At 61.0% G+C, this 115,343-nt stretch carries 92 protein-coding genes, 1 other RNA gene and 1 pseudogene (1 of these 94 cut by a window edge); 37 read left to right on the top strand and 57 right to left on the bottom strand.

What is annotated here, in order from left to right:
• Positions 1-188 precede the first annotated feature (188 nt).
• The 3 genes from ACNQP3_RS20150 to gcl form a co-directional block, all read right to left on the bottom strand.
• Positions 189-1,082: a 2-hydroxy-3-oxopropionate reductase gene (locus ACNQP3_RS20150; protein ID WP_014590194.1), complete on the bottom strand. Its 894-nt coding sequence runs from the start codon at positions 1,080-1,082 to the stop codon at positions 189-191.
• 180 nt (positions 1,083-1,262) lie between these two features.
• Positions 1,263-2,045 (bottom strand): hydroxypyruvate isomerase, encoded by a 783-nt coding sequence (gene hyi / locus ACNQP3_RS20145; protein ID WP_003254346.1) that lies wholly within the window; start codon positions 2,043-2,045, stop codon positions 1,263-1,265.
• Between the two features lie 54 nt (positions 2,046-2,099).
• Positions 2,100-3,875 carry a glyoxylate carboligase gene (gene gcl, locus ACNQP3_RS20140; RefSeq protein ID WP_003254345.1) on the bottom strand — a complete coding sequence of 592 codons (1,776 nt, stop codon included), beginning with the start codon at positions 3,873-3,875 and terminating at the stop codon, positions 2,100-2,102.
• Between the two features lie 257 nt (positions 3,876-4,132).
• On the opposite strand from gcl, the gene ACNQP3_RS20135 reads away from it, so the two are divergent.
• Both ACNQP3_RS20135 and ACNQP3_RS20130 read left to right on the top strand, forming a co-directional pair.
• A complete protein-coding gene (locus tag ACNQP3_RS20135; protein ID WP_003254344.1) occupies positions 4,133-4,573 on the top strand; it encodes a GlcG/HbpS family heme-binding protein in 441 nt (146 codons plus the stop codon).
• 76 nt (positions 4,574-4,649) lie between these two features.
• On the top strand, positions 4,650-4,778 hold the full coding sequence (locus ACNQP3_RS20130) for a hypothetical protein (RefSeq protein WP_014754328.1): 129 nt from the start codon (positions 4,650-4,652) through the stop codon (positions 4,776-4,778).
• 221 nt (positions 4,779-4,999) lie between these two features.
• On the opposite strand, the gene ACNQP3_RS20125 is transcribed toward ACNQP3_RS20130, so the two are convergent.
• Positions 5,000-5,611: a TetR/AcrR family transcriptional regulator gene (locus ACNQP3_RS20125; protein ID WP_003254343.1), complete on the bottom strand. Its 612-nt coding sequence runs from the start codon at positions 5,609-5,611 to the stop codon at positions 5,000-5,002.
• Positions 5,612-5,743: 132 nt separating this feature from the next.
• On the opposite strand from ACNQP3_RS20125, the gene ACNQP3_RS20120 reads away from it, so the two are divergent.
• A complete protein-coding gene (locus tag ACNQP3_RS20120) occupies positions 5,744-6,658 on the top strand; it encodes a DUF808 domain-containing protein (protein ID WP_004576920.1) in 915 nt (304 codons plus the stop codon).
• 126 nt (positions 6,659-6,784) lie between these two features.
• Here the strand turns inward: ACNQP3_RS20120 and ACNQP3_RS20115 are convergent, their stop codons facing one another.
• From ACNQP3_RS20115 to puuE, 8 genes are all read right to left on the bottom strand, one after another.
• Positions 6,785-8,692 carry an LTA synthase family protein gene (locus ACNQP3_RS20115; protein ID WP_156358509.1) on the bottom strand — a complete coding sequence of 636 codons (1,908 nt, stop codon included), beginning with the start codon at positions 8,690-8,692 and terminating at the stop codon, positions 6,785-6,787.
• Positions 8,693-8,987: 295 nt separating this feature from the next.
• The gene (locus ACNQP3_RS20110; RefSeq protein ID WP_264316388.1) at positions 8,988-9,770 is read right to left on the bottom strand and encodes an outer membrane protein OmpK; all 783 of its coding nucleotides are present in this window, start codon (positions 9,768-9,770) and stop codon (positions 8,988-8,990) included.
• Positions 9,771-10,122: 352 nt separating this feature from the next.
• A complete protein-coding gene (locus ACNQP3_RS20105; protein WP_003254337.1) occupies positions 10,123-10,908 on the bottom strand; it encodes an outer membrane protein OmpK in 786 nt (261 codons plus the stop codon).
• 139 nt (positions 10,909-11,047) lie between these two features.
• Positions 11,048-12,403, bottom strand: a complete 1,356-nt coding sequence (locus tag ACNQP3_RS20100; RefSeq protein WP_003254336.1) for a nucleobase:cation symporter-2 family protein — start codon at positions 12,401-12,403, stop codon at positions 11,048-11,050.
• 186 nt (positions 12,404-12,589) lie between these two features.
• Positions 12,590-13,918, bottom strand: coding sequence for a urate hydroxylase PuuD (locus ACNQP3_RS20095; protein ID WP_003254335.1), 1,329 nt, complete (start codon positions 13,916-13,918; stop codon positions 12,590-12,592).
• Positions 13,919-13,962: 44 nt separating this feature from the next.
• Positions 13,963-14,466, bottom strand: a complete 504-nt coding sequence (locus ACNQP3_RS20090) for an ureidoglycolate lyase (RefSeq protein WP_003254333.1) — start codon at positions 14,464-14,466, stop codon at positions 13,963-13,965.
• Between the two features lie 49 nt (positions 14,467-14,515).
• Positions 14,516-15,031, bottom strand: a complete 516-nt coding sequence (uraD, locus tag ACNQP3_RS20085) for a 2-oxo-4-hydroxy-4-carboxy-5-ureidoimidazoline decarboxylase (protein ID WP_004576924.1) — start codon at positions 15,029-15,031, stop codon at positions 14,516-14,518.
• Positions 15,031-15,957 (bottom strand): allantoinase PuuE, encoded by a 927-nt coding sequence (puuE, locus tag ACNQP3_RS20080; protein WP_003254330.1) that lies wholly within the window; start codon positions 15,955-15,957, stop codon positions 15,031-15,033. Before puuE ends, uraD begins: the two co-directional genes overlap by 1 nt.
• 399 nt (positions 15,958-16,356) lie before the next feature.
• Between puuE and uraH the strand changes: the two genes are divergently transcribed.
• Positions 16,357-16,710: a hydroxyisourate hydrolase gene (gene uraH, locus ACNQP3_RS20075; protein ID WP_003254328.1), complete on the top strand. Its 354-nt coding sequence runs from the start codon at positions 16,357-16,359 to the stop codon at positions 16,708-16,710.
• A 612-nt stretch (positions 16,711-17,322) separates the two neighbouring features.
• Here uraH and ACNQP3_RS20070 read toward each other — a convergent pair.
• The gene (locus ACNQP3_RS20070; protein WP_003254327.1) at positions 17,323-18,672 is read right to left on the bottom strand and encodes an NCS2 family permease; all 1,350 of its coding nucleotides are present in this window, start codon (positions 18,670-18,672) and stop codon (positions 17,323-17,325) included.
• A 283-nt stretch (positions 18,673-18,955) separates the two neighbouring features.
• Here ACNQP3_RS20070 and ACNQP3_RS20065 point away from each other — a divergent pair, with 283 nt between their 5' ends.
• Both ACNQP3_RS20065 and aqpZ read left to right on the top strand, forming a co-directional pair.
• A complete protein-coding gene (locus ACNQP3_RS20065; RefSeq protein ID WP_004577063.1) occupies positions 18,956-19,711 on the top strand; it encodes a GntR family transcriptional regulator in 756 nt (251 codons plus the stop codon).
• A 149-nt stretch (positions 19,712-19,860) separates the two neighbouring features.
• Entirely contained in the window at positions 19,861-20,559 is a 699-nt protein-coding gene (gene aqpZ, locus ACNQP3_RS20060) for an aquaporin Z (protein ID WP_033725980.1), read from the top strand.
• Here the strand turns inward: aqpZ and guaD are convergent.
• From guaD to xdhA, 4 genes are all read right to left on the bottom strand, one after another.
• Positions 20,556-21,860 carry a guanine deaminase gene (gene guaD, locus ACNQP3_RS20055; protein ID WP_003254322.1) on the bottom strand — a complete coding sequence of 435 codons (1,305 nt, stop codon included), beginning with the start codon at positions 21,858-21,860 and terminating at the stop codon, positions 20,556-20,558. The genes aqpZ and guaD overlap by 4 nt on opposite strands.
• A gap of 10 nt (positions 21,861-21,870) precedes the next feature.
• Positions 21,871-22,716, bottom strand: coding sequence for a xanthine dehydrogenase accessory protein XdhC (xdhC, locus tag ACNQP3_RS20050; protein WP_003254321.1), 846 nt, complete (start codon positions 22,714-22,716; stop codon positions 21,871-21,873).
• Positions 22,717-22,888: 172 nt separating this feature from the next.
• A complete protein-coding gene (gene xdhB, locus ACNQP3_RS20045; protein ID WP_019750775.1) occupies positions 22,889-25,288 on the bottom strand; it encodes a xanthine dehydrogenase molybdopterin binding subunit in 2,400 nt (799 codons plus the stop codon).
• Complete coding sequence (gene xdhA / locus ACNQP3_RS20040; RefSeq protein ID WP_003254319.1) at positions 25,281-26,735, bottom strand: xanthine dehydrogenase small subunit; 1,455 nt, start codon at positions 26,733-26,735, stop codon at positions 25,281-25,283. Before xdhA ends, xdhB begins: the two co-directional genes overlap by 8 nt.
• Before the next feature lie 268 nt (positions 26,736-27,003).
• Between xdhA and ACNQP3_RS20035 the strand changes: the two genes are divergently transcribed.
• The 5 genes from ACNQP3_RS20035 to ACNQP3_RS20015 all read left to right on the top strand — a co-directional run bounded on the left by ACNQP3_RS20035 (position 27,004) and on the right by ACNQP3_RS20015 (position 35,933).
• Entirely contained in the window at positions 27,004-27,663 is a 660-nt protein-coding gene (locus ACNQP3_RS20035; protein ID WP_264316387.1) for a GntR family transcriptional regulator, read from the top strand.
• Positions 27,664-27,666: 3 nt separating this feature from the next.
• Positions 27,667-31,155 (top strand): chromosome segregation protein SMC, encoded by a 3,489-nt coding sequence (smc, locus tag ACNQP3_RS20030; protein WP_264316386.1) that lies wholly within the window; start codon positions 27,667-27,669, stop codon positions 31,153-31,155.
• A 205-nt stretch (positions 31,156-31,360) separates the two neighbouring features.
• Entirely contained in the window at positions 31,361-32,254 is an 894-nt protein-coding gene (gene zipA / locus ACNQP3_RS20025) for a cell division protein ZipA (protein WP_003254313.1), read from the top strand.
• Positions 32,255-32,353: 99 nt separating this feature from the next.
• Positions 32,354-34,714, top strand: a complete 2,361-nt coding sequence (gene ligA, locus ACNQP3_RS20020) for an NAD-dependent DNA ligase LigA (RefSeq protein ID WP_264316385.1) — start codon at positions 32,354-32,356, stop codon at positions 34,712-34,714.
• 364 nt (positions 34,715-35,078) lie between these two features.
• The gene (locus ACNQP3_RS20015; protein ID WP_264316384.1) at positions 35,079-35,933 is read left to right on the top strand and encodes an exonuclease domain-containing protein; all 855 of its coding nucleotides are present in this window, start codon (positions 35,079-35,081) and stop codon (positions 35,931-35,933) included.
• Here ACNQP3_RS20015 and ACNQP3_RS20010 read toward each other — a convergent pair.
• Positions 35,930-36,304: a hypothetical protein gene (locus ACNQP3_RS20010; protein WP_264316383.1), complete on the bottom strand. Its 375-nt coding sequence runs from the start codon at positions 36,302-36,304 to the stop codon at positions 35,930-35,932. The two genes, ACNQP3_RS20015 and ACNQP3_RS20010, sit on opposite strands and share 4 nt — an antisense overlap.
• Before the next feature lie 345 nt (positions 36,305-36,649).
• Between ACNQP3_RS20010 and ffs the strand changes: the two genes are divergently transcribed.
• The 3 genes from ffs to ACNQP3_RS19995 all read left to right on the top strand — a co-directional run bounded on the left by ffs (position 36,650) and on the right by ACNQP3_RS19995 (position 41,642).
• An RNA gene (ffs, locus tag ACNQP3_RS20005) (signal recognition particle sRNA small type) lies at positions 36,650-36,746 on the top strand.
• A gap of 727 nt (positions 36,747-37,473) precedes the next feature.
• Positions 37,474-38,781, top strand: coding sequence for a KAP family P-loop NTPase fold protein (locus ACNQP3_RS20000; RefSeq protein ID WP_264317305.1), 1,308 nt, complete (start codon positions 37,474-37,476; stop codon positions 38,779-38,781).
• 2 nt (positions 38,782-38,783) lie between these two features.
• Positions 38,784-41,642, top strand: coding sequence for an NACHT domain-containing protein (locus ACNQP3_RS19995; protein WP_264316382.1), 2,859 nt, complete (start codon positions 38,784-38,786; stop codon positions 41,640-41,642).
• A gap of 559 nt (positions 41,643-42,201) precedes the next feature.
• Here the strand turns inward: ACNQP3_RS19995 and ACNQP3_RS19990 are convergent.
• The 3 genes from ACNQP3_RS19990 to ACNQP3_RS19980 all read right to left on the bottom strand — a co-directional run bounded on the left by ACNQP3_RS19990 (position 42,202) and on the right by ACNQP3_RS19980 (position 43,522).
• Positions 42,202-42,777, bottom strand: coding sequence for a recombinase family protein (locus ACNQP3_RS19990; RefSeq protein WP_264316381.1), 576 nt, complete (start codon positions 42,775-42,777; stop codon positions 42,202-42,204).
• Between the two features lie 239 nt (positions 42,778-43,016).
• Positions 43,017-43,238 (bottom strand): hypothetical protein, encoded by a 222-nt coding sequence (locus tag ACNQP3_RS19985; protein WP_264316380.1) that lies wholly within the window; start codon positions 43,236-43,238, stop codon positions 43,017-43,019.
• Between the two features lie 32 nt (positions 43,239-43,270).
• Positions 43,271-43,522 (bottom strand): helix-turn-helix domain-containing protein, encoded by a 252-nt coding sequence (locus ACNQP3_RS19980; RefSeq protein ID WP_264316379.1) that lies wholly within the window; start codon positions 43,520-43,522, stop codon positions 43,271-43,273.
• 115 nt (positions 43,523-43,637) lie between these two features.
• Here ACNQP3_RS19980 and ACNQP3_RS19975 point away from each other — a divergent pair, with 115 nt between their 5' ends.
• On the top strand, positions 43,638-43,952 hold the full coding sequence (locus tag ACNQP3_RS19975) for a hypothetical protein (RefSeq protein WP_264316378.1): 315 nt from the start codon (positions 43,638-43,640) through the stop codon (positions 43,950-43,952).
• A gap of 585 nt (positions 43,953-44,537) precedes the next feature.
• On the opposite strand, the gene ACNQP3_RS19970 is transcribed toward ACNQP3_RS19975, so the two are convergent.
• The 4 genes from ACNQP3_RS19970 to ACNQP3_RS19955 all read right to left on the bottom strand — a co-directional run bounded on the left by ACNQP3_RS19970 (position 44,538) and on the right by ACNQP3_RS19955 (position 48,537).
• The gene (locus ACNQP3_RS19970; protein ID WP_264316377.1) at positions 44,538-45,200 is read right to left on the bottom strand and encodes a replication/maintenance protein RepL; all 663 of its coding nucleotides are present in this window, start codon (positions 45,198-45,200) and stop codon (positions 44,538-44,540) included.
• A 119-nt stretch (positions 45,201-45,319) separates the two neighbouring features.
• On the bottom strand, positions 45,320-46,081 hold the full coding sequence (locus tag ACNQP3_RS19965) for a hypothetical protein (RefSeq protein ID WP_264316376.1): 762 nt from the start codon (positions 46,079-46,081) through the stop codon (positions 45,320-45,322).
• 484 nt (positions 46,082-46,565) lie between these two features.
• Positions 46,566-47,858 carry a site-specific integrase gene (locus ACNQP3_RS19960; RefSeq protein WP_264316375.1) on the bottom strand — a complete coding sequence of 431 codons (1,293 nt, stop codon included), beginning with the start codon at positions 47,856-47,858 and terminating at the stop codon, positions 46,566-46,568.
• A 259-nt stretch (positions 47,859-48,117) separates the two neighbouring features.
• Positions 48,118-48,537 (bottom strand): helix-turn-helix domain-containing protein, encoded by a 420-nt coding sequence (locus ACNQP3_RS19955; RefSeq protein WP_264316374.1) that lies wholly within the window; start codon positions 48,535-48,537, stop codon positions 48,118-48,120.
• A gap of 83 nt (positions 48,538-48,620) precedes the next feature.
• On the opposite strand from ACNQP3_RS19955, the gene ACNQP3_RS19950 reads away from it, so the two are divergent.
• Together ACNQP3_RS19950 and ACNQP3_RS19945 are read left to right on the top strand one after the other, a co-directional pair.
• Entirely contained in the window at positions 48,621-49,109 is a 489-nt protein-coding gene (locus ACNQP3_RS19950) for a DUF2938 domain-containing protein (protein WP_029611826.1), read from the top strand.
• 358 nt (positions 49,110-49,467) lie between these two features.
• Entirely contained in the window at positions 49,468-49,695 is a 228-nt protein-coding gene (locus ACNQP3_RS19945) for a hypothetical protein (protein ID WP_264316373.1), read from the top strand.
• Positions 49,696-49,921: 226 nt separating this feature from the next.
• Here the strand turns inward: ACNQP3_RS19945 and ACNQP3_RS19940 are convergent, their stop codons facing one another.
• Positions 49,922-50,689 carry a substrate-binding periplasmic protein gene (locus ACNQP3_RS19940; protein WP_264316372.1) on the bottom strand — a complete coding sequence of 256 codons (768 nt, stop codon included), beginning with the start codon at positions 50,687-50,689 and terminating at the stop codon, positions 49,922-49,924.
• Positions 50,690-50,810: 121 nt separating this feature from the next.
• Between ACNQP3_RS19940 and dnaX the strand changes: the two genes are divergently transcribed.
• From dnaX to recR, 3 genes are all read left to right on the top strand, one after another.
• Positions 50,811-52,898, top strand: a complete 2,088-nt coding sequence (gene dnaX, locus ACNQP3_RS19935; protein WP_264316371.1) for a DNA polymerase III subunit gamma/tau — start codon at positions 50,811-50,813, stop codon at positions 52,896-52,898.
• 63 nt (positions 52,899-52,961) lie between these two features.
• On the top strand, positions 52,962-53,297 hold the full coding sequence (locus ACNQP3_RS19930) for a YbaB/EbfC family nucleoid-associated protein (protein ID WP_003254305.1): 336 nt from the start codon (positions 52,962-52,964) through the stop codon (positions 53,295-53,297).
• Between the two features lie 295 nt (positions 53,298-53,592).
• Positions 53,593-54,195, top strand: coding sequence for a recombination mediator RecR (gene recR / locus ACNQP3_RS19925; protein ID WP_003254304.1), 603 nt, complete (start codon positions 53,593-53,595; stop codon positions 54,193-54,195).
• A 118-nt stretch (positions 54,196-54,313) separates the two neighbouring features.
• Here recR and ACNQP3_RS19920 read toward each other — a convergent pair whose 3' ends face one another.
• From ACNQP3_RS19920 to ccoN (ACNQP3_RS19845), 16 genes are all read right to left on the bottom strand, one after another.
• Positions 54,314-54,862: an adenine phosphoribosyltransferase gene (locus ACNQP3_RS19920; RefSeq protein WP_003254303.1), complete on the bottom strand. Its 549-nt coding sequence runs from the start codon at positions 54,860-54,862 to the stop codon at positions 54,314-54,316.
• A 55-nt stretch (positions 54,863-54,917) separates the two neighbouring features.
• Complete coding sequence (gene fnrA / locus ACNQP3_RS19915) at positions 54,918-55,652, bottom strand: Crp/Fnr family transcriptional regulator FnrA (protein ID WP_003254301.1); 735 nt, start codon at positions 55,650-55,652, stop codon at positions 54,918-54,920.
• 186 nt (positions 55,653-55,838) lie between these two features.
• Positions 55,839-57,221 carry an oxygen-independent coproporphyrinogen III oxidase gene (gene hemN, locus ACNQP3_RS19910; RefSeq protein ID WP_014755840.1) on the bottom strand — a complete coding sequence of 461 codons (1,383 nt, stop codon included), beginning with the start codon at positions 57,219-57,221 and terminating at the stop codon, positions 55,839-55,841.
• 105 nt (positions 57,222-57,326) lie between these two features.
• Complete coding sequence (locus tag ACNQP3_RS19905; RefSeq protein WP_265181024.1) at positions 57,327-58,046, bottom strand: sulfite exporter TauE/SafE family protein; 720 nt, start codon at positions 58,044-58,046, stop codon at positions 57,327-57,329.
• Positions 58,003-58,218 (bottom strand): cbb3-type cytochrome oxidase assembly protein CcoS, encoded by a 216-nt coding sequence (ccoS, locus tag ACNQP3_RS19900; RefSeq protein WP_003254296.1) that lies wholly within the window; start codon positions 58,216-58,218, stop codon positions 58,003-58,005. Before ccoS ends, ACNQP3_RS19905 begins: the two co-directional genes overlap by 44 nt.
• On the bottom strand, positions 58,197-60,671 hold the full coding sequence (locus ACNQP3_RS19895) for a heavy metal translocating P-type ATPase (protein ID WP_264316370.1): 2,475 nt from the start codon (positions 60,669-60,671) through the stop codon (positions 58,197-58,199). The genes ccoS and ACNQP3_RS19895 overlap by 22 nt, the downstream gene beginning before the upstream one ends.
• Before the next feature lie 151 nt (positions 60,672-60,822).
• Positions 60,823-61,350, bottom strand: a complete 528-nt coding sequence (locus ACNQP3_RS19890) for a FixH family protein (RefSeq protein WP_003254292.1) — start codon at positions 61,348-61,350, stop codon at positions 60,823-60,825.
• 15 nt (positions 61,351-61,365) lie between these two features.
• Entirely contained in the window at positions 61,366-62,781 is a 1,416-nt protein-coding gene (ccoG, locus tag ACNQP3_RS19885) for a cytochrome c oxidase accessory protein CcoG (protein ID WP_004577070.1), read from the bottom strand.
• A 296-nt stretch (positions 62,782-63,077) separates the two neighbouring features.
• Positions 63,078-64,055, bottom strand: coding sequence for a cytochrome-c oxidase, cbb3-type subunit III (gene ccoP / locus ACNQP3_RS19880; protein WP_003254289.1), 978 nt, complete (start codon positions 64,053-64,055; stop codon positions 63,078-63,080).
• The gene (locus tag ACNQP3_RS19875; RefSeq protein WP_003254287.1) at positions 64,052-64,243 is read right to left on the bottom strand and encodes a CcoQ/FixQ family Cbb3-type cytochrome c oxidase assembly chaperone; all 192 of its coding nucleotides are present in this window, start codon (positions 64,241-64,243) and stop codon (positions 64,052-64,054) included. The genes ccoP (ACNQP3_RS19880) and ACNQP3_RS19875 overlap by 4 nt, the downstream gene beginning before the upstream one ends.
• A gap of 5 nt (positions 64,244-64,248) precedes the next feature.
• Complete coding sequence (gene ccoO, locus ACNQP3_RS19870; protein ID WP_003254286.1) at positions 64,249-64,857, bottom strand: cytochrome-c oxidase, cbb3-type subunit II; 609 nt, start codon at positions 64,855-64,857, stop codon at positions 64,249-64,251.
• Positions 64,857-66,299, bottom strand: coding sequence for a cytochrome-c oxidase, cbb3-type subunit I (gene ccoN / locus ACNQP3_RS19865; protein WP_003254284.1), 1,443 nt, complete (start codon positions 66,297-66,299; stop codon positions 64,857-64,859). Before ccoN (ACNQP3_RS19865) ends, ccoO (ACNQP3_RS19870) begins: the two co-directional genes overlap by 1 nt.
• Positions 66,300-67,018: 719 nt before the next feature.
• Complete coding sequence (gene ccoP / locus ACNQP3_RS19860) at positions 67,019-67,960, bottom strand: cytochrome-c oxidase, cbb3-type subunit III (protein WP_014755845.1); 942 nt, start codon at positions 67,958-67,960, stop codon at positions 67,019-67,021.
• A complete protein-coding gene (locus ACNQP3_RS19855; protein ID WP_003254282.1) occupies positions 67,957-68,151 on the bottom strand; it encodes a cbb3-type cytochrome oxidase subunit 3 in 195 nt (64 codons plus the stop codon). The genes ccoP (ACNQP3_RS19860) and ACNQP3_RS19855 overlap by 4 nt, the downstream gene beginning before the upstream one ends.
• 5 nt (positions 68,152-68,156) lie before the next feature.
• Positions 68,157-68,765 (bottom strand): cytochrome-c oxidase, cbb3-type subunit II, encoded by a 609-nt coding sequence (gene ccoO / locus ACNQP3_RS19850; RefSeq protein ID WP_003254281.1) that lies wholly within the window; start codon positions 68,763-68,765, stop codon positions 68,157-68,159.
• Between the two features lie 13 nt (positions 68,766-68,778).
• A complete protein-coding gene (gene ccoN / locus ACNQP3_RS19845; RefSeq protein WP_003254280.1) occupies positions 68,779-70,203 on the bottom strand; it encodes a cytochrome-c oxidase, cbb3-type subunit I in 1,425 nt (474 codons plus the stop codon).
• A gap of 50 nt (positions 70,204-70,253) precedes the next feature.
• Here ccoN (ACNQP3_RS19845) and ACNQP3_RS19840 point away from each other — a divergent pair, with 50 nt between their 5' ends.
• Positions 70,254-70,946 carry an alpha/beta family hydrolase gene (locus ACNQP3_RS19840; protein WP_264316369.1) on the top strand — a complete coding sequence of 231 codons (693 nt, stop codon included), beginning with the start codon at positions 70,254-70,256 and terminating at the stop codon, positions 70,944-70,946.
• A gap of 114 nt (positions 70,947-71,060) precedes the next feature.
• Here the strand turns inward: ACNQP3_RS19840 and ACNQP3_RS19835 are convergent, their stop codons facing one another.
• Positions 71,061-71,345, bottom strand: a complete 285-nt coding sequence (locus ACNQP3_RS19835) for a pyrimidine/purine nucleoside phosphorylase (protein WP_264316368.1) — start codon at positions 71,343-71,345, stop codon at positions 71,061-71,063.
• A 74-nt stretch (positions 71,346-71,419) separates the two neighbouring features.
• Positions 71,420-71,971 carry an exonuclease domain-containing protein gene (locus ACNQP3_RS19830; protein WP_230064985.1) on the bottom strand — a complete coding sequence of 184 codons (552 nt, stop codon included), beginning with the start codon at positions 71,969-71,971 and terminating at the stop codon, positions 71,420-71,422.
• Between the two features lie 171 nt (positions 71,972-72,142).
• Between ACNQP3_RS19830 and ACNQP3_RS19825 the strand changes: the two genes are divergently transcribed.
• The gene (locus ACNQP3_RS19825) at positions 72,143-72,943 is read left to right on the top strand and encodes a substrate-binding periplasmic protein (protein WP_019750813.1); all 801 of its coding nucleotides are present in this window, start codon (positions 72,143-72,145) and stop codon (positions 72,941-72,943) included.
• Positions 72,944-72,983: 40 nt separating this feature from the next.
• Here ACNQP3_RS19825 and ACNQP3_RS19820 read toward each other — a convergent pair whose 3' ends face one another.
• The gene (locus tag ACNQP3_RS19820; protein ID WP_003254275.1) at positions 72,984-73,514 is read right to left on the bottom strand and encodes an RNA polymerase factor sigma-70; all 531 of its coding nucleotides are present in this window, start codon (positions 73,512-73,514) and stop codon (positions 72,984-72,986) included.
• A 308-nt stretch (positions 73,515-73,822) separates the two neighbouring features.
• Here ACNQP3_RS19820 and ACNQP3_RS19815 point away from each other — a divergent pair, with 308 nt between their 5' ends.
• Positions 73,823-86,776, top strand: a complete 12,954-nt coding sequence (locus tag ACNQP3_RS19815; RefSeq protein WP_264316367.1) for a non-ribosomal peptide synthetase — start codon at positions 73,823-73,825, stop codon at positions 86,774-86,776.
• 42 nt (positions 86,777-86,818) lie between these two features.
• Here the strand turns inward: ACNQP3_RS19815 and ACNQP3_RS19810 are convergent, their stop codons facing one another.
• The 5 genes from ACNQP3_RS19810 to dsbD all read right to left on the bottom strand — a co-directional run bounded on the left by ACNQP3_RS19810 (position 86,819) and on the right by dsbD (position 92,396).
• A complete protein-coding gene (locus ACNQP3_RS19810) occupies positions 86,819-87,520 on the bottom strand; it encodes an ATP-binding cassette domain-containing protein (protein WP_264316366.1) in 702 nt (233 codons plus the stop codon).
• On the bottom strand, positions 87,520-88,257 hold the full coding sequence (locus ACNQP3_RS19805) for a hypothetical protein (protein WP_264316365.1): 738 nt from the start codon (positions 88,255-88,257) through the stop codon (positions 87,520-87,522). The genes ACNQP3_RS19810 and ACNQP3_RS19805 overlap by 1 nt, the downstream gene beginning before the upstream one ends.
• Before the next feature lie 827 nt (positions 88,258-89,084).
• A complete protein-coding gene (gene dsbG / locus ACNQP3_RS19800) occupies positions 89,085-89,843 on the bottom strand; it encodes a thiol:disulfide interchange protein DsbG (protein ID WP_014861740.1) in 759 nt (252 codons plus the stop codon).
• Between the two features lies 1 nt (position 89,844).
• On the bottom strand, positions 89,845-90,681 hold the full coding sequence (locus ACNQP3_RS19795) for a TlpA disulfide reductase family protein (RefSeq protein ID WP_230064992.1): 837 nt from the start codon (positions 90,679-90,681) through the stop codon (positions 89,845-89,847).
• Entirely contained in the window at positions 90,681-92,396 is a 1,716-nt protein-coding gene (dsbD, locus tag ACNQP3_RS19790; protein ID WP_264316364.1) for a protein-disulfide reductase DsbD, read from the bottom strand. Before dsbD ends, ACNQP3_RS19795 begins: the two co-directional genes overlap by 1 nt.
• 789 nt (positions 92,397-93,185) lie before the next feature.
• Between dsbD and ACNQP3_RS19785 the strand changes: the two genes are divergently transcribed.
• From ACNQP3_RS19785 to ACNQP3_RS19765, 5 genes are read left to right on the top strand one after another with little or no spacing between them, the layout of a single operon-like run.
• Entirely contained in the window at positions 93,186-96,017 is a 2,832-nt protein-coding gene (locus ACNQP3_RS19785) for a xanthine dehydrogenase family protein molybdopterin-binding subunit (RefSeq protein WP_019750819.1), read from the top strand.
• A complete protein-coding gene (locus ACNQP3_RS19780) occupies positions 96,010-96,546 on the top strand; it encodes a (2Fe-2S)-binding protein (RefSeq protein ID WP_003254265.1) in 537 nt (178 codons plus the stop codon). The genes ACNQP3_RS19785 and ACNQP3_RS19780 overlap by 8 nt, the downstream gene beginning before the upstream one ends.
• A 2-nt stretch (positions 96,547-96,548) precedes the next feature.
• Positions 96,549-97,760, top strand: a complete 1,212-nt coding sequence (locus ACNQP3_RS19775; protein ID WP_264316363.1) for a cytochrome c — start codon at positions 96,549-96,551, stop codon at positions 97,758-97,760.
• A gap of 3 nt (positions 97,761-97,763) precedes the next feature.
• Entirely contained in the window at positions 97,764-98,735 is a 972-nt protein-coding gene (locus ACNQP3_RS19770; RefSeq protein WP_019750821.1) for an XdhC family protein, read from the top strand.
• The gene (locus ACNQP3_RS19765) at positions 98,732-99,298 is read left to right on the top strand and encodes a nucleotidyltransferase family protein (RefSeq protein ID WP_004576177.1); all 567 of its coding nucleotides are present in this window, start codon (positions 98,732-98,734) and stop codon (positions 99,296-99,298) included. The genes ACNQP3_RS19770 and ACNQP3_RS19765 overlap by 4 nt, the downstream gene beginning before the upstream one ends.
• A gap of 16 nt (positions 99,299-99,314) precedes the next feature.
• On the opposite strand, the gene ACNQP3_RS19760 is transcribed toward ACNQP3_RS19765, so the two are convergent.
• The 3 genes and pseudogenes from ACNQP3_RS19760 to ACNQP3_RS19750 form a co-directional block, all read right to left on the bottom strand.
• Positions 99,315-99,941, bottom strand: coding sequence for a GAD-like domain-containing protein (locus ACNQP3_RS19760; protein WP_003254259.1), 627 nt, complete (start codon positions 99,939-99,941; stop codon positions 99,315-99,317).
• Positions 99,942-99,963: 22 nt separating this feature from the next.
• On the bottom strand, positions 99,964-100,581 hold the full coding sequence (locus tag ACNQP3_RS19755; RefSeq protein WP_264316362.1) for a GAD-like domain-containing protein: 618 nt from the start codon (positions 100,579-100,581) through the stop codon (positions 99,964-99,966).
• A gap of 18 nt (positions 100,582-100,599) precedes the next feature.
• A pseudogene (locus tag ACNQP3_RS19750) lies at positions 100,600-101,946 on the bottom strand (DUF6861 domain-containing protein).
• Between the two features lie 258 nt (positions 101,947-102,204).
• Here ACNQP3_RS19750 and ACNQP3_RS19745 point away from each other — a divergent pair.
• From ACNQP3_RS19745 to ACNQP3_RS19735, 3 genes are all read left to right on the top strand, one after another.
• The gene (locus ACNQP3_RS19745) at positions 102,205-102,888 is read left to right on the top strand and encodes a response regulator transcription factor (protein ID WP_004576176.1); all 684 of its coding nucleotides are present in this window, start codon (positions 102,205-102,207) and stop codon (positions 102,886-102,888) included.
• Positions 102,885-104,207: an ATP-binding protein gene (locus ACNQP3_RS19740; protein WP_003254253.1), complete on the top strand. Its 1,323-nt coding sequence runs from the start codon at positions 102,885-102,887 to the stop codon at positions 104,205-104,207. The genes ACNQP3_RS19745 and ACNQP3_RS19740 overlap by 4 nt, the downstream gene beginning before the upstream one ends.
• Before the next feature lie 458 nt (positions 104,208-104,665).
• A complete protein-coding gene (locus ACNQP3_RS19735) occupies positions 104,666-106,057 on the top strand; it encodes an aspartate aminotransferase family protein (protein WP_014859274.1) in 1,392 nt (463 codons plus the stop codon).
• A gap of 74 nt (positions 106,058-106,131) precedes the next feature.
• Here the strand turns inward: ACNQP3_RS19735 and ACNQP3_RS19730 are convergent, their stop codons facing one another.
• From ACNQP3_RS19730 to ACNQP3_RS19720, 3 genes are all read right to left on the bottom strand, one after another.
• The gene (locus ACNQP3_RS19730; RefSeq protein ID WP_264316361.1) at positions 106,132-107,253 is read right to left on the bottom strand and encodes a cupin-like domain-containing protein; all 1,122 of its coding nucleotides are present in this window, start codon (positions 107,251-107,253) and stop codon (positions 106,132-106,134) included.
• A gap of 64 nt (positions 107,254-107,317) precedes the next feature.
• Positions 107,318-108,607, bottom strand: a complete 1,290-nt coding sequence (locus ACNQP3_RS19725) for an aminotransferase class V-fold PLP-dependent enzyme (protein ID WP_047604119.1) — start codon at positions 108,605-108,607, stop codon at positions 107,318-107,320.
• Positions 108,608-108,623: 16 nt separating this feature from the next.
• Positions 108,624-109,970, bottom strand: coding sequence for a dipeptidase (locus ACNQP3_RS19720; RefSeq protein WP_264316360.1), 1,347 nt, complete (start codon positions 109,968-109,970; stop codon positions 108,624-108,626).
• Between the two features lie 182 nt (positions 109,971-110,152).
• On the opposite strand from ACNQP3_RS19720, the gene ACNQP3_RS19715 reads away from it, so the two are divergent.
• The 6 genes from ACNQP3_RS19715 to ACNQP3_RS19690 all read left to right on the top strand — a co-directional run bounded on the left by ACNQP3_RS19715 (position 110,153) and on the right by ACNQP3_RS19690 (position 115,216).
• Complete coding sequence (locus ACNQP3_RS19715; protein WP_264316359.1) at positions 110,153-111,778, top strand: twin-arginine translocation signal domain-containing protein; 1,626 nt, start codon at positions 110,153-110,155, stop codon at positions 111,776-111,778.
• Positions 111,779-111,899: 121 nt separating this feature from the next.
• Entirely contained in the window at positions 111,900-112,376 is a 477-nt protein-coding gene (locus tag ACNQP3_RS19710; protein WP_003254241.1) for a sigma-70 family RNA polymerase sigma factor, read from the top strand.
• A gap of 168 nt (positions 112,377-112,544) precedes the next feature.
• A complete protein-coding gene (locus tag ACNQP3_RS19705) occupies positions 112,545-113,024 on the top strand; it encodes a histidine kinase (protein ID WP_264316358.1) in 480 nt (159 codons plus the stop codon).
• Positions 113,025-113,096: 72 nt separating this feature from the next.
• On the top strand, positions 113,097-114,422 hold the full coding sequence (locus tag ACNQP3_RS19700; protein ID WP_004573659.1) for an MFS transporter: 1,326 nt from the start codon (positions 113,097-113,099) through the stop codon (positions 114,420-114,422).
• Between the two features lie 94 nt (positions 114,423-114,516).
• On the top strand, positions 114,517-114,813 hold the full coding sequence (locus ACNQP3_RS19695; protein WP_019750831.1) for a type II toxin-antitoxin system MqsR family toxin: 297 nt from the start codon (positions 114,517-114,519) through the stop codon (positions 114,811-114,813).
• Position 114,814: 1 nt separating this feature from the next.
• Positions 114,815-115,216, top strand: coding sequence for a type II TA system antitoxin MqsA family protein (locus ACNQP3_RS19690; RefSeq protein ID WP_029380550.1), 402 nt, complete (start codon positions 114,815-114,817; stop codon positions 115,214-115,216).
• Positions 115,217-115,287: 71 nt separating this feature from the next.
• On the opposite strand, the gene ACNQP3_RS19685 is transcribed toward ACNQP3_RS19690, so the two are convergent.
• On the bottom strand, positions 115,288-115,343 hold the 3' end of the coding sequence (locus ACNQP3_RS19685) for an electron transfer flavoprotein-ubiquinone oxidoreductase (RefSeq protein WP_023389616.1). It continues 1,627 nt past the right edge of the window; only the last 56 of its 1,683 coding nucleotides appear in the window; its start codon lies off the right edge, out of view; it ends in the stop codon at positions 115,288-115,290.

The following is a 115,343-nucleotide window of genomic DNA, read 5'->3' as shown; positions in this document are numbered from 1 at the left end:
GCCTCCGTGCAGGCCGAACCAGGGGCGGGTGTTGCTCGATGCCACCATTGGGCCTGTGGTCGCAGGTTCAACGGCGTTGGCTTCTTCGCGGACAAGCCCCGCTCCTACATGCACAGCTCTGAGCGATTGTGCGGTCTTTGGTAGGAGCGGGTTTACCCGCGAAGAGGCCAGTGAAGGCTAAAAACGACTTATTTGTCGTCGCGGATCGAGAAGTTGGCCATGTGCTCCAGGCCTTTGATCAGCGCCGAGTGGTCCCAGTTGCCGCCACCCAGTGCCTGGCAGGTGTTGAACACTTGCTGGGCATTGGAGGTGTTGGGCAGGTTGATGCCCAGTTCCTTGGCGCCTTGCAGGGCCAGGTTCAGGTCCTTCTGGTGCAGGTTGATGCGGAAGCCTGGGTCGAAGGTGCCCTTGATCATGCGCTCGGCGTGCACTTCGAGGATTTTCGACGAAGCAAAGCCGCCCATCAGTGCTTCACGCACCTTGGCAGGGTCGGCGCCGTTCTTGGCGGCGAACAGCAGGGCTTCGGCCACGGCCTGGATGTTCAGGGCGACAATGATCTGGTTGGCGACCTTGGCGGTCTGGCCGTCACCGTTGCCACCGACCCGGGTAATGTTCTTGCCCATGGCTTCGAACAGCGGCAGGGTGCGCTCGAAGGCGTTCGGGCAGCCACCGACCATGATGCTCAGGGTCGCGGCCTTGGCGCCGACTTCACCACCGGACACTGGGGCGTCCAGGTAGGCGGCACCGGTAGCCTTGATTTTTTCGGCGAAGGCTTTGGTAGCGGTAGGGGAGATCGAGCTCATGTCGATCACCACCTTGTTCGGGCCAACACCTTCGGCCACGCCGTTTTCACCGAACAGGACGCTTTCGACCTGCGGGGTGTCGGGAACCATGACGATGATGAATTCGGCTTCCTGGGCAACTTCTTTCGGGTTGGCCAGGGCCACGGCACCGGCGGCGATCAGGTCGGCTGGCGCGGCGTCGTGGTGGGTGGAAACGAAGATGCTGTGACCTGCTTTTTGCAGGTTCTGGGCCATGGGCTTGCCCATGATGCCGGTGCCGATGAAACCGATTTTAGCCATGAGAGATTACCTCGTTGTATTTGTTGAATCTCGATGGAGCAGGCTGCACAGGCCCGTTGTTGGACACAGAATTCTGTGGGAGCGGGCTTACCCGCGAAAGCGGCAGTGAAGCCAACGTCGCATTCGCGGGTGAACCCGCTCCTACAGGGTCAGGCATGTGTCACAGGACCTCGATCAGCCTTAGATTGCGTTGTGGGTTTTCAGCCAGCCCAGGCCTGCTTCGGTAGTAGTCTTGGGCTTGTACTCCGCGCCCACCCAGCCCTGGTAGCCAATGCGGTCCAGGTGTTCGAACAGGAAGCGGTAGTTGATCTCGCCGGTGCCTGGTTCATTGCGGCCGGGGTTGTCGGCCAGCTGGATGTGGTTGATCAGTTTCAGGTTGGCTTCCATGGTGCGAGCCAGGTCACCTTCCATGATCTGCATGTGGTAGATGTCGTATTGCAGGAACAGGTTGTCGCTGCCCACCTCGGCCTGGATTTCCAGGGCCTGCTGGGTGGTGTTCAGGTAGAAGCCTGGGATGTCGCGGGTGTTGATCATTTCCATGACCAGGCGAATACCGGCGCCCTTGAGCTTGTCAGCGGCGTAGCGCAGGTTCTCGACGAAGGTCTTGCGCACGGTAGCGCAGTCCGGGCCTTGTGGGCGGATGCCGGCCAGGGCGTTGACCTGGGTGTTGCCCAGCACCTTGGCGTATTCGATGGCCTTGTCGACACCCGCGCGGAATTCCTCGACGCGGTCAGGGTGGCAGGTGATACCGCGCTCACCTTTGGCCCAGTCGCCGGCCGGCAGGTTGAACAGCACCTGGGTCAGGCCGTTGGCCTCCAGCTGCTGCTTGATTTCAGCTGCGCTGAAGTCATAGGGGAACAGGTATTCGACGCCGCTGAAACCAGCATCGGCGGCAGCCTTGAAGCGGGCCAGGAAGTCCTGTTCGGTGAACAGCATGGACAGGTTGGCAGCGAAGCGAGGCATGAGTTGTCTCCTTGCGATGAAGGCCCCCAGAGCGTGCCTGGGGGCGTCAGGCGATCAGTCCAGCAGCGAGATGGCGGTTGGCGCGTCGTTGCCGACCAGGGCCAGGTCTTCGAACTCGTTGACCGCGTTGATCTCGGTGCCCATGGAAATGTTGGTCACACGCTCGAGAATCACTTCAACCACCACCGGCACGCGGAACTCTTCGGCCATCTTCTGTGCCTTGATCAGGGCAGGGGCGATTTCTGCTGGCTCGAACACACGGATGGCCTTGCAACCCAGGCCTTCGACCACGGCGACGTGGTCGACACCGTAGGTGGCAGCGTCGGTCGAGTTGATGTTCTCGAACGCCAGTTGTACACAGTAATCCATGTCGAAGCCACGCTGCGCCTGGCGGATCAGGCCCAGGTAGGCGTTGTTGACCAGCACGTGCACGTACGGCAGGTTGAACTGTGCACCCACCGCCAGTTCTTCGATCATGAACTGGAAGTCGTAGTCACCGGACAGCGCCACAACCTTGCGCTTCGGATCGGCTTTGACCACGCCCAGCGCAGCAGGGATGGTCCAGCCCAGCGGGCCGGCCTGGCCGCAGTTGATCCAGTGGCGAGGCTTGTACACATGCAGGAACTGCGCGCCGGCAATCTGCGACAGGCCGATGGTGCTGACGTAGCAGGTGTCCTTGCCGAATACCTGGTTCATTTCTTCGTAGACGCGCTGCGGCTTGACCGGCACGTTGTCGAAGTGGGTCTTGCGCTGCAGGCTCGACTTGCGCTCCTGGCACTCTTCCAGCCAGGCCTTGCGGCACTTGAGCTTGCCGGCCGCTTTCCACTCGCGGGCCACTTCCAGGAACACGTCCAGTGCCTTGCCAGCATCGGAAACGATGCCCAGGTCCGGGGTGAACACGCGGCCGATCTGGGTCGGTTCGATATCGACATGCACGAACTTGCGGCCTTCGGTGTAGACATCGACGGAACCGGTGTGGCGGTTGGCCCAGCGGTTACCGATACCGAATACCAGGTCGGACTTCAGCAGGGTTGCGTTGCCATAGCGGTGCGAGGTCTGCAGGCCAACCATGCCGACCATCTGGGCGTGGTCGTCCGGGATGGTGCCCCAGCCCATCAGGGTCGGGATCACGGGTACGCCGGTCAGTTCGGCGAATTCGACCAGCTTGTCGCTGGCGTCGGCGTTGATGATGCCGCCACCGGCTACCAGCAGTGGGCGCTCGGCGTCATTGAGCAGGGCCAGGGCTTTCTCGGCCTGTACGCGGGTGGCGGATGGCTTGTTGACTGCCAGTGGTTCGTAGGCATCGATGTCGAATTCGATTTCGGCCATCTGCACGTCGAACGGCAGGTCGATCAGCACCGGGCCTGGGCGGCCGGTACGCATTTCATAGAAGGCCTTCTGGAAGGCGTAAGGCACCTGGCCTGGCTCCAGAACGGTGGTCGCCCACTTGGTCACTGGCTTGACGATGTTGGTGATGTCGACAGCCTGGAAGTCTTCCTTGTGCAGGCGGGCACGTGGCGCCTGGCCAGTGATGCACAGAATCGGGATGGAGTCGGCCGAGGCGCTGTACAGGCCGGTGACCATGTCGGTGCCGGCAGGGCCGGAAGTGCCGATGCACACACCGATGTTGCCCGGGTTGGCGCGGGTGTAGCCCTCGGCCATGTGCGAGGCACCTTCGACGTGACGAGCGAGGACGTGATCGATGCCACCGACTTTCTTCAGGGCCGAATACAACGGGTTGATGGCAGCCCCCGGGATGCCGAACGCGGTATCTACACCTTCACGGCGCATGACCAGAACGGCTGCATCGATTGCTCTCATTTTGCTCATGGTTTGTGCCTCATCGATTTTGTAATTGTATACAACTTGCTTTGCGACAGAGTGTATTCACGCCTGGCGGCTCAGGTCAATGGGTTTTCATCGGGTGGGCTCGCTTTCGTCAAAGCGGCCGTGAAAACGGCTATTTGCGCCATCGCATACGATCGTTTCAAAATATTGTATACAAAAATACATCTCGTTGTGTTCTATTTGCTCTATCGGTTTTCAACTGCCCTTAGGGCTTCTCACAACAAGAAGAGGACCTTTCCATGAACGTCTTGAACCTGAAAATCGCTGTCAGCCTGGTAAACGCCGCACTGGCGGCAGGCCGCAAGATCAACGCCGCGCCACTGACCGTTGCGGTGCTGGATGCCGGCGGGCACCTGCTGGCGTTGCAGCGTGAGGATGGCGCGAGCCTGATTCGGCCTGAAGTGGCCACTGGCAAAGCCTGGGGTGCGATTGCCTTGGGCAAGGGGTCGCGCTTGCTGGCGCTGGATGCGCAGCAGCGGCCGGCTTTTTTTGCCGCGTTGAACGGGATGGGTGAGCGGCCGGTGGTGCCGGCGCCAGGTGGGGTGCTGATTCGTGATCAGGACGGCAAGGTGCTGGGTGCCGTGGGGATCAGCGGCGATACGTCGGATATCGACGAGCAGTGTGCGATCAGTGCGATCGAGGAGGTGGGGTTGCGGGCAGATGCCGGGGTAGCGGCGTAAGGCTCAAGTCAGCTGGGGCCGCTTTGCGGCCCATTCGCGACACAAGGCCCCACAAGGACTGCGCCAGGCTTTAGATGTGTACGGCGACTTTCAGGGCTTCCAGCGCCGGCTCGACCTTGATGCCCAGCGCTGCACCCAGCTCCATTACCCAGGGTTGATGGGCGGGTTTGCGGTGATGATGTTTCTCGACACTGCGCTGGGCTGAGGCTGAACACCGGCCTGTGGGAGCGGCCTTGTGTCGCGAAAGGGCCGCGAAGCGGCCCCGGCATTATTTGCATCGACGCTGAAACCCCGGGGCTGCTGTGCAGCCCTTTCGCGACGCAAGGCCGCTCCCACAGGGATCGCGCCAGCTTTCAGAAACTGAGCAAGACAGTTGCTCCCACAGGGGCGTGCGACCCCAGTGGAATGCGGTCCCCATTGGCCATGTCAGGCCACCTCTGGCTCACAACCCTTGAGCACCATGCGGATAATGGTTTCGGCCGCCGCGTCATAATCACTGTCGGCCAGCTTGGCCTTGCCGGTCACCGCAGAAATCTGCCAGTCGAAGTCGGCATAGGTCTGGGTCGCCGCCCAGATGCTGAACATCAGGTGGTGCGCATCCACATGGGCGATCTGCCCGCGGTCGATCCAGCGCTGGATGCACTCGATGTTGTGCCGGGCCTGCTCGTTCAACTGCTCTACCTGGTTTGCTGACAGGTGCGGCGCGCCATGCATGATCTCGCTGGCGAACACCTTGGACGCATGGGGCAGGTCACGCGAAATGCGAATTTTCGAACGAATGTACGCACTCAGCACTTCCTTCGGGTCGCCGTCTGCATTGAACGGCGTGGATGCCTGCATGATCGGCGCGATGATGCTTTCCAGGACCTCGCGGTAAAGGTTGTCCTTGGACTTGAAGTAGTAGTACACGTTCGGCTTGGGCAGGCCGGCCTTGGCCGCGATATCGCTGGTCTTGGTGGCGGCGAAGCCCTTGTCGGCGAATTCCTCGCTGGCCGCGCGCAGGATCAATTCCTTGTTGCGCTCGCGAATGGTGCTCATGGTCAGGGATCTTCCTCGTGTCTGGCCACCTCTAAGGGGGATCGGGCATGGTAGCACCGGGGTCGACGGGCGCTCAAGGCAGCGGCTTTGGGCTAGAATCCGGCACATTGACTTATTTGGATACAAGCAAACATGGCAGGAAGCAGTCTACTGGTACTGATCGACGACATCGCCACGCTGCTGGATGACGTCTCGCTAATGACCAAAGTCGCGGCGAAAAAGACAGCGGGTGTGCTGGGTGATGACCTGGCGCTGAATGCCCAGCAGGTCACCGGCGTGCGCGCCGATCGCGAACTTCCGGTCGTGTGGGCGGTGGCCAAGGGGTCGTTCGTCAACAAGGCGATCCTGGTTCCGGCCGCGCTGCTGATCAGTGCGTTCATACCGTGGGCGGTTACGCCGTTGTTGATGCTGGGTGGCGCGTTCCTGTGCTTCGAGGGTTTCGAGAAGCTGGCGCACAAGTTCCTGCACAGCAAGGATGAGGACGACGCGCAGCACAAGGCTCGACAGCAAGCCGTGGCGGACGCCAATGTCGACCTGGTGGCCTTCGAGAAGGCCAAGATCAAGGGCGCGGTGCGCACCGACTTCATCCTGTCGGCCGAGATCATTGCCATTACCTTGGGGATAGTGGCGGATACGCCGCTGCCGCAACAGATCATCGTGCTCTCGGGCATAGCCATTGTCATGACCATCGGGGTATACGGGCTGGTCGGCGGCATCGTCAAGCTCGACGACCTGGGGCTGTGGATGACCACGAAGGCCTCGCGTCTGGCTCAGTTGGTTGGCAACGGCATCCTCCGGGCTGCGCCCTACATGATGAAGAGCCTGTCGGTGATTGGTACTGCGGCGATGTTCCTGGTAGGGGGTGGGATCCTGGTGCATGGCATCGAGCCGCTGCATCATGCCATCGAGGCGTTCAGCGAAGGGCGTGGCGGGGCGTTGACCGGGGCGTTGCTCAACGGCGGGGCCGGAGTCATCGCAGGTGCTGTGGTGCTGGCGGTGGTAAGCGTTGCGGGGAAATTGTGGCGGGCGGTTCGGCCAGCCAATTGAGGCGTGTGGCCGGGGCTTTGCCCCGGTTCGCAGGTGAACCCGCTCCTACAGGGAATTGCTTGTTTCTGCAGGAACGGGCTTGCCCGTGAGCACCGGCAACGCCGGTGCCATCGCCGGATTGCAGGTCTACTGTTCGGCCACCGCCCCTTCCTCCTGCGGCTTCCAGGCCAGCAACCCCTTGCTGAAATCGTTGGCAGCACTTTGGTAATAGGCAATCGCCCGGCGGATCAGCGGGTTGTCACTGTCTGCACTCATTTCCCGGCTGTTGCCCAGGGCATCCTGGTGCACCCGCATGCCGCCGCGTGGGCTGAGGATCGCCAGGTCCTTGCCGTCGAACAGCCCCAGATGCTGGTAGTTGCCGATCAGTACCCGGGGTGGCAACTGGTTATCGCGCAGCAGGTCGCGGCCGAAGAAGGTCGAGGTATAGCTCAGGTTGAGCAGGCCGAGCAGGGTGGGTGCCAGGTCGATCTGGCTTGCCAGTTGCGCATCCTCGCGCGGGGCGATCAGCTTGGGTGCATAGATCCACAGCGGAATCTGGTAATTGCGCACCGGCAGGTCTTCCACCCCGGCGCTACCGGCGGTGTGGTCGGCGACAAACACGAACAGGGTATTGTCGAACCATGGCTTGCCCTTGGCTTCCTGCAGGAACTGCGCAATGGCATGGTCAGTGTATTTCACCGCACCTTCGCGGCCATCGCCCGAAGGAATGTCGATGCGGCCGTCCGGGTAGGTGTAGGGGCGGTGGTTGGAGGTGGTCATCAGTTGCAGAAAGAATGGCTGCTGCCTGGCGTGGCCGGCATCGGCCAGCCTGAGGGTCTGCCGGTACAGGTCCTCGTCGGCCATGCCCCAGGCGTTCTTGAAGCTGATTTCGTTCTCGGGGACGCTGCTCTGGTCGACGATGCGATAGCCGTTGCCGCTGAAGAAGGCGTTCATGTTGTCGAAGTAGCCACGCCCGCCATAGACGAACACTGCGTCATAGCCGACAGCCTTCAACTGCTGACCAAGGCTGGCATAGCCGCTTTCGCGGCCGATGCGCTTGACGATCGAGCGGCCGGGGGTAGGGGGGATTGACAGTGTGATGGCTTCCAGGCCCCGGTCGGTACGGGTACCGGTGGCATAGAAGTTGTTGAAGTACAGGCTCTGCGTGCGCAGTACGTCCAGGTTGGGCGTGAGGTTGCGCGGGTCGCCGTTGCTGCCCATGTACTTGGCGCTGAAGCTCTCGATGGTGACCAGGATGATGTTGGGCTTGCGTGGTGCGCCGCTGGCGTTGATATGACGGCGAATGTCCTCAGGTTCGCTGGCTTTGAACTGCGTGTTGGGCTCGGCCAGCTCTTGATGCATCTGCGCTCCGACTTCGCTGGCGTTGAGGCTGGCGTAGAACTGGGTGTAGTCCAGCTCGTTGTTCCGGAACGCGGCAAAGAACTGGTACGGGCCGTTGCTTGCCAGTTCGCGCTGATAGGCGTTACCGCCCTGCCCGCGGGGGAACTGCTGGTCGATCAGGAGTACGCTGAGCCCGCCCAGCACTGCCAGCAGGGCAAGGCCGCCAAGGCGCTGGCGCAGGTTGGCGCTGGGCGCAGCGAGTGCACGGGAGAGCGGTTTGCGCAGAATCAGTGCGAGCAGCACGGCCACCAAGGCAATGCTACCCAGCAGGGTCGGTAGCGGGTACGACTCGCGTATATTGTCCAGCACTTCTTTGGAGTAGACCAGGTAGTCGACGGCGATGAAGTTGAAACGCACACCGAATTCGTCCCAGAACAGCCACTCGGCCACGGCGACGAACAGCATCACGAACAGGCTGACGATGAGTGCGCCGCCCATCAGCCTGCGATGTAAGGCCGTGCGCCACAGTGCGGCCGGGCATATCGCCAGGTACAGCCCCAACGGCAGTGCAGCGTAGGTGAGGAAGCTCAGGTCGTACACGGCACCACTCAAGAATAATGAGAAGTAGTCGCCATGTACTTCATCAAGATGGGTGACCAGCAATACCAGGCGGGTCAGCAGGAAGATGCCGAACCAGAGTGAGCAAACTAGCATAAGATACCGCCACGGGGCGGCGAGGTGGGTGCGCATTAAGTAGGCCTGTTTTCTTTTTGGAGTGGTGCGAAGAAAAGCAGATTAGTTCAGGCTATGCAAAAAAAATGTCAAAAGTTTGAGCGGTGGCCATGAGGCGTTCTGTGCGTGGCCAGCAGACGCCACCACAGGGCTGCGTCGCCGCTGCCAGGCAAAACGTCGCGCCAGTGGATAAATGCCTGTGAGCGTGTAAGTTAAAGCTGATTTTTTACTGCGTAACAGCGCCGCTACATAACGGCGCTGTTAACTTTTCAGTGCGTCAGAAGTGCACTTTCACCAAGAAGCTCATGGTGTTCTGGTCGGTAGTGAAGGCATCGCTGTCCTTGATGCCGTACTTGTTCTTCCAGTAGTCATACTCCACACCCACATACAGCTGTTTCTCACCCAGGTGCAATGCCTTGCCCAGGTCATACTTGATCTGCGGGTTGAAGTGCAGGTTGGCCTGGTAGGTGCCGCGGCGGTTCTCGTCGTTGTCCACCACCCAGTCCATGAAGCCGTCGATCAGCACGTCGGAATCGCCGACCGGAATGGTGTACGACCACACCGGGGTGATCTGCCACACGTTGTCGCCGGCGCGGCTGCCGTCGGTGGTGCGGTTGTAGAAGTTCAGCTGGAAGTAGTCGAAGCCCGGGATGGCCAGGTCGAAGCCCGGGCCGATCAGGTAAGACTCGGTGTCACCCTCGCCAAACTCGTAGGTCATCGCCAGCAGCACGTCCTTGACCGGGCCCAACTCCAGCTTCTGGTCGAAGATCTTGCCGAACGACAGGCGTGGGCTGAACTCGCCATAGTAGGTGTTGGGGCCGTTGCTGGCGTCCTTCTTGCCTTGGTAGAAGATCTTGTCGACGAAGAAGAAGTTATCGCCGTACTTCCACGCGTCGGCGTGTTCGAAGGTGAATGTTTGCTGGGTCTCGGGGTTGACCTTGAAGTTCTTGCCCCACAGGTAGGTCAGGCTGTTGTTCTGCCATTGCAGCAGGTCGCTGCCGAAGGTGGTGCCGCAGGCCAGCAGGCCGCCGGCAAGGATCAGGCTGTTGATGGTACGCATTGCGAGTGTCGCTCCCTTGATTGATCTGTTGTCAGCGCTCGTTGTCGGCGCTTTTTTGTCTTTTAAGTCAGCTTTTTTCGATAGGCCACAGCTGTTTGGCAAGGGTCGAGCCAACTTTTCCGGGTTGGCAAAACCTTCCTGCTCGACTTCGTTCTGAACGGATGAAAAGGGTCTTTCAGGCTGGCAACACGTTGGCCAACCGCCCATATTCATTGACTGAGCGGTCAGTAAACGCAGGCAGAATCCGTTCTGCCCTGATCGAGGGGGCGCGCAGATTACTGGCTTGCGCGCCGCGCCTCAAGTGCTCCGTCCTGGAGCGGGGTGATTCAAACTTGTGCGTTTGGTCAACTTCCTAGAAGTGCACCTTGATCAGCGCACTGGCCACGCTCTGGTTGCTGTCCAGGTTGCCGCGGCTGTCAATGCCGTACTTGTCTTTCCAGTAGCTGTATTCAAAGCCGACGTAGAGCTGCTTGGCGCCCAGGTTCAGCGCCTTGCCCAGGTCGTATTTAACCTGCGGGTTGAAGTGCAGGTTGGCGTGATAGGTGCCACGGCGGGTCTGGTCGTTGTCGGTAACCCAGTCCATGTAACCGTCGATCAGAATGTCTGACCGGCCGACAGGGAGGGTGTACGACCAGCCGGGGGTAATCTGCCAGACATTGTCACCGGGGCGGCTGCCTTCGGTGTTACGCACGTAGAAATTGAGGGTGAAATAGTTGAAGCCGGGGATGTTCAAGTCAAAGCCTGGGCCGATCAGGTAGGCCTCGTTGTCGCCTTCACCGCGCTCGTAGGTCATGGCCAGCAGCACGTCCTTGATCGGACCGAAGGCAAGCTTGCGGTCGAAGATCTTGCCCAATGACAGGCGTGGGCTGAACTCGCCGTAGTAGGTGGTCACACCTTTGCCGGGGTCGGCCTTGCCGTTGTAGAAGATCTTGTCGACGAACATGAAGGTGTCGCCGTACTTCCATTTGTTGGCGTGCTCGAAGGTGATGGTCTGCTGGATATCAGGGTTGACCTTGAAGTCCTTGCCGTACAGGTAGGTCAGGCTTTCGCCGTGCCATTGCAGCCATTCGCCTGCGTGCGAGGGTAGGGTGGCCAGCAGGCTGCTGCCCAACAACAGGGACGTGGTGATGCGCTTCATGTTGTGATTCCCGGACTTATTGTTTTTGTTGGCGGTTTTTTTGGCGCGCAGGCGCCCCGGGCGACCCATTCCGGCGGGTCGACGGCGTAGCGGTTACTGCAGAGGTGATGAGGGGCGGTCATGCACCGCCCCTTTTGGCTCAATGCTGGTGACAGACGTCGTTGTGCATTGCGCGGTCGGCACCGCCAAGGATGTTGAACAGAACGTTCAACACCAGGGCACAGACCGTGGCCATGGCGATACCGCTGTGGGTGATGGGTTCCATCCACTGTGGCATCTGGGCAAAGAACTCCGGACGCACCACGGGGATCAACCCGAAGCCGACGCTCACGGCAACCAACAGCTGGTTGCGGCGGTCGCCGATGTCCGCCTCCTGAAGAATCTTGATCCCGGTGGCGGTGACCATGCCGAACATGGCGATGGACGCGCCGCCCAGTACCGCAGGCGGGATCGAGGCAATCAGGAAGGCCGCCTTGGGCAGCAGGCTGAGCAGGATCAGCAGTGCACCGGCCACGATGGTGACATAGCGGCAGCGCACCCCGGTCATCTGCACCAGGCCGATGTTCTGGGCGAACGAGGAGTGGGTGAAGGTGTTGAAGAAGCCCGCAATGAACGACGCACCGGCATCGCACAGCAGGCCGCGACGCAGCATGCCAGGGGTGACTTCGCGATCGGTCACCTTGCCCAGGGCCAGGAACATGCCGGTGGACTCGACGAAGATGATCACCACTACCAGGCACATGGACAGAATCGGCGCCAGGCTGAAGGTCGGCATGCCAAAGTGCAGCGGGGTGACCACCTGCAACCACGGTGCTTCATTCAGACCCGACAGGTCGACCATGCCGATGGAGCCGGCCAGGATGTAGCCAAGGCCCATGCCCACCAGTACCGACACGTTGACCCAGAAACCGCGCATGAAGCGGTTGATCAGCAGGATAACGGCCAGTACCAGGCCGGCCACCAGCAGGTAGATCGGCGAGCCGAACGTTTGAGCGTCTTGGCCGCCACCGGCCCAGTTGACGGCCACCGGGAACAGCGACAGGCCAATCGAGGTGATCACCGTACCGGTGACCAGTGGGGGGAAGAAGCGGACAACCTTGGACATGAACGGCGCGATCAGCATGCCGAAGAACCCGGCAGCGATGGTCGCGCCGAAGATCCCCTGCAGGCCCACGCCGGGCATGCCGGCCATGGCCACCATGCTGCCGACGGCAGCGAAACTGGCACCCATCATCACCGGCATGCGGATGCCCACCGGGCCGATACCGAACGACTGGATGATGGTAGCGACGCCAGCGACCAGCAGGTCGGCGTTGATCAGGAAAGCGACTTCTTCACGGGACAACCCGGCGGCCTGGCCGATGATCAACGGCACGGCGATCGCGCCACCGTACATCAGCAGAACGTGTTGCAGGCCAACCAGGAACAGTTGGAACAGGGGCAAGGGTTCTCGCGGCGGCGCAATGGGGATATACGCCTTGCGTGACTCGGACATGCAGCACCTCGAGTTTTGTTTTTATTCTCGGATCCAAGCGGCAGGCCTCATGCCTGCGCGCTCGATGCTTGCTTGTTGCGTAACACATGGAGCTTGAGGCCGGGGCTTCCGGCCTCTTCGCGGGCAAGCCCGCTCCTACAGGGGAAGGTGATTCCCTTGGGAGGCGGGTTGCCTGGCGAGGTGCTGTCAGTTGACCTGGGCGCCTTTGGCGATCCAGTCGCCGACGAGCTTGCGCTCTTCGGTGGTCATCTGGGTGATGTTGCCCAGCGGCATGATCTGGCTGGCAACCGCTTGCGCCTGAATGCGCGCGGCCTGGGCCTGGATCTGCTGCGGAGTGTCGAACATCACGCCGGCAGGAGCGGCGCTGAACAGTGGGCTGGTCGGCTTGGACGAGTGGCACACGGTGCAGCGTTCCTGGATGACATTGTGGATCTTGTCGAAGTCGCCACCACCGGCCTGGGCAGCGGCCTGGGCCGGTGCTTGCGCAGGTGCGGCGGGTGCTTCGGCAGCCTTGGCGGCGTCCTCGGCACGCTGCTCGGCAGCGGTCTTGCCGCCTACGGCAGTTGCCGGCAGCGGTTGGTACTCGATCTTCGCTGCGGCTTGCTCAGGGCTTACGGCCATCGGTTTCGGGCCGGTAACGTAGGCCAGGCAGATCATTGCCAAGGCGCCGACGGGCAGGGTCCAGGCGTACTTGTTGCTGTCGTGGCGGGTGTTGAAGTAGTGGCGGATCAGAACCGCGGCTACTGCGATACCGGCCAGGATCAGCCAGTTGTACTGGCTACCGTAGGTGCTCGGGAAATGGTTGCTGATCATGATGAACAGCACCGGCAGGGTGAAGTAGTTGTTGTGACGCGAGCGCAGCAGGCCCTTGGCCGGCAGTACCGGGTCGGGCGTCTGATTGTTCTCGATCGCCGCCACCAGCTGGCGTTGGGCCGGCATGATGATGCGGAACACGTTACCGACCATGATGGTGCCGATGATCGCGCCGGTGTGCAGGTAGGCACCACGGCCGCTGAACACCAGGCTGAAGCCCCAGCAGGCAGCGATGATCAGCACGAACAGCACACCACCGAGCAGCGCTGGCTTCTTGCCCAAGGGCGAGTCGCACAGGAAGTCATAGATGAACCAGCCAGCGATCAGCGAACCGATACCGATAGCCACGCCTTCGGCACCGCTCAGGGTGCTGCCAGGCGCCAGCAGGTACAGCGCCGGGTTCCAGTAGAACACCACGCACAGCAGGGCGATACCGGACATCCAGGTGAAGTAGGCTTCCCATTTGAACCAGTGCAGGTTCTCGGGCATTTTCGGGGGGGCGAGCTTGTATTTCTCCAGGTGGTAGATACCACCGCCGTGAATCGCCCAGAGATCACCCGACAACCCATCGCGCGGGTTGCTTCGGTTCAGGTGGTTCTCCAGCCAGACGAAGTAGAACGATGCACCGATCCAGGCAACGCCGGTGATCATGTGAACCCAGCGAATGCTCAGGTTCAGCCATTCGTGAAGGTGTGCTTCCACAGTATGTACCTCTGCCAGTCACCGAGAAGATGACTGACCTTTTCTTATTGGTGGGGATTGAGGATCAGCATCTGTTCCTCGGTGAAGTAATGCTCATCGCAGTTGTTGCCAGAACCACTGCGATCAACCACCAGGAAATCATCCCGCTTTTCGATCGTCAGCACCGGGTGGTGCCAGACGCCGCGATGGTAATTAACGCCCTGCCTGCCATTACTGCGGAAGGCTCGGACCAAGCCTGATACAGGTGCATCGCCAACGGGCGCGACCACGATCAGAAAGGGGTTGCCGAGCAGCGGGATAAAAGCCTGGCTGCCCAGCGGATGGCGTTCCAGCATGCGCACGGTCAGCGGCATGTCCTGCGCGTCGGCGCGGAAGATGCTGATGATCGCCTTGTCTTCAGGCTCGGCGGTTTCGACCGTGGCGAGCTTGTGAAAGCGCATGGTCGAGCCGTTGTTGATCATGAAGTGGTCGCTGCCGTCGGTTTCGATCACGTCTCCGAACTGGGCGAAGGCTTCTTTGGTCAAGGGCTCGATCATCAGGGTGCGCATGCGGTTATCTCTTCTATTGTTCGTTTTCTGAATAAGGTTCGGCTGTTGCTTACAGCTGCAGCAGGCGGAACAGGGCGATCAGGTTGATCTGCGCCAGGGCTTCCTTGAATTCGGCATCGGCATCGTTGTGGATGCGTTTTTCAAAGGCGGCGAGAATCTGGTGCCGGTTGCTGCCCTTCACCGCCATGATGAACGGGAACTGGAACTTGGCCTTGTAGGCATCGTTCAGTTCGGTGAACCGGGCGAACTCTTCGGCGGTGCACTGGTGGATACCGGCACCGGCCTGTTCGTTGGTGCTCGATTCGGTCAGTTCGCCCTGGATGGCGGCCTTGCCTGCCAGGTCCGGGTGAGCATTGATCAGCGCGAGCTGGTCAGCGTGGTTGGCGCTGAGCAGGATGTCGCTCATGCGCTGGTGCAGCGCCTCGATCTCGTCCAGCTCGCCCAGTTGGCCCAGGTCATAGGCTTTTTCGGCAACCCACGGCGAGTGCTCGTAGATGTCGGCGAAGGCCTTGACGAAGGCGTCGCGGTCCAGGGCGGATGGTTTGAGGGTATTGAAGGCGGTCATCAGGCGTTCTCTTTCTTGTACGGGTGGGTGGTGTGCCAGTGGCGGGCGATATCCACGCGACGGGCGAACCAGACCTGGTCATGACTTTTTGCGTAATCGACGAAGCGCTTGAGTGCAGCCAGGCGTGCCGGGCGGCCGACCAGGCGGCAGTGCAGGCCGATGGAAAGCATTTTCGGTGCTTCGGCGCCTTCGGCGTACAGCACATCAAAGGCGTCTTTCAGGTACTGGAAGAACTGCTCGCCGCAGTTGAAGCCCTGTACCTGGGTGAAGCGCATGTCGTTGGTATCCAGGGTGTAGGGGATCACCAGGTGCGGCTTGCCGGTGGGGTTGTTCGGCTCCCAGTAGGGCAGGTCGTCGTCGTAGGTGTCGCTGTCATAGAGGAAGCCACCTTCCTCCATCACCAGCCGGCGGGTGTTCGGGCCGGTACGGCCGGTGTACCAGCCCAGCGGGCGCTCGCCGGTGAGTTCGGTGAGGATACGGATGGCTTCGAGCATGTGCTCGCGCTCCTGGGCCTCGTCCATGTTCTGGTAGTCGATCCAGCGGTAGCCGTGGCTGCAGATCTCGTGGCCGGCTTCGACCATGGCGCGGATCACGTCGGGGTGGCGCTGGGCGGCCATGGCCACGGCGAAGACGGTGAGTGGCACGCCGCTGTCCTTGAACAGCTTCAGCAGGCGCCACACACCGGCACGGCTGCCGTATTCATACAGCGACTCCATGCTCATGTTGCGCTGGCCCTGCAGGGGTTGGGCAGCGACCATCTCGGACAGGAAGGCTTCGGATTCCTTGTCACCGTGCAGGATGTTGCGTTCGCCACCTTCCTCGTAATTGAGGACGAAAGACAGCGCGATGCGGGCGTTACCCGGCCATTGCGGGTGAGGAGGGTTGTTGCCGTAACCGATCAGGTCGCGAGGGTAATCAGCGCTCACTGCAGTCTTCCTTCTTGTGCGTTAGTGCGGGGGGTGGGCGGGCCGCGTCGGTATGTCGCACCACCGGATGGGCTGATTGTATACAACTTCTGAAATCTTTTGTAAGCCTGTTTTTCCGCATTTCTTCCCTTTTGTCGCCTGACAGCGACCTGGAAATACAGTGCAAGAAACCTGCCTGTTTGGTCAGCTAATGAGGTTGGCATCGTTATGGTGCGTGTATTTGCGACCGATGGGGCGTTTATGGGCAGCAAAGGGAGGGTGTGACAGAGGGGATCAAAAAATTGTGTACAATCCTTGGATGGAATGTCTTAATAACGTCATTCCCGCCTGCCGCAGGCGCTAAGCTGGTGCGATGGCTGAGTATTTTTTGCCCACAGATTGAACAAGAGGCGACACGCAATGGGACGTTTGACCACACACGTACTGGATGCCGCGCATGGCTGCCCGGGTAGCTCGATCAAGGTCGAGCTGTACCGCGTCGAAGGCCAGCAGCTGGAGCTGGTGAACACCGCCCTGACCAACAGCGATGGCCGCGTCGACGCGCCGCTGCTGCAGGGGGACGATTACCGCACTGGCGTTTACCAGTTGCAGTTCAGCGCAGGGGATTACTACCGCGCCCGTGGCGTGCAATTGCCGGCCCAGGCGTTTCTGGATGTTGTCGTGCTGCGCTTTGGCATCGACGAGTCGCAGGAGCACTACCACGTGCCGCTGCTGATTTCGCCGTACAGCTATTCGACCTATCGTGGAAGCTAGTTGGTCGCTAGAAGAATCTTCGTAGGTCCTTTGGCCCGCTCTCACACTGGCGGGCTTTTTTTCGTCTGCTGTTTTTGTGTGGCCTGTGCCGGCCTCTTCGCGGGTGAACCCGCTCCTACGACGGCCTGCGCTCAATCACCGATGTGTGTCCACCCCCAATCAGGTGTAGGAGCGGGTTTACCCGCGAATACGGTAGCGGCGGCAACGGTGAACGGCGGGTGGAGATTGGCCAGCAGGCCCGGCCCTTTCGCGGGTGAACCCGCTCCTACGCGACGGCCTGTGTCCAATCACCCATGCGTGTCCATCCCCGATCAGGCGTAGGAGCGGGTTTACCCGCGAATACGGTGGTGGCGGCAACGCTGAGCGGCGGGTGGAGATAGGCCAGCAGGGCCGGCCCTTTCGCGGGTAAACCCGCTCCTACGGGCGACCGCGCAGGCCTTTCAAATGTTGAGCAAGGGCGCCATATCGCGGCGTACCAACTAGGCGTTCGCGCGCGTACCTCGCAGGCATTAATGGCCCGAAACAAGCGTAGGAACGACCTTGGTCGCGACGCGCCGCGCAGGCGGCGCTCGATTTCGAGAACACTGGAAATGTAAAGCCAAGCGCCCTCGGTCAGAGGAACACGAACTTGGCAATGAAGATCGCGCACAGCACCCACAGGCTGGCCGAGATTTCCTTGTATTTGCCGGTACCCGCCTTCAGTGCCACATAGCTGATGAAGCCCAGGGCAATACCATCGGCGACCGAGAACGTCAGCGGCATCATGATCACTGTGACGATCGCCGGAATGCTGTCGGTGGCCTCATCCCAATGAATGTGCGCCATGCTGCCCATCATCAGCATTGCAACGTAGATCAGCGCACCTGCTGTCGCATAGGCCGGAATCATCCCGGCCAGCGGCGCGAAGAACATCGCGGCGATGAACAGCAGGCCTACCACCACAGCCGTCAGGCCAGTTCGGCCACCTGCGGCAACCCCCGCAGCACTCTCCACATAGCTGGTCACCGGCGGTACACCGACCACCGCGCCGAACACACTCGAGGCACTGTCAGCCTTCAACGCCTTCGACAGGTTCTCGATCCGCCCGTCCGGCGCCACCAGGTTGGCCCGTTGCGCTACGCCCATCAGCGTGCCGGCAGTGTCGAACATGTGCACGAACAGGAACGCCAGCACCACGCTGATCATGCTGACATTGAACACGCCAGCCACGTCCATGGCCATCCAGGTCGGTGCCAGGCTTGGGGGCATCGACATCACCCCGCCAAACTTGACCAGGCCCAGGCCCCAGCCCGCCAGGGTGACACCAATGATGCTGATCAGGATCGCGCCGAATACCCGCTTGTAGCTGAGGATGGCAATCAGCAGGAAGCACACGGCCGCCAGCAGCGGCCCCGGCTCATGCAACGAGCCCAGCTTGATCAGGGTGGCGGGGCTGTCGACGATGATGCCTGCGGTCTTCAGGCCGATCAGCCCGAGAAACAATCCGACGCCGGCCCCCATGGCATGGCGCAGGCTGACCGGGATGCTGTTGAGCAGCCATTCGCGCACTTTCGACAAGGTCAGGAACATGAACAACACGCCGGAGACGAATACCGCCCCCAGCGCCGTTTCCCAGTTGTAGCCCATGGTGCCGACCACGGTGTAGGTAAAGAAAGCATTGAGCCCCATGCCCGGCGCCAGGCCCACCGGCCAGTTGGCGTACAGGCCCATCAGCAGGCAGCCCAGCGCGGCGGCGATGCAGGTGGCGACAAAAGCGGCACCATGGTCGATGCCGGCGTCGGCCATGATGTTGGGGTTGACGAAGATGATGTAGGCCATGGTGATGAAGGTGGTCACCCCAGCGATCATTTCGGTTTTGACAGTGCTGCCGTGTTGCTTGAGTTTGAAAATCCGCTCCAGCCAGCTCGTTTCGAGCGGCGGAGCAAGATCCAGCGTAGGGGCTTCGGATTTGCGGCTTTCCACAGCGGGTACTCCTCAAGTCTTTCTTGTTGTTATGGAGCCAGTTTCCTGCGCAATGCACTTGGCGGCTCCGCGAGGGAAGGCAGACGTCTGACCTTTTTGTTGACTCAAGGGTCAAGAAGTTGCTCGATGGATTATGCTTTTGTGTACAAATAAAGCAAATAATGTTTTATGTTTTGTATGCGCAATGCGTCGTACAACGGCTATATAGGTAAAACGCCCCCTGCGGAATCGCCTCAGCCTGTGTACAATGGCGCCATACTTTCTCTTCGTGCCTCGAGAGCCCATGAACGAACAGCTGCAACCTCTGAAAAAACCTGCACGAGTCGGCAAGGCCGGCCGCAGCGGTACCCAGGACGACATCGTCTACGCGCATATTTTCGAGGCGATCCTCGAGCAGCGTCTGGCTCCGGGCACCAAGTTGAGCGAGGAAGCGCTGGGCGAGATCTTTGGCGTCAGCCGCACCATCATCCGCCGCGCCTTGTCGCGCCTGGCCCACGAAAGCGTGGTGCTGCTGCGGCCGAACCGCGGCGCGGTGGTGGCCAGCCCGACTGTAGAAGAGGCGCGCCAGGTGTTCTTCTCGCGGCGCATGGTCGAACGCGCCATCACCGAGCTGGCGGTGCAGCATGCCACCCCCGATCAGCTTAACGAGCTGCGGCAGATGGTGCGTGAGGAGCGCGACAGCTTTTCGCGCGGTGACCGGGGTGCCGGCATTCGCCTGTCCGGTGAGTTCCACCTCAAGCTGGCCGAAGCGGCGGGCAATGCACCGCTGGTAAGTTTCCAGCGCAGCCTGGTATCGCAGACTTCGCTGATCATTGCCCAGTACGAAAGCGGCAACCGCTCGCACTGCTCTTACGATGAGCACATGCAGCTCATCGATGCCATCGAGGCGCGCGATGCCGAGCAGGCCGTGAGCCTGATGATGCATCACATGGACCACATCGACAGCAAGCTGAACCTGGACGAGGAGAGCGCCTCGGACGATTTGCATGCGGTGTTCTCGCATTTGCTGAAAAAGCCCAAGGTTTCCGTCAAGGGTTGAACGTTTGCCGGTGTGATCGAGGGGCTGCAAATCAGCCCCTAGCCACTACTGGCCATAACCCAAAGGTCTGCTAAATTCTTGTGAGCAAACCTTCATCAAGCAGTTGGGCTTGCGCATTCGTTGCGTTCAACTTCTTGAGGAATGGGTTCATGAGCATGTCCCTCGGTAAACGCATGGGTGCCGAACTGATCGGCACCTTCTGGCTGGTCCTTGGTGGCTGTGGCAGTGCGGTACTCGCAGCCAGTTCCCCTCTCGGCATCGGTGTGCTCGGTGTCGCCTTCGCCTTCGGCCTCACCGTACTGACCATGGCCTTTGCCATCGGCCATATCTCGGGTTGCCATCTAAACCCTGCCGTGTCGTTCGGGCTGGTGGTCGGCGGGCGCTTCCCGGCCAAAGAGCTGCTGCCTTATGTGATCGCCCAGGTGATCGGTGCCATCCTGGCGGCCGGGGTGATCTACCTCATCGCCAGCGGCAAGGCCGGGTTCGAGCTGTCTTCGGGGTTGGCTTCAAACGGCTACGCCGACCATTCGCCCGGTGGCTATACGCTGGGTGCAGGCTTTGTCAGTGAAGTGGTGATGACGGCGATGTTCCTGGTGGTCATCATGGGGGCGACCGACGCCCGCGCACCGGCAGGTTTCGCACCCATCGCCATCGGCCTGGCCCTTACCCTGATCCACCTGATCTCGATCCCGATCACCAATACTTCGGTCAACCCCGCGCGTAGCACGGGGCCGGCCTTGTTCGTCGGTGGCTGGGCCCTGCAGCAGCTGTGGCTGTTCTGGGTGGCGCCGCTGATCGGTGCTGCAATCGGCGGCGCGCTGTATCGGGGCCTGGCGAAAGAACCTTAGCGCTGGTGCACGCAGCGCCCGGCGGCGTAGGTTTCACGCACGGTACGGTCATCGCCCAGGGTAGTGAGCACGAACAAGGTTTCTTCGATGCTGTTGGACTGCTGGATGCGGTAGTCCAGCAGTGGTGTGGCCTTGTAGTCCAGCACCACGAAGTCGGCATCGTTGCCTGGGCGCAGGCTACCGATACGGTCGTCCAGGCGCAGTGCGCGGGCGCCGCCGAGGGTGGCCAGGTACAGCGATTTGTACGGATGCAGGCGCGCGCCTTGCAGCTGCATCACCTTGTATGCCTCGTTCAGGGTGTTAAGCAGAGAGAAGCTGGTGCCGGCGCCAACGTCGGTACCCAGGCCCACGTTGACCTTGAACCGCTCGGCCTGGGGCAGGTTGAACAGGCCACTGCCGAGGAACAGGTTGGAGGTGGGGCAGAAGGCCACGGCCGAGCCGGTTTCGGCCAGGCGCTGGCACTCGTCGTCGCACAGGTGCACGCCGTGGGCGAACACCGAGCGCTCGCCCAGCAGCTCGAAGTGGTCGTAGACGTCCAGGTAACCCTTCTGCTCGGGGAACAGCGACTTGACCCAGTCGATTTCCTTGAGGTTTTCCGACAGGTGCGTGTGCATGTACACGCCGGGGTGTTCCTTGAGCAGTTGGCCGGCCAGGGTCAACTGTTGCGGCGTGCTGGTCGGGGCGAAGCGCGGGGTGACTGCATAGTGCAGGCGGCCTTTGCCGTGCCAGCGCTCGATCAGTGCCTTGCTTTCGGCATAGCCGGACTCGGCGGTGTCGGTCAGGTAGTCTGGGGCATTGCGGTCCATCATCACTTTGCCGGCGATCAGGCGCAGGTCCAGGCGCTCGGCCTCTTCGAACAGGGCGTTGACCGATTCCGGGTGCACGCTGCCGAATACCAGCGCAGTGGTGGTGCCGTTGCGCAGCAGTTCCTTGAGGAAGATCTTCGCCACCTGGTCGGCGTGGCCTTTGTCGGCGAACTGCTTTTCGCACGGGAAGGTGTAGGTGTTCAGCCAGTCCAGCAACTGCTCGCCGTACGAACCGATCATGCCGGTCTGCGGGAAGTGGATGTGGGTATCGATAAACCCCGGGGTGATCAGCGCGTCCTGGTAGTGCTCGACCGGGATGCCGGCATCCAGCGTCGGGAGCAGTTCACTGGCGTGCCCAACGGCGCTGATGCGGCCATCGTCGACCACCAGCAGGCCGTCTTCGTAGTATTCATGGGAAGCCTCCAGGCCCACCTCGGCCGGGTCGGCAATGCTGTGCAGGATGGCGGCACGGTAGGCTTTGCGGGTAACGGTCATAACACACTCGTCAAATGGCTTGGCTGCGGCGGGAGGGCGGCAGCAATTGGGCAATGGGGCCGGCATTGGCGGCAGCGTCGTGCTGGCCGAAGCAGGCGTTGTAAGTGGCAATGATTTCACCGGCGATAGACACGGCGATCTCGATGGGCAGCTTGCCCTTGACCTCGGCCAGGCCCATCGGGCAGCGCATGCGTGCCATGACGGCCTCGTCGAAGCCTCGCTCGCGCAGGCGGTGCTCGAACTTGACCCGTTTGGTCTTCGAGCCGATCAGGCCGAACCAGGTGAAATCGTTGCGCTTGAGAATGGCGGCGGTCAGTTCCAGGTCGAGCTGGTGGTTGTGGGTCATGACGATGCAGTAGCTGCCGGGCGGCAGGTCTGCGACTTCATCGACCGGCTCTTCACTGACCACCTTGGTCACCCCGTTGGGGATGAGCTCGGGGAATTCCTGTTCACGCGAGTCGATCCAGCGCACCCGGCAGGGGAGCGCCGCGAGCAAGGGTACCAGAGCCCTGCCGACATGGCCCGCGCCGAACACGGCGATCTGAGCCTGCACGGCGGCCATGGGTTCGAACAGCAGCACGGTCACGCCGCCGCAGCACTGGCCCAGGCTGGCGCCGAGGCTGAAGCGCTCAAGGTGCGGCGTGGTGCGCTGCGCTTCGAGCATTTGCCGGGCGATGTGCAGCGCCTTGTATTCCAGGTGGCCGCCGCCGATGGTGTCGAACAGACCGCTGGCGCTGACCACCATCTTCGAGCCTGCGTTACGCGGGGTCGAGCCGCGCTCCTCGATGATGGTCACCAGCACGCACGCTTCGCCACGGGACTGGTGGTCGGCGAGGGCGTTGATCCATTGGTGCATGATGCAGATCCTCTTCAGGTCAACGCGGTCCGCTTCTTTGTGGGAGCGGCCTTGTGTCGCGATAGGGGCGCGAAGCGGCCCCAGAATACTTAAAGCAACATACATATTTGGGGCTGCTGCGCAGCCCTTTCGCGACACAAGGCCGCTCCCACAGAAAAAGCGGAGCGCGGCGTTACTGGGTGACGGTTTCCAGCTCCGGTTCTGCGGACTGAGTGGCAGCCACCGCCTTGCGCATCTGCTCACAGCCCCACAGCACCCGCTCCGGTGTTGCCGGCGCGTCCACCTGTGGCTGCACGCGGTAGTTGGCGAGGCTGGCCACGGCATCCTTGATCGCGCACCAGGCGGCAATGCCCAGCATGAACGGCGGCTCGCCCACGGCCTTGGAGTGGAACACGGTGTCCTCCGGGTTCTTGCGGTTTTCCACCAGCTTCACCCGCAAGTCCAGTGGCATGTCGGCCACGGCCGGGATCTTGTAGCTGGCCGGGCCGTTGGTCATCAGCTTGCCTTTGGCGTTCCACACCAGCTCTTCGGTGGTCAGCCAGCCCATGCCCTGGATGAAACCGCCTTCCACCTGGCCGATGTCGATCGCAGGGTTCAGCGAATCGCCCACGTCGTGCAGGATGTCGGCGCGCAACATCTTGTATTCGCCGGTCAGCGTATCGACGATCACTTCCACGCAGGCAGCGCCAAAGGCGAAGTAGTAGAACGGCCGGCCGCGTGCCTGGCTGCGGTCGTAGAAGATCTTCGGTGTGCGGTAGAACCCGGTGCTGGACAGCGACACCTGAGCGAAGTAAGCCTGCTGCACCAGTTGCTCAAAGCTGACGATCTGGTCGCGCACCCGCACATGGCCGTTACGGAATTCGACGTCTTCCTCGGTCACCTGATAGTGCCGTGCGGCAAACTCGGTCAGGCGCCGCTTGAGGATTTCGGCCGCGTTCTGCGCCGCCTTGCCGTTCAGGTCGGCACCACTCGACGCTGCGGTTGGCGAGGTGTTGGGTACCTTGTCGGTGTTGGTGGCGGTGATCTGGATGCGGCTGAAGTCCACCTGGAAGATCTGCGCCACCACCTGGGCCACCTTGGTGTTCAGGCCTTGGCCCATTTCGGTGCCGCCGTGGTTCAGGTGAATGCTGCCGTCGGTGTAGATATGGATCAGTGCACCGGCCTGGTTGAGGAAGGTGGCGGTGAACGAAATGCCGAACTTGACCGGTGTCAGTGCCAGGCCTTTCTTCAGGATCGGGCTGTTGGCGTTGAAGCGGCGGATCGACTCGCGGCGTTCGGCGTAGTCGCTGCTGGCTTCCAGTTCGGCGGTCATCTCCTCGAGCATGTTGTGCTCGACGGTCTGGTAGTAGTGGGTGACGTTGCGTTCGGTCTTGCCGTAATAGTTGGCCTTGCGCACGGCCAGTGGGTCACGGCCCAGATGACGGGCGATATGGTCCATCACCTGCTCGATGGCGACCATACCCTGTGGGCCGCCAAAGCCGCGGTAGGCGGTGTTGGAGGCGGTATTGGTCTTGCAGCGGTGCCCGTGGACGGTGGCATCGCCCAAGTAGTAAGCGTTGTCGGAGTGGAACATGGCACGGTCGACGATCGAACCGGACAGGTCGGGCGAATAGCCGCAGTTGCCGGCCAGGTCGAAATTGATACCGTGCAGCCGGCCGTTGTCGTCGAAGCCCACGTCATACTCGACGTAGAACGGGTGGCGCTTGCCGGTCATGGTCATGTCTTCGACCCGCGGCAGGCGCATCTTGGTTGGCTGGCCGGTCAGGCGCGCGACTACCGCGCACAGGCATGCCGGGCTGGCGGCCTGGGTTTCCTTGCCGCCAAAACCGCCACCCATGCGGCGCATGTCCAGCACCACCTTGTTCATCGGCACGTCGAGCACTTCGGCGACCAGTTTCTGCACTTCGGTGGGGTTCTGCGTGGAGCAGTAGACGATCATGCCGCCGTCTTCGGTGGGCATGACCGAGGAAATCTGCGTTTCGAGGTAGAAGTGCTCCTGGCCGCCGATGTGCAGGGTGCCCTGAATGCGGTGCGGGGCGCTGGCCAGGGCGGCAGCCGAATCGCCGCGCTGGTGGGTGTGGCTGTCGAGCACGAAGTGCTTCTTGCGCAGTGCATCGACCACATCCAGCACCGGCTCCAGGTCTTCGTACTCGACGATGGCGGCCATGGCCGCTTTACGTGCGGTTTCAAGATCGCGGGCAGCGACAGCGAGCACCGGCTGGCCGAAGAACTCGACCTTGTCGATGGCCAGCAATGGGTCGCCGGCCACCACCGGGCCGATGTCTTTCAGGCCGGGGATGTCTTCGTGGGTGATGGCAATGCGCACACCCTCGAAGGCATAGCACGGCGTGGTGTCGATGCGCAGGATGCGCGCATGGGCGCGGTCGGCGGTGCGGGCGTAGACGTGCAACTGGTTGGGGAATTCCAGGCGGTCGTCGATGTACACAGCCTCGCCGGATACATGCTTGTCGGCGCTGTCGTGCTTGACGCTGCGGCCGACCCCGGTGGTCAGGTCCTGGCTGAACAGTTCGGCCATCTCGGCCTGGCTTTTGGCTACGTGATGGTTAGACATAAGCGGTCACCCGGGTTTCGATGTGCGGCGTTTGCTGTTCGATGAAGTACTTGCGCAGCAGGTTCTGCGCGGTCAGCAGGCGGTATTCCTTGCTGGCGCGGAAGTCGCTGAGTGGGGTGAAGTCCTCGGCCAAGGCCTGGCAGGCGCGCTCGATGGCGGCCTGGTTCCACGGCTTGCCGCGCAACGCTGCCTCGCAGGCACGGGCGCGCTTGGGTATCGCCGCCATGCCGCCGAAGGCGATCCGCACACCGCTGACCACACCGTCTTCGATGCTCAGGTTGAAGGCTGCGCACACGGCGGAGATGTCGTCGTCCAGGCGCTTAGACACTTTATAGGCGCGGAACGCCCAGTCACTGGAGGCGCGCGGTACGATGATCTTCTCGATGAACTCGCTGTCCTGGCGAGCCGTGATGCGGTAGTCGATGAAGTAGTCTTCCAGTGGCATCACCCGTTGGCGTTCACCCTGGCGCAGCACCACCTGCGCGTCCAGGGCGATAAGCAGGGGTGGCGAGTCGCCGATTGGCGAGGCGTTGCCGATGTTGCCGCCGAGGGTGCCCTGGTTGCGTATCTGCAGCGAGGCAAAGCGGTGCAGCAGGGCGCCGAAGTCGGGATATTCCTCGTTAAGCGCGCCATAGCAGTCGGTGAGCGGGGTGGCGGCGCCGATTTCCAGGTGGCTGGCGGTTTTCTCGATGCGCTTGAGCTCGGCCACGTGGCCGACGTAGATCATCACGGGCAAGGTCTTGTGGAACTGGGTGACTTCCAGCGCCAGGTCGGTACCACCGGCCAGCAGCCGCGCTTCGGGGTGCGAGCTGTACAGGTCGGCCAGATCCGCCACGGTCAGCGGCACCAGGCAGCGCTTGTCGCCGCTGTTCAGCTCGCCGGTCTGCGTCGGGGCAATGGCCTTGAGGCGGCTGATGGTTTGCGCCTGCTGGGCATCGAACTGGTCGCGGCAGGGCTGGCGGCAGCTCTGCTCGGCGGCGTCGAGGATCGGCCGGTAACCGGTGCAGCGGCACAGGTTGCCAGCCAGGGCTTCCTGGGCCTGGTGCAGGTCAGGGCCGCTGCTGTTCTTTTGCAGGGCGAACAGCGACATGACAAAGCCGGGGGTGCAGAAGCCGCACTGCGATCCATGGCAATCGGCCATGGCCTGTTGCACGCTGTGCAGCTGGCCTTGGTGCTTGAGCCCCTCGACGCTGATCAGTTGCTTGCCGTGCAGCGACGACACAAAGGTCAGGCACGAATTGAGGCTGCGGTAGCGCAGGCTGTCGTTGCCTTGGTCGTCCTGGCTCAGTTCACCGACCACCACGGTGCACGCACCGCAGTCACCACTGGCGCAGCCCTCCTTTGTGCCGGGTTTGCCCAGGTGCTCGCGCAGGTACTGCAGCACTGTCATGTTAGGGTCCAGGGCGTGCTCACTACGCAGCTCCTGGTTGACGAGAAACTGGATCACGGGGATGGCCTCGCAATGGTTTTATTGTTGTTGGGCGGACTCTAAGCAAGACCTGTCTGGCAGGTCAATATTTTTCTGACTCAAAGGTCAAGAAAATGCACGTATCCATGCCCAGCCGCACACACTGCCTCTATTCCAAGCATAGATCGCGCCGGGCGCGTGGCTGTCTGAAAGGTCAAATAAACCACCTGGCCCCTCTGCGCGATTACCGCCCAAGTACGCTACAATTCGCCCCTTGTGCCCAGTTCAATGATTTTGAAGGAAAACCATGACGTTCAAGGCCCCGGACAGCCTCTCCGAGCAGATTGCCGATTACCTGGCCGAACGCATCATCCGCGGCGAGCTGGCGCCGGGCGAACGTATCCAGGAGCAGAAGGTTACCCAGGCGCTCAACGTCAGCCGCGGCTCGGTGCGCGAAGCACTGCTGATCCTCGAACGCCGCCATCTGGTGGCGATCCTGCCGCGACGTGGTGCCCATGTCACCGAACTGGACGAACGCAGCGTTCGTAGCCTGTGCTCGCTGATGGGCGAGTTCTACATCCTGCTGGGCAATGCGGTTGCGCAAAAATGGCGCACCGAAGCCGACCTGCGCCCGTTTCTGGAGATCCAGCAGCGGCTGCAGCGTGCCCATGACCAGCTCGATATCAAGACCTTCATCGCCGACAGTTTTGCGGTCATGCGTGCGGCCTATCCGTTCGCCGACAACCCGTTCCTGCAGGAAACCGTGGAAAACCTGCAACCGGCCATGAGCCGTGCCTATTACCTGTCGCTGGACCAGCGCCAGGCCAACATGATCGACTATCTCGACCTGTTCGCCCGCCTGCTCGAAGCCGTGGTCTCCCGCGACCTGCCGCGCATTCGCGAGGTGCTCACCGCCTATGGCCAGCGCAGCTGCGAACTGGTGCTGGCGGCACTGGCCAGAGGCTGACCGATGCGCCTGAAGTGCATTCGCCTGGCCGGGTTCAAGTCGTTCGTCGACCCGACCACGGTCAACTTCCCCAGCAACATGGCGGCCGTGGTCGGCCCAAACGGCTGCGGCAAGTCCAATATCATCGACGCGGTGCGTTGGGTGATGGGCGAAAGTTCGGCGAAAAACCTGCGCGGCGAGGCGATGACCGACGTCATCTTCAACGGCTCCAGTGGCCGCAAGCCGGTCAGCCAGGCCAGTATCGAACTGGTGTTCGACAACAGCGAAACCACCCTGGTCGGCGAGTATGCCGCCTACGCCGAGATTTCGATCCGCCGCAAGGTTACCCGCGACGGGCAGAACAGCTATTACCTCAACGGCACCAAGTGCCGCCGGCGTGACATCACCGATATCTTCCTCGGAACGGGTCTGGGGCCGCGCAGTTACTCGATCATCGAGCAGGGCATGATCTCCAAGCTGATCGAGGCCAAGCCCGAGGAGCTGCGCAACTTCATCGAGGAAGCGGCGGGCATTTCCAAATACAAGGAGCGCCGCCGCGAAACCGAGAACCGCATCCGCCGCACCCAGGAAAACCTGGCGCGTCTGACCGACCTGCGCGAAGAGCTCGAGCGCCAGCTGGAGCGTCTGCATCGCCAGGCCCAGGCCGCCGAGAAGTACCGTGAGTACAAGGCTCAGGAGCGGCAGATGAAAGCGCGCCTGTCTGCCTTGCGCTGGCGAGGCCTGGACGAACAAGTCCGCCAGCGCGAATCGGTGATCGGCGACCAGGGCGTTTCTCACGAGGCGCTGGTGGCCGAGCAGCGCAATGCCGATGCCAGTATCGAACGCCTGCGCGACGGTCATCACGAACTGTCCGAACGCTTCAACCAGGTGCAGGGCCGTTTCTACTCGGTGGCCGGTGACATCGCCCGGGTCGAGCAGAGCATTCAGCACGGCCAGCAGCGCCTGCGCCAGTTGCAGGACGACTTCAAGGAAGCCGAGCGCACACGCCTGGAAACCGAATCGCACCTGGGGCACGACCGTACCTTGCTGGCAACCCTGAGCGAAGAGCTGGTCATGCTCGAACCCGAGCAGGAAATGACCCTGGCGGCTGCCGAGGAAGCCGCTGCCGCGCTTGAAGAGGCCGAGCTGGGCATGCACGGTTGGCAGGAACAGTGGGACAGCTTCAACAGCCGCTCCGCCGAACCGCGCCGCCAGGCCGAAGTGCAGCAGGCGCGCCTGCAGCAGCTGGAAACCAGCCTTGAGCGCCAGGCCGAGCGCCAGCGCAAGTTGGTCGAGGAGCGCGAGCAGCTGGGCAGCGACCCGCAGGATGCCGCCATGTTCGAACTGGCCGAGCAACTGGCCAGCAGCGAAATGCTGCTGGAGGAACTGCAGCTCTGCGAAGAGCAGGTGATCGAGCGCCTGGAAAGCGCGCGCGAGCAACTGCAGCAGGCCACCCGGGCGCAACAGCAGGCACAGGGCGACCTGCAGCGCCTGGGCGGGCGCCTGGCCTCGCTTGAAGCCTTGCAGCAGGCCGCCCTGGAGCCGGGCGCAGGTGCTGCGCAATGGCTGCACGGCCAAGGGCTGGAGCAACAGCCGCGGCTGGCCGAAGGCTTGCGGGTGGAGCCGGGTTGGGAGCTGGCGGTAGAGACGGTGCTTGGCGCCGATCTGCAGGCTGTGCTGGTGGACGATTTCAACGACCTCGATTTTGCGGGCCTGGAACAGGGTGAGCTGCGTTTGCTGCTGGCCGTCGGCGCGGGGGCGACGTTGCCCGGCAGCTTGCTGGAGAAGGTTGAGGGCCGTATCGACCTGGCGCCCTGGCTGGGCCAGGTCAGGCCTGTGGAAGACCTGGCTCAGGCACTGGAGCAGCGCGCGTCGCTCGGCGAAGGGCAGAGCCTGGTCAGTCGTGATGGCTACTGGGTCGGCCGGCACTTCCTGCGGGTACGCCGAGGTGGCGAGGCCGAAGGCGGCGTGCTGGCGCGCGGCCAGGAAATCGAACGCCTGGGCCAGGAACAACTGGAGCAGGAAGCGGCGCTGGAACAGCTCGATCAACAGTTGCAGGCCCTGCGCGAGCAGCAACTGGACCTGGAGGAGCAGCGCGAACAGTTGCGCCGCCGCACACAGGATGAAAACCGCCTGCACGGCGAGCTGAAGGCCAGTCTTTCGGCCAGCCGCGCGCGCGCCGAGCAGGTCGAGCTGCGCCGCCGCCGCCTGCACGAAGAGCTGGGCGAGCTGGAAGAGCAGCGCGCCCTGGAACACGAGCAACTGGGCGAAGCACGCCTGCTGCTGCAAGAGGCTCTGGAGCTCATGGCCCAGGACACCGAGCAGCGCGAACAGTTGATGGCCCGCCGCGACACCCTGCGCGAAAGCCTTGACCGGGTGCGTCAGGAGGCCCGCCAGCACAAGGACCACGCTCACCAGCTGGCGGTGCGCCTGGGGTCGTTGCGTGCCCAGCACGACTCTACCCGCCAGGCGCTGGAGCGCCTGGAACTGCAAGCTGCGCGCCTGACCGAGCGCCAGGAACAACTGAGCCTGAACCTGGAGGAGGGTGAAGCCCCGCAGGAAGAACTGCGCCTGAAGCTGGAGGAGCTGCTGGAGCGGCGCATGAGCGTCGACGAGGAAATGCGCCTGGCTCGCCTGCACATGGACGAAGCCGACCGCGAACTGCGCGATGCCGAAAAACGCCGCACCCAGGCCGAGCAGCAGGCCCAGCTGCTGCGTGGTCAACTGGAGCAGCTGCGCCTGGAGTGCCAGGGCCTGGATGTGCGGCGCAAGACCCTGCAAGAGCAGTTGCTGGCCGACGGCTATGACTTGCAAGGTGTGCTCGCCACCCTGGAAACCGAGGCCAGCGAGCAGGGTACCGAACAGGAACTGGAGCAGCTTGAAGCGCGCATCCAGCGCCTGGGGGCGATCAACCTGGCGGCCATCGAAGAATACGAGCAGCAGTCCGAGCGCAAACGATACCTGGACGCTCAGGACGCCGACCTGGTCGAAGCGCTGGAGACCCTCGAAAACGTCATCCGCAAAATCGACAAGGAAACCCGCAACCGCTTCAAGGATACCTTTGATCAGATAAATGCCGGATTACAGGCACTTTTCCCAAAAGTTTTCGGTGGTGGCAGCGCTTATCTGGAACTGACGGGCGAAGATCTACTCGATACAGGGGTAACGATCATGGCGCGACCGCCGGGCAAGAAGAACAGCACCATCCATCTGCTGTCCGGCGGCGAGAAGGCACTGACCGCCTTGGCGCTGGTGTTTGCCATCTTCAAGTTGAACCCCGCACCGTTCTGCATGCTCGACGAGGTCGATGCACCGCTGGACGATGCCAACGTCGGGCGCTACGCGCGTCTGGTCAAGGAAATGAGTGAAAGCGTGCAGTTCATCTACATCACCCATAACAAGATTGCCATGGAGATGGCGGACCAATTGATGGGGGTAACCATGCATGAGCCGGGTTGTTCACGCCTTGTTGCAGTCGATGTGGAGGCGGCCATGGCCATGGTCGACGCTTGATGCACGACGATAGGGGCACATTCTGCAGCGAAATGCCCCCGCCGTGTGCGACAGACGGTGTAAAGTTGTCTTTGGTCGTGCTAGCTTAATGTCACTCGTTTTTTGCGTGGGTAAAACGCCTGTCAGAACATAGAGTTGGCGCCACGTGTTAAAGGGCTTTGAACCCTTTGTTTTCAAGCATATTTTTATAGAGGCACGGGATTACATGGAAATCGGTCTGCGCGAGTGGCTGATCCTCATCGGCATCATTGTTATCGCCGGGATTCTTTTCGACGGCTGGCGCCGCATGCGCGGCGGGAAAGGCAAATTGAAATTCCGTCTGGATCGCAGTTATTCCAACCTGCCGGACGAAGAGGGTGGCAGTGCCGAGGTGCTCGGCCCGTCGCGCGTGCTCGATACCCACAAGGAGCCTGAGCTGGACGAAAGCGACCTGCCGTCGCTCAGCGCATCTGCGCGTGATCGCGAGCGTGAGCCCAAGCCGGTCAAGGCCAGCAAGCGCGGCAAGCGTGCCAGTGCGGCTGCCGATGTGCAGCAGGGTGACCTGAACCTGAGCGCCGAGCAGCGCGAGCCCGACCTGTTTGCCGACAGCGATGACGACTTTGCCGCCGACAACAACCGTAGCAGCGGCGCAGCGCCTGCCAGCAGCAGCGTCAAGGAGTTGCCACCCGCCGAAGAGGTGCTGGTCATCAGCGTGATCTCCCGCGACGAGGGTGGCTTCAAGGGCCCGGCGCTGCTGCAGAACATCCTGGAAAGCGGCTTGCGCTTCGGCGAAATGGACATCTTCCACCGCCACGAGAGCATGGCCGGTCACGGCGAGGTGCTGTTCTCGATGGCCAACGCAGTCAAGCCTGGCGTGTTCGACCTGGACGACATCGATCACTTCAGCACTCGCGCTGTGAGCTTCTTCCTCGGCTTGCCGGGCCCGCGTCATCCGAAGCAGGCTTTCGACGTGATGGTTGCCGCGGCACGCAAGCTGGCCCATGAACTGAACGGTGAGCTCAAGGATGACCAGCGCAGCGTGCTGACTGCCCAGACCATCGAGCACTACCGCCAGCGTATCGTCGAGTTCGAGCGCCGTGCGCTGACCCAGAAACGCTGATGTGCCCAAGTGGGCAGGCCTAGCCTGGTTCTGCCCACCCTGTTTCAAGTGCAAGAGCAGCCCAGTGCTGCTCTTTTGCTTTGCAAGAGATCCTGAAAGATGACCGCCGAAACCCGTATCCTCGAACTGCGTGCTCAGCTTCGCGAGCATAATCGCCTCTATTACCAGCTTGATGAGCCCATTATCTCGGATGCTGAGTACGACCTTTTATTCAGTGAGCTGCAAAAACTCGAAGCCGAGCATCCAGAGTTTCGGAGCGACGACTCTCCTACACAGATGGTCGGCTCCGATGTCTTGCCGGGTTTCAAGCAGGTTACTCATGATGTCCCGATGCTCAGTATCCAGAGCGTTTTTGACGTGGTCGCGGTAGAGGACTTTGATCGGCGTGTTGCAGAAGGTCTAAAGGTAGGTGGGGGAGACCTTTTCTCGCCGACATTACCAATTCGCTATGCGTGTGAGCCGAAGCTTGATGGTTTGGCTGTCAGCATCACTTATCGAAACGGGCTGTTGGTGAAAGCTGGTACGCGCGGTGATGGAACGACGGGAGAGGACGTGCTCGACAACGTGAAAACGATCGCGTCCATACCAAAAAAATTGAAAGGGGAGGGCTGGCCGGATTCTCTTGAGGTAAGGGGCGAGGTCTACATGACCAAGGCTGGCTTGGAGCAGTTGAATGTGTCTCAGGAAGAGGCAGGAAAAAAAACCTTTGCCAACCCTAGGAATGCAGCAGCTGGGAGCTTACGCCAGCTTGACTCAAAGATAACCAGGACACGCCCATTGGAGTTCTGTGCTTACGGTGTGCCTGAGAAGCAGCCAGGTATGCCGCGTACGCATGAAGAAGTTTTGAACGCTCTGTCCTCATGGGGGGTTCCCGTGAGCGATAAGCTTAGAGTAGTGGAGGGGGTCGAGGGCTGCTTGAGTTTTCATCGAGAAATTGGGGAGCTCCGCGACGAGTTGCCTTATGACATTGATGGAGTCGTTTATAAAGTCAATGATGTTCAAGCCCAAGAGCTGCTTGGCTTCCGTTCTCGGGAGCCCAGATGGGCACTGGCTCACAAGTATCCACCTGTTGAACGAGAAACACAGGTTTTGGGTGTGGATTTCCAAGTCGGAAGAACTGGAGCCGTTACCCCCGTTGCTCGGCTGGAGCCGGTACAAGTCGCAGGAGTAATGGTTTCAAATGCGACGCTCCACAACATGGGCGAAATTCGTCGCCTGGGAGTGCGCATTGGAGATACGATTCTCGTTAGGCGTGCAGGGGATGTGATTCCGCAGGTTGTGAGGGTGCAGACCGAGAAAAGACCGGTGATAACGACCGAAATTCAAATACCCTCAAAGTGCCCGGTTTGTGGCTCTCCAGTGGAGCCGACCCAGCTCAGAAAACGAGGAAAAGGTCGCGTAAGTGTTACAGAAGGCGCGGTTTATCGCTGCACTGGTCGTTTGGCATGCTCAGCGCAGCTGAAACAGGCGATAGCCCATTTTGTGTCCCGCCGGGCCATGGATATTGATGGTTTGGGTGACAAAACCGTAGAGCAGTTGGTTGACGAGGGCTTGGTTGGTTCTCCTGCCGATCTCTACAAGCTTGATCGGGATCTGATTATCGGGCTTGAAGGTTTCGCCGAGATTTCTACTGAAAAGCTAGTGGTAGCGATTCAGGAAAGCAAGAGTCCGGCTTTGGCGCGACTGATTTTTGCTTTGGGGGTGCCCGGTATTGGGGAGGAGACCGCCAAGGTTCTCGCGAAATCGCTTGGCTCCTTAGATCGAATTGGTAACGCAAGGCCTGAAGTACTGACCTTCCTTCCCGATGTGGGTCTTGAGGCTGCACATGAAATCCATGCATTTTTTTCTGAGGAGCACAACGCTCAGGTGATTCAAGATCTGGCGACTCAAGGTGTTTACGCAACAGAGAGTGTGAGCTTGCGTATTTCGGCAACGCTTAAAGATTTGATTGTGAAGCTTGATATTGCTGGCATTGCCGCAACCGGGGCAGCAAAGCTAGCTGAGTATGCAGTTGATGTGGCAGGGTTGATAAGGCTGAGTAGAGACTGGCTTGAGCTGAGTTCGCTGAAAGGTATCAATAGAGGTGCGAAGGATGCGTTAAGGGCGTTTTTCGCCGATGGACAAAACGAAAACGTGGCTAAGGCAAAAGCGATAGAGAGCCAGCTGATTGAATTTGGCATGTATGGGGCTGACGAGCCTCTAGGTGTAGATGAAGCCCCGCTTGCAGGGCAGACCTGGGTGTTGACTGGCAGCTTGGAGCGTATGAATCGCGATATCGCCAAGGAGAAGCTGGAAAGCCTGGGTGCGAAAGTATCCGGTTCGGTCTCCGGTAAGACCTACTGTGTTGTTGCCGGTCCCGGCGCCGGTTCGAAATTGACCAAGGCCAGTGATTTGGGGGTGAAGGTACTGGATGAAGAAGCCTTCATCGCGTTTCTGGAGGATCGGGGCATCGTTATTTAAACAGGCTTGACCGAGAGGGCGTGCAGCCTGGCACCGCGATAGCGTTGCGTAGCAGCCCTGTGAGTCTTGGGATTTTGATGAAGGAACCATGCTTGCGAGGGCTAACAACTCGAATGAGGGCTCCGTCGCATTTTAAGTACGTCGCCTTAGGTCGGGCGCACAAGCTTTCGGCAGAGATCGCAATGTGCCATTATCTACTGGTGTTCGCACAACGCAATTTTTGAGCCTGTCGCCCATCTGAGGGCTTTACTCGCAAAACTGCTGATGGCCCTCCACTACGTCAAGCCTACCTTTCGGCTTTTGTGACCAGCGTCGTCAGCTTCTACGCGGGCAGGCCTTAACTTGACTACTCGGAGCTAGAGAAATGGATTTCACAGTCATCGATGTTGAGACGGCAAACCCGAATCTTGCCAGCATCTGCCAGGTCGGAGTGGCTGTTTTTCGGGATGGAAAGCTCAGTGAAACATGGGGGTCGTTAGTCAATCCACAGGACTATTTCCATCCTATGAATTCTTCGGTTCATGGGATAAATGAAAGTATGGTTACGTCAGCGCCCTCGTGGTCGGAGGTGTACGCCCATATTTTGCCATTTGTGACAGGGCGGATTGTAGCGAGTCACATGCCTTTCGACCGAATAGCAACGCAGCGTGCTTGTCTTAAAGCCGGGCTCGACCATTTTGACTGTTCTTGGCTCGATACTGCCAAGGTTGCTCGCCGAGCGTGGAGTGAGTTTTCTCGGTCTGGCTATGGACTAAAGAATCTAGCCTCAAATTTCGGAGTATCCTTCGCGCACCATGATGCTGTAGAGGATGCGCGCGCGGCTGGCGAGATACTGGTTCACGCCATCAGGCATACGGGCTCGACCGTTGATGAGTGGTGCACATTGGTCAACATACCTCTGCAGGCGCAGAAGAAGCCGCTTTCCGTAGTCGCCGATGTTTCAGAAGGGCCCCTTGGAGGCGACATTGTCGTATTCACGGGGGCTCTTTCCATGTCGCGCCAGCAGGCTTCAGAGTTGGCGTCTCAAAACGGATGTGAAGTCGGATCGAGCGTGACCAAGGTCACCACTTTGTTGGTAGTTGGCGATCAGGACATCAGCAGGCTGGCAGGCCAGGATAAGAGCTCGAAGCATCGCAAAGCTGAGGAACTCTTAGCCAAAGGGCAAAATATTCGAATTCTAGGGGAGAGTGATTTTCTTGCCCTTCTGCAACCGCTTTAAATTTGATTGCTGTATTTACTTTGAATCGGGGTGAAGGTCACGATCATTCCCGTCTTAGTGCAGGTTAGGGTTCGTTCCTCTTCTAGATCGAGGTTGAGGTCCTCACCACGTAGGCCCTGCCATTGAGCCAGATAGTTTAGTGTGCCAAATTTCTCCAGCTTGACGAGGGTACGGCTCACACCGCCTTTCCATCCTAGGGGGGGGAGTTCGCCTTGCAGGCATTTTTCAACGACATCTGGGTTTGTTTCGGCCATAGCGCGGCCGATCTCCCAGCATTTTATTAGCCCCTTGTCCGCAGCTCTCCAGGTTTGGTCGTGGGTTAGGTGGGTTCTGAGCGGTGCATCGATGGAGCGCTGGACTTTCGTAGTCATGCATGGTCCTTTAGTCGTGCTGCTTGCCAACGAGTAGGATACTGCTGAGGATACGTGCCGCCAAGACACCTTCCTGATGTCACCGCTGGGCTGTGGCGTGCTCCTATTATACTGGGCAACATCCAACGCAGTGCCTCCTTCGTGGGCAAGCCGCGGCACCACAGATCATATGCAGGTTTGGCCTGGGATGTCGCCCCTATAAGTGCCCTCACCAGGAAACAGACCAGCACAACCCTGACAAGTCATTGAGAAATGATGACTTTTTCTGCCGCAGTGGTTGTATCTGCCCCAAAGACCGGTACAATGGCGCCACTCGCTGCTCAGCGAGGCATGTAGTGGTGGCCCCATCGGTCCCCCCGCATTGATTACCCGTTAACCTGGTCAGGCCCGGAAGGGAGCAGCCATAGCGGGAACATCGAGTGCCGGGGTGTGGCTGGTGGGGCCGCCTCCATTACGAAGGTCCTTGAATTCTCAAGGATTTCTCTCTCAAAAATCTCGAAGTGTGACAGCATTTAGGTACACCTGAGTGGTGTTCCACAAAGTCATTCTATCGTTCATCCTCCGGATTTCTCAATCCGACCAGCAGTCTGTTTTCTTGAAATGTTTTTGCTGATGTCCATACCCAATGGTGCATGAGCGCTGACGTATGGGGTCGCAGATTGAGAGCTTGAGACTGCTGTGGGGCCATCAAAACGTGAGGAATGATGGCTGAGCCTTGGTCTTCAATCCGTGTATTGGCTGCCCCTATGGCAGCTCGATGAGCCGCAAGGTCAGGATTGCGCCCCTCGATAATGTCATCGGCGATTACAGGGTTATTAATGAGCATGGCCCAAGGCTGGCGGGAGGTACATCTTAGATCTGGCAAACCCGTTTACCTCTAAGTGCTTAGGGGTTATCTGCTCAAACGTTACCAAATCGACTAGCATCCGCTTACGATACGAAGCCATCCCTAGCCTTAGCCCTAGACGTCAGGCCGATGCTGGGAATTTGACGCGCATAGAGAAAAATGGCCCTTTCAGCGATGGCATATGGAAACCGCATCTGGATAGAATGTGTGTATACCAAGTCCGATTATTTGCAAGGATCCAAAAGTGTCGGAACAGCATAAAGTGTTAAGCGATCTTCCTACTCTCACTGATGGCCTACATTGGGTGTCCGAGGTCGCCAGGATGAGGGAGAGAGTCGAGAATTGCCCTACACCTCATGTTATGGGAGTGCATGGGAATTGGGGGAGCGGCAAGACAAGTTTTATGCGGCAGCTACAGCGCGAGTTGGGTGGGATTTGCACGGATATCTGCGGTGTGCAAGGTGGAGACGACAGAGTTATAGGGAATAGCAAAGTAGTGACAATCTGGTTTGATGCTTGGCGATACCAGAATGAACCTAATCCTGTTGTTGCGTTGATTCAGGAAATGAGGCGGCAGTTTTCAGTAATTCCATCTGTAATCCAGAAGTTTAAGAAAATTGGTGAGATATCTTTAAGGTATACATTAGATGGTTTGAGTAATATCGGAAAGGCCATCGGTTATGAGACATTGCCTGATGTTAGTAAAATTCAAAAGCTTGGTGAGGAGTGGGAGAAATCGCACTTCGCTCAAAGCTTATCTTCGGATTCTATCCGGGATTGTTTGCACGGGACTATCGATTCTTTGCTCCCTGATGAGACGGGAAGTAGAGTCGTTGTCTTCGTAGATGATCTTGATCGTTGTAGCCCTAAATCAGCGTTTAAGCTCCTAGAAGGTTTGAAAATATACTTCAATATACCAAGCTGTGTTTTTGTCTTGGGTATGAATGAGGATATTCTGACCGAAGCTATTAGTTCGGAGGTTTTCTCGGGGTTGAAGACAGAGTCGGGTGAAAAACACTTACTCGCAAGTCACTATCTAGAGAAAATCTGCACTGATGTTTACAGATTGCCTCTGCCGAGCAACGCGGTCTCGATGTTTTCAAATCTGCTCTATACGGCAGGGGACAAAGATCAGGTTGATAGTTTTAACCTCGCAGTGGGAGATGGTTTTTTCTTGCCGCCTAATCCTAGGAGGCTAAAGGCTCTGGCTAACCAATGGGTGCGATTTGCTGGGTGTGTACCGTTTCCTGAATCTGAGGAAGAAAGAAAAGTTTGGTGCGTTAGAGTGTTAATAGCTGCATATATACATCAATTCCACAGAGATATGTGGGAGAGGTGGCATTTTGATCCAAATTTCTGGGTCGAATGCTCAGCTTGGTGTAATGGTGAGCGTAGTTTTAATGCTGAAGGGTTAGATATCTCCCCTGCTTGGGCTAGTCATCTTAAGTTGACTGCGAGAGAGTATGCTGGAGATGTTGAGTCAAAACCAGCTTGGTCATTAGAGTACCCGAACCCGGGAAGTATTAATATTTTTTGGATAGATGGATTGATCAGGCAATATCGCGACCATCTATTGCCCCGAGACTTTATCCCTCTGTTGGAAGGTCGTCAATATAGGAGTGGAGAGTGAATATGAGCGACATTTCTAAACTAAACGTTTGGGATGATTCTCGTCTTAGGGGGTATCTAGGGGCGATAAATCGTCGTTGTGGCGTGGTTGAGACTCTGGCATTACCAACCATGCGAGATCTGCCTCCTGTTAAAATCGAAACCCTCTTCGTGCCTCCTTTGCTGTCCACAGAGGCGGTTGATGCGGATATACAACCTGAAGACTGGCCGCAAGGGAAAAGCTTATTTGAGGAAATTGAAACGAGCCCTCGGCTTGTTGTTCTTGGCGATCCGGGAGGTGGTAAAACTACGCTGAGTAATTGGGTCGCTTGGCGTTTAACATCAGGATTGGCTTCCCCGCTACCGGCACGGCTGGCAAATGTGATTCCGCTGACTTGCGTGCTTCGGGAAATGCCTGCGGACTTTCTAAAAGAAGAATGTAACATCAATGGTCTCGCGACGTATCTGGCAAGAAAGCTTCTAGGCGAGGCAAAGTCCGAGAGTGTTGAACCAGTTTTGCACGAGTGGATCGCTTGCGGTAAGTTTATTTTGATTCTTGATGGTATTGATGAAATACCTGTGCAAAGCCGAGCGGCGGTTGCTAAGTGGATCAGAGAAGCGAGAGAGAAAGATGCTTGTGTGCTCGCAACGTCAAGAATTATTGGGTATCAAGACTTTCCCGTTGACTCTCCTGTTGTGGATGGTGCCTCTAGGAAAGAAAAAAAAGACCTCTTTATAAAGCGACTTCTTAAACCATTGGCTGAACCGGCTTCTGAGGTAGAAAAGGTCAGCGGAGCTTGGGCGGAAATTCGCTATCTCATGCCCTTTGATAAAGGTCAGATTTCGGACTTTGTCCGAAACTGGTATCGCCAGCGTTGCACTAGTGATGGCGAGGCTAAGTCAAGAACCTTAGATTTGCTGGGAGCTCTTAATGATTCGTCTGTAACATCCAAGCTAGCTCGCACACCCAATCTTCTGAGCTTAATGGCTGTGGTGCATCGGGAAAGAGCGCATTTGCCAGATGGAAAGGCGCTACTTTATGAAGAGATAGTCAATGCCTATTTGAATACCATCGATAGTCAGCGAAAAATTCTTCAATATGACGCACTTGGTAATCATACATGGCGGGATAAGAAAAGCTGGTTGTCATATGTTGGCTTCATGATGCAATCTACTAGGCTTAGCTATTCGCAAGAAGGAATTTTGGTATCAGAAAAGAAGGTAATATCTTGGTTGGTTAAAGCTATGCGAAAAAGCAAGGTGTCCAATCCAGAAGCCATGGCCGTCGAGTTTTTAGCGTGGGTAGCTCGGCGAAGTGGTTTGTTATTGCCGCGAGGGGAAGGTTTTTATGCATTCGTTCATTTGAGCTTTCAAGAGTATTTTTGTGCCTGTTATATTGAGACGGCTGTAGTATCGCCAGACTTTTTCAATTCGAATAACCGCACTAATTCAGCTGTGACGCCCGAACTTGTTTCTGAGTGGGCCATGAAATCTTCTTGGCTAGAAACCCTGATTTTCGTTTTTGAAATCTTATCTAACGAACGAAACGATTGTTGGGTAAACAGCCTAGTTCGCTCGCTTTTTCCTGCGTATCCAAAATATTCTCCAGTGCAGGGGTCGATTGGTTTTTTGGCTGCGCGGTTATTAACAAATAAACACGTTAAATTAGAGCGAGGCTGGGTCGAGTACTTGGCTGATATATCTTGTTTGATGGTTCATGGTGTTGCGTCTGATCCCTTAACTAATGGTGTCATAAATTCCTTTGCTGCTCTTGGTTTTGCTTATATTGTCAATGATGTTGAGGGCGAGTTTATTGAGGGGGAGGTTAGAAATCTTTCTGTGAGAGATGGTTTTGACCTGTCTAATGTAAGGATTCTAATTGTCAGGTCAACTGCCAAGGTTACAGCTGATTTTATAAGTAAATTTGAACGGATCTTTGTTATTGATTGCGAGGGTACTGACTCCGTTGACCTTTCGGGGTGCTGTTCAAAGTACATAAGCGTTATTTCTGTTCAGGATTCAGCTTTAAGAGGCTGTGAAGTAATAAGTGGTTTTAAGCGACTTGAGACCCTAAATCTGGTAAGTGTTGATCAATCAGGTCTTGAGCTGTGCAATGGCTCGTTGAATGTCCAGAATGTTATTTTCTGTGATGTTAATCTTGCATCTATTAAATTTGTTGAAGGTTGGAAAAAGTTAGACAATATCGATTTGACAAGATTGAATTTTGCTGATTTTTCCCCGTTGAAGTCGGCGAAGAAGTTGACTTATCTCAGTCTCGACAGATGCTCGGCGCTTAGTGACGTTGAGTTTCTATCCTCCTTAAAGAATTTGCAGTATTTGTCAATACATAACTGTCCGGTAGAGTTTATCCCAATTCTGAAATGCCAAGTTCCTCTAAGCATTGGGTTGATGGGGTTGCAGATCAAAGATTTCTCATTCCTGAGTAAACTCAGTTTCTTCGGTGGTGGAATGATTGAGGATTGCCCTATAACTACTTTGGAGGGTTTGAAGTCGACTGCGAATTATCTGCATTTAACTAATTTGCCGTTGAATAGTCTAGAAGGTCTACAAAATTTTGCATCGCTTCGATCAATGGCTTTGCAAAGTATTGACGTCAGCGATCTTACTCCAGTATCAAAGTTGAAAAACTTAACCACCGTAAAGCTGGATGATGTGCCTGTCTCAGATTTTAACTGGATAACAGGGTTAAATAAGTTGACCACCTTGCTTTTTTCTCGTACAAAAATCAAGGACATTACGCCGCTCTTGAGGCTTAAGAGTTTGCATGAGGTTTATGTATCTGAAGCTGAAGGCTTGGATTTTTCGGCCTTAGAAGATAAATCTAAAATTTCGATTTGGCGAAGCGATGAGTATTTTGGGTGAGGTTTCACAAATTTAGATGATGATGGGGTTATTTTATCCCATGTTTAAGTGGGTGCTGCCGTATTAAGCGGTGGCCCCCAGCTTTTAATTTATGAATATAATTTTTAGTATGTGAGTTAAAGTTCCCGCAGAGAAAGCCTGTCGGTTTACCTTGAGTAAACCTCACTACGGTGGTATCTAGATCGAGATGTTATGTTCGAATTAAGGAAGGTATTTTATCATGATGCGGTGTAAGTGCTATAATTGAGATGTGTGATTCTGCTCCCGTATTTTTAGGAGCTAATACTAGGTCTACTACCCACCGCCAAATATTTTAGAGCGTTATAAGAGCTAATCTGATAGTCCGTCTAAAGATAATGTCGTGAAACGCCCGCGCCTCTTAGCATTACGCGGCGTAGGTTAATTAAAACGGTTTATTTTTTAAAATAACCTTTGGTGCCTCGGGCAACTCGGTTAATAACAAAACGCCACAGCCCTGAAAGAGCCATGGTAAGGCGATTGAGTGGTTAACATTGGGTGGTTACGGGTTACTAAATGAGGCTTCCTAGTCCTGCTCTGGTCACGCTGCTGCTTTGTTCCAATGGCGCTTGGTGGTGGCCAAACTGATACCAAGCCTCTCAGCTGTCTGGCTCTGACTCAGACCGTTAGTCTTGCACTCCTGCACAGCCTTGGTGGTGTCTATCGCCTCAGGGCGTCCCAGCTTCTTGCCTTCTGCCTTCGCACGGTTGATGCCAGCGTGGGTGCGTTCGATCAACAGGTCACGTTCAAATTCAGCCACGGCACTCAACACCTGCATTGTCATCTTGCCTGCTGCACTGGTGAGGTCTACACCGCCCAAGGCGAGACAATGAACACGGATGCCAGTTGAATCCAGCTTCTCTACGGTTTGACGCACGTCGATAGCGTTACGCCCCAGGCGGTCAAGCTTTGTGACAATCAGCACATCACCAGCCTCCATGCGATCGAGCAGCTTTTGGAATCCAACACGCTCGCTTGCTTGGGTGGAGCCTGAGACGGTTTCTGCGATAACCCTTTGGGCTTGCACATCGAAGCCAGCAGCACGGATTTCAAGAATCTGGTTGTCTGTGGTTTGGTCAATGGTGGAAACACGGCAGTAAGCGAAGGTGCGGGACATGACAGAATCCTAACTGGTGTCATTTAGTATGGTGTCAGTATGCGGCTAGTGTCATTTAATCGCAAGCACACTTGTTGATACCAGATGCGCACCTTCTGAGCTGGTGTCGTATAACGTCCGTTTGATGAGCTAGCTGGTTTGTTCTATCTGCTTTAGAGCCACGACCTTGTAAACCACCATCTGCTCCTGACGCCTTCTATCCAGTCGCAACATTGCAAGGTCATGGATGAGGTAGCGAATCACTCTGGCCGCATATCGGTAGAGCGTAGAGACTCGATGCCAGAGGCGATGGCTTCGGCATTGGTGTCGAGGGTATGCATGATGCTCAATACATTGTCGTGCACGTTCGTTGACCCTCGCTGACTGATCCACAGTGACAACTCTTCAAGACCAGCTCTCAGGGCTTGCTGGTTGAGCAACAGGAGTTCGAGGGTGTCAGCGGTGAGGGCTTTGTCATCCATGATGGGTTTATCCTGTGTGGGTTAGTCCGGTCTTACTGGCTTGTCGTGATCGCGTTCTCAAGCTCTACTACCAGCTCTGGGAGGCTGACTCCCAGCACCTTGCATAAATCGCGTAGCTGCACAATGTCCAGTCTACGTGTTCCGTTCTCTACGTCACTCATGAACGACTGAGGGCGATTCAGCGCCTTTGAGCATTCCACTTGCGTGAGTCCTGCCGCTTTTCGGTAGGTCTTCAAAAGGTGCAGAAGGGCCGTGTGCTCTGGTCGATAGATCGTCTTGGGCATAGTCGCTAGCTACTTGAGGGTAGCTGCCCAACCTATATCTGCTTTTCGGATATCTGAATTTCAGATAAATTCTGCTGATTGCCGCTCTCTGCGGTCTATCGCTGATGGAGAATTTATGAACGAGAAGCTTTTTGTATTGGCTAGTCAGAAGAAGACGACCAACCACATCCTGCATCTACTGCTCTGCATACCGACTTTCGGGCTGTGGATCATCGTCTGGTTGTTGGTGGCGAGCAGTAACGGCAAGCACAATGCCCGCATACAAAAGCAGATGAGCCATGTGCTCGACTACAAGGTGCAGGGTCTGAGCGATGTTGAAACCTATCACCGGGTAGCGGCTGACGAAGCAGCCAGCAAACGTAGAAACGACCAGATTTTCGTCCTCACAGTTATTGCGGTGACTGTGGGGTTGTTCCTGCTCATGAAGTAGCTTTTACCTAATGAGGTGTAGCCGATGCTCCGCACCGAAAGCGGCAGCTTTCAGCTGATTGCACTGTGCATGACCGTAGGTCAGGATGGTGATCACTTAACGGTGTAGAGGGGGTGAAACAACCAACACCCCCAAGCCTATTAATCCGTACTATCCACAGCTGACGCTGTTCCCGTGCACAATATCCGATCCGCAGGATTGAGTTCTGCACGATCAGAGCGTAGCTCAGGTAGCTGCTCGCATTCTTGCTGTCCAACCATGTTATTGATTGGTTGGACTAGTACGCTTGGCCGTTAGCGTCAGCTAGCAATGATAGTTGTTTTCATTTAAGGCAACCTAGTTGTTTGTTGTCCCTGTGTACGACTCATTGCTTGCGCAATAGGGGAAGGGGATTTACACCTGAGCCAACGCATACAGCTTAGACTTGACGGTCTAATGAATGTTTATGATCGGTGCAAGAAAATCCTTGTATATAATAGGAGTTTCCTCAACCCCTTGAATTTCGTGGCTTGTAGCGAGATTCTTGCGTAGTTTTTTTAAAAAAGTGATGTGAAACTACGCAAGGTCAACAACCAGCATTTCGGGTCAAGCGGCAAGTGCTGCTGCGGAAATGGTACTGTCATCCCACCCCTTTTTATTCATGCTCGATGCCGATTGAGGGTGGAGAGTTGTCCATTCACGATACCAATGCCCGATGTACTCATCCCGTTTGGCATCATCACCCCGGAAGATCAGCCGTGGATTTACTGTCAGCTTGATTTCACCCGTGCGAATGCCACCCTGCCTTGATGTGCTCACGCGCACCATATTGCTGTTGATCAACGTGCCCAGCTTCTTCATCAGGTTTGACTCCGTCGTGCCCAATGCCTTCGCCAGTTCGGCTTGAGGCATGATGATCATGTTCCGGTACTGAACCAGCCGGTGCAGTTTGCTCAGGGTGTTCATCATCGGGACAGTGATACGGCAGTCCACGCCTGTCCGGCGCCATAGGCCATGGGCGTAGTCCTGTGCGTCGGTCAGTGAGTGCAGCGTATGCGTTGGCAGCTTGCGGCGGTCGACGTGCTTCAGATGCGTGTGCAGGTCGTCAGCACTGCGGCACTTGCTCAGTTCTGGCTGGTAGTCAGGGCGTTTGCTGAAGACAGAAGACTTGTCATCGTAGCCAAAGATCTCGCCGGTTGTTGGGCTGATCAGCAGTCCATCGATGTTAAGGAAGGGTGATGCGGTAAAAACTGGGCACTCGTAGGCCATTGTACGTTCTCCTCTTCAAGTTCAGTTAATAGGCAGTTCCTCTCGGTTGTGCCGGGTTGTTGTTAAGTTGGTACTCCGCAGGCTTGGACGTTGGCCTGCGGTGGTGTGAAGTCAGTTTGTCAGTCGTGAATGTGAAGCTGGCAAGTGCGAAGTTTATCAATTACACGTTGATCAATCTTACCCTCATACTCGTCAGCAACCTCGCAGCAGTAGGTCGAGTATGCTGCCTTCAAGGCCGCGAAGGCACTGAATACGTCACCAAATGTTCCAAGATGAACTTTTTTGCCATATTTGGAAATGCGAGCTGTGAACCCTTTTTGCCTTGGTCCTTCCTTCACGCCGATGGGCAGTTTACCGCGTTGGCTGCGGGTGTCGCGATGCATTTGATTTATCAACCTTGGCACGAGCGAGCAGTGCTCAGGTGAGTAGACAGTATTCAGCGGATCAAGAATGTCTTTGTCGAGTTCCATGTCTTCAGCGTTCGCATAAGGCTGAGCGACGAACCAGTTGGCAAATTCTTGGAAGTCATGCCATTTCCTACACACTGTACAGCCCGCGTAGGCTGGGGCGTCTGATCCGTAGCACCGATTCAGCATGTATTTCCAGTGGGAGTAGGCGCGTGCTGTTTTTTCGTGATAAGGCAAGGCCAGTGCCTTCCGTCTCTGAATCGAGTTATAACCGACACCGCACAGCAATGTCTCACCGATCATTGGGCCGAACAGCGGAAGTTCTTCCCCGAGGCTGTAGTCAAGGTGAATTCCGGCCACGCAGGGTGCTACAAGGATGGTCCGAGTGATGTCGTTGATTCTGTGTTGATGCATTTTGTTACCTCCGTTCAGTTGAAAAATGGGCAAAAAAAATACCGACTCATTGGTCGGCATCGGGCTCTTCATTCTTCTCGTGATGGAGTGGGAATTCAGTTATGCGATGTCATCGACCTCAAAAGTAGGTGTTACTTCGTTTGCGTTGGTCATGGGTATTCTCATGATCTGTATTGACCGTCAGATGGTGGTCAGCCAAAACGCGGGTACTAAAAAGCCTCCTGCAATTTCTGAGCGATTTGATCGCACCATAGTTGCGTAGAGGCTTCAAAGCTGTATGTCTGCTTACTGGCAGATTTGTATAGTCTCATATTGGACGACCGCTTGTCAATAGCTGTTGACAGGGCGTGCTAGGGTTGATCTATCTCTTGCCTGCCGCAATCATGGCGAAAAGTGTGAAAAACCTTTTGCATGGATAGAGAAGGGCTTTGTTTAGTTCAGACCTCCCTTTCGCCCCGTAAACATTGGGTTTGGCGTGAAAAGCGGCTGGCTATCATCCCGCTGAAGGGAAGGTTTACCGAGGTTATTGGTGGGTTATCCGAGGTTATTTGACGTGCTTCATGGCCTCGACCATCGCCTTGATTGGCGTCCTGCTGCCGTAGATGCCAAAGGTCACGGAGCTGTCTTCATGGCCCACCATCCGCTTGATCAATGAATCTTGAACGCCAGCATCACGCAAATCATCAATGAAAGTATGGCGGAAGCTGTGGAAGGTTTTGCGTGGGTCGGTGATGCCATGCTTCGCCTTGTAGCGTCCAAACCATTTTGAGGCGGCGTGGCCACGCTTGCCTCGTACTGCTTCAAGCTCGGGGAAAAGTCGATCAGCCCCAGTGCTTTTGACTGATTCTGCGTACTGCAACATACCCTGTTCAACGAGTGACGGATGGAGGGGAAGAACACGGCGGCTGCTCGCACTCTTGAGGTTCTGGCCTTCATGGCTGTCATCAATACGAAAGCACGGGACACCTTGTTGCTCAATGAAATCATCCACACGCAATTGGCACAGTTCTTCAAGTCGTGCACCAGTGAACCGTCCAAGGAGTGGCAGCCAGTAGCGCCATGGATGCTTCCGGGACTCTTTTCGCAGTGCCTCATGGTTCAGTAGCGCAGCTAGGTCGTGTCGTTCAAAGGACAAACGAGCTTCCTTTGCTGATCCTGTCATGACCTTCATGCCCGCAAGCGGGTTTTCTGCCACGTACCCGTTCGCCTTGCACCAGTTGAGGAAGGCGGTGAGTTTGCGTAGCCGGTTGTTCACTGTGACAGCAGTAATGGTCTTGTAGGTGCTGCCTGAGTCGACCACCTGCCTTAGAGTCTTCCCCTTGAACTCGGGGCGTAAGCCGAAATATTGCGGGCATAGGCTGAGCCGTTCCTTTAGCAGGCGTGCTTGGTGCGCATCGAAGGCTTTGGCGGGCATGTCACCCACCAACTCGAGAAGGTCTGATAAGGCTCGCTCAACTTCCTCGGTGCTGACCTGTCGCCATGTGCCTCCCCGTTTCCCTTCCTCTATATAAAGCTTGGAGAGTGCGGCGAGGGTAGGGCTGTCGCTATTCCGTTTCGCTGAGACTGCCTTAGCGATCCGTGGAGCGGTTTGGATAGCGGGCGTGGGTGTAGAGTCCCGCCACTGTGAACAAAGCGTACGAAGCGTCTGGAGGTCTGCAAGAGGGTGCTCGCTAAGGTGGTGATGCAACCGCTGCACCAGTGATGTGGCAATGAACACGGCGCTTTGACGATGCCGTATGTTCAGACTCAAACGCAAAGTGGTACACCTCGGGAATAGGTGCTTTGGCAGCTTGAGATTCAGGTAGTAGAGCGCCCCGCGCTTGATGATGTAGGCCATGGGTGTGACACCAAAGTGTTACAGCAAAGTGTGACAGTGCTGGCTACACCCCAAGTCTTGAGCACCCATGCTGGGTGTGCGTACCGGTAGAACTCTGGTTGCCTCATCAGCCTGAAACCCTTGCCCCATAAGGTCTGCATTGATTACCAGCATGCTTGCATGCGACCTAGGCATGGCCCGGAAGGGAGCAGCCATAGCGGGAACATCGAGTGCCGGGGTGTGGCTGGTGGGGCCGCCTCCATTTCTGGGGTCGGAAACCTCAATCTGCAACGAACGTCTTCGTTCTTTTCTGCTTTTCGCCCAATGCTCCCGTCGCCGACAGCTTCATCAGCCGCTGGAATTTCGGGCATGCCAGATGATCTTTCTCAGGGCATTGCGCGGCATGCCGCAAGCCTTTGCTCATCGCTTGCAATCGTTTGATTCTTGCATCCAGTTCATCAGCTTTGGCATTCAGCATCTGCCGGTCTACCTGCAGGTCCACCAGCATCGCCCCCACTTCATCCAGCGAAAACCCCGCGGCCTGCCCCAAGGCGATCAGCGCTAGCCTGTCCGCCACGTCGGCTGCAAACTGTCGACGCTGACCGTGCCCGGCAAGCGACTTGAGCAAGCCTTTCTTCTCGTAGTAACGCAGTGTCGATGCGGGTACGCCTGTGCGTTTGGCGACGTCGGCAATGTCCATTTCGGGCCCTTGACTTGAAGTTGACTTCAACTTCTATGCTGCGCGGCATGGTAATGACCGTCAACCTTCGAGGGCTTGTTCAAATGACGTTTACTGCGATGTTTTTAGCTGCATTGCCGATTGGCATAGCTGCCACTGTAGTGATGGACCTGTGGGGGCTGCTGCTGAGGCGGTTGGGTGTGGCAACGCTGAACTTTGCCATGGTCGGGCGTTGGGCGGGGCACTTGCTAGGTGGGCGTGTTTCGCACCAAGCGATTTCCAAAGCGGAACCGGTGCGAAATGAGTTGGCGTGGGGATGGGTGATTCACTACGCCACCGGCGTGCTTTTCGCGATGCTGCTGCTTGTGATCGTAGGGGAGGGCTGGTTGCGGTCGCCTACTCTTTTACCTGCAGTAGTTGTGGGTGTGGGTACAGTCGTGGCGCCGTTTTGCCTCATGCAGCCGGCGATGGGGGCAGGGTTCTTTGCGTCCAGAACGCCGACACCTGCGCGGAACTGTCTGAAGAGCCTGGCCACGCATTTTGTGTTTGGTGTGGGGTTGTTCTTGAGTGCGTATTTACGGGCTTTGGTGTGAAGACAGTGATCCCGATTACAGTAAGCACATGATCAGAGTGCCCGCTTTTAAGATAGGTCTGATAACAGTCTAGGAAAGCCCCTACACGTCAGGCAGGCATAGCGAATTATCCTACGTGTTCCGTCGACTCCCGTCTGATTGTCCCGGTCAACCTCGCCCACTAGGCTTTCGCGGTCGCTGTCAGTTCAGCGATCGGGTGTGGAAGCCTGGGTGGTTTGGCGGCTGTCGATATGACAGTTGTGCGTGGGAGGCCTTCGGGCCTGCCGGGTTTGCCATACCCCTGGTCTTCCACCCCGCGTACAACTGTCACCCTAAGGGTGGAAGCGAAAGGGTGCTCTCAGCCCGGTATGGTGAACTCATGAAAAAAATGGTCCCCGATCCGCCCCACGTCTTTGATCTTCCCCAAGGCAAATCCCTTTCCCGCGCGATCAGCGAAGGCATCGTCCCGATGGAGTTCGCGTTGATGAATGTTTCCCACTACCTGATGTTCGCCTACAGCGATAGCCGGCGGGCGCTTGAGCGTATTCAGGACGAAGAAACCAGGCAGTTGTTGGAGCATGGTTTGCGGGCCATGCAGATTGCCTAGGGGCAGGCGGATGCTGTGGCATTGGCGTTTGAGCGGAGAAGCCATTGATTCCGGCCTTGGAGCAAGTAGAGATTGCAGGGATAGCGAATAACCCTGTGGGAGCGGATTCACCCGCGAAGCAGGCGACGCGGTGGATGGCACCGGCTTCGCCGGTGTTCGCGGGTGAACCCGCTCCCACAAGGGGCGCGCAAGCTTTGCGAGGGTTTGCCTTCCATCAGGCTACTGGCTAGGGCTGGGTCAGCGACATAGAGCCGGAGTCGCTCACCCTTCCATGCCGCTGCAAAATCCGCTCGATCTCCCCCGACTGCTTCATCCTTACCAACGCCCGCAACAGCCCTTGTGTCGGTATCGCCGGATCGTTGCGCACTATGCACCCCAAATCCTGTTCGTCCAGCACCGCCAGCGCTTGCAATTGCTGCTCCGCTGGCAACCCTTGGTTGAACCACTGCAACGACAACTGGTTGCTCACCGCATGGCGATACCGGCCTGCCTGCAGCTTTTGCAGCACCAGCAACTGGCTGCGGCTGTCCTCACGGTGCAGCTGGCCGTGGTCCAGCAGCGGTTGCAGGGTTGAATAGGTGTAGCCAAGCACCGTGCCGATCGCCTGGGGTGGCAGTTGCTCCGGGGATATCGGGTTGCTGTCGCCGGCGCGGCCAACCAGTACGTCGCGCTGATGAATCAGCGGGATACTCCACACAAAATCCCTTGGACGGTCGTTGAGCCATTGGGTACTGACGTAGCAACGGACATCAATGTCGCCGCTGCTCATGGCCTCCTCCAGGCGCAGGCGGGCCATGACGTGGAACTCGGGGCGAGCGCCCACTTGCCTGGCAACGGCTTGCATCAGGTCGTAAAGCAATCCCTCCACTGGCTGATCGCCTTCGATGCGTACCAGCGGCATGCTCCAGCTCTCGGCGACGGAAAAGCGCAGCACCGGCTGGTCAGCCAGGCTGTTTGTAGACCACAGCAGTAACAGGGCCAGCAGTCTTCGCAAAGGCAATCCTCCCTGGACAATGCGCCATTCCAAGCTTAGACGAGTTGCGCAGGGTGCAATTTTGCCCCCGCTCCGCTAGCATTAGCGATCTTCCGCTCGATCAGGCTACGATGGTTTTTCGATGAGTTATCAGGTTCTTGCACGAAAATGGCGTCCGCGCTCGTTCCGCGAAATGGTCGGCCAGACCCATGTGCTCAAGGCCTTGATCAATGCCTTGGACAACCAGCGCCTGCACCATGCCTACCTGTTCACCGGTACCCGCGGCGTGGGCAAGACGACCATCGCCCGTATTATCGCCAAGTGCCTGAACTGTGAAACCGGCATCACCTCCACGCCCTGTGGCACCTGTTCGGTGTGCCGGGAAATCGACGAAGGCCGTTTTGTCGACCTGATCGAGATTGACGCCGCCAGCCGTACCAAGGTCGAGGACACCCGCGAACTGCTCGATAACGTGCAGTACGCCCCTAGCCGTGGGCGCTTCAAGGTCTACCTGATCGACGAAGTGCACATGCTCTCGACCCACTCGTTCAACGCCTTGCTCAAGACGCTGGAAGAGCCACCGCCCTACGTCAAGTTCATCCTCGCCACCACCGACCCGCAGAAGCTGCCGGCCACCATCCTGTCGCGCTGCCTGCAATTCTCGTTGAAGAACATGAGCCCGGAGCGGGTGGTGGAGCACCTCAGCCACGTACTGGCCGCCGAGAACGTGCCGTTCGAGGAAGATGCCCTGTGGCTGCTGGGCCGTGCGGCCGATGGTTCCATGCGTGATGCCATGAGCCTGACCGACCAGGCCATCGCCTTCGGTGAAGGCAAGGTACTGGCCGCCGATGTACGTGCCATGTTGGGTAGCCTCGACCATGGCCAGGTGTATGGGGTCTTGCAGGCACTGCTCGAAGGCGATGCCAGGGCTTTGCTGGAGGCCGTGCGTAATCTGGCCGAGCAAGGGCCGGACTGGTCGGGCGTTCTGGCCGAAATGCTCAATGTGCTGCACCGTGTAGCCATTGCCCAGGCGCTGCCCGAAGCGGTAGACAACGGCCAGGGTGATCGCGAGCGGGTATTGGCGCTGGCTTCGGCGCTGCCGGCCGAGGATGTGCAGTTCTATTATCAGATGGGCCTGATAGGCCGCCGTGACCTGCCCCTTGCACCGGACCCGCGCGGTGGCTTCGAGATGGTGCTGCTGCGTATGCTGGCGTTCCGCCCGGCAGACACGGACGACGCACCGAAGCCGGTGCTAAAGCCAACGGGGATCAGCCAGGCCACAGCTGATCCTGCAGGGCAGGTGGCAGCCGCGGCGCCGGTCGCGCTTTCATCGCCTGTCGCGGCTGTGCCGGCGGAGCCTGTAGCGCAAGCCCCGCAGCTGGAGGTGCCTGCACCCGCGACGGCTGATCATGAGCCGGAGGCCGAGGCAGATGTTGAGCTGAAGGCCGAAGCCGAGGCCATCTCCGTACCTGAGCCTGTTGCCGAAGTGGTCGACTTGCCGTGGGAAGAGCGTGCCGTTGCGCCCGCGCCGTTAGCGGCTGAACTCGCGCCCGAACCGGCACCCGCGCCCGAGCCCGAGCCCGAGCCTGTTGCCCCGGTGGCGCCCCCACAGGCCACCCCGGCACACGACGAGCCGCCTTTCGACCCGTCTGCCTACGCTGCCGTGGGGATGGAGCGCGACGATGAGCCGCCGCTTGACGAAGACTATTACGGCGGCGAAAGCGATCCGGCAGGCTTCAGCTACCTGGACGAGCTGGCCGAACATGTTCAGGAAGACGTGTCCAAACCGGCGGCCGAACCGTTGCCGGCAGCCAAGCCGGCCACCGGCCTGGCCCTGCAATGGCTGGAATTATTCCCACAGTTGCCTGTGTCCGGGATGACAGGCAACATCGCGGCAAACTGTACGCTGATTGCCGCCGATGGCGACGACTGGTTGCTGCATCTGGACCCGGGCCAGGGTGCGTTGTTCAACGCCACCCAGCAGCGGCGCCTGAACGAAGCGCTCAACCAGCACTTGGGGCGCACGCTGAACCTGCGTATCGAGCTGATCCTGCCCGAGCAGGAAACCCCGGCTCAGGCCGCAGCGCGCAAGCGTGCCGAGCGTCAGCAGGACGCCGTCGCGTCGATCGAGCAGGATCCGTTGATCCAGCAGATGATCAAGTTGTTCGGCGCCAAGGTGCGGCAGGATACTATTGAGCCTGTAGAAGCCCTGGCCAGTCAGGGCCAGTAACGGATAACCATGCGGCCGGCCCGGTGCCGGGCCGCATCACACGACCCAATCGAGGTATACCCCATGATGAAAGGTGGCATGGCCGGCCTGATGAAGCAGGCCCAGCAGATGCAGGAAAAAATGCAGAAGATGCAGGAAGAACTGGCCAACGCCGAAGTCACCGGTCAGTCCGGTGGCGGTCTGGTGAGCGTGGTGATGACCGGTCGTCACGACGTCAAACGCGTCAGCATCGACCAGAGCCTGATGTCGACTGATGAAGACGACAAGGAAGTTCTGGAGGACCTCATTGCCGCTGCGCTGAACGACGCCGTGCGCAAGGTTGAGCAAAGCAGCCAGGAAAAGATGGGCGGCATGACCGCCGGCATGCAGCTGCCGCCAGGCTTCAAGATGCCGTTCTAAGGCATTGAGGTACTCAAAAACGCCGCTGATTTCAGCGGCGTTTTTTTTTGCGTAGATTTCACCCGGCTGCGGTCTGCTCTTTATGTGGGGGCGGCCTTGTGTCGCGAAAGGGGCGCGAAGCGGCCCCCGGATTCCAGCTTTGCAGCATAGAGTGCCGGGGCTGCTTAGCAGCCCTTTCGCGACACAAGGCCGCTCCCACAAAAAAGCAGACCTTGCAGGCTTTGGGCGAGGTGATTTGACGCCACCGCCCCCGCTGGGTATAAACCGCCTCTTATTGAATTGTCAGGCCTTTCCCATGAGCTTCAGCCCTCTCATCCGCCAACTGATCGACGGCCTGCGCATCTTGCCAGGCGTTGGCCAGAAAACCGCCCAGCGCATGGCCCTGCAACTGCTCGAGCGCGACCGCAGTGGCGGGCTGCGCCTGGCTCAGGCCTTGACCCAGGCCATGGAAGGGGTAGGGCATTGCCGCCAGTGTCGCACCCTCACCGAGCAGGAACTGTGCCCGCAGTGCGCCGACCCGCGCCGTGACGACACCCAGTTGTGCGTGGTCGAGGGGCCGACCGATGTGTATGCGGTGGAGCAGACGGGCTACCGTGGCCGTTACTTCGTGCTCAAGGGGCACCTGTCGCCGCTGGATGGCCTGGGGCCTGAGGCGATCGGTATTCCGCAGCTGATGGCGCGGATCGAAGAGCAGGGCACCTTTACCGAGGTGATCCTGGCGACCAACCCGACGGTGGAGGGGGAGGCGACGGCGCATTACATTGCCCAGTTGCTGAGCGAGAAAGGCTTGGTGGCGTCTCGCATTGCCCATGGTGTGCCGCTGGGCGGTGAGCTGGAGATGGTGGACGGTGGTACCTTGGCCCATGCCTTTGCAGGGCGCCGGCCCATTTCGCTCTGATTCATTGGGGTCGCTTGGCGGCCCATTCGCGGGTAAACCCGCGCCTACAAAAAATATGCGGCCTTTGTAGGCGCGGGTTTACCCGCGAATGGGCTGCAAAGCAGCCCCAACAGCCCGCTCAGTACTCGCTGAGGGAAAACTCGGTCAGGCAGAAGGTAGGCACCCCGGCCGCCTGCAACCGGCGCGAACCGTCCAGTTCCGGCAGGTCGATGATCGCTGCCGCCTCGAACACCTGCGCCCCAGTACGACGCACCAGGTTGGCCGCCGCCAGCAGCGTACCGCCAGTAGCAATCAGGTCATCGAAGATCAGCACCGAGTCGCCTTCACACAGGCTGTCGGCATGCACTTCCAGGAAGGCCTCGCCGTACTCGGTCTGGTAACCCTCGCTCAACACGTCGGCCGGCAGCTTGCCCTGCTTGCGGAACAGGATCAGCGGCTTGTTCAGCTGGTGGGCGATGATCGAGCCGATCAGGAAACCCCGCGCGTCCATGGCGCCGATGTGGCTGAATTCAGCCTCGACATAGCGCTCGATGAACTGATCGGCCACATAGCGCAGCCCGCGTGGCGACTGGAACAACGGGGTAATGTCGCGGAAGATCACACCCGGTTTGGGGAAGTCCACTACCGGGCGGATCAGGGCTTTGAGGTCGAAGGCTTCGCTGTGCATTGTTGCGGGTATCCTGGGAAAACGAATGCCCAAGTATACCCGCTAAAGACCAGCGTCAGGCCTCGATTGCACCACCGGCCAGCGCGCACAGCTGGATCGGGTCGAGGATGTGCACTTCCTTGCCCTCGGCGCGCAGCAGGCCGTTCTGCTGGAAGCGGGTGAACACCCGCGACACGGTTTCTACCGCCAGGCCAAGGTAATTGCCGATTTCGTTGCGCGACATGCTCAGGCGGAACTGATTGGCCGAATAGCCGCGGGCGCGGAAGCGCGCCGACAGGTTGACCAGGAAAGTGGCAATGCGCTCGTCCGCGGTTTTTTTCGACAGCAGCAGCATCATTTGCTGGTCGTCGCGGATTTCGCGGCTCATTACCCGCATCAGCTGGCGGCGTAGCTGTGGCAGTTGTACCGACAGCTCGTCCAGCCGCTCGAAGGGGATTTCACACACCGAAGTGGTTTCCTGGGCCTGGGCCGATACCGGGTAGGCCTCGGTATCCATGCCTGACAGGCCGACCAGTTCGCTGGGCAGGTGAAAGCCTGTGATCTGCTCTTCGCCGCTGTCGCTGAGGCTGAAGGTTTTCAGGGCCCCGGACCGTACTGCGTAGACCGAGCCAAAACTGTCACCCTGGCGGAACAGAAACTCGCCTTTCTTGAGCGGCCGCCCGCGTTTGACGATTTCATCCAGTGCGTCCATGTCTTCCAGGTTCAGCGAAAGAGGCAGGCACAGGGGGGCCAGGCTGCAATCCTTGCAATGGGCCTGGTTGTGTGGGCGCAGTTTGACTGGCTCGGACATTTGAATCGATCCTTGTGGGAAAGCACACATAAGTCGTAAGGGTAACTCACGACACAGGGTGTAGGCCAGTGTGCGCGGTGATGGTGCGCGCTGGCGAAACCCCGGCAGGTGGCCTGCCGGGAGTCCTTGTGTGCTCATAGTGTGCCTGACAAGGAAGCTTGTCCATGCGGTTGAACGCCTTGTTTTTCAGATCACTCGCGAGAAGCGCTGGCGGTTGTGCATCGCCAGATAGGCGTCGAACACCATGCATACCGAGCGCGCCAGCAGCCGGCCGGCGGGCAGGATGCGAATGCCCTTGTCGTCCAGGCTGATCAGGCCGTCGCGCTGCAAGGTCAGCAGCTCGGGCCAGAGGTCGTTGAAGTAACCGCGAAAATCCAGGGTGAAAGCCTGTTCGATGGGTTCGAAATCCAGCTCGAAATGGCAGATCAGTTGCTGGATCACTGCCCGGCGTATGCGGTCGTCGTGGTTGCACAGCAAGCCGCGCTGGGTGGCCAGCTGGGCGTTGGACAGGCTGTCCTGGTAGGTGTTGAGGTCACTGCTGTTCTGGCAGTACAGGTCGCCGATCTGGCTGATCGCCGACACGCCCAGGCCAATCAGGTCGCAGTGCCCGTGGGTGGTGTAGCCCTGGAAGTTGCGCTGCAAGGTACCTTCTTCCTGGGCAATGGCCAGTTCGTCGTCGGGCAGGGCGAAGTGGTCCATGCCGATGTAGCGGTAACCGGCGGCGGTCAGTTGGTCGATGGTGGCGTGCAGCATCTCAAGCTTGGCGGCGGCGCTGGGCAGGTCGTTGCTGTCGATGCGCCGTTGCGGCATGAAGCGTTCGGGAAGGTGAGCGTAGTTGAACACCGACAGGCGGTCGGGCTGCAGGCGGATCACCTCTTCGACAGTGCGGGCAAAGCCTTCCGGGGTTTGCTTGGGCAGGCCGTAGATCAAGTCGAGGTTGACCGAGCGAAACTGCAGCGTGCGCGCAGCCTCGATCAAGGTGCGGGTCTGCTCCAGGCTCTGCAGGCGGTTGATCGCGCGCTGCACGGCCGGGTCGAGGTCCTGTACACCCAGGCTGACGCGGTTGAAGCCCAGTTCGCGAAGCAGGCCCATGGTCGACCAGTCGGCTTCGCGAGGGTCGATCTCGATGCCGTAGTCGCCGGAATCGTCGTCCAGCAGGTGGAAGTGCTGGCGCAGGGTGGCCATCAGCTGGCGCAGTTCCACATGGCTGAGGAAGGTCGGTGTGCCGCCGCCAAAATGCAGCTGTTCAACACGTTGTTTAGGGTCCAGGTGGCAGGCGATCAGCTGGATTTCCTGCTCCAGGCGCTGCAGGTAGGGCGCAGCGCGCGCACGGTCTTTGGTGATGACCTTGTTGCAGGCGCAGTAGTAGCAGATGTTGGCGCAGAACGGCACATGCACGTACAGCGACAGCGGGCGCACGGCCCGTCGGCTCTCGCGCAGGGCGTTGAGCAGGTCGAACGAACCCACCTCGCTGTGCAGTTGCACGGCGGTTGGGTAAGAGGTGTAGCGTGGCCCGGCGAGATCGTAGCGGCGGATCAGGTCGGTATCCCAACGGAGGTCGTCGAGCATGAGGGTAGTCCCCGGAAAGAGCAGCAGTGCACCGGAGTCTATGGCCGTCTGTAGGAAACTGTGTTGATTTGTATCAAGGGCATTGGGGCTGCTTTGCAGCCCCCGTCAATGCCCCATCAGCCAGTGCTGGTGTGGGCCCGGCAGAGTCCAGACACCGAATAGCATCACCAGCACACCGCCCGCCACGCGCACGCTGCGTCGCCGCAACAGGGCGTTTACCCGTTCGGCAGCCAGCCCGGTTGCCAGCAACACCGGCCAGGTGCCCAACCCGAACGCGAGCATCAATACCGCGCTGTACCCGGCGTTGCCCTGGCTGGCGGCCCACAGCAGGGTGCTGTACACCAAACCGCACGGCAGCCAGCCCCACAAGGCGCCCAGCAGCAACGCCCGGGGCAGGCTGGACACCGGCAGCAAGCGCGACGCCATCGGCTGGATATGCCGCCACAACCCGCGGCCCAGCGCCTCGATACGGGTCAGCCCGCTCCACCAGCCGGCCAGGTACAGGCCCATGGCAATCAGCAGCAGCGCTGCAGCCACCCGCAGCGCCAGCGCTGCCGGGCTGCTGGCCACGGCCCAGCCGGCCAGGCCCAGCAACAGGCCGGCGCAGGCATAGCTGAAAATGCGCCCCAGGTTGTACGCCAGCAACAGGCGCAAGCGCTTGCCGCGTTGTTCGGGGGGGATGGCCAAGGTCAGTGCGCCCATCAGGCCACCGCACATGCCCAGGCAGTGACCGCCCCCTAGCAGGCCAAGGACCAGTGCCGAGCCCAGCAGCGCAAGCAGGTCAGGCACGGGGCGGTGGTTCCTTGTCGGTGTCGGCCGGGGCATCGTCAAGCTTCACTGCCGCCTGGTGGCGCGGGTCCTGATCGTCGAACAGGATGCTGTGGGCGGGGCCTTCAAGGTCATCGTACTGACCGCTGTCGACCGCCCAGAAGAAGATGTACACGGCCACGCCGACCAGCAGCAGGGCTGCCGGGATCATGACATAGAGGGCGGGCATGGCGACTTCCTCCCGGGTAAAGGGGCTTCGTGGGGCAGCGGGCCCGAGGCCACTGGCATACGGGTCAGGCGCAAGGCATTGAGCACCACGATCAGCGAGCTGACCGACATGCCGATGGCGGCCCACACCGGCGTGATCCAGCCGAGCGCGGCGAACGGCAACATCAGGCCATTATACAGGGTCGCCCACAGCAGGTTCTCGAGGATGTTGCGGCGGGTGCGGCGGGCCAGCTCGAACGCCTGCACCAGCGCTTGCAGGCGGTTGGACAGCAAGACGGCGTCGGCACTGGTCTTGGCCAGGTCGGTGGCGCTGCCCATGGCGATGCTGATATCGGCGGCGGCCAGTACCGGTACATCGTTGACCCCGTCGCCGAGCATCAGCACCTTGCGCCCGTCAGCCTGCAGGGCTTTCAGGCGGTCCAGTTTGTCATCCGGGCGCAGGCCGCCAATGGCCTGCTCGATACCCAGCTGCGCGGCCACTTCGGCAACCATCGGCGAGCTGTCGCCCGACAGCAGCAGGGTGTGCCAGCCGCGCGCCTTGCAGGCAGCGAGCAGGGCCGGGGCATCGTCGCGCAGACGGTCATCCAGGCCGAACCAGGCCAGTGGCCCCTGGCGGTCGCCCAGCAGCAGCCACTGGCCGCGAGGCGCGGGCACAGCGGGGATTTCCGCACCACTCAAGGCGCAGACGAAGGTAGCCTGACCAATGCGCAGGCGCTGGCCGTCGACCAGCCCCTCCAGGCCCAGGCCGGGTACGCTCTGTACGTCATCGGCAGGCGTGGCGGTACGACCAAAGGCGCGAGCGATGGGGTGTTCGGAGCGGTTTTCCAGCGCCGCGGCCAGGGCCAGGCAGCGGTCGGCGGCCTGGCTGCCGAGCGGGCGGATGCTGCGCAAGGTCAGGCGGCCTTCGGTCAGTGTGCCGGTCTTGTCGAAAATCACCGTGTCGATGTGGTTCAGGCCTTCCAGCACGTGGCCGCGGGTGACCAGCAGACCAAGCTTGTGCAGGGTTCCGGTGGCGGCGGTCAGTGCGGTTGGCGTAGCCAAAGACAGGGCACAAGGGCAGGTGGCCACGAGCATGGCCAGCACGATCCAGAACGCCCGTGCCGGATCCAGGTGCCACCACCACAGGCCGATGGCTACCGAGGCCAGTAGCGAGAACAGCAGGAACCACTGCGAGGCGCGGTCGGCAATTTCCGCCAGGCGCGGTTTTTCGGTCTGGGCGCGTTCCAGCAGGCGGACGATGGCCGACAAGCGTGAGTCATGGCCGAGGGCTTCCACTTCCACATTCAGCGCGCTTTCAACGTTCAGCGTACCGCCAGTGACCCGCTCACCCACCCGGCGTGGTTGCGGCAGATACTCGCCGGTCAGCAGCGATTCGTCGACGCTGGAGCGGCCCTCGACGATGCGCCCGTCGGCAGGGATGACCGCGCCGGGCAGCACCTGCACGGTGTCGCCGCACTGTAACTCGCTGAGCAGGATGCGTTCGCTGCGCCCGATGGCGTCCAGGCGCAGGCATGAGGCGGGCAGCAGGTTGACCAGCTGCGCAGTGGCCGCCGCTGTGCGCTCGCGGGCGCGGCGCTCCAGGTAGCGGCCGGTCAGCAGGAACAGGGCGAACATGCCCACCGTGTCGAAATAAAGCTCGCCGCTGCCAGTGATGGCTGTCCAGATGCCGGCGCCGAACGCCAGGCCAATGGCCAGCGACACCGAAACGTCCATGGTCAGGTGGCGCGTTCGCAAGTCGCGCGCCGCGCCCTTGAAGAAGGGCGCGCAGCTGTAGAACACGATGGGAATGGTCAGGAACAGCGCCACCCAGCGCAGGATCGTGTGCAACTCGGGTGTCAGGTCGATGTTGAATTCCGGCCAAGTGGCCATGGTCGCCATCATCGCCTGGAACCACAGCAGCCCGGCCACGCCCAGGCGGCGTAGGGCGCTGCGGTTTTCCCGGGCCAATTGCTCGGCGGCTTGGTCAGGCTGGTAGGGGTGGGCGGCGTAGCCGATCTGGCGAAGTTCGGCGAGCAAGCGTGACAGCGGCAGCTGCTTGTCGTCCCAGTTCAGCGCCAGGCGGTGGTTGGACAGGTTCAACCGGGCTTCGGCGACACCGGGCAGGTTGCGCAAGTGCTTTTCGATCAGCCAGCCGCAGGCGGCGCAGCTGATGCCCTCGACAAGCAAGGTGGTTTCGGCCAGCTCGCCCTGGTGGCGGACGAAGGTTTGCTGCACGTCGCTGCGGTCGTATAGGGCCAGTTCGTCCTGCAGTTGCTTGGGCAGGGCTTCGGGGTTGGCGCTGTTGTCGCTGCGGTGCTGGTAGTAATGTTCCAGGCCACCCGCGACGATCGACTCAGCCACCGCCTGGCAACCGGGGCAGCAGAACTGTCGCGGCTGGCCGAGGACCACGGCGGTGAAGCGGCTGCCGGCCGGGACGGGCAGGGCGCAGTGGTAGCAGGGGGTGGGCTGGGTCATTTTGGAACAGTCTTATGTCGTGAGATCGCCGGGGCTGCTTCGCCGCCCTTTCGCGACGCAAGGCCGCTCCCACAGAAGCATGCGTTCTCCTGTGGGAGCGGCCTTGCGTCGCGAAAGGGGCGCAAAGCGCCCCCATTCATACCAGGAATCATTACTGGTGTTCGGCGCCTTGAAGGGCTTCGTCACCCAACTGCAAGGTCACACCATGCGCCACTTTTTCCTCTTCGAACAGGCGCCACACCTGGCCCCCTTCGCTGCCCAGCAGTTCCACAAAGCGCCGCCCGTCGACCTTGTCCTCCAGTTGTCCCACATAGCGCCCTGCTTCGACACGGCTCAGCAGCACCTTGCGGTCCTTCTCTGGCTGGGTCGGCGAAATCAGGTTCAGCTCCAGGTTTTGCGGGCCACTGCTACCGGTCAGGCGCAGGTCCACTTCGCCGGTCAGTTCGTCCAGATGCACGCTGGCTTTCAGGCCCAGCTGCTGCGCCAGCAGCTCGCGGTCCAGCGAGCGGTTGATGCCCTTGCCGGCCTCGTAGTAGTTGTCATTCACCAGGTTGTCCGGGTTGTGCACAGCGATGCTGACCATGGTCAGGCTCAGGCACACCGAGGTGGTGAGAATGCCGATGATGATCCAGGGCCAGAGGTGCTTGTACCAGGGGCTGGCGGCGGTGGCGGCAGGCATTGTGCGTTATCTCTCTTAGCGGATCTGTGGGCCGATGAAACGGCTCTTGGCTTCAACCTGGGCGTCGCTGTCGTCGGCGCTCTTGAGGATGAAGGTGATTTCGTTGGTGGTCGATGGCAGCTTCTCGGGGGCAACCGACAGCTGCACGGGAAGGCTGACGATGTCACCGGCGGCCACGCGGATCTCGCGCTGGCCTTCGAGCTTGAGGTCTGGCAGGCCGGCGGCGTCCAGCACGTAGACGTGATCGCGCTGATCCTTGTTCATTACCTTCAGGCTGTACACGTTCTCGATCCGGCCCTGGGCGTTTTCGCGGTACAGCACGCGGTCTTTGCTGACGTCGAAACCGACCAGCGAACGGGTGGCGAAGGCCGTCGCCAGCCCGATCATCATCACCAGCAGTACCACGGCATAGCCGATCAGACGCGGGCGCAGCAGGTGGGTCTTTTGCCCGGACAGGTTGTGCTCGGTGGTGTAGCTGATCAGCCCTTTGGGGTAGTTCATCTTGTCCATGATGCTGTCGCAGGCGTCGATGCAGGCTGCGCAGCCGATGCACTCGATTTGCAGGCCGTCACGGATGTCGATGCCGGTCGGGCAGACCTGCACGCACATGGTGCAGTCGATGCAGTCACCCAGGCCCTGGGCTTTGTAGTCGGTATCTTTCTTGCGCGGGCCGCGGGTTTCGCCACGGCGCGGGTCGTAGGACACGATCAGTGTGTCCTTGTCGAACATCACACTCTGGAAACGTGCATACGGGCACATGTACACACACACCTGTTCGCGCAGCCAGCCGGCGTTGCCGTAGGTGGCGAGGGTGAAGAAACCGACCCAGAAGTAGGCCCAGCCATCGGCCTGGCCCGTGAAGAATTCGACCACCAGCTCACGGATCGGCGAAAAGTAGCCGACAAAGGTCATGCCGGTGACAAAGCCGATCAGCAGCCACAGGCTGTGCTTGGTGAATTTGCGCAGGAACTTGTTGCCGCTCATGGGGGCTTTGTCGAGCTTCATGCGCTGGTTGCGGTCACCCTCGGTGACCTTTTCGCACCACATGAAAATCCAGGTCCACACGCTTTGCGGGCAGGTGTAGCCACACCACACCCGGCCGGCGAACACAGTGATGAAGAACAGGCCGAAGGCGGCGACGATGAGAATGCCCGAGAGCAGGATGAAGTCTTGCGGCCAGATGGTGGCGCCGAAGATGTAGAACTTGCGTTCGGGCAGGTTCCACCACACGGCCTGGTGCCCTCCCCAGTTCAGCCACACGGTGCCGAAGTACAGCAGGAACAGTGCGGCACCCCCAACCATGCGTAGGCGACGGAACAGGCCGGTGAAGGCGCGGGTGTAGATCTTTTCCCGGGAAGCGTAGAGGTCGACGGAATCCTTCCCTTTGCTGGCAGGCGGGGTGACATCATGTACCGGAATTTGCTTGCTCATCATCAAGTCCCACGGCAGTGGAGAAACGCCGCGGCCTGTGCGTGCGGGCCGCAGTCTCGCGCAATCTGCTAGCGCTCTGCGGTCCATGATACGCCGCTGAGGGCGGTATGGGATCGCACTGCGACCTTTAGTCGCGTTGGGTTCGTGGTATGAAACGTGTTATGGCGGGTGTCAATTGATCCAGGTCATCAGCCTGCGAGAAATGCTGTGCCAGTACCGGCCTGTTCGCGGGTAAACCCGCTCCTACACAGGATCCTTGTAGGAGCGGGTTTACCCGCGAACAGGCCAGGCCTGCCTTACTCAGCCTTGGCCGGCTCAGCCTGGTGCGACAGGCTGTACACATAAGCCGCCAGCAAGTGCACCTTGTCGTTGCCCTGCAGCTGTTCCTGGGCCGGCATCTGCCCCTGGCGGCCATAACGGATAGTCTGCTGCAATTGGGCAAAGCTCGAGCCGTAGATGAACGCCTGCGGGTGGGTCAGGTTCGGTGCGCCCATGGCGGGCGTGCCTTTGCCTTCCGGCCCGTGGCAGGCCACGCAGTTGGCTGCGAAGATCTTCTGCCCGTTCTCCACATCGGCCTTCGCACCCTCAGGCAGTGTGCGGCCATCGAGTTTGCTGACCACGAATGCAGCCACGTCGGCCACGCCCTGGTCACCGATCACTTCGGCCCAGGCCGGCATCACGCCATGGCGACCGCCCATGATGGTGGTCTTGATGGTGTCCGGTTCGCCGCCCCAGCGCCAGTCGTTGTCGGTCAGGTTGGGGAAGCCGAAGGCGCCCTTGGCGTCGGAGCCGTGGCACACCGAACAGTTGGAGGCGAACAGCCGCGCACCCATTTTCAATGCCTGTGGGTCCTTGGCTACGTCTTCGATCGGCATCGCCGCGAACTTGGCGAAGATCGGCCCGAAACGGGCGTCGGCCTTGGCCATTTCCTTTTCCCATTCGTGCACGCCGGTCCAGCCCGGCTGGCCGTTGGAAAACTCGGTCTGCTTGTCGTTATCCAGGTACGAATAGCCCGGCAGGACGCCTTTCCAGTTGCCCAGGCCCGGGTACAGCACCAGGTAGCCGAGGGCGAAGATGATGGTGCCGACGAACAGCCAGAACCACCATTTCGGCAGCGGGTTGTCGTATTCCTCGATGCCATCGAAGGCATGCCCGACGGTTTCGTCGGTAACCTCTTCGCGCTGGCCCTTGCGGGTCGACAGCAGCAGCCAGGTCAACGAGAAGATGGTGCCCAGGGTCAGGACGGTAACGTACAGACTCCAGAAGGTTGTCATTGTTGTTTGCTCCCAGAAGCTTTTGCTTGCTCGACGTGCCGAGTGGCCTCGGGGTCATCCGCGAAGGGCAGTTGGGTCGCTTCGTCGAAGTCCTTTTTACGCCGTGGGTTGAACACCCACAGCGCCAGGCCCACGAAGGCCACCATCACCACGACGGTGCCCAGGCCGCGAATCATCCCGATATCCATCAGCGTCACCGTTTGCTCTTGATGATGGTGCCAAGACCCTGCAGGTACGCGACGATGGCGTCCATTTCGGTCTTGCCCTTGACCGCGTCACGTGCGCCGGCAATGTCGGCGTCGGTGTACGGGGTGCCGAGTGTGCGCAGCACTTCCATCTTTTTCGCGGTGTCTTTGCCGTCGAGCTTGTTCTCGACCAGCCACGGGTAGGACGGCATCTTCGATTCCGGTACCACGTTGCGCGGGTTGTACAGGTGCGCACGGTGCCAGTCATCGGAGTAGCGGCCGCCGACGCGGGCCAAGTCCGGCCCGGTACGCTTGGAGCCCCACAGGAACGGGTGATCCCACACGCTTTCACCGGCTACCGAGTAATGGCCGTACCGCTCGGTTTCGGCACGGAACGGGCGGATCATCTGCGAGTGACAGCCTACGCAGCCTTCGCGGATGTAGATATCGCGGCCTTCCAGCTCCAGCGCGGTGCGCGGCTTCATGCCCTCGACCGGCTTGTTGGTGACGTCCTGGAAAAACAGCGGGACGATCTGGGTCAGGCCACCGACGCTCACGGCGATGACCATGAAGAAGGCCAGCAGGCCTATGTTCTTCTCGACGGCTTCATGCTTCATCAGTGCGCTCCCACAACGACGATCTTGGCGGCCTCTTCAGCCTGTGCCGGGTTGGCGGCACGTACGGTACGGAACACGTTGTAGGCCATCAGCAGCATGCCGCTGGCGAAGAACGCACCGCCCAGGGCGCGGACGATGTAGCCGGGGTGGCTGGCCTGCAGGGCTTCGACGAAGGAGTAGGTGAGGGTGCCGTCATCGTTGATGGCGCGCCACATCAGGCCCTGGGTGATGCCGTTGACCCACATCGAGGCGATGTACAGTACGGTGCCGATGGTGGCCAGCCAGAAGTGCGCGTTGATCAGGCCGATGCTGTGCATCTGCTCGCGGCCGTAGAGTTTCGGGATCATGTGGTACACGGCGCCGATCGAAATCATTGCCACCCAGCCGAGGGCGCCGGCGTGGACGTGGCCGATGGTCCAGTCGGTGTAGTGCGACAGTGAGTTCACGGTCTTGATGGCCATCATCGGGCCTTCGAAGGTGGACATGCCGTAGAACGCCAGCGACACCACCAGGAAGCGCAGGATCGGGTCGGTGCGCAGTTTGTGCCAGGCGCCCGACAGGGTCATCATGCCGTTGATCATGCCGCCCCAGCTTGGCGCCAGCAGGATGATCGACATCACCATGCCCAACGACTGCGCCCAGTCAGGCAGGGCGGTGTAGTGCAGGTGGTGCGGGCCGGCCCAGATGTACAGGGTGATCAGCGCCCAGAAGTGCACGATCGACAAGCGATACGAGTAGATCGGCCGCTCGGCCTGCTTGGGCACGAAGTAGTACATCATCCCCAGGAAACCGGTGGTGAGGAAAAAGCCCACGGCGTTGTGGCCGTACCACCACTGGATCATCGCGTCGGTGGCGCCGGAGTAGGCCGAGTACGACTTGAACAGGCTCACCGGCAGCGAGATGTGGTTGACGATGTGCAGCATCGCGGTGACCACGATGAACGCACCGTAGAACCAGTTGCCGACATAGATGTGCTTGGTCTTGCGCTTGACGATGGTGCCGAAGAACACCAGGCCGTAGGTAACCCAGACGATCGCCAGCAGGATCGCCAGCGGCCACTCGAGCTCGGCGTATTCCTTGGTGGTGGTGTAGCCCATCGGCAGGGTGATCAGCGCGCCGACGATCACGGCTTGCCAACCCCAGAAGGTGAAGGCGGCCATGCTGTCGGAGATCAGCCGGGTCTGGCAGGTGCGCTGCACCACGTAGTAGCTGGTGCCGAACAGCGCACAGCCCCCGAAGGCGAAGATCACCAGGTTGGTGTGCAGCGGGCGCAGGCGGCCGAAGCTGGTCCAGGGAAGGTCCAGGTTCAGCTGCGGCCACACCAGCTGCGAGGCGATGAAGACGCCGAGGCCCATGCCAAGGATCCCCCAGACCACCGTCATGATGGCGAACTGGCGGACGACCTTATAGTTATAAGCAGTCGGACTGATTGCTGTGCTCATTCTAAGGTTCCACGGTTTTGATGTTCTTGTTGGTCGAAAAATCGGCGCCAGTATTGATAACCAGCAAGGTTACCGCAACGCAACTTTGGTACGCCGACCCGTGTCCAGGTCCGATCACTGATGTCCCGCAGTGATCAGGTCTGGACGATTGTACACAAATAAATATTTGTAATGTGTACCGTTTTTCACCTTTTTCTGATCGATCGGTCAAGCTTTTTCGGGGCGGCGTCAGGCTACGCGCCGTGTCTGCATCGGTCCTTTCGGAGCGAAGCCCACTGAGGCAACAAGCTTAGTTCTGTTCGGTGGGGGTGCAAGGGAAGGGGACTGAGGCTGGTAGTGGGCGGGGGAGTGTAAGGCTTGAGGGTTATGGGGGCGGGGGGGGTAAGGATTGGGTGTTGTGGTGGGGCGGGGGTGTAAGGATTGAGTGTTGTGGTGGGGCAGAGATCGAGCGCCGCCCGCGCGGCGCTTCGCGGGTAAACCCGCTCCTACGTTTGTTTCGGGCCAATTATTCCTGTGAGATTTGCGCGCGACCGCCTTGGCGCATGTCTCGATATCGCGTCGTACAAACAAGGCGGTCGCGCGCGACTGGTGCAGGAGGGACTGGCCCGAAACAAACGTAGGAGCGGGTTTACCCGCGAAGCGCCGCGCGGGCGGCGCTCGATCTCACAGGCGGCAAATGCCTTTCGGCGGACTCACTTGGCAAATCCCTTTCGGCGAACTCACTTGGCCGTCACGGTCTCAGCCGAACCACCCTGCGACAGGCTATACACGTAAGCCGCCAGCAGGTGCACCTTGTCATTCCCTTGGATCTCGGCCTGCGCCGGCATTTGCCCCTGGCGACCATAACGAATGGTCTGCTGCAGCTGGGCAAAGCTCGAGCCATAGATGAACGCCTGCGGGTGGGTCAGGTTCGGTGCGCCCATGGCAGGCGTACCTTTACCTTCCGGCCCGTGGCAGGCCACGCAGTTGGCTGCGAAGATCTTCTGCCCGTTCTCCACATCGGCCTTTGCCCCCTCAGGCAGTGTGCGGCCGTCGAGTTTGCTGACCACGAACGCAGCCACGTCGGCCACGCCCTGGTCACCGATCACTTCGGCCCAGGCCGGCATCACGCCATGGCGACCGCTCATGATGGTGGTCTTGATGGTTTCCGGATCGCCGCCCCAGCGCCAGTCATTGTCGGTGAGGTTGGGGAAGCCGAAGGCGCCCTTGGCGTCGGAACCGTGGCACACCGAGCAGTTGGAGGCGAACAGGCGGCTGCCCATTTTCAGCGCCTGCGGGTCCTTCGCCACTTCTTCTACGGGCATGGCGGCGTATTTGGCGAAGATCGGACCGAACCTGGCATCGGCCTTGTCCATTTCCTTCTGCCATTCGTTGGCGCCAGTCCAGCCATTTTCATAGCCCGGCAGGATGCCTTTCCAGTTGCCCAGGCCCGGGTAGAGGATCAGGTAGCCGACCGAGAACGCCAAGGTGCCCACGAACAGCCAGAACCACCACTTGGGCAGCGGGTTGTCGTACTCCTCGATGCCGTCGAAGCTGTGGCCCATGGTCTCGTCGGTGGTGTTGTTGCTCTGGCCCTTGCGCGTGGCGAGCAGTAGCCAGGTCAGGCCAATCAGGCTACCGATGGTCAGTACGCTGATGTACGTACTCCAGAAGGTGGTCATTGCCCGTTACTCCTTTTTGCAGCAGGCTCCTGCCCGGCAGGGGGCAGGCGGTCGTCGACGAAGGGCAGCAGGCGCGCTTCGGCGAAATCACGGTCGCGGCGGCGGTTGAAGACCCACAGGGTGAGGCCGATAAAGGCAATCATCACCACCAGGGTGCCCACACCGCGGATCATGCCGATGTCCATTTCCATCGCACTCACCTCTTGTTCTTGATCGCGGTGCCGAGCACCTGCAGGTAGGCGACCAGTGCGTCCATCTCGGTCTTGCCTTTGACCGCTTCACGGGCGCCGGCAATGTCGTCGTCGGTGTACGGCACGCCCAGGGTGCGCAGGGTGCGCATCTTGACGTCGGTGTGGCTGTTGTCGACCTGCTGGGCAACCAGCCACGGGTAGGACGGCATCTTCGACTCCGGTACCACGTTGCGCGGGTTGTACAGGTGCGCACGGTGCCAGTCGTCCGAGTAGCGGCCACCGACCCGGGCCAGGTCCGGCCCGGTGCGCTTGGAGCCCCACAGGAACGGGTGGTCCCACACGCTTTCACCGGCCACCGAGTAGTGGCCGTACCGCTCGGTTTCGGCACGGAACGGGCGGATCATCTGCGAGTGGCAGCCCACGCAACCTTCGCGGATGTAGACATCGCGGCCTTCCAGTTGCAGCGCGGTATAGGGCTTCATGCCTTCGACCGGTTTGTTGGTGACGTCCTGGAAGAACAGCGGGACGATCTGGGTCAGGCCGCCGATGCTGACGGCAAATACCATCAGCAGGGCCATCAGGCCGACGTTTTTCTCGATGACTTCATGTTTCATCAGGCGTTTCTCCTCAAGCCAACTGGGCGTTCGCAGGGGCGACGTCAAGCGCTGGCGAACGCACGGTGCGCCAGGTGTTCCAGGCCATCAGGAACATGCCGCTGAGGAAGATCGCGCCGCCGACGAAGCGCACGACGAAGCCTGGGTGGCTGGCCACCAAGGTTTCCACGAACGAGTAGGTGAGCGTGCCGTCGCTGTTGACCGCGCGCCACATCAGGCCCTGGGCGATGCCGTTGACCCACATCGAGGCGATGTACAGCACGGTACCAATGGTGGCCAGCCAGAAGTGCGCATTGATCAGGCCGAGGCTGTACATGCGTTCTTTGCCGAACACTTTGGGAATGGTGTGGTACAGCGCGCCGATCGAGATCATCGCTACCCAGCCGAGGGCGCCGGCGTGGACGTGGCCGATGGTCCAGTCGGTGTAGTGGGACAGGGCGTTGACCGTCTTGATGGCCATCATTGGCCCTTCGAAGGTGGACATGCCGTAGAACGCCAGCGACACCACCAGGAAGCGCAGGATCGGGTCGCTGCGCAGTTTGTGCCAGGCGCCCGACAGGGTCATCATGCCGTTGATCATGCCGCCCCAGCTTGGCGCCAGCAGGATCAGCGACATCACCATGCCCAGCGACTGCGCCCAATCGGGCAGGGCGGTGTAGTGCAGGTGGTGCGGGCCGGCCCAGATGTACAGGGTGATCAGCGCCCAGAAGTGCACGATCGACAAGCGATACGAATACACCGGCCGTTCGGCCTGCTTGGGCACGTAGTAGTACATCATCCCCAGGAAGCCTGCGGTCAGGAAGAAGCCCACCGCGTTATGGCCGTACCACCACTGCACCATGGCATCGGTGGCGCCTGCGTAGACCGAATAGGATTTGGTCAGGCTGACCGGCAGCTCCAGGTTGTTGACGATGTGCAGCAGCGCCACGGTCAGGATGAAGGCGCCGAAGAACCAGTTGCCGACGTAGATGTGTTTGGTGTTGCGCTTCATCAGCGTGCCAAAGAACACGATGGCGTAGCCCACCCAGACGATGGTGATCAGAATGTCGATCGGCCATTCCAGTTCGGCGTATTCCTTGGAGCTGGTGTAGCCCAGCGGCAGGCTGATGGCCGCCAGCAGGATAACCAGTTGCCAGCCCCAGAACGTAAACGCGGCCAGGCCCGGTGCGAACAGGGTGGTCTGGCAGGTGCGTTGCACCGAATAATAGGAGGTGGCGAACAGTGCGCAGCCGCCGAACGCGAAGATCACCGCATTGGTATGCAGGGGGCGCAGGCGGCCGAAACTGGTCCAGGGGAGGTCGAAGTTGAGGGACGGCCAGGCGAGCTGGGCGGCGATGAAGACGCCGAGCCCCATCCCGACGATTCCCCACACCACCGTCATGATGGCGAATTGGCGGACCACCTTGTAGTTATAGGCGGTACTGCTGGTTGTGTTCATGTATGGGTTCCCATCCACGGTTATTTGGCAGGCTTTACAGCGAGGCAAGCATGATTAATGGGCAAAGTGCCGGTATTGACGGGGATCAATGGGCGAAGGTCGCAAATGTCCCAGGCTTGCGCTGCGATCCTCCGCGGGTTGCAGGTCAGGATGACTACAAGGGGTGCCTGATTCTGGCCCATGGCGCGGGCGCGCCGATGGACAGCGGGTTCATGGACGAAATGGCGCAAAGGCTTGCGGCGCTTGGGGTAGCGGTAGTGCGCTTCGAGTTCCCGTACATGGCCGAGCGCAGGGTTACCGGTGGCAAGCGGCCGCCGAACCCGCAGAAGGTGTTGCTTGAATGCTGGCGCGAGGCGTACCGGCAAGTGCGACCTTTGGTCGCGGGCAAGCTGGCCGTGGGTGGCAAGTCCATGGGCGGGCGCATGGCGAGCCTGCTGGCCGACGAATTGGGCGCGGATGCGCTGGTGTGCCTGGGCTATCCGTTCTACGCGGTGGGTAAACCCGAGAAGCCACGGGTAGAGCACCTGGCCGAGTTGAAAACACCGACGTTGATCGTGCAGGGCGAGCGGGATGCGCTGGGTAACCGCGAGGCGGTGGCGGGGTATGCGTTGTCGCCGGCGATCGAGGTGAGCTGGCTAGTGGCGGGGGACCATGACCTGAAGCCGTTGAAGGCTTCGGGGTTCAGCCATGAGCAGCATTTGCAGGCGGCGGCTGAACGTGTTGCTGATTTCCTGAAGGATTAGTGCTGGATTCTTCGCGGGTAAACCCGCACCTACAAGGACCGCACACCATCGAAGGTCGGCTCAGCACCCTGTAGGAGCGGGTTTACCCGCGAAGAGGCCGGAACAGGCCGGCGCTTAGTCGCGGTATTCGCACAGGTAAGCGGTATCCACCTTCACCTGCAGCTGGAACTTGCTGTCAGCCGGCACGTTGAACTTGTCACCGGTGTTGAAGGTTTCCCAGTTGTCGCTACCTGGCAGTTTCACGGTCAGCGCGCCCGATACCACATGCATGATCTCACGCTTGGCAGTGCCGAATTCGTATTCGCCCGGAGCCATGACGCCGACAGTGGCCGGGCCTTCTTCGCCCGAGAATGCGATCGACTTGACGGTGCCGTTGAAGTACTCGTTGACCTGGAACATGGGCGACTCCTGAAAAGAGGTGCTGAAAAAGGGCTGGCCAGTATGCCCAAGGCCACAGGCCTCGTCATCTGCTTTCAGGGGCTGTGGGCGGGCAGGGTCAACGGTAATAGCCGCGCCGTGTTGCGCGCATCTTCCAGGGCCCTGTGCTGTTGCCCGCAAAAGTGCATGCCGGCCAGTTGCAGGGCGCCGTTCAGGCCGGTGGGGCGCTGCAGGTGGCGGGCCTTGGCAAAGCGTTGCTTGAGGTTGATATGCGGCAATGTGCGCAGCAGGCTGTCGAGGCCGTGCTGCTGCCACTCCTGGTGCAATTGCTGGCGGTCGTAGTCGCCCCAGCTGACCCAGGCCTGAAGCTGCCCGCGGTGGTGCTCCAGCCAGCGCTCGAAGCTTGCCCACACCTCGCGAAACGGCGCGGCGTTGTCCACGTCGGCCTGGCTGATGTGGGTCAGCTCACGGCAGAACGGGGTCAGCTGCGGCCGCCGCCGTGGCTTTACAAAACGCTGGAAATGGTCGACCTCGCGGCCTTCGCGGGTCACCAGGCTTGCGCCGATTTCAATGATTTCCATCTCTGTGACCGGCCACCCACCATCGTCGGTGGTGGCTTCCAGGTCGATCACCAACCAATGGCCCATACCAGGCTCCCATGCAGATCCTGCTAGAGCGTAGCCAATGTACGGGCATACGGCATCCTATGGCATTTTGCCGCCTGCTTTGGCACAAAGAGCAGACGCCAGTAGTTGTGCCGCCCCTGGAAAACGCCTAGCTTAAGCGCATACAGGCATAAACCGTGATGAGTGTCCGTCTTGACTCCAGCGCCCGGCCTCAAGGCCTTGTCCACCCTGATGCTGCTGGCCGTGTTCTGGTTGGCGGCACCGGTATGGGCTGGCGAAGCGGTTGAAGTGAAGATTGGCGCAGCCCATTTCCCGCCTTACACAGTGCGCCCCGAGCAAGGTGCCGATACCGGTTTGCTGCCGCAGTTGGTCGATGCACTCAACCGGGCGCAGCAGCACTATCACTTCGTTCTGGTACCTACGTCTATCCAGCGGCGCTTCGGTGACTTCCAGCAAGGCCGCACCGACATGGCCATTTTCGAGAACCCACAATGGGGCTGGGAGCAGATTGCCCATCAGACCGTGGACATGGGCCTGGAAGATGCCGAAGTGTTCGTCGCCCGCAAGGAAAACGGCAGTGATCCGCGTTACTTCGACGACCTGCGTGGCAAACGCCTGGCCTTGTTCAACGGCTACCACTACGCGTTCGCCAGCTTCAACGCTGACCCCGATTACCTGCGCAAGACATACAACGCGACCCTGACCTATTCCCACGACAGCAACCTGCTGATGGTGCAGGCCGGCCGCGCCGATATCGCCCTGGTCACGCGTTCCTACCTCAGCGATTTCCTGGCACGCAACCCGGCGAGCAAGGCGCAGCTGGTGCCTTCGCAACGCATTGACCAGGTCTATCACCACTACGCCTTGCTGCGCCCGGGGGCGCCTATCGGCGAGCAGACGTTCGCTGCACTGCTGCGTGGCCTGCGTGACAGCGGTGAACTGGCGCGGATTTTCGAGCCCTACCGCATCACAGTCAGCACGCGCAGGCCTTGATTCCCGCCCGACGGCCTCGCCAATGTTCTCGAAGAATGACTCAGACCTGCCGGTTGGCGGTCTTGCGGCAATGCACCAGTGCATCGCGGATCATGAAGTTGACCAAAGTCGGCGACACCCCCAGTTCCTTGGCAATGTCCTTTTGCGGTACCCCATGCAGGCGGTACATCTCGAACGCATAGCGGGTACGTTGCGGCAGCTCGTTCAGCGCTTCGGCAATGTCGTCCAGCGCGGCAAGGTTGATATGGGTGGCTTCGGGCGAGGCGTTCTGGATAACCACATTCAGGCCTTCCTCCTCGCTGCCGGAGTACTTCAGCTCCATCGTCTGCTTGCGGTAGTGGTCGATCGCAAGGTTGCGCACGATCTGGAACAGGTAGCTTAGTTGCGCCTTGAACGACGAAGTGATCTGCGGGGCAGCGCCGAGCCGGAAGAAGGCGTCTTGCACCACATCCTCGGCGCGGGAGCGGCAGCCAGTGATGCGGGCAGCAATCTTGACCAGGATGCTGCGGTTGTCGACGAAGGCCTGCAGTAATGGTGAATCGCACTTACTTGTGGATAGTTGTTCCGCCATGGAAATCACCTTGTCACAGAGGGGAAAGGAGGCGCCCAGGGGTGGGTCGCTTCCTACGACGTGCGACAAGCTATTCAGAATGATAATGATTGTCAAATGCGAAACTAAATTATTATTGGGTGTTTCTGTTCTAAGGGGGCATACCTCAAGGTATGCCCCCAACCTTGACGCAGCGCAAAACCCTCACCCCCGCTAATTTCTGCCCCCGTCCATCCGTTCCCCTGTGTACATCCCCGGTCGCCGCTCGCTGCCCGCCCATGTTCGCGGCGTAGCCGGCACGCCCTAACAGACACTGGCAGGAACACCCCATGACGGACGCCTTCGAACTCCCGCTCTCGCTGGTCCAGGCCCTGGCGCAACGCGCCGCGCAGACCCCGGACAGGATTGCCCTGCGCTTTCTCGCCGACACCCCCGGCGAGCAGGCCGTGCTCAGCTACCGGGACCTCGACCAGCGTGCACGCACCATCGCCGCTGCCTTGCAGGCGCGCGCCAGCTTCGGTGACCGTGCCGTGTTGCTGTTCCCTAGTGGGCCAGACTACGTGGCGGCGTTTTTTGGCTGCCTGTATGCGGGCGTGATCGCAGTGCCGGCTTACCCGCCGGAGTCCGCGCGGCAGCATCACCAGGCGCGTTTGCTGTCGATCATCGCCGATGCCGAGCCGCGCCTGCTGCTGACCGTGGCGGCACTGCACGACAACCTGAACGGCCTGGAGGCACTGGCGGCAGATAACGCGCCCGAGCTGCTTGCCGTGGATGGCCTGGACCCGTTGCTGGCCTCGAGCTGGCACGCGCCCGAGCTCCAACGCGATGACATCGCCTTCCTGCAGTACACCTCCGGCTCCACCGCGCTGCCCAAGGGGGTTCAGGTCAGCCATGGCAACCTGGTGGCCAACGAGCAGCTGATCCGCCATGGCTTTGGCATCGACCTCAACCCCGACGACGTGATCGTCAGCTGGCTACCGCTGTACCATGACATGGGCCTGATCGGCGGCCTGCTGCAGCCAATCTTCAGTGGCGTGCCTTGCGTGCTGATGTCGCCGGGGTACTTCCTGGCCCGGCCATTGCGCTGGTTGCAGGCCATCAGCGAATACGGTGGCACCATCAGCGGCGGCCCCGACTTCGCTTATCGCCTGTGCAGCGAGCGGGTCAGCGAGGCTTCGCTGGCCGGGCTCGACCTGAGCCGCTGGCGCGTCGCCTATTCCGGCTCCGAGCCGATCCGCCAGGACAGCCTGGCCACCTTTGCCGACAAATTCCAGGCCTGCGGCTTCGACCCGCAGAGCTTCTTCGCCAGTTATGGCCTGGCCGAAGCCACCCTGTTCGTCAGCGGCAGCCGTCGTGGCCAGGGCATCGCTGCACTGGAGCTGGACGCCGAAGCCTTCGCTGGCAACCGTGCCGAGCTGGGCAAGGGCAGTGTGCTGATGAGCTGCGGCTACCCACAGCCGGGGCATGCCGTACGCATCGTCGAACCAGAACGCCTGCAAGTGCTGGATGACAACCAGGTTGGCGAGATCTGGGCCGGCGGCCCGAGCATCGCATTGGGTTACTGGCGCAACCCCGAAGCCAGCGCTCGAACATTCGTCGAAATGGACGGCCAGACCTGGCTGCGTACCGGCGACCTGGGTTTCATGCGTGAGGGCGAGGTGTTCGTTACCGGGCGCCTGAAAGACATGCTGATCGTGCGCGGACAGAACCTGTACCCACAGGACCTGGAAAAAAACCTCGAGCGCGAAGTTCAGGTGCTGCGCAAAGGCCGTGTGGCGGTGTTCGCCGTCGAGCACCAAGGCGAGGAGGGCATCGGTGTCGCGGTGGAGATCAGCCGCAACGTGCAAAAGGCAATCAAGCCCCAGGACCTGATCAAGACCCTGCGCCAGGTCATTGCCGACGCCTGCCGACAGGCCCCGGCCGTGGTCCTGCTGTTGAACCCCGGCGCGCTGCCGAAGACCTCCAGCGGCAAGTTGCAGCGCTCTGCCTGCCGCCTGCGCATGGACGATGGCAGCCTGGACTGCTATGCCCGTTTCCCTGAGGTGAGCGAAGCCGGTACCCGTGCAACCGCTGGCGATGAGCTGCAAGCACGCATCGCCGCTGTGTGGCGCGACATCCTCAAGGTAGAGGCGGTGGCCGCGGACGACCACTTCCTGCTGCTGGGCGGTAACTCCATCGCCGCCACCCAGGCCACAGCGCGCCTGGCCGATGAGTTGGGTATCGACCTGAGCCTGCGTACCCTGTTCGAGGCGCCGGTACTGGCCGACTACAGCAAGGCCGTGGCACAGATCATCGCCGATGGCGCCGCAGCCACCGCAGCCATCACCACGCTGGCGCGCGCCCAGGCATTGCCCCAGTCGCTGGCGCAAAACCGCTTGTGGCTGCTGTGGCAGCTGGAACCGCAATCAGCGGCCTACAACATTCCTGCCGGCTTGCACCTGCGTGGCGAGCTGGATATCAACGCTCTGCACGTGGCCTTCGAGGCACTGGTGGCGCGCCATGAATCGCTGCGTACCGTGTTCAGCGAAGAGAATGGCCAGGCGCTGCAGCGTATCCTGCCGCAGCAGCCATTCAGCCTGCACCGCCTGGACCTTGAAGGGCACTCGCCCGAGCAGGTTGCCGCGCAGCGTGAAACCGAGGCCCGCCAGCCGTTCGACCTCACCCAGGGGCCGCTGCTGCGGGTAACCCTGGTGCGCCTGGGCGACGAAGAGCATCAGCTGTGGGTGACCCTGCACCACATCGTTGCCGACGGCTGGTCGCTGAACATCCTGCTCGAAGAGTTCGCCAAGCTGTATGCCGCTCGCTGCCAAGGCCTGGAGGCCAACCTGGCGCCGCTGCCCCTGGGTTACGCCGACTACGGCAGCTGGCAGCGGCAATGGCTGGCTGACGGTGAAGCCGAGCGCCAGTTGCAGTACTGGAAGGCACACCTTGGTGGTGAGCTGCCGGCGCTCGACCTGTGCACTGACCATCCGCGCACCAGCCAGCGCGAGCACAGCGCTGCGCGCTTCAACCTCAAGGTGCCGACCAGGCTTGGCGAAGCGCTCAAGGGCCTTGCCCACCAGCAGCAGGCCAGCCTGTTCATGGTCCTGCTGGCCGGTTGGCAGGCGCTGCTGCAGCGCTACAGCGGCCAGGCCGATATCCGCGTCGGCGTGCCCAACGCCAACCGCCCGCGCCTGGAAACCCAAGGCATGGTCGGTTTCTTCATCAATACGCAGGTGCTGCGCGCGCAATTCGATGGCCGTCACTCGTTTACCCAGTTGCTGACCCAGGTACGTCAGGCCACCTTGCAAGCCCAGGCTAATCAGGATCTGCCCTTCGAACAGCTTGTCGAAGCCCTGCCCGATGCGCGCGAGCAGGGCCTGTTCCAGGTCATGTTCAACCACCAGCAACGCGACCTGTCAGCCCTGCGGCGCCTGCCAGGGCTGTTGGCCGAAGAGCTGGCGTGGCACAGCCGCGAAGCCAAGTTCGACTTGCAGTTGCACAGTGAGGAGGACCATCTGGGCCGCCTGAGCCTGGCCTTCGACTATGCCGCGGAGCTGTTCGAAGCCAGCACCGTCGAACGTCTGGCCCATCACCTGCTGGCGTTGCTGGAACAGGTGTGTGCCGCGCCGCAGCAGGCGCTGGGCGACGTGCAACTGCTGGATGAGCCCGGCCGTGCGCAGCTGCTGGGTTGGGGCCAGGCACCGGCCGCCGCAGCGCAGCACCTGTTGGTCGAACAACTCAATGAGCAGGCACGCCTGACGCCGCAGCGCACCGCCCTGGTTTGGGACGGGGGCAGCCTGGATTACGCCGGGCTGCACCAGCAAGCCAACCGCCTGGCCCACTACTTGCGCGACAAAGGCGTCGGCCCCGATACCTGTGTGGCCATTGCCATCGAGCGCTCACCGCAATTGCTGGTCGGCCTGCTAGCCATTCTCAAGGCTGGCGGTGCCTACGTGCCGCTGGATGTCGATTACCCTGCCGAACGCCTGGCCTACATGCTGGCCGACTGCGACGCCCGTTTGCTATTGAGCCACAGCAGCCTGCTGGGCAAGCTGCCGCAGGTCGACGGTGTCAGCGCCATTGCCCTCGACCAGTTGCACCTGGACAGCTGGCCCAGCCATGCCCCCGGCCTGCACCTGCACGGCGACAACCTGGCCTACGTTATCTATACCTCCGGCTCCACCGGGCAGCCCAAGGGCGTAGGCAATACCCATGCGGCGCTGGCCGAGCGCCTGCAGTGGATGCAGACGACCTATGCGCTGAATGACAGCGACGTGCTGATGCAGAAGGCGCCGATCAGTTTCGACGTCTCGGTGTGGGAATGCTTCTGGCCGTTGGTCACCGGCTGCAAGCTGGTGCTCGCCGGCCCCGGTGAACACCGCGACCCACAGCGTATCGCTGCCCTGGTGCAGGCTTATGGGGTGACTACGCTGCACTTTGTACCGCCGCTGTTGCAGGTGTTCGTCCAGGAGCCGCAGGCAGGTGCCTGCAGTAGCTTGCGCCGGGTGTTCTCGGGTGGCGAAGCGTTGTCCGCCGCGCTGCGTGACCGCTTGCTGCAGGTGCTGCCGCAGGTGCAGCTGCACAACCGGTACGGCCCGACCGAAACCGCCATCAACGTCACCCACTGGCACTGCCAGGTGGCGGACGGCGAGCGCTCGCCCATCGGCCGCCCGCTGGGCAATGTGCTGTGCCGCGTGCTGGACGATGAGCTGGAACTGAGCGCCCCCGGTGTGCCGGGCGAGCTGTACCTCGGTGGCGCGGGCCTGGCCCGTGGTTACTTGGGCCGCCCCGGCCTCACTGCCGAGCGCTTCGTACCCCAGGCCGACGGCAACGGTCAGCGTCTGTACCGCAGTGGCGATCGCGCCCGCTGGCAGGTTCAGCTGGAGGCCCTGGAATACCTTGGCCGCCTCGACCAGCAGGTAAAGGTGCGTGGTTTCCGCGTCGAGCCCGAGGAAGTGCAGGCCTGCCTGCTGGCACAGGTGGGTGTGGAACAGGCGCTGGTGCTGATACACAAGGACGCCGTTGGCGCGCAACTGGTCGGCTATTACAGTGGCAGCGCTCAGCCTGCCGAGGTGCTGGCCGTGCTGGCTGAGCAATTGTCAGCCTACATGGTGCCGGCGCAACTCATCCCTTTGGCACAGATGCCACTGGGCCCCAGCGGCAAGGTCGACCGCAAGGCACTGCCTGCCCCAGTGTGGCAGCAGCGTGAGCATGTCGAGCCACGAACCGAGCTGCAACAACAGGTCGCGGCCATCTGGCGCGACGTGTTGAATCTGCCGCGCATTGGCCTGCAGGACGACTTCTTCGCCCTCGGTGGCCACTCGTTGCTGGCGACTCAGATCGTTTCGCGCACCCGTCAGGCCTGCGATGTCGAGCTGCCGCTCAAGGCCCTGTTCGAAACCAGCGAGCTGGGCGCCTTCTGTGCCGAGATCGCCCGCCTGCGCGCGGCCGGCGAGCGCAATCTGCAAGGTGCAATCGCCCGTGTCGACCGCCGTCAGGCGGTGCCGCTGTCGTACTCGCAGCAGCGAATGTGGTTCCTCTGGCAGATGGAGCCGGACAGCCCGGCGTACAACGTCGGCGGCATGGCACGCCTGCGCGGCACCTTGCATGTGGACGCTTTCGAGCGTGCGCTGCAGGCGCTGGTCGTGCGCCACGAAACCTTGCGCACCACGTTCCCCAGCATCGACGGCGTGCCGTACCAGTGCGTGGCCGAAGACAGCGGCCTGCATCTGGACTGGCAAGACTTCAGCGCTTTGTCAGACGATGCCTGCCAGCAACGTTTGCAACAACTGGCCGACGACCAGGCGCACCAGCCCTTCGACTTGGAGCGGGGGCCGCTGCTGCGCGCCTGCCTGGTCAAGGCCAACGAGCGCGAGCACTTCTTTGTGCTGACGCTGCACCACATCGTCACCGAAGGCTGGGCCATGGACATCTTCGCCCGCGAGCTGGGCGAGCTGTACGAAGCCTTTGTCGATGACCGCGAGTCGCCACTGGCGCCGCTGCCAGTGCAGTACCTGGACTACAGCGTGTGGCAACGGCAATGGCTGGAAAGCGGCGAGGGCGCTCGTCAACTGGCCTACTGGAAGCACCGCTTGGGCGACGAGCACCCGGTGCTGGCGTTGCCTGCCGACCGCCCGCGTCCGGCAGTCCAGAGCCACCGTGGCGCGCTGTACCGCTTCGAACTCGATCCGGCACTGGTGGCCCGCGTGCATGCTTTCAATAGCCAGCGCGGCCTGACCCTGTTCATGACCATGACCGCCACCCTGGCCGCCTTGCTGCACCGCTACAGTGGCCAGCGCGACCTGCGTATCGGCGCGCCGGTGGCCAACCGCATCCGCCCGGAAAGCGAAGGCCTGATCGGCGCTTTCCTCAACACCCAGGTGCTGCGCTGCGAGCTGGACGGCCAGATGACCGCCAGCGCGCTGCTGGAGCAGATTCGCCAGGTTGCCATCGAAGGCCAGTCGCACCAGGACCTGCCGTTCGACCAACTGGTAGAGGCCCTGCAGCCACCGCGCAGCAGTGCCTACAACCCGTTGTTCCAGGTGATGTGCAACGTGCAGCGCTGGGCCTTCCAGCAAAGCCGCACGCTGGCCGGCATGCAGGTGGACTACCTGGTCAACGATGCCAGCGCCACCAAGTTCGACCTGTACCTGGAGGTGACCGACCTGGACGGCCGGCTGGGCTGCTGCCTGACCTACAGCCGCGACCTGTTCGACGCGCCGCGCATCGCGCGCATGGCCGAGCACTGGCAACAACTGCTGGTCGGTTTGCTCGACAACCCGCACCACCGCCTGTGCGAACTGCCGATGCTGAGCAGTGCCGAGCAACAAGTGCTTACAGGCCAATTGCAGGGCGAACACGATTTCGACCTTGGCCAGACCCTCCACGGTCTGTTCGCCGCCCAGGCCGCGCGCACGCCACAGGCGGGCGCGTTGACCTTCGCCGGCCAGCACTTGACCTACGCCGAGCTCGACCAGCAGGCCAACCGCCTGGCGCGTGCCCTGCGCGAACGGGGTGTCGGCCCGCAGGTGCGGGTGGGCCTGGCGCTGGAGCGCTCGCTGGAAATGGTCGTCGGCCTGCTGGCCATCCTCAAGGCCGGCGGCGCCTATGTACCGCTCGACCCCGAGTACCCGCTCGACCGCCTGCGCTACATGATCGAAGACAGCCGCATCGGCTTGCTGCTCAGCCAGCGTGCGCTACTGCACACCCTGGGCGAGTTGCCTGAAGGCGTGGCCAGCTGGAGCCTGGAAGATGATGCCGCCAGCCTGGCGGCGTACAGCGATGCGCCGCTGGACAACCTCAGCCTGCCGCAGCACCAGGCTTACCTGATCTACACCTCAGGCTCTACCGGCAAACCCAAGGGCGTGGTGGTCAGCCATGGCGAGTTCGCCATGCACTGCCAGGCGGTGATCGCTGCATTCGGCATGCGCAGCGATGACTGCGAGCTGCACTTCTATTCCATCAACTTCGACGCTGCCAGCGAGCGCCTGTGGGTGCCGCTGTTGTGTGGTGCGCGCGTGGTATTGCGCGCCCAGGGGCAGTGGGGCGCCGAGGACATCTGCCAGTTGGTGCGCGAGCAGCAGGTGAGCATTCTGGGCTTTACCCCCAGCTACGGCAGCCAGCTGGCGCAGTACCTGGGCGGGCGGGGCGAACAATTGCCGGTACGCCTGGTGATTACCGGGGGCGAGGCGCTGACCGGCGAGCACCTGCAACGCATCCGCCAGGCCTTTGCACCGCAGCAGTGCTTCAATGCCTACGGCCCGACCGAAACCGTGGTCATGCCGCTGGCGTGCCTGGCCCCAGAGGCCTTGCCAACAGACCTTGGCAGCGTACCGATCGGCCGCGTCATCGGTAGCCGTACGGCCTACATCCTCGACGAGGATCTGGCCTTGTTGCCGCAAGGCGGTATTGGCGAACTGTACGTCGGCGGTGCCGGCCTGGCCCAGGGTTACCACGACCGGCCAGGCCTCACTGCCGAGCGCTTTGTCGCCGACCCGTTCAGTGCCGAAGGCGGGCGCCTGTACCGTACCGGCGACCTGGTACGCCTGGGTACTGATGGCCTGGTGGAGTATGTCGGCCGTGCCGACCAGCAGGTGAAGATCCGCGGCTTCCGCATCGAACTGGGCGAAATCGAGAGCCGCCTGCTAGCGCACGAGGATGTCGACGAGGCCGTCGTGCTGGCGCTGGACTTGCCGGGCGGCAAGCAACTGGTGGGCTATCTGGTGTGCAGGCAGGCCACCGCCGGTAACGACGTGCAACAACTGCTGCGCGAAGCGGTGAAAGCCGATGCCCGCCAGCACCTGCCCGACTACATGGTGCCTGCGCACCTGGTGCTGCTCGATAGCCTGCCGCTGATGGGCAACGGCAAGCTCGACCGCCGTGCGCTGCCGCTGCCGGACCTTGAGCAGGCGCGGCAGCAATACCAGGCTCCTGGCAATGAGGTGGAAGCACAGTTGGCGCAGATCTGGCGCGATGTGCTCAACGTTGCCCGGGTCGGCGTGCAGGACAACTTCTTCGAGCTGGGGGGCGACTCGATCCTGTCGATTCAGGTGGTCAGCCGCGCCCGGCAGGCCGGCTTGCAATTCACCCCACGCGACCTGTTCCAGCATCAGACCATCCAGACCCTGGCAACTGTGGTTCAGCTCAGCGAAGCCGCGAGCACCGTCGAGCAGGGCCTGCGCCAGGGCCAGGCCGGGCTGACGCCGATCCAGCACTGGTTCTTCGACAGTGACGTGCCACAGCCGCAACACTGGAACCAGGCCGTGCTGCTGGAGGTGCGCCAACCCTTGGTTGAGGCCACCCTTGGACAGGCATTGGCTGCGCTGGTGCAGCACCATGACAGCCTGCGCCTGCGCTTCAGCGACGCCCAGGGCCGCTGGCAGGCCCAGTACGCGCAGCCTGGCGCCGAGCAGCTGCTGTGGAGCGCCACTGTCGCCGATTTCAATGATTGTCAGGCCCTCTACACTGACGTGCAGCGCAGCCTGGACCTGCAACAGGGGCCGCTGCTGCGCGCCTTGCTGGTGCGTGACGGGCAGGGCACCCAGCGGTTGCTGCTGGCGATTCATCACCTGGTGGTTGATGGCGTGTCCTGGCGGGTGCTGCTGGAAGACCTGCAGGCGCTGTACCGTGGCCAGCCTCTGCCGGCCAAGACCCACGCCGTCGGCGACTGGGCGGCGCGCCTGGTCAGCTACGCCGGCAGCGATTCGCTGCGTGACGAACTGGCCTGGTGGCAAGGCCAGCTGGGCGGTGTGCGTCGCGAATTGCCGTGCGACCATCCGCAGGGCGGCAATTTGCATCGCCATGCTCAAACCCTGGCCATCGGCCTGGACGTGGAGCAAACCCGGCAGCTGTTGCAACTGGCCCCGGCGGCTTACCACACCCAGGTCAACGACCTGCTGTTGACTGCACTGGCGCGGGCCTTGTGCCGGTGGAGCGGCGATGAAGAAGTGCTCGTGCAGCTCGAAGGCCATGGCCGTGACGGGTTGTTCGAAGACATGGACCTGACCCGCAGCGTCGGCTGGTTCACCAATGCCTACCCACTGAGCCTGCGTCCGCTGCCAGGTGAAGACGACGCGGCGCGGGCCGGTTCGATCAAGCGCATCAAGGAACAACTGCGCCATGTACCGCACAAGGGCCTGGGCTACGGCGTACTGCGCTACCTGGCGGATGCCGCCGGGCGCGAGCAGATGGCGGCTTTGCCGCAGGCGCGCATCACCTTCAACTACCTGGGCCAGTTCGACCAGCAGTTCGACAGTGCGGCCTTGTTCCAGCCCCTGGAAGCCCCGGCCGGGTTGGCGCATGACCTCGATGCGCCGTTGCCCAACTGGTTGAGCGTCGATGGCCAGGTGTATGGCGGTGCTCTGCAACTGCGCTGGACCTTCAGCGCCGAGCGCTACGACCAGCAGACCATCGCGGGTCTGGCTGAGGCCTATCGTCAGGAGCTGCTGGCGCTGGTCGCGCATTGCCTGGCCGATGGCAATGGCAGCTTCACCCCATCGGACTTCCCGCTGGCGCACCTGACTCAGGAGCAGATCGACGCATTGCCGGTCCCGGCCGCGCAGATCGAGGACGTTTACCCGCTGACGCCGATGCAGGAAGGCATGCTGCTGCACACCCTGCTGGAGCCGGGCACTGGCCTGTACTACATGCAGGACCGCTACCGCATCAACAGCGCCCTCGACCCCGAGCGTTTCGCCCAGGCCTGGCAGGCCGTGGTGGCGCGCCACGAAGCGTTGCGCGCCTCGTTCAGCTGGAACAGCGGCGAGGCGATGCTGCAGATCATCCACAAGCCGGGCAACCTGGCGGTGGACTACCAGGACTGGCGCGGCCTGGCCGACGATGCCCAGGAGCAGCGCCTGCAGGCCCTGCACAAGCAGGAGCGCGAGGCCGGCTTTGCCTTGCTCAGCGAGGCACCGTTCCACCTGCGCCTGGTGCGCGTGGCCGATGAACGCTACTGGTTCATGATGAGCAACCACCACATCCTTATCGATGCCTGGTGCCGCTCGCTGTTGATGAACGATTTCTTCGAGGTCTACCAGGCCCTTGGCGAAGGCCGTCAGGCCCAACTGCCGGTGCCACCGCGTTACCGCGATTACATCGGTTGGCTGCAACGCCAGGGCCTGGACGACGCACGTGCCTGGTGGCAGGCCAACCTGGCCGGCTTCGAACGTGCCACAGCCATCCCGAGCGACCGCCCGCTGCGCCATGACCACGCCGGTAGCGGCATGGTCGTCGGCGATTGTTATACCCGCCTTGAGGTGAATGATGGCGTGCGTCTGCGCGAACTGGCCCAGGCCCATCAGCTCACCGTCAACACTTTCGCCCAGGCGGCCTGGGCCCTGGTGCTGTCGCGCTACAGCGGCGACCGCGACGTGGCCTTTGGCGTAACCGTGGCCGGGCGCCCGGTGAGCATGCCGCAGATGCAGCGCACCGTCGGCCTGTTCATCAACAGCGTGGCCCTGCGCGTGCAGTTGCCTGCGGCGGGTGAGCGCTGCAGTGTGCGCCAGTGGCTGCAAGGCCTGCTGCAAAGCAACATGGAGCTGCGCGAGTACGAATACCTGCCGCTGGTGGCGATCCAGGCGTGCAGCGAGCTGCCCAAGGGCCAGCCGCTGTTCGACAGCCTGTTCGTGTTCGAGAATGCGCCGGTTGAAACCGCCGTGCTCGATCACGCCCAGCACCTGAACGCCAGCTCCGACTCGGGCCGTACCCACACCAACTTCCCGCTGACGGCGGTGTGTTACCCGGGTGATGACCTGGGCCTGCACCTGTCGTTTGACCAGCGTTACTTCGATTACCCGACCGTCGAGCGCCTGCTGGCCGAGTTCAAGCGCCTGCTGCTGGCGCTGGTACAAGGTTTTGAAGGGGAGGTGAGCGAGCTAGCGCTGCTGAGCGCCCAGGAGCAAGGCTTCCTGCTGGAGGACTGCAACCGGACCGAGCGGGTTTATCCGCTGGAACAAAGCTATATCGCGCAGTTCGAAGCGCAGGTCGTGGCGCATCCACAGCGTACCGTGGCCCGCTGCCTGGAGGCATCCTATGATTACGCCGGGCTGAACCTGGCGGCCAACCGCCTGGGCCATGCGCTGGTGGCTGCCGGCGTCTGCGTGGACCAGCCAGTGGCACTGCTTGCCGAGCGTGGGTTGCCGCTGCTGGGCATGATTGTCGGCAGCTTCAAGGCCGGCGCCGGCTACCTGCCGCTGGACCCGGGCCTGCCAGCGGCGCGCCTGCAAAGCATCATCCAGCTCAGCCGCACGCCAGTGCTGGTGTGCAGCGCGGCCTGCGCCGAGCAGGGGCGGCAGTTGCTCGGTGAGCTGGAGGCTGCGCTGCGGCCGCAACTGCTGGTCTGGGAAGACGTCCAGGCCAACCCGATCGCAAGCCACAACCCGGGTATCCACAGTGGCCCGGACAACCTCGCCTACGTGATCTACACCTCAGGCTCGACTGGTCTGCCGAAAGGGGTGATGGTCGAGCAGCGCGGCATGCTCAACAACCAGCTGAGCAAGGTGCCTTACCTGGCGCTGAGCGAGCAGGACGTGATTGCCCAGACCGCCTCGCAAAGCTTCGACATCTCGGTCTGGCAGTTCCTGGCTGCGCCGCTGTTCGGCGCCAAGGTTGAGATCGTGCCTAACGCCATCGCCCACGACCCGCAAGGCCTGCTGGCGCACGTGCAGGCCACCGGCATCACCGTGCTGGAGAGCGTGCCGTCCCTGATCCAGGGCATGCTGGCCAGCGACCACCAGGCCCTCGACGGCCTGCGCTGGATGCTGCCGACCGGCGAGGCCATGCCACCGGAGCTGGCGGCGCAGTGGCTGCAGCGCTACCCTCAGATCGGCCTGGTCAATGCCTATGGCCCGGCGGAGTGCTCGGATGACGTGGCGTTCTTCCGCGTCGATGCCGCCTCGACCCAAGGCAGCTACCTGCCCATCGGTACGCCAACCGATAACAACCGCCTGTACTTGTTCGGCGAGGACCAGGCGCTGGTGCCGCTGGGGGCGGTGGGCGAACTGTGCGTGGCGGGTACGGGTGTAGGCCGTGGCTACGTCGGTGACCCGGTGCGCACGGCACTGGCGTTCATTCCTCACCCTTACGGGGCACCGGGAGAGCGCCTGTACCGTACCGGTGACCTGGCGCGGCAACGCCCGGACGGCGTGCTGGAATATGTCGGGCGCATCGACCACCAGGTGAAGATTCGCGGCTATCGCATCGAACTGGGCGAAATCGAGGCCCGGCTGCATGAGCAGGCGGAAATTCGCGATGCCGCTGTGGCGGTGCAGGAGGGCGTGAACGGCAAGCATCTGGTTGGTTACCTGGTAGCGCACCAGGGCGTCAGTGCCGATGCCGCGTTGCTGGAGCAGGTCAAGCAACGACTGCGTGCCGAGTTGCCGGAGTACATGGTGCCGTTGCATTGGAGCTGGTTCGACAGCTTGCCGCACAACGCCAACGGCAAGCTCGACCGCAAGGCCCTGCCAGCCATCGACATCGGCGGCCATTACAGTCAGGCCTATCAGGCGCCACGCAACGAATTGGAGGACGTGTTGGCGGGTATTTGGGCCGATGTGCTCAAAGCCGAGCGGGTGGGGGTGCACGACAACTTCTTCGAGCTGGGCGGGCATTCGCTGCTGGCCACGCAGATCGCTTCGCGGGTGCAGAAGCAGCTACAGCTGAACGTGCCGCTGCGGGCGATGTTCGAGTGCAGCACGGTGGAGGCGTTGGCCGAGTATGTCCAGGGGCTGCAGGGCAGTGCGCTGGATGATGACAAGGTCGACCGGCTCAGTGACCTGATGGCGGAACTGGAGGGGCTGTGATGGGCAGGGGCGCTTGGCGCCCCCTCTCGATGGCCACGGTACTTAGACCGAAGCATTGATAAAGGCTTCATCCAGCGATTTGGCACGGTGGCGTTCCATGAACTGTCCACCACTGTCAAACGCTTCCAGTTGTTTGTTTGCGAGCATATAAAAGCGCTGGCAGTTTTTCGTGATTTCCTCTGTGTAATGAGAAGATATCAGCACGCTCGCACCTTCCGCGCACGCGCTTTTTATACCGAGCCATATATAATGTCGAAATTCAGGGTCTACGCCAGCCGTTGGCTCGTCAAGAATGATCAAGTCACTGTTTAAAAGCAGCAAGGTCAGCGTGAAGTAGCTGCGAATTTCACCGTAGCTGCAATTGGCGGCTTTTTTCTTGGCGATTTCTGCATATCGCTTGGACAGTGATGGGGACCATTTGGCTAGTTTCGAGAGAATCTCTGTGTGATCTGGGGAAGCGTTGGGGGTCAGGCTGGTGATAAGCTTGCCCGCTTCGTTCATACGCAGTAATGGGGGCGGTGTAAGGGTTTGGGTCAAATAGGCCTGACTTCTGGATAAATTGGAAATGGCACCTTTTGCCGGTTTCTTTATTTTACAGATGAGGTCGAAAAGTGTTGTCTTTCCGGCCCCGTTGTTGCCCAGAATGCCAACCAGTTCCCCCGCTTTTATAGTGAGTTCAATGTCGTTCAGCAGCGGGTTTCCGCTGTATCCGAAGTGAAGGTTATTTATAGTTAAAATGTCCATCAGTATCGGCTCCATATGGGTTGGATTCTGAAATACCTTCCGGTCAGGTATGTCGAGGCTGCAGAGGCCGAAAGTGCAATCAGGAAACTGTTGAGAAGGGGCATTTCGCCATGGAAGATCTGCGCGCTTAGAAAGAGCGGGTTGATCAGCGTTAGCGTATGCGAAGCATCGTGCCCCAGCGTGGCGCCGGTGTATCCGGAGACCAGCATGAGAAATGACATGAGTGAGAAAAGTGTGCTGGCTGTGCTGAATTTTATCGGTAGCGCAGCGATCCCCAGGCCGATACAGGTGAACATGAGGTAGCTGGTGTAAAAGCATGCCATCAGATAGAGGTATTCAGGAAGTGAGTAGTGACCTCGTAAGGGTTTGGTCAAGAGGTAGAATAGTGTGGCGTAAAGAGAGCTCAATAAAAAATAACTGAGTGTGTGGGCCGTCAGGAATAGCTTGATTGCGCTGTGTTGGTAGATGAAGGACCGCGTGAAGCCACTTTCCCTCCTGCCGATGAGGTAGAAGCTGAATCCAAAGAACGCGAGGGTGGCAGAGATGTATGAGTAGAACCAGGCGGCTGAAGCGGTATAGGTCGAGGCTGCATGCGTTGGCTGGGTGATGATGAAGAGTATGCAAGGGGCCAGCGCTGACCAAAGAAGCGATGTGGGCTCCCTCAAGTGCTCAGTGGTCAAGATTTTTGTGATTGTCGTGATTTTTTTTGCGCTGCGGATACAGTGGTTTGGGTTCATGAGTAGACCATTTTGGTGTCATGGTTGCGTGTTGTTTGATTTCGCAGTGAGTGTCGAGGCCAATGCCATGAGGCTAATGCCATATTGATTTTTCATGAGTGTCTCCTGGTTTTTGGCGTGGTCTGAAATGTATGGGTATGGAGGTTTAGGCGTTCGGCTGTTTCAAGTCAATCTTTCGGTGGGGATGGCGTGGTTGGACGTGATATTGGAGTGTTCGGTTTAAAGCTATTTTTGTGGGAAAATTCTTCAGAAGGGTCTTACTTAAACCTGATAATGTTTTTGGGGACTTGTTTTTTCTTCTAATTGTGTAAGAAGTTTCTGTTTTTGATGCTCGAACGCTCTGTTGTGAGCGCCCGAGTGTTCTTTGTTGTGCGTGTGTGTGGGATTTGAGTAAGGGAAGCAAGCAGACGATGTTTAACGACAGGGGGTGCCGAATAATTGTTGCTAGATTTGTTGAGTGGCAGATTGAAATCTGCGCTGGGTAGATTTGCCGGGCCGGGAGATTTACTGCTTGCGAAAGAACGGCCTGCGTCCAATCACCAATGTGTCTCCACCCCCGATCAGCGTAGGAGCGGGTTTACCCGCGAATACAGTGGCGGCGGCAACGGTGAACGGCTGGTGGAAATTGGCCAGCAGGTCCGGCCCTTTCGCGGGTAAACCCGCTCCTACGCCCGACCGCGCAGGCCTTGCGATCACATGCCTGGCGCAAAATCCAGCCGTTAGCGCGCGCCCCGTAGGAGCGGGTTCACCCGCGAACACCGGCGTAGCCGGTGCCATGCCCCGCGTCACCTGCTTCGTGGTGCTCGATCTGTGCCCCACAACATGCACTAGCGCTTGCCCAGAATCTTCCCAAGCATCTCCGGCCGTGGTGCCCCTTGCTGGCTTTGCAGGTTGCCTTGCTCATCCTGGTAGAAAATGGCCGGGGTCGCCTGCAACCCCATCTCTTCCATCAACGCCATGTTCGCCGCCAGCTTCTGTTGCACAGCCTCTGGCACCTGTTCCAGCGCCTTCAGGGTACTGGCCTTGCCGGCCTTTTCATGCTGCTGCAGGGCCTTGACCGGGTCTTTCGCTGCCAGCAGCGCCGCCGATTTGCCCGGGCTGTCTTCGCGGATGATGCCGACCATGATATGGCGTAACTGCACCTTGCCCGACTCCACCCATGGCCGCGCCTGTTCCCAGAACATGTTGCAGTAGGGGCAGTTCGGGTCGCTGAACAGGTACACCTTGCGCGGCGCGTCGGCCTTGCCGTCGGCGATCCACGCGGTCTTTTCCATTTTCGCCCAGATTTCCTTGCTCATCGGCGCGTATACCAGCTTTTGCAGCGGCTCGGCGCTCAGGTCCTTGCCCTGCTCGTCGAACAGGCTGCCGACCAGCACGTGCTTGCCGTCGGGGGTCAGGTACAGGGCAAGGGCGTTGTTCTGGTACTCGGCGGCATAACCGCGCAGGCCGTTGGGCGCATCGAAGCTGCCCTTGATCACGGCCCCTTTGGCTTGCAGTTGCTGAACCGCCTTGGGCAGTTCTTCGGCCTGCAGGGCAGGGGCGGCCAGCAGGGCCAGGGACAGGGGCAGCAGTGCAGTCAATCGCATGTCAGTTTCCTTGTGCGGCAGGGGCGGGCGCAAGGGCCCGGTCGAAAGGTTCCAGGGCGTGGCGCAGGCTGGCCCGGGACAGCTCGCCCAGGTGGCTGCCAACCAGCCGCCCGTTGGCGTCGTAGAACAGGGTGGTGGGCAAGGCCATTGAGCCGACGCGCTGGGCCAGCAGGCCGGTGCCGTCGAACAGCACGTGGGTCAGGCTCAGGCCGGTGGTGGCGAGGAAGGTGCTGACGTTTTCCGGGGTTTCGCCCTGGTTGACGAACAGGAAGGTCACGTGCGGGTAATCGCTTTGTGCCTGTTGCAGCACGGGCATCTCACGCCGACAGGGCGGGCACCAGGTGGCCCAGATGTTGATGACCAGCGGCTTGCCGCGGTAGCTGTGCAATGCCACGGCCTGGCCGCCGGCGTTGCGCAGGCTCAGGTCGGGCAACTCGGTGCCTTTGCTGTACAGGTGGCCGCCGAGGCTGGCCAGACCCCAGAACAGTGCGCCGCTGAACAGCGCCCAGCCTAGCGGGCGGCGCAGGCCGGGGTGGCGCCAGCCCTGCCACAGGGCTCCGAGCACGATGCCGGCAAGGCCCGACCAGAACAGGAAGCCGCCGTCACGGATGTCGATGATTTGCAGCGGGTCGTCCCGGTACATCGGCCAGTAGGCCAGTACGAAGCCGGCGCGGGCACACAGCAGGCCGATCAGGAACAGGTTGAACAGCGCCGATTCCGGGCTCTCGCCGCCACGTCGGGCGACCCACCAGCCGACCACGCTGGCGATCACCAGGGCGGTGAGCATCAGCAGGTGGTTGAGGGCCATGGTCAGTGGCCCGAGTGTTACGGTCAGCATCAGCCTTGGCTCCTGGTCTGGACCCAGTGTTGCTGGAACGCTGCTGCGTCCACCTCACCGGTGATGCGCCGCGCGCGGCGTTCTTCGCCTTCCGGGCCGATCCAGATGATGCTGGGCGGGCCGGGTACTTGGTAGCGCTGCAGCAGGGCTTTGCTGGCCGGGCTGTCGGCGGTCACGTCCAGGCGCAGCAGGTGCACGCCGGCCAGGCCGGTCTGCACGTCGCTGCGGGCGAACACCTGTTTTTCCATGACTTTGCACGACACACACCAGTCGGCATAGTAGTCGAGCATCACCCACTGGCCACGGGCTTTGGCGGCGTCCAGTTCACGTTGCAGGTCTTCGGGGCGGCTGACAGTGACGAAGCTGTCCTCGGTATGCTGGCTCTGGGCTGGCGCGGCGGCACCGCCGGCGAAGGGGCGTAGTGGCTGCCAGAGGTCGTCGCCACCGGCTGCCGCGCCTACCAGCAGCAGGCCGCCCCACAGCGCGCCGAGCAACGGTACTGCACGCAACGCCGGCAGCCGTTGCAGGGCCGGCCAGGCAGCCCAGGCCAGGGCGATCAGCCAGGCGCCGCTCAGTGCCAGCAGCAAGGTCGCAGGCAGCAGGCTGCGCACGGTGTACAGCGCCATGGCCAGGAACACGAAACCGAACACACCCTTGACCCGGTTCATCCACGCACCCGGGCGCGGCAGATAACGGTTGCCCAGGGTTACCAGCAACAGCAGCGGCACGCCCATGCCCAGGCCGAGGCTGAACAGCACCAGCGCGCCTTGCAGCACGTCGCCGCTCTGCGCGATGTACAGCAGCGCACCGGCCAACGGCGCAGTCATGCACGGGCCGAGTAACAGGCCGGACAACGCCCCGAGCAATGCCGCGCCATACAGGTTGCCGCCACGGGTACCTTGCCCGGCGCGGTCCAGGCGGTCGCGCAGGGCGGCAGGCAGTTGCAGTTCGAAGGCGCCGAACATCGGCAGTGCCAGCAGCACGAACAGCCCCGCCAGGCTGCCCAGCAGCCAGGGTTGCTGCAGCCAGGCTTGCAGGCTGGCACCCAGCAGGGCAGCAACCACCCCCAGCCCGGCGTACACCAGGGCCATGCTCAGCACATAGACCCCGGCCAGCAGCCAGCCACGGCGGGCGCTGGCGCCATTGCCCAGCACCAGCCCGGCCAGGATCGGCAGCATCGGCAGCGAGCAGGGGGTAAACGCCAGCAGCAGGCCAAGGCCGAAGAACGCCAACAGGCTCCAGGCCAGGTGGCCTTGCTGAAGGCCGCTGGCCAGGGCCTGGTCGCTGGCTTGCTCGGCGGCGGGCGTTACGCTGCCGCCCAAGTCGATCGAGGTGGTTTGCGGCGGGTAGCACAGGCCGGCATCGGCACAGCCCTGCCAGCCCAGGCGCAACTGACCCTGGGCGTTGGCAGGCAATAGCAGTTCAAGCTGGTCGCGGTACACCGCGCTGTCGCCGAAGAACTCGTCGTGATGGTTGAGTGCCGGTGGCAGTTGCGGGTGTTGCTCGGTGGGCAGGCCATCGAACTTCAGGCGCTTCTGGTACAGGTAGTAGCCCGGCTTGATCTGGAAGTACAGGCGCATCTGGCCGTCGGCCTGGCGGTCGTGGGTGAGCACGAAGGCTTGGTCAACCGGCAGGAAGTCTGGTTTCACATCGAACGGGTTGGCTTGCAACGGGCCGGCCAGTAGGAGTGTGAGGAAGAGCAGGAGAACGCGCATGTCTTCGCCTTGGCAGATCTGGGAATGGGGCCATGCTGGCTGGGGTTGATTAAATGAAGGTTAACGCGGGTGTTGGGGTTGGGGTGGTCAGGGAGTAGTAAGAGTTTGGTTCTGGATTTGCAGGGTCTTCGTTGTTGGATTTTCGAGGGGGGCGGCGTTGGAATTTTGAGGTGTTTGCCGGGAGATTTTCAGCGCCTGTGAGATCGAGCGCCGCCCGCGCGGCGCTCGATCTCACAGGCGCTGAAACTCTCCCGGCGAACACCTACCGGGCGCTGAAACTCTCCCGGCGAACACCTACCGGGCGCTGAAACTCTCCCGGCGAACACCTACCGGGCGCTGAAACTCTCCCGGCGAACACCTACCGGGCGCTGAAACTCTCCCGGCGAACACCTACCGGGCGCTGAAACTCTCCCGGCGAACACCTACCGGGCGCTGAAACTCTCCCGGCGAACACCTACCGGGCGCTGAAACTCTCCCGGCGAACACCTACCGGGCGCTGAAACTCTCCCGGCGAACACCTACCGGGCGCTGAAACTCTCCCGGCGAACACCTACCGGGCGCTGAAACTCTCCCGGCGAACACCTACCAGGCGCTGAAAATCTCCCGTCAAACACCTACCCGCCAAAGCGCGAATTCCGCCTCTTGCCCTATACACACCGCGACACATTGTCGGCTTGACTTTGCCTATATCCACCCAATTGCTGTAAAGTTGACGCCAAGGTCAGCTTTTATCAAGCCAGGCCAAGAATCAAAAGAAAGGGCAGGCCCCAACTGCCCAGAGGATCAAGCATGTCCAACCGTGATATTTCCCGGCGCGCCTTCCTGCAAGGCGGCCTGATCGCTGGTGTCGGCGTGACCATGGCGCCACTTGGCAGCCAGGCCTTCGCCGCGTTGATGGAGGAGCGCGTTACCACTTCGCCGCAGAAGTGGATGAACCACGACGGCAAGGCGCGTTTCCGTAACGATGCCTTGTCCAAGGTCTGCGGCGACAAAGTGTTCGCCCGCGACATCCGCGCCAAGGACATGCCCGGGTGGCCCGCGCAGCAGGGCCATGCGCTGCTGCTCAAGGCCACCACGGTTGATCGTATCTATGCCGGGCATGACCTCAGCCTGCTCGGCACCGACCTGCAGCCGGACCGCATCGTCACAGCCGCCGACCTCGAACAGGACGGCATTGCCTGGCCCGAGGCCCATTCGCCCGACCCGCTGCTGCCGCCCGGCAAGGTGCCGATGTTCATCGGCCACCCGGTGGCGATCCTGATCTGGCACGACTTCGAGCGCTTCCGCCAGGCCAAGCGCAAGCTGCAGTTCAATCAGCAGGCGATCCGTTACGGTGCCCAGGCGCCGCTGTACCAGCGCGACCCTTATGGCAGCTTCCGCTTCGTGCGGGTGGGCGGCGCCACGCCGTTCGACGACGATGAGTTCTCCAGCCTGAAGAACTCAATGCTGTTCCCCACCATTCTCAACCGCAAGCCGGTGTGGTCGAAGCAGCCCAACCAGCACGGCGACCTGACCGAGCAGGGGTTGTTCTACGCCAAGCGCATGGCCGAGCAGCTGGACAACCCGCCCGAGGACTGGCTGGTGTTCGACGAGCGCTACAAGACGCCGTCCATCGAACCTGCCGCGCTGGAGCCGGACAACGGTAACGGCTGGTATGACCCGGCCACGGGCACGCTGCACTTCGTGGTCGCCACCCAGTGCCCGTTCGAAGTGGCGCAGGAATGCGTGCACATGATCAAGCCGTCGCGCTTTGCCCTGAACACGCTGAACATGCATCCGGGCTATACCGTGGGCTATGGCTCAAAAGACAACAACATCTTCGTCTTCTATGCCGCGGTGGCTGCGCTTTACGGCGCCGGCGTGCCGATCCGCCTGGCCAACGACCGCTACGAGCAGTTCCAGAGCGGTATCAAGCGCCATGCCTTCGATATCCGCTACCAGCTGGCGGTGGACAAGAAGGACAACAGCTTCAAGATCTTCCGCGCCGACATGAGCTGCGACGGCGGCGGGCGCATCAACTACAGCCCGTCGGTGGCAGCCGTGGGCGCCACGGCAGCGCAGTCGATCTACTACATGCCACAGAACGACCTGTCGGTGACCGCCTACTATTCCCGTGGCGTCGAGGCCGGCTCCATGCGCGGTTACGGCACCCTGCAGAGCATGGCGGCCACCGAGATGATGGTGGATGAGATCGCCGGCCGCCTGGGCGTCGATGCCATCGACCTGCGCCGCGCCAACGCGCTGAAGTCGGGCATGAAGAACACCCAGGGTGCGGTCCCGGCCGGCGCCCTGCGCCTGTACGAGATCCTCGACAAGGCCGCTGTGCACGAGTGGTGGCGCAACCGCGATGCACGCAAGCAACAGATGGACGCCAAGGACCCGGACCACTGGTACGGCGTCGGCTTCGCCATCTGCCAGAAGGACTTCGGCACAGGTTCCGAGGCGCCGATGGCCAGTGTCGAGTTCAGCGCCGATGGCCGCATCAGCCTGCGCCATATCGGCACCGAGCTGGGCACCGGCATGTCCACCTCCCAGGCTTTGGTGGTCAGCGATTTCCTCGGCCGTTCGGCCGACGAGGTGAAGACTGCAGTCACCGAATGGCCAGAGCTGCAATTGAGCACCAGCGGAAACCCGTACCTGATCAGCCAGCCGGAGCAGGACGCCGCGCTGCGCAACCCGCGCTGGGTCGGCAAGCTGGCGTCGCCATCGTCGGCGACCAACTCGGCGTTCTACTTCAGCCATGCCACCCGCGAAGCGGCGCGTGTGCTGTTCAATCATGGGTTGTGGCCGGCGGCCATGGCGATCTGGAGCCAGGGCCCGCACGGCGGCCAGGCCAACCCGCTGGTGGTGCGCCGTGAAAATGCGGTGTGGGTCAACGGTGAGCTGACCGGCAACGGCCTGGCGCCGATTCCGTTTGCCCAGCTGGCGCAGAAGGCCCACGACATGGGGCTGGTTACTGGCGTGAGCGTGCACGGCTTCAACCGCTGGAGCTGGGCCGAGGCCGACTTTGTCATCGATGGCGTGCGCGAGCGCTTCCCGCTCGATGCCATGGCGGTGAAGTACGGCGATGGTGCGGTGAATGCCAAGAAGGCGCAGATGGGCAGCCATGGCTATCACCTGCTCGACCGGCAGAATGCGGCCTACCCCGACACCCAGCTGAACAACGCCATGGTCACCTACTACAGCCCGGTGGCGACCATCGTCGAGGTCAAGGTCAACAAAGGCACCTTGGAGACGCAGGTGCTCAACCACCACAGTTGGGTCGAGTGTGGCCGGGTGCTGGTGCCGGAACTGGTCAAGGGCCAGCTCGAAGGCGGTATCGCCATGGGCATTGGCCATGCACTGACCGAAGAAATGCCGTTGTACGAGGGTGGGCCCGGGGAGGGCGACTGGAACTTCAACCGCTACCGCCTGCCGCATGCGCGCGATGTGGCGGTGTGGCAGCAGACCAGCGAAATCCTCCCGCCGCTGTCACCGACCGACCCCTCCAAGGGCATCGCCGAAGTGGTGATGATCCCGGTCGTCGGTGCCATCGGCAATGCCGTCGCGCATGCCATCGGCAAGCGCGTGCGCGATCTCCCCATCACCCCAGCCCGTATCAAGGAGGCCCTCAATGGCTAACCGTCCACTGCAACTGACGCTCAACGGTCAACCGGTCGGGCCGGTCGAGGTCCCCGCGGACCTGGCGATGATCGACTACCTGCACGAACACCAGAACCTCACCGGCTCGCGCCTGGGTTGCGGCCAGGGCATCTGCCACGCCTGCGTGGTGATCGTCGACAACCCCGACGGCACCAGCGAAGAAGTGCGCACCTGCATCACCGGTGCGCATTACTTCGAAGGCAAGAAGGTTCGCACCATCGAAGGCCATGCCAAAAAAGACGAGGCCGGCAACCTGACGCTCAACCCGATCCAGCAGAAGTTCGTCGACCTGTTCGCCTTCCAGTGCAGCTACTGCGCACCAGGCTTCGTCAACGCCGCAACCGTGCTGGTGGAAACGGCCCAGCGCCAGCCGCTGAAGAAGAGCGAAGTGGAAGACCGCATCGAGGCCAGCCTTGGTCACCACATCTGCCGCTGCACAGGCTACGTGCGTTATTACGATGCCACCCGCAAGGTGCTCAACGATCTCGGCCTGGTCAAGGAGGGTTGAACATGGGCTTCGTACGTAGCGCCTCGGCATTGGCCCTCGGGTTGGCGGTCAGTTCGTTTGCCTTGGCGGCCGACGATGCGCAGGTCAAGCGCGGTGAATACCTGGCCCGCGCGGCCGACTGCATGGCCTGCCATACCGCCGAAGGCGGCGCGCCGTATGCGGGCGGCTTGCCGATCCATTCGCCGTTCGGCACCATTTATGGCAGCAATATCACCCCGGACAAACAGTACGGCATCGGTAACTACAGCGCCGACGAGTTCTTCGCCGCAGTCACCGAGGGCAAGCGCAAGGACGGCGCCAACCTTTATCCTGCGATGCCTTACACCTCGTACCACCTGATCAAGCGTGAAGACTCGGACGCGATCCTCGCCTACCTGATGACCATACCGCCGATCAACCGCCCGGCACCGCAGACCGCGTTGCGCTTCCCGTTCAATGTGCGCATGGGGCTCAGCGGCTGGAACATGCTGTATGGCAAGAGCGTGCAACTGCAGCCGACCGAGGGTAAAAGCCCGGCCTGGCAGCGCGGCCAGTACATGGTCGAGGTCATGGGCCATTGTGGCGAATGCCATACCCCGCGCAACCCGATCGGTGCGCTGCAGCAGGACCAACGCCTGAGCGGCGGCCTGCTGGGTGGCTACCTGGCGCCAAGCCTGCTGGCCCAGGACCTGGCCGAGCGCGGCTGGACCCAGCCGGACCTGACCACCTTCCTCAAGCACGGCATCAGCGCCCAAGGCAGCATGTTCAACGAGATGTTCCCGGTGGTGCACCACAGCACCCAGCACCTTGAAGATGCAGACCTTGCGGCCATGGCCACCTACCTGCTGGGTGACCAGCCGCCGCCGGCCAAGGCTATCGAGGCCGTTGCCCTGGAGCAGATGAGCGACAGTGCCAAGCGGGGCCACCAGCAGTACCTGAACGTCTGCGCCGGCTGCCATGGGATCGACGGCGAGGGCAAGCCGCACATCGCCGTGGCCATGCGCGGCAACACCGTGCTGCGCCAGGCCGACTCGCGCAATCTGGTCAAGGTGGTCCTCGAGGGCATCCGTGAACAGCAGTTCACCGGCTTCGAGCGCATGCAGCCGATGCCGGGCTTTGCCGACAAGCTTGATGACCAACAGGTGACGGATATGGTCAACTACCTGCGCCAGGCCTGGGGTGGATTGCCCGGCGACCTGAACGTACAGCAGCTCGCCGAGCTGAAGGCGGAGTAAAGCGTGCAGCATCTCGATCTCCAGGTGGTCCGTCAGGCTTTGCAGTGGTCCTGCAACGGCCAGCGGGTATGGTTGTGCACGGTGCTCGCCACCTACGGCTCGGCGCCGCGTGCGCCGGGTTCGCTGCTGGCGGTGAACGCCAGCGGCCAGTGGCTGGGCTCGCTGTCCGGTGGCTGTGTCGAAGACGACTTTCTCGAACGCGTGGCCCTCGGGGAATTCCCGGAGCCGGTTGCCATCGTGCGTTATGGCGACGGCAGCGACCCGCGTTCGCGCGTTCGCCTGCCGTGTGGCGGTGTGCTTGAAGTACTGGTGGAGAACCTGCCGGTTGAATGCGAGGTGCAGGCGCATCTGCGTGAGTTGGAACGTGCGCTGCTGGGCCAGCGCCGGGTACTGCGTGAGGTGAGCCTGCCAACGGGTACCCGCCAGCTGCTCGATGACCATAGTCAGGGGCCACGGGTCGAACGGGAAAATGCCCGGGTGCGCTTGCGTGTCGGCGCCGCCCAGCGGCTGCTGCTGGCCGGCTATTCCAGCGTGGCGCATTTTTGCGCCGAATTCGGCAGGGGGCTGGGTTTTGAGGTCATCCTTTGCGAGCCGCGTGACGAAGTACTCGACGGCGTAGTGCTGAATGGCATAGAGGTGCGCCGCGAGCTGCCGTCGGAATTCATCGCCAATGGCGGTTGCCATGCCGATACGGCAGTGGTGGCATTGACCCATGATCCAAAAATCGATGACTTGGCCATGCTTGAAGCCGTGCGGACCGAAGCGTTCTACATCGGCGTGATGGGCTCCAAGGCCACCTCCGACAAGCGTCGCGAACGCTTGCAGCGAATTGGTGGCCTGGGTTGCGACGAGCTGGCGCGCATCCATGCGCCGATTGGCCTGAACCTGGGCAGCAAGACCCCGGCCGAGATCGCCCTGGCGGTACTGGCCGATATCCTTCGTGCGCGCAATGGCATCGAGCGGGCGGCGCTGTGAGCGTGGTTGCGTTGGTATTGGCGGCAGGCAGCAGTGTGCGTTTCGGCGCTGACAAGCGCCGTTCGCTGCTGGCTGACGGTCGAAGCTTGCTGGTACACAGCGTAGAGAGCGCCTGCGCAGTGTTCGATGATGTGCGGGTGGTGTTGCGTGAAGGGGAGCGAGGCGTGGACTTGGGGTTGCCTGCGCGGTGCAGGGTGGTCTCCAGTCCGGATTTCACATTGGGCATGGGCCATAGCCTGGCGGCCGGTGCCGCTTCGCTGGCTGACAGCGAGGCGCAGGCAGTAGCGATTCTGTTGGGTGATATGCCCTGGGTGGCGTCCGCGACCCTGGATTTGCTTGCACGTGAGGCCAGTGGGTCAACGATAGTCCTGCCTTGTCATGCTGGACGACAGGGCCATCCGGTGTTGTTCGGGCGCGATTTCTGGCCGGCGCTTGCCCGGCTGAAGGGTGATGAAGGGGCGCGTTCGGTGGTCAAGGCCAACCCAGCGGTTTGCGTCAGGCTAGAGGTGCAGGATGCCGGTGTGTTGCAGGATGTCGATAGGCCGGATGCGGTGCGCCCTTGAATGCGTTCGTCAAAGGCTATTCATCTTCTTCGCCAGTGAGTTCATAGGGTTCGAGTTCGCTCAGTTGGGAAAGCAGCACCAGATGCTCCACTGCCTTCAGCTTTTCAAGACGCTCAAGGCTGTCTGGGCCTCCCAGCATCAAGGCGGGGACAAAGCCATACATTTCGTCTGAGCCCAGGGTGCCGAGCCGTTCCCTGGCAGGTTCGAACAGGTCGTCGAAGTAGACGCACTCGGTCATCAGCCACATGAGCAAACCGTGGATCTTGTTGTCCCGTTCTTCGTCGCCTGAGCTGTGAGCGCCATCGAGGTAACGGGAATGGTAGGCCGCGATGGTCAGCACCGAACCGGTTTTCTCACCCCATAGGTACAGGTCGCCAAAAGCGCTGCGGGCGATGAGGTGATAAGTGTCGCATGCTTCGAAGTGCGTACCTGCCAACCAAGAGGCCACTACACCCTGGTATTCCTGAGGATTTACAAGCCAGAACAAGCCGCCGCCGTAGCCGCACCAGCCGTGGTCTTGCCAGTATTCAAGGAGGCGATTGGGGAGTTTGCCTTGGTAATGATCGACAGCGGCAGGTGGTACGGGTTGCTGGCCGATGGGTTCGCCGAAGGTTTCCAGGAAAATGCTGAAGATGACATCCATTCGTTTAGGTCCTTTTGTGTGCTCAGAAGTCAGAGAAGCTGTAGGGTTCGAGTTCGGTGATTTGAGACAGCAAAATTAAATGCTCTATTGCTTTAAGTTTTTCCAGGTATTTGAGGTCGGGGCGCCCTCCCAGCATCAATGCAGGAACAAATGCATATATCTCATCTTCTTTCAAGATGCCCAGCTTTTTCTTCGCGGGCTCAAAAAGGCTTTCAAAGTCGTTGTGTTCTTTTTTTCTTGATAGAAAGAAGCTTTGGACCTCTCTGGTTGCTTCCGTTTCAGTGAGTGTGCAGTTTTCACCTGTGTAACGGGACAGAAGACTTGTGATTTTTACTGAAAAGCCACTGTTCTCTCCCCAAAGATACAGGTCGCCGAAAGCGCTTCTGGCAATCAAGTGGTAAGTGTCCCGGTTTTCAAGGAGGGTGCCCTCGGTCCAGGATGAGACCACGCCCTCATACTCCTGTGGATTAACCAGCCAGAATATACCTTCGCCAAAACCACACCATCCATGCTCTTTCCAGTATGCAAGTAACAACGCTGGAAGTTTTCCGTTATAGCGATCAATGCTGGAGGGGGGCACCTCTCGACGCGAAAAAGGCGCGCCTATATTGTCAAGGAATATGGAGAATACCTCATCCATTTGCGATGCCTCTTGTCGTTAGCACTTATGAAGTCTTACATTCATGTAAGTCGAGTGGGTGCCGAATTTCGGCGATTTTTCCGCAGCCTCTTTTATGCTGGCTAGTCTGTTTCGCCATTGAGCACCAATGCTGGAGTTGACGTGCCTGTCGCCAAAGTCTGAGATCATGTCTCTGCCACCCGCGCTTAAGTCGGGATTGTGTAGCGCGGCCAAGGTGGCCATCGTCTCTTTCGCCTTTATGGTCGACAGTCTAGTTGCTTCTGCTGGGCTCATTTCGGCGAGCAGCTCCTTGTTGATTCTTTTTTCCAACCGGTCTTGTAGATCCCTGCGTGCAGCGCGTGCGACCGCAGGGTCACGCTTTACAGGATTGGCAACGTTCTCCAAAAACTCCTCAACCGTCAGCCGATTCAACCCATCCTGTTGTTCCTTTTACTGCCGCTCAAACTCGCCATGCTTCGACGCTGGCAATTTATCCGCCTTGAAACACGCCACCGTATGCAACGGCATGCTACCGGGCTTCCCTGTGGGGTGCTCCTTGTCTTTTCCCGCCTGCCGATTCGGCTGAACTGGCTGCGGATCATCCATCGCCCCTTTGCGCCGCTCCGGCACCTGCAGATCCGGCCGTTTCTTCAACCCCTCTTCATGCTGGAGCATCCATTGCCCCAACCGCGCGCCTTTGCGGCTGGCCGCCATCTCCTGGGCCAGCACTCGGGCATCGCCGCGCCCGCGGGTGAGGTACGACACGATTGCCCCCAACAACAGCACCACGACTTCCACATGGCCTTGGGCAATCTGATGCGTGGCCCGAGATATCGCATAGGGGGCGTCCCGGCAGAACGGGCCGGTGCCTTCATTGCCGCAGGTGCCTTCCCAGGCGAAGCGGATGCCATCGACGTAGTACTCGCCGATACGCGGTAAGCCCTCGACGAAGAACTCGGCAATGGAGGCCAGCCCCAGCGCTCCGAGGATCCAGCCGCTGACCTTGAGGCCCATGGCCGCGCCTGCGCCAGCGAACGGAATGGTTCCGGCGCCGCCAGTGAATGCGCCAACCCCCGCTCCAAGCAGGCCGCCGGTAACGGTGCTGCCGATGACGATCATCGCCATCTGCTGCACAACCCTCAGCAGTTCGTCGACGATGCTGTTGATGTCGAGGTCGGCGAAGCGCTGGCGTAGCAGGTGCGCCGCCTGCCATTCGGCGTGGTAGAAGGCTGTGCGGACAGCTTCGATCCGGCGCAGGTTGAGGCCCAGCGAGGCGACCTCTTCATTGAGGCTGGTGCGGAACTGGCCACCGCTTTGATAGCCCACCATGGCGATGACACGTGACTCGATCTCGTGCCACGAGGGCACGAGGTAATCCAGGTACATGAGGTGTCTCCCTGACAACGTGTGCAGGGGGAAATCCCATCATGGATTCGGATCAGAGGTTTCTGGGTCAGTTGTAGGAAAAGGCGACTTCGTTTCTGTTGTGTTCGAGAAGCTCGGGAATTGGCGTTGAGGCTGCGAGGGGCAGGGTGGCGACCCGCGCGGCGCTCGATCTCCCCCCAACCCTCCCCAAAAGGTCCATAATCCCCCCTTAATCCGCCCAAGGTGCAATACCAGCCACACCACTCCGGGAGCCCCACCATGCACGTTCTGCTCTGCGAGGACGACGACCTGATCGCCGCCGGCATCTGCGCCGGCCTCACCGCTCAGGGCCTGACCGTGGACCGGGTGGGCAACGCCGCCGCTGCGCGGGCGATGTTGCAGGCCGCGCAGTTCGACGTGATGATCCTCGACCTTGGCCTGCCCGACGAAGACGGCCTCAAGCTGCTGCGCCGCCTGCGCGAAAAAGGCGAGACCCTGCCGGTACTGGTGCTCACCGCCCGCGATGCCGTCACCGATCGTGTCGATGGCCTGCAGGCCGGTGCCGACGATTACCTGCTCAAGCCCTTCGATCTGCGCGAGCTGGCCGCACGCCTGCATACCTTGCTGCGGCGGGTGGCCGGGCGGGCGGTGAACGTGATCGAGCACGGCCCGCTGCGCTATGACCCGAGTAGCTGCGAGGCGACCCTGGCCGGCCAGCATGTCGACCTGTCCCGCCGTGAGCAGGCCCTGCTCCAGGCGCTGCTGCAGAACCCCGGGCGCGTGCTGTCCAGCGAGCAACTGAAGGACTGCGTATACGGTTTCAGCGACGAGGTCGAGAGCAACGCCCTGAATGTGCACATCCACCACCTGCGTCGCAAGCTGGGTAACGGCATTGTCGAGACCGTGCGTGGCCTGGGCTACCGGCTGGGCCCGGCGCAGGCACCGCAAGAGGCCGCATCATGAGCCTTCGGGTACGCCTGAGCCTGATCCTCGGCAGCGCCTTCGTGATCATCTGGGCGCTGGCCGCGGCGTGGATGCTGCGTGACCTGCGCCAGCAGATGATGTTCTCCCTCGACCAGCGCCTGGTGGCGTCGGCGCGTATGGTCGCCGGGTTGATCGACCAGTTGCCGCAGCCGCTGACCGCCAAGGGCGGGGAGGCGCATTTTTCTGCCGACCAGTTCAGCGTACCGGATGGCATGGCCTGCCAGGTCAGCTCGCTGCGTGGCGAGATCCTCGCCAGCAACCACAAGCACGATGGCGCCATGGACGACGAGCGCAGCGGGTTCCGTGACCAGACCATCGACGATGCGCTTTGGCGCACCTTTACCTACAACCACGGCGATGTGCGCATCACCACGGCCGACCGGCACATGGAGCGCGAGGCACTGAACCAGTCGATTCTGCTGGCGGCATCGGCGCCGGTATTGATGGCCCTGCTTGGCAGCCTGGGGCTGTTGTGGATCGGCCTTGGCAAGGGCCTGGAGCCGCTCAACCGCATGCGTGATGCCTTGCGCCGCAGGCGTGCGGACAGTGTCGAGCCGCTGCAGGTGGCGGGCATGCCCAGCGAGTTACAGCCGTTGCTGGAGACCCAGAACCAGCTGTTCCTGCGCATTGCTCAGACCCTCGAGCGTGAGCGGCGCCTGACCGACGATGCCGCGCATGAACTGCGCAGCCCGTTGACCGCGATCAAGACCCACCTGCAGGTGGCGCGCATGACCGACGGTGCAGTGCGCGAGCAGGCGCTGGAACATGCCGAGCAGGGCACCGACCGCATGCACCGCACGCTTGAGCAGTTGCTGATGCTGGCGCGGGTAGAAGGCAGCCTGTCGTTCGAGGATGGCGTGCAGTGCAGCGCCGAGCAGGTGGCGCGGCAGGCGATGCAGGATGCGGGCGGCGGCGACAACCGGCGTATCGTGCTGCGTCTGCCTGAGGAGGCTACGCAAATCTACCTGGGCATGCCGGCACCGTTGGCGGTGGCAGCACTGCGCAACCTGCTGGACAACGCCTTGCGTCATGGCGGTGATGAAGCTGTAGAGCTGGACGTGCAGATGGCAGACGGCCAAGTGGGCTTCATGGTGCGTGACCATGGGCCAGGGATTGCCGAAGCGGACCTGGAGCACCTGACCGAGCGCTTCTGGCGTAATGGGCAGAGTGGTGGTTGCGGATTGGGGCTGGCGATAGTGCAGGCAATCGTGCAGCGGTGTGCCGGTAGCCTGCGTTTTGACAGCCGTAGTGACGGCTTGCGGGTCTTGTTGCGGGTACCGGCGCGTCCGGTGCATTGATGTTTATTGCCTGTGCTGGCCTCTTCGCGGGTGAACCCGCTCCTACGGGGGGTGCGGTCTGTGGGGCGGGTTTGTCTGTGCTGGCCTCTTCGCGGGTGAACCCGCTCCTACGGGCGGTGCGGTCTGTGGGGGCGGGTTTGTCTGTGCTGGCCTCTTCGCGGGTGAACCCGCTCCTACGGGCGGTGCGGTCTGTGGGGGCGGGTTTGTCTGTGCTGGCCTCTTCGCGGGTGAACCCGCTCCTACGGGCGGTGCGGTCTGTGGGGGCGGGTTTGTCTGTGCTGGCCTCTTCGCGGGTGAACCCGCTCTTACGGGCGGTGCGGTCCTTGTAGGAGCGGGTTTACCCGCGAAAGGGCCGGCACAGACAAAAATAAAATCCAGTAACAACCGCTAAATCCTCCCCCCACTCAAGCGTTTCCAAAGCGATAACCGCCCATCCGCTTGCTTGCGAGGATTCACCCATGTCCACCGCTTCCAGCCTTGCCCAGGTTGCACCGGCCAGCTTGCCGCAACCCTTGTACGAATTCACCGATTCGCCTTTGCTGCAACGCCAGCAACAGCAAGAGTCCAACGCCCGCAGCTACCCGCGGCGCATCCCGCTGGCGCTCAAGCGCGCCCGGGGCATCCATGTTGAAGACGTCGAAGGCCGCCAGTTCATCGACTGCCTGGCCGGCGCTGGCACCTTGGCGCTGGGTCATAATCACCCGGTCGTAGTCGAGGCAATCCAGCGCGTGCTGGCTGACGAACTGCCGCTGCATACACTCGACCTGACCACACCGGTCAAGGACCGTTTCGTCCAGGACCTGTTCGGCATCCTGCCCGAGGCGCTGCGTCGCGAGGCCAAGGTGCAGTTCTGCGGCCCAACCGGTACCGACGCCGTTGAAGCGGCGCTCAAACTGGTGCGTGGCGCAACCGGGCGCAGCACCGTGTTGGCCTTCCATGGCGCCTACCATGGCATGAGCCAGGGCGCGTTGAGTCTGATGGGTAGCCTTGGCCCCAAGCAGCCACTGGGTGCGTTGCTGAGCAGCGGCGTGCAGTTCATGCCGTACCCCTACGACTACCGCTGCCCGTTCGGCCTGGGTGGTGAGGCCGGGGTCAAGGCCAACCTGCATTACCTGGAAAACCTGCTGCTCGATCCGGAAAGCGGCGTGCCGCTGCCCGCCGCCGTGATCCTCGAAGTGGTACAGGGTGAGGGCGGGGTAATTCCGGCCGACATCGAATGGCTCAAGGGCGTGCGGCGCATTACCGAGCAGGCGGGCGTGGCGTTGATCGTCGATGAGATCCAGAGCGGCTTCGCCCGTACCGGGCGCATGTTCGCCTTCGAGCACGCCGGCATCGTGCCCGATGTGGTCACCTTGTCCAAAGCCATCGGTGGCAGCCTGCCGCTGGCGGTAGTCGTCTATCGCGACTGGCTGGACACCTGGAAGCCGGGCGCCCATGCCGGTACCTTCCGTGGCAACCAGATGGCCATGGCGGCGGGTTCGGCGGTGATCCACTACCTGGTCGAGCATCGCCTGGCCGAGCATGCCGAGGCCATGGGGCTGCGCCTGCGTCAGCACTTGCAGCAATTACAACGTGACTATCCGCAATTGGGTGATGTGCGCGGGCGTGGCTTGATGCTTGGGGTCGAACTGGTGGAGCCGCAGGGCGAGCGGGATGCCTTGGGGTATCCACAGGCCAACCGAGAGCTGGCGGCCAAGGTGCAGCGCGAGTGCCTCAAGCGCGGGTTGATCCTGGAACTGGGCGGGCGGCATGGCGCGGTGGTGCGCTTCCTGCCGCCATTGATCATCAGCGCTGAGCAGATCGATGACGTGGCGCAGCGCTTTGCAGAGGCGTTGATCGCGGCAGTCTGAACCATTGTCAGGGCCGCGTTGCGGCCCATCGCCTGCGCCAATGGCCCATCAAGATCAGGTTGCCGTCACGCCGGTTACCAGCCGCGTCCGGAGTCTACCCAGAAGTTCACGGACAGCGACGTGGACACTGACTCTACCTGGTGGAACCAGCCCTCGGGCAGGAACAGCAAGTCGCCGGCCTGCAATACCACACGCAGGAAGGGCACCTTGAGGGCTTCGGGGAAGCGCTCGTAGTCGGGGGCATCGGGGTTGAAATCGCAGCCGTCCAGGCCGCCCTTCGGGCTGGTTGACCAGGTGCCCAATGCGGCGCGATGGTGCGGTGCTGCCAGAATGAACGATTTCTGCCCCCAGACCTGGGCGAACAGGTTGTCGGTGTCATCCCGGTGCAGGGGTGTAAGGGTGCCTTTGGGACCGATCCAGATGCGCGGTGGAATGAAGCGCTGGCGATCGAAGTAGTCCGGGTAGCGGATCAGAGCCTGCAGCTTTTCCGGCACGATATTGTTGCCCATGTAGGCGGGCGGCTCGCCGGGCTTGGCCGGCTTGTCGAGCGAAGCGATGAAGTCGGCCATGGGGGTGGCGCGGAAGTCGCGGTCGGTAGAGAAGGTCTTCTTCACGTAGTCACCATGCCGGGTGATGCCCTGCAGCTCGGCAAAGTGGGCCAGCGAAGCGTCACGGCCCATGGTGAACAGCGGCCAGTCGCCAAGGGCATCGCTCAGCACCACTGGCACGCCCGTTGAAAGGTGTTCATGGTGAAACCGCGACGGCGGCATTTCGGCCCGTGACAGGCGTTGTACCTCATACAGCACGGGTTGGGCTGCCGAGACCTCCTCGCTGTAGCGTCCTGGCGTGGGGTAGCGCTGGTTCATTGCTGCCTTGCTGGTGGTCGCGCCTTGCCGCGCGCTGCTGATAACCTGCGGCAGTAGGGTCGCCAGGCCCATGTTGCCGGTTATTTTCAGGCGTCCACTGGCGAACAGCTCCTCTACGTCGACAGCGCCCGCCATGATGCCGAGGAAGTCATCTTGAGCCACTTCGATCGTGACGTCCGGAGCCTCATGCCAGCCACCCCCCGTGCAGAGGTTGGTGCATACCTCGGACCAGTAGGCGAGTCCCTGGCCGAAGTTGAACTGGAACACGCCTTCGATGCCGACGGCATGGGCATTGACGAACAGTTTTTCGAGTATGCGCTGAAGGTCCACGGTAAGCCTCGTCGGTTGTCGTTGTGCAGGGTTGGCATGGGCGCGTGTGGCCGGGCCCGGGTTGTCAGGCGCGCGGGCGCTGGCGCAGTACGTCGACCAAGCGGTCGATTTCCGCTTCGGTATTCAGCAAACCCGGCGCAGTGCGCACCACTGGCCCGGCATCGCGCGAGACGGCGTCGACGATGATGCGTTGGCTAGTCAGGTACCTGGCCAGCGCGTCGGCATCCTGGCCTTTGCCGCGAAAGAAGGTGAAGCCCGCCGAATGGGTGCTGCTGCGTGGCGTCACCAGTTCGATGGCAGGCAGGCTTTCCAGCTGTTGCTTCAGGTAGTCGTTGAGGGCGTGGATGCGTGCCTGCACGGCAGCCTTGCCGGTTTGCAGGTGCAGTTCGAACGCCTTGCCCAGGGCCCAGCGGTGCTCGAAGGCGTGGTAGCCGCCCGGGCTCATGATGGTGGCGAAGTCTTCGTTTTCCGAGAAGGTGGCGATGCTCGGTTGCAGCTGCCCCAGTGCCGAGGATGCGGCGCAGATGATGCCTGTCCCGCGGGGGCCGAACATCCACTTGTGGGTCCCGGATATGAAGTAGTCGCAGTTCAGGTCGGCGAAGCGCATGTCCTCGACGCCAAAACCGTGAACCCCGTCGATGACATACAGGATATGGTCGCGTTCGTCCCTGTTCTGATTGACCTCGCGTACGAGCGCACCGATTTCGCCAACCGGCAGTTTCACCCCGCTGCCCGAATGTACCCAGGTCATGCCCAGCACGCGCGTTTGTGGGGAAATGGCGGCCCGCACGGTACCCAGCACCTGGTCGGTGCTCACCTGCCAGGGTTGCTCGAACAGGCGTAGCCTGCGTACCGGGTTGCCATCGCGGGCGCTGCGGTAGTTCATGGTCTGCCGTGCGGCGGAATGCTCGTGCACCGTGGTCAGGATTTCCTGGCCGGGCGCCAGCTTGATGCCGCCATAAATCAAACCCAGGCCCTCGGTAGTGCTGCCCGTCAGGGCAATCTGGCGTGGCGCCACCTCCAGGTAGCGTGCCGCCCATTGGCGCACCTCAGCCTCGTGCTTCCACTCCGACTGGGCATCCCAGTCGACCATCAGCGCCGGGTGACGGTCGAAACGTGCACGCAGGGCCTCGATGGCTTCGCGTACCGGCCTTGGATGAGAGGTGATCAGGAAGTTGGCGAAGTGCGCATAGTTTGGGTCGAGTTCGAACAGGCGGCGAAAATCGGCCCATCGTTGGTTGCCGGCGCTCGGTATCGGCGTGGCGGCCTCGGCAACGGGTAGCAGATGGCTGGCGAGGGGCAGGCCAGCGGCGAGGATGCCGGCCCTTTTGAGAAAATTGCGGCGGTCGTTCATAAAGGTGCCCAATGGCTTAGCGCAGTGAAGTGTCGGTACCGCGGGCGGCGCTCTGTACCTGTGCCCAGACGCGCAGGAAGTTGCCACTCCAAAGCTTGGCGATGTCGGCTTCGGAGTAGCCGCGGGTAAGGAGTTCGGCCGTTACGTTGCGTGCTTGGCTGGCGTCGTGCCAGCCGTCGATGCCGCCGCCTTCGTTGAAGTCCGAGCTGATGCCTACGTGGTCTATGCCGAGCTTGCGCACGGTGTAATCGATGGCATCACCGTAGTCCTTCAGGGTCGCTGGCGGCTCCTGTTCGAGGATTGCATAGAGTTCGTTGGCATATTGCCCGACCTTCTGCTCGGGCCAGCCGGCTATGACCGGGTCGCCAGGCATCAGCGCGTAGTTCAGGTCAGCCAGTGGCGGCAGCGCGTAGCGGGCACGCAAGGCATTGAGCTTTTCCTGGGTCTGCGCGCTGAGCGGCTTGAGGTAGCTGGAGAACGCGACCAGTTGCACGACCCCGCCGCTTTCCTTGATCAACTGCATTTCCTTGTCGGACAGGTTACGGTTGATATCGACCATGGCCCGTGGTGCCGAGTGCGACGCCACCACCGGAGTACGGCTGAGCTGAATGACCTGGTTCAGCGCCTTGCTGGACATCTGCGAGACATCGATGATCACACCCAGGTCATTGAGCCGTTGTACGGCGCGCTTGCCGATGGGGGACAGACCCTCGAGCGCATCGACAGTGTCATTGAAGAACGGTAAGGGGCGAGACGAGTCGGCCCAGCTGTTGTTGCCGACGTAGCTGAAGCCGAACATGCGCACCCCGCGTGCCGCCCAGCGGTCGAGCTGGTCGATATCGTCCCCCAGCGCATACGCGTTGAGCATGCTCAGGAACACCGCGAACTTGCCTTCGCCGTGCAAGCGCCGCATGTCCTGTGGGGTGTAGGCGATGGCGACGCGTTCGGGGAAGTCGCGCACCATTGCGGTGATGGCGTTGTAGCGCACTTCCTGGGTGTGGTGGGCGGCCTCGACGAAACCTGGCGTGGGGCGATGCGGGCTGTTTGCGCCCGTCCAGGATTCGGGCCAGGCAAAGATGGTCAGCGCCGCGCCAGACAACCGCCCTTGGGCAGCCTTGGCCAGGTCGAAGCGGCCCGGTCCGTCCTTGTCGGCTTCGCTGCCTTCGTTGCCGAAGTCCAGCGGCAAGGTGACATGGCTGTCGAACGAGATGATGCGTTCCTGCAAGTCGTTGGCTTGACGAACGACTTCCCGGGAGTAGCCGCCAGGGGCCGCGAAATGGTACCAGGCAGCCAGACCGGCACCCGCGGCGACTGCCGCAGCCAGGCTGATGTACAGGGCTTTTTTCCAGCGTGGTGTCGTCATCTTGGTCTCGGTAGGTTCGCCGTCGAGGGAGGGCACAGAGGCCGTCGCTACCTGGGGTGAACGAGTCGACACGGAGGAAATTTAGCCGCCCCGGCCGCGGCGTTAAATTTCAGTGCAGGTACAACGTTCTAGCCTTGGACGGGCCGTGCTCCATGGCCGCAATGAAGGCGCAGGTAGTTGCAATGACGATTTCTCGACGCGGGTTCATCGCTGCTGTGGCATTGACGGGCGTAGCGGTACCCGGAGCGCTGTATTTACAGCGCCAGCGGGATGCCGAGGCGTTTCCGGAAACGCCTGGCGAGGCTGTTGTCGAGTTGGCCGATACCCGCCTGCAGCAGCTGGGCGACATCCTGCGGGGCATCTGGCGCTGGACTGCACATGGCAAGGATGCCCAACTGCTGGGTTTGCCCGACGGGGAGCTGGAATTGTTTCTGGATGTCGCCAGCAATGGCCGGGGGCTGCGAGGTTACCTGGACACCGCCGAACGCCTGCGCAGTGAGCAGGAACCCCGTTATCGGGTCATGGGTGACTTGCTGACGGACAAGCCCGGGATGTTGCGCTGGCGGCTGTTTTCAACCGAGCCCGGTGCAGGGCAGGCGCGCTATGAATGCCATGTGGTGCTCGATGAGGTCTGGGGCGCCTATGGCAATGCCGGGCCGGCAACGCTCAATGGTCGTATCTCGGCCCTGGACCGCGCCCTGTCTCTGCCTGTTCTGGACAATGGCTTCCTGGCCTTGAAGCGGCCTTTCCCGGAGGCTCGCGAACGTACGCCGCTGTCGCCACAGCTGCTGGCGTGGCTCATTTCGCCGGAGCATCGGCTGTTCCACCAGCTATGGCACGCATCGCGGGACAAGTGGCACAAGCTGGAAGAGGACAAGCAATCCGCCCTGCGTGGCTTGGGCTGGCAACCCGGGCCGCGTGGCCAGGAGCGTGATGCGCGTGGCCGGCACAAGGATCGCAACGGTTCCGGAGAGGACTTCCTGTTCATGCACCGGCACATGCTCGGCAGTGCCAGGGCCCTGCAGGACCTGCCTTCGTGGACGCGGTTCCCGCTGCCTCAGCCGGAGCTCGAGCGTGACCGCATCGGTTTTGCCCGTTACTTCGACAACCACGACGGCAATGCCTTGCCACCGACCTGGCTGGCCCATGACGACCAGGAGTACACCCAGTGGGTACGCGACATCAAAAGCCCGGATACCTTCCACGGCAACTTTCAGGTCTGGGAGTCGCGCTACAGTGATCCGGAATATCTGAGCAAGCTGACCTTGGGGCAGTTCGGCTCAGAACTGGAGCTGGGCCTGCATGACTGGTTGCACATGCGTTGGGCGGCGGTGCCGCGCGACCCGTCCAACGGTATGCCGGTGCCTGCTGCACGTACCCCGGGTGATTTCGCTGAGCGCTGGTTCGAAGCACGCAACGATTTTCTCGGCGACCCGTTCTCGTCACATGTAAACCCGGTGTTCTGGCATTTTCATGGCTGGATCGACGACCGAGTCGACGATTGGTTCCGAGCCCATGAGCGGGTCCACCCGGGTGAGATCCGCCGCTTGCAGGTGAACGGCGTGCCCTGGTTCGCACCCGGGCGTTGGGTGGCGGTGGCTGACCCGTGGCTGGGTCCCGATACCCATGGCTGTTCGACGGTGCCGGGCTTGCGGCCCGGTCGAAGCGTCGAAATGGACCCGGAAACCATGAAGCTGGCGTTGCGCATCATTTATGGCAACGAAGACCTCTTTGCCCGGCTGCAACCACGGGTGCCGCAGCGCCCCTGGTATGCCCGCAATCTCAAGGTTGTACGGGCGTCGGGTTGACGGTAAGCACAGCGCAGGTGTGCGTTGCTGAGAATCATTATATTTTGTAAGATCGCACGCTGATATCACTCAGTTCTGCATCTGCCCCAGCGTGGGTGTGCAGACGATTCCAGGTGTGTTTGTGGAACGTTACTATCGTGAGTTGGTGAGTTTCCTGTCCGCGCGCTTGGGTAACCGTCAGGCGGCAGAGGATGTTGCCCACGATGCCTACCTGCGGGTACTGGAGCGAACGGACAACGGGCAGATCGAGCATCCGCGCGCATTCCTGTACCGTATCGCCCTGAACCTGGTGATCGACCGTCATCGTCGCCATCTGGTGCGTCAGGCCGAACCGCTTGAGATACTCGACAGTGATGAGGGCGGGCATGTGCCGGCGCTGGCGCAGGAACTGCAGCTCAACCAACGCCTGGCCCTCATGCAGCGGGCGCTTGACGAACTGACCGGCCCCTGCCGCGAATGCTTCCTGCTGCGCAAGATCGAAGGCCTTTCACATCTGCAGATCGCCGAGCGGCTGGGCATCTCCCGCAGCCTGGTGGAAAAGCACATCGTCAATGCCATGAAGCACTGCCGGGTGCGCATGCGGCAATGGGAATCCTGATTGCCAGGTTAAAGGCAAATGCAAATTCCGTCAGTCAATCACTTGATTTATGCGGCTTTCCCGACTTCTATCAAAGAAGACCGTTGCCGGGCATGGCCTTGGCATTAGCCGTTATTGGCGCAGTATGGTCATGGAGCGTGCCCATTACCCAATGGCCTAGGTCCGACCATGGTAAACAAGACCCTGCGCATTCTCATCGCCGATACACACCCGTGCCAGCGCCTGCAGCTGGAGCGGTTGCTCAATGGTTTGGGCTATTACCGGATAGCCCCAGTGGCCAGCTTCGAGGAGCTGCAGCGCCTGGTGCAGTGCGCCTTGCAGCCCTTTCACCTGTTGCTGGGCAATATCGAGCTGGCCAGCCATTGTGGCGTCGATCTAGAGCGCTTCTGCCGTGTCAGCACACAGATCCAGCATGCACTGCTTTACCATTCCAGCCAGTTGAAAGTGCCAGCAGTGCCGCAGGCCGAGCGCCAGGCGGTCAGCCTGAGCCTGCCTCAGGCGCCCGATAACGAGGCGCTGGAGACGTTCATGGCAATCATCGACGCACCGATGGTGGTCGGCAGACTACCGCTGCCGGGCACCCTGCCGGCCAATACAGCGCGGCCACGGCCGCGAGCCAACTTTGCGCATACGGTGTTCAACCGCTAGCGGTACCACCGGCGGGGCAATCGGGCAGCTATTTGTTATGCTCTTGCCCTTTGCCGATCTGCGGACCCTGCCATGACTGCCATCGATACCGCTCGCCCGCCCCGGTTCAGCCGCGGCGACCATCGGACCCTGGGCCTGGCGGCGCTGGGTGGCGCGCTGGAAATCTACGACTTCATCATTTTCGTGTTCTTCGCGCTGACCCTCAGCCAGCTGTTCTTCCCGCCCGAGATGCCCGAATGGCTGCGCTTGCTGCAAAGCTTCGGAATCTTCGTCACCGGCTATCTGGCGCGGCCGCTGGGCGGCATCCTGATGGCGCACTTCGCCGACCACCTGGGGCGCAAGCGGGTATTCAGCCTGAGCATCCTGATGATGGCCCTGCCGTGTCTGCTGATCGGGGTGATGCCGACCTATGCCGACATCGGCTATGCCGCCCCGCTGATCCTGTTGGCCTTGCGCATCCTCCAGGGGGCTGCCGTAGGCGGTGAAGTGCCAAGCGCCTGGACGTTCGTTGCCGAGCACGCGCCCAACGGGCGGCGCGGTTATGCCCTGGGCTTTCTGCAGGCCGGGCTGACTTTCGGCTACCTGCTGGGGGCGCTGACCGCCACCTTGCTGGCGCAACTGTTCACCCCGCAGGAAATCCTCGATTACGCCTGGCGCTACCCGTTCCTGTTGGGTGGGGTGTTCGGTGTGGTGGGTGTGTGGCTGCGCCGCTGGCTCAGTGAAACACCGGTGTTCCTCGCCCTGCGCGCGCGCCAGGAGCAACCTGTGAGTTTTCCGCTGCGGCGAGTGCTGGGTGAACACCGCCGGGCATTGATCCCTGCCGCGTTGCTGACCTGTGTGCTGACCTCGGCGGTGGTGGTGCTGGTGGTGATCACGCCGACGGTGATGCAGCAGCGCTTCGGCATGACTGCCGGGCATACCTTCGCCCTCAGCAGTGTGGGCATCGTCTTCCTCAACATGGGCTGCGTGCTGGCCGGGCTGCTGGTCGACCGTGTGGGTGCCTGGCGCGCGCTGATGCTGTATAGCCTGTTGCTGCCGCTGGGTATTGGCGCGTTGTACGCCAGCCTGGTGGGGCAGTGGGGCATGACCTGGCTGGCCTATGCGCTGGCGGGGTTGAGCTGTGGCGTGGTGGGGGTGGTGCCCTCGGTGATGGTGGGGCTGTTCCCGGCGCAGATCCGCGTATCGGGCATTTCCTTCACCTACAACGTAGCCTACGCAGTGTGGGCCAGTACCACGCCGCTGGCACTGATTGCGCTGATGCCGTGGAGCCCGTGGGTGTGTGTCGGGTTTTGTCTGATCATGGGCGCGGTGGGGCTGCTGACGGCCTTGTATTTCGGGCGTCGTGAGCCATTGGTGTTTGCGGCGGAGCCGATGCCGGTCATGTGTGGCGACAAATGATCGGGTAACGCGCATGGGGCATTGAGTCATCCTTCCGGGCGGGGGTTATTGGAATAACCTATTGGCCAGATTTAACCTGGAAGGTTAATTTCTCATGGAAAAGAGAACGCCTCACTGCCCTTTGCATCGGCTGCAAGTGCTATTGAGCCAAGGGAAGGTACGTACCACCCAGGCGGCGACCCTGGGAGCGCGGTCGCTTGGGCTAGGTCCCTATGACATGTTGGATGTTGTCCGCGGGCTATCGCCAGGTGACTTCCATAAAAGTATGACGAGCTACAACGATCATCGTATTTGGCAGGATGTCTATCGGGCGCAAACCGCCGTAGGCAGGGTTTACCTCAAGCTGACGGTGGTCGACGATCTGCTCATCCTATCTTTCAAGGAGCTTTGAAATGAAATGTCCCCTATGTGGAGGAGCGGAGTTGGTTGCGCAGTCGCGAGACATGCCGTATCGCTACAAAGGTGAGGCGACCGTCATCCCGGACATCTTTGGTGACTACTGCCCGACGTGTGGCGAGGCGGTACTGGGCATGGACGAGGCCCAGCGTATGAGTGATCTGATGACGGCGTTTGAGCGCAAGGTCAATGCAGCCGTTGTCGATCCCGGCTTCATTGCTGCCATGCGCAGAAAGTTCGACCTCGACCAGCGTGAAGCGGGGGAAATCTTCGGTGGTGGGGTCAATGCGTTCTCCCGTTATGAAAACGGCAAGACCACCCCGCCAGTGGCGTTGGTGAAACTGCTCAAGCTGCTGGATCGCCATCCAGAACTCTTTGAGGAAGTGCGTACTGCCTGATAATGGCAGCCAACAAAAAGCCCCCGGCTCATGAGGACCGGGGGCTTTTTGTTGCCGCAAGGGCAGGGGCCTTACATGTTCGGGTAGTTCGGCCCGCCAGCGCCTTCAGGGGTGACCCAGGTGATGT

It is taken from the genome of Pseudomonas sp. LFS074, from assembly GCF_047978165.1.
GTDB lineage: Bacteria > Pseudomonadota > Gammaproteobacteria > Pseudomonadales > Pseudomonadaceae > Aquipseudomonas > Aquipseudomonas putida_P.
Note: the sequence above shows the minus strand (reverse complement) of the source record. Positions and strands in the feature narration are given on the sequence as shown.

Bases quoted from the DNA above. Each gene is read 5' to 3' on its own strand.
- ACNQP3_RS19995 (WP_264316382.1), top strand. From the start codon at position 38,784: ATGAGCGACATTTCTAAACTAAACGTTTGGGATGATTCTCGTCTTAGG.
- ACNQP3_RS19810 (WP_264316366.1), bottom strand. From the start codon at position 87,520: ATGGACATTTTAACTATAAATAACCTTCACTTCGGATACAGCGGAAAC.
- ACNQP3_RS20115 (WP_156358509.1), bottom strand. From the start codon at position 8,692: ATGCTAGTTTGCTCACTCTGGTTCGGCATCTTCCTGCTGACCCGCCTG.
- recR (WP_003254304.1), top strand. From the start codon at position 53,593: ATGAGCTTCAGCCCTCTCATCCGCCAACTGATCGACGGCCTGCGCATC.
- ACNQP3_RS19775 (WP_264316363.1), top strand. From the start codon at position 96,549: ATGGGCTTCGTACGTAGCGCCTCGGCATTGGCCCTCGGGTTGGCGGTC.
- ACNQP3_RS19830 (WP_230064985.1), bottom strand. From the start codon at position 71,971: ATGGGCCATTGGTTGGTGATCGACCTGGAAGCCACCACCGACGATGGT.
- ACNQP3_RS19975 (WP_264316378.1), top strand. From the start codon at position 43,638: ATGAACGAGAAGCTTTTTGTATTGGCTAGTCAGAAGAAGACGACCAAC.
- ACNQP3_RS19980 (WP_264316379.1), bottom strand. From the start codon at position 43,522: ATGCCCAAGACGATCTATCGACCAGAGCACACGGCCCTTCTGCACCTT.
- ACNQP3_RS20090 (WP_003254333.1), bottom strand. From the start codon at position 14,466: ATGCGCACCCTGATGATCGAGCCCTTGACCAAAGAAGCCTTCGCCCAG.
- ACNQP3_RS19945 (WP_264316373.1), top strand. From the start codon at position 49,468: ATGAAAAAAATGGTCCCCGATCCGCCCCACGTCTTTGATCTTCCCCAA.
- ACNQP3_RS19690 (WP_029380550.1), top strand. From the start codon at position 114,815: ATGAAATGTCCCCTATGTGGAGGAGCGGAGTTGGTTGCGCAGTCGCGA.
- ACNQP3_RS19855 (WP_003254282.1), bottom strand. From the start codon at position 68,151: ATGGAAATGGACATCGGCATGATCCGCGGTGTGGGCACCCTGGTGGTG.
- ACNQP3_RS19840 (WP_264316369.1), top strand. From the start codon at position 70,254: ATGATTAATGGGCAAAGTGCCGGTATTGACGGGGATCAATGGGCGAAG.
- xdhC (WP_003254321.1), bottom strand. From the start codon at position 22,716: ATGCACCAATGGATCAACGCCCTCGCCGACCACCAGTCCCGTGGCGAA.
- ACNQP3_RS19755 (WP_264316362.1), bottom strand. From the start codon at position 100,581: ATGGATGAGGTATTCTCCATATTCCTTGACAATATAGGCGCGCCTTTT.
- ACNQP3_RS20120 (WP_004576920.1), top strand. From the start codon at position 5,744: ATGGCAGGAAGCAGTCTACTGGTACTGATCGACGACATCGCCACGCTG.
- uraH (WP_003254328.1), top strand. From the start codon at position 16,357: ATGGGACGTTTGACCACACACGTACTGGATGCCGCGCATGGCTGCCCG.
- ACNQP3_RS19700 (WP_004573659.1), top strand. From the start codon at position 113,097: ATGACTGCCATCGATACCGCTCGCCCGCCCCGGTTCAGCCGCGGCGAC.
- ccoO (WP_003254281.1), bottom strand. From the start codon at position 68,765: ATGAAACATGAAGTCATCGAGAAAAACGTCGGCCTGATGGCCCTGCTG.
- ACNQP3_RS20150 (WP_014590194.1), bottom strand. From the start codon at position 1,082: ATGGCTAAAATCGGTTTCATCGGCACCGGCATCATGGGCAAGCCCATG.
- ccoP (WP_014755845.1), bottom strand. From the start codon at position 67,960: ATGACCACCTTCTGGAGTACGTACATCAGCGTACTGACCATCGGTAGC.
- ACNQP3_RS19905 (WP_265181024.1), bottom strand. From the start codon at position 58,046: ATGCCCCGGCCGACACCGACAAGGAACCACCGCCCCGTGCCTGACCTG.
- ligA (WP_264316385.1), top strand. From the start codon at position 32,354: ATGACCGCCGAAACCCGTATCCTCGAACTGCGTGCTCAGCTTCGCGAG.
- ACNQP3_RS19795 (WP_230064992.1), bottom strand. From the start codon at position 90,681: ATGCTGACCGTAACACTCGGGCCACTGACCATGGCCCTCAACCACCTG.
- ACNQP3_RS20110 (WP_264316388.1), bottom strand. From the start codon at position 9,770: ATGCGTACCATCAACAGCCTGATCCTTGCCGGCGGCCTGCTGGCCTGC.
- ACNQP3_RS20105 (WP_003254337.1), bottom strand. From the start codon at position 10,908: ATGAAGCGCATCACCACGTCCCTGTTGTTGGGCAGCAGCCTGCTGGCC.
- ACNQP3_RS19955 (WP_264316374.1), bottom strand. From the start codon at position 48,537: ATGGACATTGCCGACGTCGCCAAACGCACAGGCGTACCCGCATCGACA.
- dsbD (WP_264316364.1), bottom strand. From the start codon at position 92,396: ATGCGCGTTCTCCTGCTCTTCCTCACACTCCTACTGGCCGGCCCGTTG.
- ccoN (WP_003254280.1), bottom strand. From the start codon at position 70,203: ATGAACACAACCAGCAGTACCGCCTATAACTACAAGGTGGTCCGCCAA.
- ACNQP3_RS19725 (WP_047604119.1), bottom strand. From the start codon at position 108,607: ATGAACGACCGCCGCAATTTTCTCAAAAGGGCCGGCATCCTCGCCGCT.
- ACNQP3_RS19785 (WP_019750819.1), top strand. From the start codon at position 93,186: ATGTCCAACCGTGATATTTCCCGGCGCGCCTTCCTGCAAGGCGGCCTG.
- uraD (WP_004576924.1), bottom strand. From the start codon at position 15,031: ATGACCGCCTTCAATACCCTCAAACCATCCGCCCTGGACCGCGACGCC.
- ACNQP3_RS19735 (WP_014859274.1), top strand. From the start codon at position 104,666: ATGTCCACCGCTTCCAGCCTTGCCCAGGTTGCACCGGCCAGCTTGCCG.
- ACNQP3_RS20035 (WP_264316387.1), top strand. From the start codon at position 27,004: ATGACGTTCAAGGCCCCGGACAGCCTCTCCGAGCAGATTGCCGATTAC.
- ACNQP3_RS19890 (WP_003254292.1), bottom strand. From the start codon at position 61,350: ATGCCTGCCGCCACCGCCGCCAGCCCCTGGTACAAGCACCTCTGGCCC.
- ACNQP3_RS19920 (WP_003254303.1), bottom strand. From the start codon at position 54,862: ATGCACAGCGAAGCCTTCGACCTCAAAGCCCTGATCCGCCCGGTAGTG.
- ACNQP3_RS19760 (WP_003254259.1), bottom strand. From the start codon at position 99,941: ATGGATGTCATCTTCAGCATTTTCCTGGAAACCTTCGGCGAACCCATC.
- ACNQP3_RS19740 (WP_003254253.1), top strand. From the start codon at position 102,885: ATGAGCCTTCGGGTACGCCTGAGCCTGATCCTCGGCAGCGCCTTCGTG.
- dsbG (WP_014861740.1), bottom strand. From the start codon at position 89,843: ATGCGATTGACTGCACTGCTGCCCCTGTCCCTGGCCCTGCTGGCCGCC.
- ccoN (WP_003254284.1), bottom strand. From the start codon at position 66,299: ATGAGCACAGCAATCAGTCCGACTGCTTATAACTATAAGGTCGTCCGC.
- ACNQP3_RS19875 (WP_003254287.1), bottom strand. From the start codon at position 64,243: ATGGATATCGGGATGATTCGCGGCCTGGGCACCGTCGTGGTGATGGTG.
- ACNQP3_RS20015 (WP_264316384.1), top strand. From the start codon at position 35,079: ATGGATTTCACAGTCATCGATGTTGAGACGGCAAACCCGAATCTTGCC.
- ACNQP3_RS20065 (WP_004577063.1), top strand. From the start codon at position 18,956: ATGAACGAACAGCTGCAACCTCTGAAAAAACCTGCACGAGTCGGCAAG.
- aqpZ (WP_033725980.1), top strand. From the start codon at position 19,861: ATGAGCATGTCCCTCGGTAAACGCATGGGTGCCGAACTGATCGGCACC.
- ACNQP3_RS19950 (WP_029611826.1), top strand. From the start codon at position 48,621: ATGACGTTTACTGCGATGTTTTTAGCTGCATTGCCGATTGGCATAGCT.
- gcl (WP_003254345.1), bottom strand. From the start codon at position 3,875: ATGAGCAAAATGAGAGCAATCGATGCAGCCGTTCTGGTCATGCGCCGT.
- ACNQP3_RS19990 (WP_264316381.1), bottom strand. From the start codon at position 42,777: ATGTCCCGCACCTTCGCTTACTGCCGTGTTTCCACCATTGACCAAACC.
- ACNQP3_RS20010 (WP_264316383.1), bottom strand. From the start codon at position 36,304: ATGACTACGAAAGTCCAGCGCTCCATCGATGCACCGCTCAGAACCCAC.
- ACNQP3_RS19705 (WP_264316358.1), top strand. From the start codon at position 112,545: ATGGTAAACAAGACCCTGCGCATTCTCATCGCCGATACACACCCGTGC.
- ccoO (WP_003254286.1), bottom strand. From the start codon at position 64,857: ATGAAGCATGAAGCCGTCGAGAAGAACATAGGCCTGCTGGCCTTCTTC.
- ACNQP3_RS20100 (WP_003254336.1), bottom strand. From the start codon at position 12,403: ATGTCCGAGTCACGCAAGGCGTATATCCCCATTGCGCCGCCGCGAGAA.
- ACNQP3_RS19695 (WP_019750831.1), top strand. From the start codon at position 114,517: ATGGAAAAGAGAACGCCTCACTGCCCTTTGCATCGGCTGCAAGTGCTA.
- ccoP (WP_003254289.1), bottom strand. From the start codon at position 64,055: ATGACAACCTTCTGGAGTCTGTACGTTACCGTCCTGACCCTGGGCACC.
- ACNQP3_RS19965 (WP_264316376.1), bottom strand. From the start codon at position 46,081: ATGCCGACCAATGAGTCGGTATTTTTTTTGCCCATTTTTCAACTGAAC.
- fnrA (WP_003254301.1), bottom strand. From the start codon at position 55,652: ATGTCCGAGCCAGTCAAACTGCGCCCACACAACCAGGCCCATTGCAAG.
- dnaX (WP_264316371.1), top strand. From the start codon at position 50,811: ATGAGTTATCAGGTTCTTGCACGAAAATGGCGTCCGCGCTCGTTCCGC.
- ACNQP3_RS19745 (WP_004576176.1), top strand. From the start codon at position 102,205: ATGCACGTTCTGCTCTGCGAGGACGACGACCTGATCGCCGCCGGCATC.
- zipA (WP_003254313.1), top strand. From the start codon at position 31,361: ATGGAAATCGGTCTGCGCGAGTGGCTGATCCTCATCGGCATCATTGTT.
- hemN (WP_014755840.1), bottom strand. From the start codon at position 57,221: ATGCTCGACGACCTCCGTTGGGATACCGACCTGATCCGCCGCTACGAT.
- hyi (WP_003254346.1), bottom strand. From the start codon at position 2,045: ATGCCTCGCTTCGCTGCCAACCTGTCCATGCTGTTCACCGAACAGGAC.
- ACNQP3_RS20000 (WP_264317305.1), top strand. From the start codon at position 37,474: ATGAGGGAGAGAGTCGAGAATTGCCCTACACCTCATGTTATGGGAGTG.
- ACNQP3_RS19820 (WP_003254275.1), bottom strand. From the start codon at position 73,514: ATGGCGGAACAACTATCCACAAGTAAGTGCGATTCACCATTACTGCAG.
- ACNQP3_RS19895 (WP_264316370.1), bottom strand. From the start codon at position 60,671: ATGACCCAGCCCACCCCCTGCTACCACTGCGCCCTGCCCGTCCCGGCC.
- ACNQP3_RS19835 (WP_264316368.1), bottom strand. From the start codon at position 71,345: ATGTTCCAGGTCAACGAGTACTTCAACGGCACCGTCAAGTCGATCGCA.
- ACNQP3_RS19805 (WP_264316365.1), bottom strand. From the start codon at position 88,257: ATGAACCCAAACCACTGTATCCGCAGCGCAAAAAAAATCACGACAATC.
- ACNQP3_RS20125 (WP_003254343.1), bottom strand. From the start codon at position 5,611: ATGAGCACCATTCGCGAGCGCAACAAGGAATTGATCCTGCGCGCGGCC.
- ACNQP3_RS20135 (WP_003254344.1), top strand. From the start codon at position 4,133: ATGAACGTCTTGAACCTGAAAATCGCTGTCAGCCTGGTAAACGCCGCA.
- ACNQP3_RS19985 (WP_264316380.1), bottom strand. From the start codon at position 43,238: ATGGATGACAAAGCCCTCACCGCTGACACCCTCGAACTCCTGTTGCTC.
- ACNQP3_RS19970 (WP_264316377.1), bottom strand. From the start codon at position 45,200: ATGGCCTACGAGTGCCCAGTTTTTACCGCATCACCCTTCCTTAACATC.
- ccoS (WP_003254296.1), bottom strand. From the start codon at position 58,218: ATGCCCGCCCTCTATGTCATGATCCCGGCAGCCCTGCTGCTGGTCGGC.
- xdhB (WP_019750775.1), bottom strand. From the start codon at position 25,288: ATGTCTAACCATCACGTAGCCAAAAGCCAGGCCGAGATGGCCGAACTG.
- ACNQP3_RS19715 (WP_264316359.1), top strand. From the start codon at position 110,153: ATGACGATTTCTCGACGCGGGTTCATCGCTGCTGTGGCATTGACGGGC.
- ACNQP3_RS19780 (WP_003254265.1), top strand. From the start codon at position 96,010: ATGGCTAACCGTCCACTGCAACTGACGCTCAACGGTCAACCGGTCGGG.
- ACNQP3_RS19930 (WP_003254305.1), top strand. From the start codon at position 52,962: ATGATGAAAGGTGGCATGGCCGGCCTGATGAAGCAGGCCCAGCAGATG.
- guaD (WP_003254322.1), bottom strand. From the start codon at position 21,860: ATGACCGTTACCCGCAAAGCCTACCGTGCCGCCATCCTGCACAGCATT.
- ACNQP3_RS19815 (WP_264316367.1), top strand. From the start codon at position 73,823: ATGACGGACGCCTTCGAACTCCCGCTCTCGCTGGTCCAGGCCCTGGCG.
- ACNQP3_RS19960 (WP_264316375.1), bottom strand. From the start codon at position 47,858: ATGGCCTACATCATCAAGCGCGGGGCGCTCTACTACCTGAATCTCAAG.
- ACNQP3_RS19720 (WP_264316360.1), bottom strand. From the start codon at position 109,970: ATGACGACACCACGCTGGAAAAAAGCCCTGTACATCAGCCTGGCTGCG.
- smc (WP_264316386.1), top strand. From the start codon at position 27,667: ATGCGCCTGAAGTGCATTCGCCTGGCCGGGTTCAAGTCGTTCGTCGAC.
- ccoG (WP_004577070.1), bottom strand. From the start codon at position 62,781: ATGAGCAAGCAAATTCCGGTACATGATGTCACCCCGCCTGCCAGCAAA.